Below are 115343 nucleotides of genomic sequence, written 5' to 3' on the forward strand. Positions count from 1 at the left end.
GCGGCTTTAGCGCGGTGGTCCCACCTGACCCCATGCCGAACTCAGAAGTGAAACGCCGTAGCGCCGATGGTAGTGTGGGGTCTCCCCATGTGAGAGTAGGGAACTGCCAGGCATCAAATAAGTAGAGAGGCCATCCGAAAGGATGGCCTTTTTGCGTTTATACGCTGCACAAACTAATCCCCCAACGCCCTGCTTATACGGTAAACTACCTGCGTTTTTGCATCAGGATAGCGTCTATGAACCACTCCCTTAAGCCCTGGAATACCTTTGGCATTCAACGCAATGCTAAACAAATTGTTCGTGCCGATACTGCACAGCAACTGCTGGATGCATGGCAAAGCGCAACTGAAAATAACGAACCCGTACTGATTCTGGGCGAAGGAAGTAATGTCCTGTTTCTCGATGATTTTGCGGGAACGGTGATCGTTAACCGCATCATGGGGATTGATGTTGAAGAGCGTGCCGACAGCTGGCACCTGCACGTGGGGGCCGGTGAAAACTGGCATCATCTGGTGCAATTCACCCTCGAAAAAGGGATGCCGGGCCTGGAAAACCTTGCGCTTATTCCAGGCTGCGCCGGATCGTCACCTATTCAAAATATCGGTGCCTACGGCATCGAACTGAAACATGTCTGCGAATATGTCGACTGCATCGAACTGGCGACCGGAACGGCTAAGCGTTTAACGGCGGAACAGTGCCGGTTTGGCTATCGTGACAGTATCTTCAAACATGAATTTCAGGATCGCTACGTGATTGTCGCCGTGGGTCTGTGCCTGTCGAAGAACTGGCAGCCCGTGTTGACCTACGGGGATTTAACGCGTCTCGATCCGGCTACCGTAACCGCCCGCGACGTTTTTGATTCCGTTTGCCATATGCGGATGACCAAACTTCCCGATCCAAAAGTAAACGGAAACGCCGGCAGTTTCTTCAAAAACCCGGTTATCAGCAGCGAAAATGCAAAAGTCTTTCTTGAAGGATGGCCAGCCGCGCCACATTACCCTCAGGCTGATGGCAGCGTGAAGCTTGCCGCAGGATGGCTTATCGATCAATGCCAGCTAAAAGGCACTTCAGTAGGCGGTGCTGCCGTTCACCAGCAGCAGGCTCTGGTGCTGATTAATCAACGCGATGCGACCAGCGATGATGTTGTACTGCTGGCTCATTATGTTCGTCAGCGTGTGGGCGAAAAATTTAACGTCTGGCTGGAGCCAGAAGTTCGCTTCATTGGCTGCACAGGTGAAGTTAATGCCGTGGAGGCTATCGCGTGAAGGACAATACCATTCCCTTAACCCTGATTGGCATCCTTGCTGACGGTGAGTTTCATTCTGGCGAGCAGCTGGGTGAACAGCTTGGCATGAGCCGTGCTGCTATCAATAAACATATCCATACGCTTCGCGACTGGGGTGTTGATGTGTTCACGGTTCCTGGAAAAGGCTACAGCCTGCCGGAGCCGATTCAATTGCTGAATGAAGAAACGATTCGCAGCCAGATCGGACACGGCAATGTTGCGGTGCTGCCGGTGATTGATTCGACGAACCAGTATCTTCTGGATCGTCTGCCTGAGCTGACATCCGGCGATGCCTGCGTTGCTGAATATCAACAGGCCGGTCGCGGCCGTCGCGGTCGCAAATGGTTTTCGCCATTTGGCGCTAACCTCTATTTGTCTATGTACTGGCGACTCGATCAGGGCCCGGCCGCTGCTATTGGCCTGAGTCTGGTCATCGGCATCGTCATGGCGGAAGTGCTGCACGATCTGGGAGCGGATAAGGTACGTGTTAAGTGGCCTAATGACCTCTACCTCAACGATCGTAAACTTGCCGGCATTCTGGTCGAACTGACGGGAAAAACGGGCGATGCGGCGCAAATCGTCATTGGCGCAGGCCTCAACATGGTGATGCGCAATGTACAAAATGATGTGGTGAATCAGGCCTGGACTAACCTCCAGGAGGCGGGGATCGTCATCGATCGTAACACCCTTGCCGTGCGTATGATTAAAGAGTTGCGCAGTTCACTCACGCTTTTTGAGCAGGAAGGGCTGGCACCGTTCCTGTCTCGTTGGGAAAAGCTGGATAACTTCATCAACCGCCCGGTGAAACTGCTGATTGGTGATAAAGAGGTCTACGGGACTTCACGCGGTATTGACGCACAGGGCGCGCTGCTCCTGGAGCAGGATGGCGTGATTAAACCCTGGATGGGCGGTGAGATTTCACTGCGAAGTGCCGAATAACCGGATCGAGTTAATTATGCGAAAACCCGTCTGCGCAACGCTGGCCGTCATGATGAGTCTGCTGTTCTCGCCTCTCTCTCATGCGGATCGGGCCTGGGAGAGTTACAAGGCCCGCTTTTTCAAACCGGAAGGCCGCATTGTTGATACCGGTAATGGCGGCGTGTCGCATACGGAAGGTCAGGGTTTTGCCATGCTGATGGCGGTGGCCAACGACGATAAAGCCACGTTCGATAAGCTCTGGCAATGGACAGACAGTCAGCTGAAGAACAAAGAAAATGGTCTGTTTTACTGGCGCTATAATCCCGCAGAGTCCAACCCGGTCGCCGACAAAAACAACGCTGCAGATGGCGACGTGCTGATTGCCTGGGCGTTGTTGAAAGCCGACGCCCGCTGGCATGACAAACGCTACAGCGCCGCATCGGATGCAATTACAAAAGCACTGATTGACCACAGCGTGATCCGCTATGCCGGTTACCGCGTGATGCTGCCCGGCGTCCAGGGGTTTAAGCTTGAGGGTGAAATAGTACTTAATCCTTCCTATTTCGTGTTTCCGGCCTGGCAGGCCTTCTCCAGACGCAGTCATTTGCCGGTCTGGCGCGATTTGATTAAGGACGGGAAACGCCTGCTGGGGAAAATGGGCTCGGGTAAAGCGAATCTGCCCACTGACTGGGTTTCACTGGCATCAGGTGGCAAGCTGGCTCCTGCCAAAGGCTGGCCGCCGCGAATGAGCTATGACGCGATTCGTGTTCCGCTGTACGTTGCCTGGTCTGATAAGCAAAGCCCGCTGCTGACGCCGTGGAAGGCCTGGTTCGGTCAGTTCCCCCGGGAACAAACGCCCGCCTGGGTTAACGTCGCGACCAATGAATATGCGCCCTACATGATGGAAGGCGGCCTGCTGGCCGTACGTGATTTCACGATGGGGCAGGCTTCCGGTGAACCCGAAATCACCTCTAAAGACGACTACTATTCGGCAAGTCTGAAAATGCTGGTGTGGATCGCCCAGCAATAATGTCGACATTGCCCCTCTCCCCGATGGGGAGAGGGGCGTCATACCGTGTTACTGCGGATACGGTACCCAATCCCCTCCGTTCAGGCGAACGTACGGTTTGTTCTGATACTGAATGACGACCGCGTTAGCGTTCTCTGAGACTTCTGCCGTTTGCGGCAGGTTGCTGGTGAGCTGATCCCAGTTCACGCTATCCTCCACAAACAGCTTCCCGTCAACGGCGCGGGCAACCAGCTCTGAGATCGCCAGATAGCTGGTTGGCTGTGTAATCTCAATCGGTGCGCCCTGATGCGGTGCCTTCATCCCAAAGAATTTAATGCCTGCAGGCACGTTGGTGATGGATGGGCTTGGGATATCACGCAGACCCGAGACCTGCATTCTGTCACCTTTCAGCGCCCCACCGTGCTCAGGTACCACAACCACCATCACTTTACGGCCTGATTTTTCCAGTTCCGTGAAGAACGCGTCCAGCTCGTCAAAGAACTTCTGCGCACGCACTTTATAATCAGCCGTTTTGCTCACGCCCGGGAAATGGTTACCGTCGTGGAGCGGCAGGGTGTTAAAGAACGTCGCGCTGCGTGGATTGCTGTCTTTTTCGATGGTCTGCAGCCAGCGCTGCAGGACGGCAGTATCGTCATAAACGGGCGAGCCGTCGAAGCCCAGCAGAGAGACAGGAAGACCGGTTTGATCCATCAGCGGTGCCTGCATGCCGCCCTGTTCGCGCACCTCTTTCAGGAAGTTACCGAACTGGCCGTTATGCCCCAGCATCAGGTGCTGCGTAAAGCCCAGCTTTGCGAGGTTATCGAACAGATAACACTGGTTGCCGGCGGGTTGATACAGGTTTTTATGCGATGTCTGACCGCAGCTTGCACGCAGCAGGCGGATCGCCGCCGGGCCGCTGTACGAGGTGGCAGAGTTGAAATCTTTAAACTGAATATCGAAGTGTGACCACAGCGGATGAGACATCAAACCTGCGGCGTCCACGTCGGCCCAGGATAGAGAGCAGATGTTGATCACCAGCAGTTCAAACGGCTGAGCATCCGCCGGCAGCGCGTCCGGGAATTTAGTCTGTCGCTTGTCTTCCGCGGTATAGAAACTGGAGAGCCAGGCGTTCAGGTTGGTAGAGGTCGGCGGTGCGGTCTGGGTTGGGATATCACCCACCACAGGCGTATCGCCTGCCGTTGTAACGGTTGCCGCCGCGCTTCCCCCTGTGGTGGTCACCGTGGTGGTCGGTTGACCGGCAGGCCACAGCGAAAAGTTTGGCCCAGCCAGCGTCAGCACGTTAAGCCAGATCATAATCGCGACGACAAACACCGTTACGCGGATCCACTGTGACAGGAACAACCAGGCAACCAGTAGCACAAATACCGCGCCAATCATCTGCCAGTTAATAAAGCGCTCGGTCAGATCGAGGACATAGCTGGCGCTAAAGCCCGCCACCTGCGACCCCTGGCTCATAATGCTGTCCGGCCCCGGTAGCCAGGTATCATGCCAGAACAGCGCAAAGCCGACAGGTATAGCGACCCAGTGGCGCAAGCGATGTAGCCTGATATTCGGCAGCGGCATCAGCAGGAAGGCCATAAACACGAGGTTGAGAAGGGGATGGAAATTCAAATAGCCTGCCCACAGCAGGCCAAACTTCACCAGAAAGTAGAAGTTCCAGCCGGAAAGGCCGCGCCAGTATTGCCAGAGCGGCGAGGGTGACGAAGCGGTATAGGTAGAATTAGTCATGTTTTCGGTCTGCCTTGACGTGTGATGCCCGTGTCAGTGTTCCGGCTGGTTTTACATAGCGAGGTTTAATAAACAGCACTCTGGCCGTATCACGGATACGGCGTATGGAATGGCGCGCATAGTAGCCAAGCGGGAAAAAGATCAGCGCACAGAATATAACCAGTTGAATGATATCGCTGATATTCATGATGATGCGTTCTCCGCGTTGTCTGTTAATAAGCGAAGGGGTTCCGGAACCCGACGCCAGACGTGTCCATCATGTCTGGCATTGAGGATCGGTTTGGCATCGCTCTTGATAGCGAGCGGCTTAACCCATTGTTCAGGCTGGAGCGCACGCATCTGCACCAGCTCCGCGCTAATCGTATTATCTTCGAACCAAATCATACGGTTCGAGAAAATATCCCCTGTAGGCAGAGGGAAGATGTGGTTAAGCGCCGTATCGAGATCGTTTACCCGGCAGAAGGACAAAAACAGCACCAGGCGATTGTCGCCAATGGTCATGATGTCCCCTGTACGGTTCGGGCGACATAAGGTGAGAGCCTGTTCAACGCGAATACCCGGTACAGGACGCAGGGCAACCATGACCCCTTTTCCGTCTGCAGGAAGAAGCGTGTTGTTCATCATGTTGCCCACGGCGTCGCAGAAGGTATCCCATTTTTGGTACCCACGCAGCTTCATCGGCTGCGTCATGGAGAGCAGCGTGGAAATATCTTCCGGCACATGGCGGCTAAACTGCTGGCCCTGAACGCTTTCGATAAGCGTCAGGCAGCGTGACAACGGCGCATTCCATGGAATAACCATATTGGCGCCGCAGCCCAGAAGCAGGCGCTCATCGGTGGCGCGCAGGCTGGTATTATTTTCGCGCACGATAATTTTTAACGCACTTCCGCGCTGGCGGCGTAAGGTGTGGATTTGCCGCGCCAGCGTCTCAATCTGGTTATTCTGCATCAGCGAGAAAATAAGGGTTGCCGCCTGGGTTGTGCGGGCTTCATGGAAAAGGGCTTCGTTAGATTCAAACAGCGTCCAGTTTTCCGACAGGGCGGGCGCCCCCTCTAAAACCGCGATATGGCTCAGGATGCGTTTTTCATCACTGCGCGGCTGCACCACGGTTTCTTCCTGCTGCGCCAGGTGCCACTCGCCCTCAATATGTTTCAGCGTAAGCTGTTGCCTGGCGCTCACGCCTTTTTCATTACACCAGAATGCAATATCGTAGAGATAGCTGCCTGCCTGGTCACGAACGCTTGCCAGACCGAACAGGGAGCGATATTCGCCCATTAAAAGTGAGAACAGCTTGTCATTATTACTGCCGGGATTGACTATCAATAGCGTGCAATTTTGAAATTTTGCCCATTTATTGATTTTTTCCAGCCAGGGCAGCAGTTTTTCAGCGGACATATTTTGCAGGACGTTATTTGCGCATTTCAGAATCACTAAATAGTGATCCGGATCAATAGAGCACTGAACGTCGCGGGACAAAAAGTATAGACTATCGGCTTCCGATGTCATGGAAAATAATCGCACCGTCTGGGGGCCGCGACCACTTTCAAGCGTAATAATTTTCTTCGGATCTTCGCCCATGCTAATGACGGCCACGCGGGAATCCTTATCCTGAGCAGCAATTGTCTGGTTTACCAGACTGATAGCATCTTCATTACGGTCCGTATTAATCCACCAGACTCCTCCGACTGGCATGTGGCTCAATTCGTCCCATAATGACTGGATGCCAATAGAAAATATGGAGTCCACGGTGTCCCTCTTTTCGTCTAATTTATCTGTATCTCAGTTTACTAGCGAAAGCGTAGAAATAAACCTAACATTGAAATTAAAGAACATCAGATTTAGCATGTAAATGAAATTTGTCAGGGCAGGAAGCCCCGCAACTTCTTTAGCGTGCGATTTTCCTTAAAGGGATGGAAAAAGAATGGATAATAACGAACCTGGAACCCCAGTCGACTCGACTCTGGGTTACACATTCCAAAACGATTTTCTGGCGCTGACGCAGGCCTTTTCTTTACCTGAAATAGATTACACCGATATTTCCCAGCGGGAACAGTTGGCCGCGGCTATTAAACGCTGGCCGTTATTAGCTGAATTCGCCCATCAACAATAAGGGAGCCATTGATGGCCATACTCGGATTACAGGGTGTCCGTGGCGGTGTGGGTACCACATCAGTTACTGCGGCGCTGGCGTGGTCATTACAGCTTTTAGGTGAATCGGTGCTGGTTATTGACGCCTGCGCCGATAATTTGTTGCGTATGTCCTTTAACGTCGACTTTTCTCGTGAAGAGGGCTGGGCCCGGGCATTGCTTGATGATAAAGACTGGCAGGATGCGGGGATGCGCTATACCTCCCAGCTCGATCTGCTGCCGTTTGGGCAACTGACCACCACGGAACGCGAGAATGAAGCCGCGTATCAGCGCCTGTTTTCGCAGTTCACGCTGGCGCTGCAAACCCTGAAAGAAAAGGGGCACTACAAGTGGATCCTGCTGGATCTGCCGCACGGCGCCGGCACGCTGACCCGACAGCTAATCGCCCAGTGCGATCATATACTTTCCATCGTCAACGTCGATGCGAACTGCCATATCCGCCTGCATCAGCAGGGGCTGCCTCAGAACGCTCACCTTCTGATTAACGATTTGCGCATTGGCAGCCAGATCCAGGACGATCTGTATCAGGTCTGGCTGCAAAGCCAGCGCCGTCTGCTTCCCATTGTCATCCATCGTGATGAGGGGATGGCGGAATGCCTTGCGTCTAAGCAACCGCTCGGCGAATACCGCAGCGATTCACTGGCGGCAGAAGAGATCCTGACGCTGGCTAACTGGTGTCTGCTGAACTTCGCCAACAGGGCGGAGCATGCAGGGAGTTCTGTATGAGTCGTCTCGCCAGCTGGTTACTCATCCCACCGGTCAGTTCGCGTTTGAGCGAACATTACCGGCATTTCCGCCGGCACGGTGCTTCGGCATTTAGCGCCGCGCTCGGCTGTTTCTGGATGATTCTGGCCTGGATGTTTATTCCACTCGAACACCCGCGCTGGCAGCGCATACGTGCCCGGCAAAGTGAGCTATATCCGCATATTAATCCCAACCGACCGCGTCCTTTGGATCCGGCGCGCTATCTCATTCAGGCCATCTGGCTGGTGGTCACGTCATCCCGCTCAGAGAAAATAACGCCGCACTGGCGCAGCTTCTCCCGGGTTCAGCAGTTACGTGAGCGCTACCACCAGTGGCTGGATAAACTGCCCAACAGCGTAAGCGATAAGACCAGCCATCTGGATAACCATAAAGAGCTCGGGCATCTTCACCCGGGCCTGCGGCGTTTTATCCTCGGCGTGATCGTCGTGTTCTCGCTCATTCTGGCGCTGGTCTGTATTACGCAGCCTTTCAACCCTCTGGCGCAGTTCACCTTCCTGATCCTGCTGTGGGGCGTGGCGCTGCTGGTCCGCCGTATTCCGGGCCGCTTCTCGGCGCTGATGCTGATTGTGCTGTCGTTGACCGTCTCCTGTCGCTACATCTGGTGGCGTTATACCTCAACCCTGAACTGGGACGACCCGGTCAGCCTGGTGTGCGGCCTGGTGCTGCTGTTTGCCGAAACCTACGCCTGGATCGTGCTGGTGCTGGGCTATTTCCAGGTGATTTGGCCGCTCAACCGCCAGCCGGTTCCGCTGCCTAAAGACACCGCGCAGTGGCCGTCTGTTGATCTCTTTGTACCGACCTACAACGAAGATCTGAGCGTGGTGAAAAACACCATTTATGCCGCGCTGGGCATCGACTGGCCGAAAGACAAGCTCAAGGTCTGGATCCTGGATGACGGCAACCGTCCGGCGTTCCGCCAGTTCGCAGAGGAGGTCGGCGTCGAGTACATCGCCCGTCCGACTCACGAGCATGCGAAAGCCGGGAACATCAACAACGCGTTGAAGTATGCCACAGGGGAGTTTGTCTCGATCTTTGACTGTGACCACGTGCCGACGCGCTCGTTCCTGCAGATGACCATGGGCTGGTTCCTGAAGGAGAAAGAGCTGGCGATGATGCAGACGCCGCACCACTTCTTCTCGCCGGATCCGTTTGAACGTAACCTTGGCCGCTTCCGTAAAACCCCGAACGAAGGCACGCTGTTCTATGGCCTGGTGCAGGACGGAAACGACATGTGGGATGCCACCTTCTTCTGCGGCTCCTGTGCGGTTATCCGCCGTAAGCCGCTGGATGAAATTGGCGGTATCGCCGTCGAAACGGTAACTGAAGATGCGCACACCTCTCTGCGCCTGCACCGTCGTGGCTATACCTCGGCGTATATGCGTATTCCGCAGGCCGCCGGTCTGGCAACGGAGTCACTGTCGGCGCACATTGGTCAGCGTATTCGCTGGGCGCGCGGCATGGTGCAGATTTTCCGTCTCGATAACCCACTGATTGGGAAAGGGCTCAAGCTGGCGCAACGTCTCTGCTACGTCAACGCCATGTTCCACTTCTTATCCGGTATCCCGCGGCTGATCTTCCTGACCGCGCCGCTGGCGTTCCTGCTCCTTCACGCTTATATCATTTACGCCCCGGCGCTGATGATTGCGCTGTTTGTTCTGCCGCACATGATCCACGCGAGCCTGACGAACTCGAAGATACAGGGTAAATACCGCCATTCCTTCTGGAGTGAAATCTACGAGACGGTGCTGGCCTGGTATATCGCGCCGCCGACGATGGTCGCGCTGATTAACCCGCACAAAGGGAAATTTAACGTCACCGCCAAGGGCGGCCTGGTGGAAGAAGAGTACGTCGACTGGGTGATCTCCCGTCCGTATATCTTCCTGGTATTGCTGAATATCGTTGGCGTCATCGCCGGTATCTGGCGTTACTTCTACGGCCCGGAAAACGAAATCCTGACCGTCTTCGTGAGTATGGCCTGGGTCTTCTACAACCTGATTATCCTCGGCGGCGCGGTGGCGGTGTCGGTGGAAAGCAAGCAGGTTCGTCGTGCGCATCGCGTTGAAATCTGCATGCCTGCGGCGATCGCCCGTGAAGATGGCCATCTCTTCTCCTGTACAGTGCACGACTTCTCTGACGGTGGTCTGGGGATCAAAATCAATGGCCAGGCGAAGGTGCTGGAAGGCCAGAAAGTTAACCTGCTGCTTAAGCGCGGCCAGCAGGAGTATGTCTTCCCGACGCAGGTTGTTCGCGTGGCGGGCAATGAAGTCGGTTTGCAGCTGATGCCGTTGACCAAAAAGCAGCATATCGATTTTGTGCAGTGTACGTTTGCCCGCGCGGACACGTGGGCTCTCTGGCAGGACAGCTTCCCGGAAGATAAACCTCTGGAAAGCCTGCTGGATATTCTGAAGCTGGGGTTCCGTGGCTATCGTCACCTTGCAGAATTCGCCCCGTCGTCGGTGAAATTAATTTTCCGGTCACTTACTTCGCTGGTTTCCTGGGTCGTGTCGTTCATTCCTCGTCGTCCTGAGCGGGATGAGGCGAAGCAGGCGGACCCGGTTATGGCTCAACAATGATGATAACGCGATGAAAACAAAACTTTCCTGGTTATGTGCAGTGGCAATGGGGATGAATGTCCTCCCCGCAACAATGGCTAACGCAGCTCCTGGTAACGCAGCGGCAACGCCTGCGCCAACGGTACCTGTCGTCGCGCAAGCAACCGATCCGGTTGTCACCGCGGCACCTGGTCAAACAGAAAACATCATGCCGAACCAGCCAACGGAGGGGAACACCCTGCCGGCAGACGGCCAGGTCATCGGGCAGGTAATGCCTGGCGTCCGGGGGGCGAATGCGCCCGTCGTTGCGGACAATGCGCCGTCGCGGGACGTGAAGCTGACCTTCGCGCAAATTGCGCCGCCTCCGGGCAGTATGGTGCTGCGCGGCATCAACCCTAACGGCGGCATTGAGTTTGGCATGCGCAGCGATGAGGTCGTCTCTAATGCGGTGCTGAACCTGGAATACACGCCGTCGCCGTCTCTGCTGCCGACGCAGTCTCAGCTGAAGGTCTACCTGAATGATGAGCTGATGGACGTACTGCCGGTCACCAAAGAGCAGCTGGGCAAGAAAACCCAGGCGCAGGTGCCGATCAACCCGCTGTTCATCACCGACTTTAACCGTATCCGTCTGGAATTTGTCGGCCACTACCGCGATGTCTGCGAAAACCCGGCCAGCAACACGCTGTGGATGGACGTCGGGCGTAACTCCTCGCTGCAGATGACCTACCAGTCGCTGGCGCTGAAAAACGATCTCTCGGCATTCCCGGTTCCGTTCTTCGATCCGCGTGATAACCGTCCGCTCACGCTGCCGATGGTGTTTGCATCATCCCCGGACGTGACCGAGCAGCTGGCGGCCACCATTGTGGCGTCCTGGTTTGGTTCACGCGCCGGCTGGCGTGGACAGAGCTTCCCGGCGATGTATGACAAACTGCCGGACAGAAATGCCATTGTGTTTGCGACCAACGCGAAACGCCCGGCCTTCCTGCGCGATCATCCGGACGTCAAAGCGCCGACCGTTGAGATGATAAGCCACCCGGAAAACCCATACGTGAAGCTGCTGGTGGTGTTTGGCCGTGATGATAAAGATCTGGTGCAGGCAGCAAAAGCCATTGCCCAGGGCAACGTCCTTTTCCGTGGCAACAGCGTTGTAGTGGATGAGGTCAAACCGCTGCTGGCGCGTAAACCTTATGATGCGCCAAACTGGGTGCGTACCGACCGTGCGGTGACATTTGGTGAGCTGAAAACCTATGAAGAACAGCTGCAGGCGACGGGGCTTGAGCCAGCGCCGATTAGCCTGTCACTGAATCTGCCGCCGGATCTGTATCTGCTGCGTACCAACGGCATCGATATCAATCTGAACTACCGTTATACCGCGCCAGCGACCAAAGACAGCTCGCGCATGGATATCAGCCTGAACAACCAGTTCCTGCAGTCGTTCAGCCTGCAAAGCACGCAGGATACTAACCGCCTGATGCTTCGCCTGCCGGTGTTGCAGGGGTTGCTGGACGGTAAAACGGATGTCTCCATTCCGGCACTGAAGCTTGGCGCGATAAACCAGCTGCGCTTTGACTTCCAGTACATGAACCCGACGCCTGGCGGTTCGGCGGAAAACTGCATCACCTTCCAGCCCGTACAGAACCACGTCGTGATTGGCGATGAGTCGACCATCGACTTCTCGAAGTACTATCACTTCCTGGCGATGCCGGATCTGCGCGCCTTTGCTAACGCGGGCTTCCCGTTCAGCCGCATGGCCGATCTCTCTGAATCCATCGTTGTGATGCCAAAAGCGCCAAGCGAAGGGCAGGTCACGACCCTGCTGGATACCATGGCGACCGTTGGAGGACAGACGGGATTACCGGCGATTAACGTCACGTTGACGGACGATGGCAGCCAGATCCAGAACAAAGATGCTGACATCATGGTGATCGGTACCATTCCGGATAAGCTGAAGGATGACAAACGTATCGACCTGCTGGTGAAAGCGGCCCAGTCCTGGGTTAACACGCCGCTGCGCCAGACCGAGTTCCCGAGCATTATGCCGGATATGAACGACCGTCAGGCCAGCGCGCAGACGACGGTAACGTCTCAGGGGGCAATGGCCGCGGTGGTGGGCTTCCAGTCACCTTACAACGAACAGCGTAGCGTGGTGGCTCTTCTGGCGGACAGCCGCGCGGGTATGAACTGCTCAATACGGCCATGAACGACAGCGGTAAACGTGCAGCGATGTTTGGATCCGTGTCGGTGATCCGTGAGTCCGGCGTCAATAGCCTGCGCGTGGGCGACGTGTACTACGTGGGCCATCTGCCGTGGTTCGAACGCCTGTGGTATGCGCTGGCTAACCATCCGGTTCTGCTCGCCATCCTGGCGGCGGTCAGCGTGGTCTTGCTGGCATGGGTGCTGTGGCGTCTGCTGCGTATCATCAGCCGTCGTCGCCTGAACCCGGATGAGTAAGATGTGATGAAAGCCTTTCGCTGGTGTGCATTAGCAGCGTTGGTGCTGGCGGCGCTTCCTCTTCGCGCCGCCTGTACCTGGCCTGCCTGGGAGCAGTTTAAAAAGGATTACATCAGTGAGGGCGGGCGTGTCGTTGATCCCAGCGACACGCGCAAAATTACGACCTCGGAAGGGCAAAGCTACGCCTTGTTCTTTGCCCTTGCGGCGAACGATCGCAGCGCGTTTGACCAGCTGCTGACCTGGACGCGCGATAATCTTGCCAGCGGCAATCTCAACGACCATCTGCCCGCCTGGCTATGGGGCCAGAAAGATAAAGAGACGTGGGCGGTGATAGATACCAACTCCGCCTCTGACGCCGATGTCTGGATCGCCTGGTCTCTGCTCGAAGCGGGCCGGTTGTGGAAACATCCGGACTATACCCGCACGGGTAAGGCGCTGCTGAAACGCATTGTCAGTGAGGAAGTGGTGAAAGTGCCGGGGCTCGGCGCAATGCTTCTTCCCGGTAAAGTCGGTTTTGCCGATGAAAACGTCTGGCGTTTTAACCCCAGCTATCTTCCTCCGCAGGTAGCGAGTTATTTCACGCGCTTTGGTCCCCCGTGGACCCAGCTTCGTGAAACCAATCAGCGTCTGCTGCTGGAGAGCGCGCCGAAAGGTTTTTCGCCGGACTGGGTTCAGTATCAGAAAAACAAAGGCTGGCGGTTACAGCAGGATAAATCGCTGGTGGGCGGCTACGACGCCATCCGCGTTTATCTCTGGGTGGGAATGATGAGTGATAAAGATCCTCAGAAAGCCCGGCTGCTGACGCGCTTTCAGCCGATGGCGGCAAAGACAATGAAACGGGGTGTGCCGCCGGAAAAAGTGGATGTGGCGACGGGTAAACGCACCGGGAATGGCCCGGTCGGGTTCTCTGCCGCCATGCTGCCGTTTTTACAACAACGTGATGCCCAGGCGGTTCAGCGCCAGCGCGTTGCAGACCATTTTCCCGATAACAATGCCTATTACAGCTACGTGCTGACTCTCTTTGGGCAAGGATGGGATCAGCATCGTTTTCGCTTCACCGCAAAAGGTGAATTAATACCGGATTGGGGCCAGGAATGCGCAAGTTCACAGTAAATCTACTCACTTTATCGCTTGGCCTGGCACTGATGCCGATGGCTGAAGCCGCCAACTCTCCGCAGCAGAAACAGCTGCTGGAACAGGTTCGGCTGGGCGAATCGACACAGCGTGAGGATTTGGTTCGTCAGTCGCTTTATCGTCTTGAGCTGATTGACCCGAACAACCCTGACGTCATTGCTGCACGCTTTCGCTACCTGCTGCGCCAGGGCGATAACGCGGGTGCGCAAAAAGAGCTGGATCGTCTGAAAGGGATCGCGCCGGGCTCAAGTGCATACCAGTCATCACGCAACACGATGCTGCTGTCCACGCCGGATGGCCGCCAGCAGCTCCAGCAGGCGCGATTGCTCGCCACCACGGGACATACGCAGGAGGCGATTGCAGCCTATGACAAGCTGTTTGACGGCAACCCGCCGGGCGGCGACGTGGCGACGGAATACTGGAATGTGGTCGCCAAAGATCCTGCTCGCCGGAATGCGGCCATTAACCAGCTCAAGAAAATTAATACCAGCAGCCCCGGAAATACGCAGCTGCAGGCGACGCTGTCCCAGCTTTTGTTCCAGAGCGGACGCCGTGATGAAGGCTTTGCGGTATTGCAGGAGATGGCTAAATCGACCAACGGGCGCAGCCAGGCGTCTGATATGTGGTATGACCAAATCAAAGGCCAGCCTGCCAGCAGCGCCAGCGTCAGCGCGCTGCAAAAATACCTGAGCGTATTCAGTGACGGCGATAGCGTCGCGGCGGCGCGTGCCCAGCTCGAAGAACAGCAAAAACAGCTCTCTGACCCGGCGTTCCGCGCGAAAGCGGAAGGGCTGGCGGCGGTGGATGCCGGGCAGGGAAGTAAGGCGGTGGCTGAGCTGCAAAAAGCCGTCAGCGCCAACCATGCCGACAGTGAAGCGGTAGGTGCCCTTGGCCAGGCTTATTCCCAGAAAGGCGACCGCGCCCGCGCGGTGGCGCAGTTTGAAAAGGCGATTGCCCTCGATCCTCAGAGCGATAACCGGGGTAAATGGGACAGTCTGCTGAAGGTTAACCGTTACTGGCTTCTGATCCAGCAGGGCGATGCGGCCCTGAAGGCGAATAACCCTGCGCAGGCGGAGCGTTACTATCAGCAGGCGCGCGGTATCGACAATACCGACAGTTATGCCGTGCTGGGGTTGGGCGATGCCGCCGCGGCGCGTAAAGATAACGACGCGGCGGAACGTTACTATCGCCAGGCGCTGCGTATGGACAGCGGCAACAGCAATGCGGTCCGCGGCCTGGCCAATATTTACCGCGCGCAGTCCCCGGAGAAGGCCTCGCAGTTTATCCAGTCTCTCTCCGCCAGCCAGCGCCGGAGCATTGATGATATTGAGCGCAGCCTGACCAACGAGCAGCTCTCCGCTCAGGCAGAACAGCTGGAAAATCAGGGAAAATACGCCCAGGCGGCAGAGATTCAGCGTCGCCGTCTGGCGCTCTCTCCCGGCGACGTGTGGATAACCTACCGTCTCTCGCGCGATCTCTACAGCGCGGGTCAGCGCAGCCAGGCGGATACCCTGATGCGTCAGCTTGCCAGCCAGAAACCGACCGATCCGGATCAGGTGTACGCCAGCGGGCTCTATCTTTCCGGCAACGATCAGGACCGCGCCGCGCTGGCGCATCTGGACACGCTGCCGCGCAGCCAGTGGAACGGCAATATTCAGGAGCTTGCCGACCGCCTGCAAAGCAACCAGGTGCTGGAAACCGCCAACCGTCTGCGCGACAGCGGCAAAGAGCAGGAGGCGGAAAACCTTCTGCGTCAGCAGCCAACCTCCACCCGCATCGACCTGACGCTGGCGGACTGGGCGCAGCAGCGTGGCGATCTGGCGTCGGCGAAAACGACGTACAACGCCGTTCTGCAGCGTGAACCGCAGAACGAAGACGCGATCCTCGGCCTGACCGAGATTTATAGCGCGCAGGGCGACAAAGATGCCGCGCGCGCAGAGCTGGCGAAACTGCCCGCCGCGCAAAACGGCCAGCCGCTGTCGCTCAACATGCAGCGCCGGATCGCGATGGCGCAGGCAGGCCTGGGCGATTCCGCTGCCGCAGAACAGACCTTCAACAACATCATTCCGCAGGCTAAATCGCAGCCCGGCTCCATGGAAAACGCGCTGGTGTTACGTGATGCCGCGCGTTTCCAGGCGCAAAACGGTCAGCCTCAGCAGGCGCTGGAAACCTATAAAGACGCGATGGTGTCGACGGGCATCACCACGACGCGTCCGGCCGACAATGACAGTTTCACCCGTCTGACGCGTAACGATGAAAAAGACGACTGGCTGAAGCGCGGCGTGCGCAGCGATGCCGGTGACTTGTACCGTCAGCAGGATGTTAACGTCACGCTGCAGCACGACTATTGGGGCTCCAGCGGCACGGGCGGCTATTCTGACCTGAAAGCGCACACTACCATGCTGCAGGTGGATGCTCCGCTGTCTGACGGGCGCATGTTCTTCAGAAGCGATCTGGTCAACATGGACGCCGGTTCATTTGATAACAATAACGGGACCTACGATCCAAAATGGGGGACCTGCTACGAAACGCCGTGTAGCGGCAACACCCATCAGTCCGACAATGGCGCAAGCGTCGCCGTCGGCTGGCAGAATAAAACCTGGGCGATGGATATTGGCACCACGCCAATGGGCTTTGACGTCGTCGACGTGGTGGGCGGCATCAGCTACAGCAGCGATCTGGGCCCTGTCGGCTATACCGTTAACGCCCATCGCCGCCCCATCTCCAGCTCTCTGCTGGCCTTCGCCGGGCAAAAAGATACCAACACCGGCACCACCTGGGGCGGCGTACGTGCACCGGTGGCGGCGTAAGCATGAGCTATGACAAAGGGGAAGCGAACGGCGTCTGGTCAAGCCTGAACGCGGAAACGCTGACGGGTAAAAATGTGGAAGATAACTGGCGCGTCCGCTGGATGACGGGTTACTACTACAAGCTCATTAATAAAAACAACGAGCGCCTGACGGTCGGCGTCTCCAATATGCTCTGGCACTACGACAAAGACCTGAGCGGTTATACCCTGGGTCAGGGCGGCTACTACAGCCCGCAGGAGTATGTCTCCTTTGCACTGCCGGTGACCTGGCGTAAACGCACGGAGAACTGGTCCTGGGAGCTGGGCGGCTCGGTGTCCTGGTCTCACTCGAAAACCAAAGACGAACTGCGCTACCCGATCCAGAATCTGATCCCGACCGATGAGCCAGACCGCTATACCGACCGGGGCGTGATGGAAACCGGCAGCAGTTCCTCAGGCACGGGTTATACCGCGCGGGCCATTATCGAACGCCGCGTAACGTCCAACTGGTTTGTGGGCATGGGCGTGGATATTCAGGAAGCGAAAGACTATACCCCAAGCCATGCGCTGATCTATGTGCGTTACTCTGCTGCAGGCTGGCAGGGCGATATGGACTTACCGCCGCAGCCGCTCATCCCTTACGCGGACTGGTAATCGGATTATCCTTAATCCATTTGTAAGTCTCTCTTAATAGCGCGGCAATCGGGTATACTCAGGCGCGCCAGGTTTACACCCTGGCGCGCCCTGCGCTTCGAGTTTTGTGGAGAGTCATTTTGCGTGTCAGCCGTTCCTTAACAATCAAACAGATGGCGATGGTTTCTGCCGTCACCATGCTGTTTGTACTGCTCTTCTGCGTAATTTTGCTGTTTCATTCCGTACAGCAGAATCGCTATAACACGGCTTCGCAGTTAGAAAGTATCGCGCGTTCGGTGCGCGGCCCGCTCTCTGCCTCTATCCTGAAAGGGGATATTCCCGAAGCGGAAACCATTTTAAAACGCATTCAGCCTGCCGGCGTCGTGAGCCGCGCCGATGTCGTCTTGCCCAACCAGTTTCAGGCGCTGCGGATGAGCTTTATTCCGGAGCGTCCCGTCCCGATGATGGTGATGCGCCTGTTTGAACTGCCGGTGCAGATTTCGCTGCCCGTTTATTCGCTTGAACGCCCGGCCAACCCGCAGCCGCTGGCCTACCTGGTATTACAGGCGGACTCCTACCGAATGTATAAATTCGTCATGAGCTGGGTGGTTACGTTAGTGACCACTTGCTTACTTATGACGCTTATTCTCAGCGTGGCGCTCACCTGGTGCATTAACCGGCTGATTGTTCATCCGCTGCGCCGTATCGCCCGCGAGCTGAATGCGCTTGCGCCGCAGGATCAGATGGGGCATCAGCTTGAGCTGCCGCGTCTGCATCATGACGATGAGATAGGCATGCTGGTGCGCAGCTACAACCTCAACCAGCAGCGCATTCAGCGCCAGCAGGATGAGTTAAACAGCAGCGCCACGCGCTTCCCGGTGTCGGAGCTTCCCAATAAAGCCTTCCTGATGGCGATGCTGGAGCAGACCGTTGCCCGTCAGCAAACCACGGCGCTGATGGTTATCGCCTGTGAAACCCTGCAGGACACGGCTGGCGTGCTCAAGGAGAGCCAGCGCGAAATGCTGCTGCTGACCCTGGTGGAAAAAGTGAAGTCTGTCCTTGCCCCGCGCATGGTGCTGACCCAGGTCAGCGGTTACGACCTGGTGGTGATTGCCAACGGCGTAAAAGAACCCTGGCATGCGATCACTTTAGGTCAGCAAGTACTCACTGTCATTAATGAGCGGTTGCCCATTCAGGGTATCCAGCTTCGTCCAAGCGCCAGTATCGGTATTGCGATGTACTATGGCGATTTAACGGCAGAGCAGCTTTATCATCGCGCGTTCTCGGCGGCGTTCACCGCCCGGCGCAAAGGGAAAAATCAGATCCAGTTCTTCGCGCCGGAAGAGATGGAAAAGGCGCAGCAGCGCCTGACGGAAGAGAGCGACATCCTGACCGCGCTGGATAACCGCCAGTTTGCCCTCTGGCTACAGCCGCAGGTGAATTTGCTGACGGGTGAAGTGAAAAGCGCCGAGGCACTGCTGCGCGTGCAGCAGCCAGATGGTTCATGGGAGCTGCCGGAAGGGCTGATTGAGCGCATTGAGTCCTGTGGCCTGATGGTTACGGTCGGCTACTGGGTGCTGGAGGAGTCCTGCCGTCAGCTTGCCGCCTGGCAGGAGCGCGGCGTGACGCTGCCGCTGTCGGTCAATTTGTCTGCCCTGCAGCTTATGCACCCGACCATGGTTTCAGAGATGCTGGAGCTGATCCATCGTTACCGAATCAAGCCTGATACGTTAACTCTGGAAGTGACGGAGAGCCGACGCATCGACGACCCTAATCAGGCGGTCGCAATTCTGAAACCGCTGCGTAATGCCGGCATTCGCATCGCGCTGGATGATTTTGGCATGGGGTACGCCGGGCTGCGTCAGCTTCAGCATATGAAAACCCTTCCGGTGGATGTGCTCAAAATTGACAAAGCGTTTGTCGATGGTCTGCCGGGCGACAGCAGCATGGTGCAGGCGATTATCCAGATGGCGCGCAGCCTCAACCTGCATCTTATTGCCGAGGGGATTGAAACCGAAGCGCAACGCGCCTGGCTGGCAGAGGCGGGCGTGGAGAGCGGACAAGGCTTCCTTTTTGCCCCTGCTGTTCCTTCGGATGTCTTTGAAGAACGATACCTTTCTGGTGCTGACAATAACGCAAAAGTGTAATTTTGTTGCTGGCTTGTGCGAGCCAGCTCAAAGTTCTTAACATTTGTGTTTCAAATTTGAACTGAGTTTATTTCTGTCCTGTTATGTGGGTGTTATTTTAAAGCCGCAGGTTAACCATAACCTTACAAAGCCTGTGGTTTTTCTTCCCAAGGACACCTTATGAAAACCTCACTCTTCAAAAGTCTTTATTTCCAGGTCCTGACAGCCATCGCCATCGGTATTCTGCTGGGTCACTATTACCCTGAGCTGGGCGCGCAAATGAAACCGCTTGGCGACGCGTTCGTTAAGCTCATCAAAATGGTCATCGCGCCGGTGATCTTCTGTACCGTCGTGACGGGCATCGCTGGCATGGAAAGCATGAAGGCGGTCGGTCGTACCGGTGCAGTGGCGCTTCTCTATTTTGAAGTGGTCAGTACCCTTGCGCTGATTATCGGTCTGATCATCGTCAACGTGGTGCAGCCGGGCGCGGGGATGAACGTAGACCCGTCAACGCTGGATGCCAAAGCGGTCGCGGTGTATGCCGAGCAGGCGAAGGATCAGGGTGTGGTGGCCTTCCTGCTGGACGTGATACCGGGCAGCGTCATTGGCGCGTTCGCCAGCGGAAACATCCTGCAGGTTCTGCTGTTTGCTGTGATGTTTGGCTTTGCCCTACACCGACTGGGCAGCAAAGGCCAGCTTATCTTTAATGTGATCGAAAGCTTCTCCCAGGTAATTTTCGGCATCATCAATATGATCATGCGCCTGGCGCCGATAGGTGCTTTCGGTGCGATGGCCTTTACCATCGGTAAATATGGCGTCGGTACGCTGGTGCAGCTGGGTCAGCTGATTATCTGCTTCTATATCACCTGTATCCTTTTCGTGGTCGTGGTGCTGGGCTCCATCGCCCGCGCGACGGGTTTCAACATCTTCAAATTTATCCGTTACATCCGCGAAGAGCTGCTGATTGTTCTGGGGACCTCCTCTTCAGAATCGGCGCTGCCGCGTATGCTCGACAAGATGGAAAAGCTTGGGTGCCGTAAATCGGTGGTCGGGCTGGTGATCCCGACGGGCTACTCCTTCAACCTGGACGGCACCTCGATATACCTGACGATGGCGGCCGTGTTTATCGCTCAGGCGACCAACAGCCATATGGATATTTTCCATCAGATTACCCTGCTGGTGGTGCTCCTGCTCTCCTCTAAAGGCGCGGCAGGCGTGACGGGCAGTGGTTTTATCGTGCTGGCTGCCACTATTTCCGCTGTGGGTCACCTGCCGGTGGCGGGTCTGGCGTTGATTCTCGGTATCGACCGCTTCATGTCAGAGGCGCGTGCGTTAACCAACCTGGTAGGTAACGGCGTGGCAACGGTGGTGGTGGCGAAATGGGTGAAAGAGCTGGATCACAAAAAGCTCGACGATACTCTGAATAACCGTTCAACTGACAGCAAAAATCCTGGCTTAACCTCTTAATCTTGTCACAAATGCCCGTATTCCCTTGTCGGGATGCGGGCTCCTGCGCATAATAACTGTTCGTACCTGTCATAATTCGACAAGATTTTTTTGGGTATATTTCACTTCTGACCGTGACGTTTTGCCGAACGCGCGGTCTAATCGACGTGTTTTCATCGTCATCTTTAAGAGTGAAGCGCGTCGCGAAACACTCTTTTTTAACCAGGAATGTTGATCAGGGGTTCACATGCAGGGCACAAAAATTCGACTCTTAACCGGCGGTTTGCTGATGATGGCAGCAGCCAGTTATGTGCAGGCAGATGCGCTCCAGCCAGACCCGGCCTGGCAACAAGGGACATTAGCGAACGGTTTTCAGTGGCAGGTTTTAGCCACTCCGCAACGTCCCAGTGACCGTGTAGAAATCCGTCTGTCCATTAATACCGGTTCCCTCGCGGAAAGCACTCAGCAAACCGGTTTTAGCCATTTTATTCCCCGGCTGGCGCTCACGCAGAGCGGCAGCCTGCAAGCGGTTCAGGTGCGTTCGCTTTGGCAGCAGGCCATCGATCCGAAACGCCCACTTCCTCCGGCTGTGGTCTCGTATGACTACACCATGTTTAACCTGAGCCTGCCTAATAACCGTAACGATCTGCTAAAAGAAGCACTTACATATCTCTCCGATGCCTCTGGCAATCTGGCGATTACGCCGGACACCGTCAACTATGCGCTGAGCAACAGCGACATGGTGGCGACCTGGCCCGGGGATACCAAAGAGGGCTGGTGGCGTTACCGCCTGAAGGGCTCGACGCTGCTGGGACATGACCCGGCCGAACCGCTGAAACAGCCGGTGGACGCCGAACAGGTAAAATCGTTCTACCAGAAGTGGTACACCCCGGATGCGATGACGCTGATCGTGGTCGGTAACGTGGACAGCCGCGCGGTGGTGGAGCAGATCAACAAAGCGTTTGGTGATTTGAAAGGCAAGCGTGAAACGCCAGCCCCTGTCCCGACGCTCTCACCGCTGCGTGCAGAGCCTGTCAGCATTATGACGGATGCCGTGCGTCAGGATCGCCTCTCCGTCATGTGGGATAACGCCTGGCAGCCCATCCGCGAGTCCGCGGCGATGTTGCGCTACTGGCGTGCCGATCTGGCGCGTGAAGCGCTGTTCTGGCACGTTCAGCAGACGCTGAGCAAGAACAACGTGAAGAATATCGGTCTTGGCTTTGACTGCCGCGTGCTGTTCCAGCGTGCGCAGTGCGCCATCAACGTTGAATCGCCGGGCGATAAGCTGAATGCCAATCTGGGCGTGGTCGCGAAAGAGCTGGCAAAAGTGCGTAAAGAGGGGCTTTCCGAAGAGGAATTCAACGCTCTCGTGGCGCAGAAAAAACTCGAGCTGCAGAAGCTGTTTGCGACTTACGCTCGCGCCGATACCGACATTCTGATCAGCCAGCGTATTCGCTCTCTGCAGAACCAGGTGGTGGACATTGCGCCGGAACAGTACCAGAAGCTTCGTCAGGACTTCCTGAACGGTCTGACCGTCGAGATGCTCAATCAGGACCTTCGTCAGCAGCTGTCGCAGGAGATGGCGTTGATCCTCCTGCAACCGAAGGGCGAGCCGGAATATGACATGAAGGAACTTCAGAAAACCTGGGATTCCATTATGGCTACCGCGCCGCAGCCTGCGCAGGCCGCCACGGCTGATGATTTACATCCGGACGCGACGGATATTCCGCAGGGGCAGTAATGCTTAAACATTCCCTCTCCCTGTGGGAGAGGGTTAAGGTGAGGGCATTAGCCCGCACCCTCCTTAAACAGGCATCGCCTCACGCGGAATAATCGCCCCGCGATACTGAATCACCGTGCTGGCCGTCAGGTGACCACGCTGTGCCGCCGCTTCCGGCGTTCCACCCGTCAGACGTACTGCCAGATAGCCCGCGCTGAATGAATCGCCGGCCGCCGTGGTATCAATCACTTTCTCTTTGGCAAGCTTCACCGCCGGAACGTCAACCAGCGCTTCGCCCGCCACCGCGACCAGGCACGAATCCGCCCCGCGCTTAATCACCACTTCGCTCACGCCAGCCGCCTGCGTGCGTGCAATCACGTCCTCTACCGGTTTCTTACCCCACAGGGCGTCTTCATCGTCGAGCGTGAGGAAGGCGATGTCGGTGCACTGCAGCATCTGCTGATAGACCTGCTGCGTCTCTTCGCGGCTGGCCCACAGGCGCGGGCGGTAGTTGTTATCGAAAATAACCTTGCCGCCGTTTGCACGGCATTCGCGCAGCAGCGAGAGCAGCTTTTCACGGCTGGTGGGGCTCAGGATCGCCAGGCTAATCCCGCTCAGATAGAGGTAATCAAAGGTCGCCAGCTCTTCGCAGATGGCTGCGGCCGCGTCGCTCTCCAGCCAGAATTTGGCCGCGGCTTCGTTACGCCAGTAATAAAACGTGCGTTCGCCGGTGCTGTCGGTTTCGATGTAATAAAGTCCCGGGAGGCGGTTCTCCATACGCTGAATCAACGACGTTTCAACATGTTCACTCTGCCAGGCCTCCAGCATTTGCTGGCTGAAGCTGTCCGTGCCCAGGGCGGTCACGTAGTTCACGGTAAGCGCCTTAGGTGCAACCTGACGGGCAATATAAACGGACGTGTTTAACGTATCGCCACCAAATCCGCGGCTGACTTCCGCGCCTTTTTGTGACAGCTCAATCATGCATTCGCCAATCACGGCAATTTTTTTGGACATAGTCGTGAACCTGAACAGAAGAATTATCAGCAGTGTGCGCTGAGTGAATTAACTGGTCAACTATATTAAAACAACGTTCCATTATTTTATTTGAGCCAGCGCGTGTTCCCGCGCATTTCTGTCATCTTAATTTCATTTTCCCGGTGAATTGAACATAAAGTTCTCAATTGTCGCGCCGATAATCCTGTGACGAGTCCAGAAAGGCTATCCCAACAACAGGACATCTGAAATGAAGTCAGAGCAGGTTATCCAGCGGCTGAGCACTACGCCTGAGGCAAGTATTGAGAACTTGCAGGAGCATCGCTACTGGCTGCAATGTGAGCGTGCGTACACCTATCAGCCGATCTACCGAACAGATGGTCGACTGATGGCAATTGAAATTTTAACCGTCGTTACGCATCCCTCAAACCCTACTCAGCGCATCGCGCCGGATCGCTATTTTGCCGAAGTTGCCGTTCGCCAGCGTCTGGACGTGCTGGAAGAGCAGCTTCGTATGCTGGCGACGAAGCAGCCCTTTTTCGAACAGCACGATATTCTCGCTTCGGTGAACGTCGATGGTCCAACCCTGCTGGCGCTGCGCCAGAACGCAAAATTGCAGGAGCTGATCGCCACCCTGCCGTGGATGCGCTTTGAGCTGGTGGAGCATGTCCGCCTGCCGCAGGACTCCTCGTTTGCGTCAATATGCGAATACGGCCCGCTGTGGCTGGATGACTTTGGCACCGGCATGGCGAACTTCTCCGCCCTGAGTGAGGTGCGCTACGACTACATCAAAGTGGCCCGCGACCTGTTCATTATGCTGCGTCAGACCCCGGAAGGGCGGAATCTGTTTACGCTGTTATTACAGCTGATGAACCGCTATTGCCAGGGCGTGATTGTTGAAGGTGTGGAAACACTGGAAGAGTGGCGTGATGTGCAAAACTCTCCCGCAGCGGCGGCGCAAGGCTATTATCTCTCCCGCCCGGTACCCATGGATCGCCTCGATAGCGTTATAACGACCCTCTGATAAGCCCGCTTCCCTTTGTCTGGACTATAGTTTTACAGGACAGGTCATCAGGAAAGGGGATAAAAATGACGAGAACAACCAGGGTAATCTCCTGGACAGCAGGGATTTTCTTGTTGTTGATCGTGGTCGTCGCCATCATTATTGCGACGTTTGACTGGAACCGTCTCAAGCCGACCATCAACCAGAAAGTCTCAACCGAACTGAACCGCCCCTTCGCCATACGCGGCGATTTAGGGGTGGTATGGGAGCGTCAGAAAGAGGAGCCCGGCTGGCGCAGCTGGATCCCCTGGCCACACGTCCATGCCGACGACATCATTCTCGGCAACCCGCCGGATATCCCGGACGTCACCATGATCCACCTGCCGCGCGTTGAAGCCACGCTGGCTCCGCTGGCGCTCTTCACCAAAACGGTCTATCTGCCGTGGATCAAACTTCAGCAGCCCGATGCGCGTCTGATCCGACTCTCAGAAAAAAACAACAACTGGACGTTTAACCTTGCCAGCGACAGCGAAAAAGATCCGAATGCCCGGCCTTCCTCCTGGTCATTCCGTCTCGACAATATTCTTTTCGATCGCGGGCGGATCGCCATCGACGATAAGGTCAGCAAGGCGGATGTGGAGATCCTCGTCGATCCGCTGGGCAAACCGCTGCCGTTTAGCGAAGTCACGGGCACGAAAGCAAAAGGCGATGCGGCAAGCGTGGGTGACTATGTCTTCGGCCTGACGGCAAAAGGACGCTACAACGATCGGCCTCTCAGCGGTAAAGGGAAAATTGGCGGCATGCTGGCGCTGCGGAGCGAAGGCACGCCGTTCCCGGTGCAGGCGGACTTCCGTTCCGGTAACACCCGCGTGGCGTTCGTGGGCACGGTCAACGACCCGATGAATATGGGCGGCGTCGATCTTCAGCTTAAATTTGCCGGCGATTCGCTGGGCGAGCTTTATGAACTGACCGGCGTGTTGCTGCCGGATACCCCGCCGTTCGAAACGGACGGGCATCTGGTCGCCAAAATCGATACCGAAAAATCGTCCGTTTTTGACTACCGGGACTTCAACGGCCGCATCGGCGACAGTGATATTCACGGCACGCTGACCTACACCACCGGAAAACCGCGCCCGAAACTGGAAGGGGATGTTGAGTCCCGTCAGCTGCGTCTGGCCGATCTGGGCCCGCTAATTGGCGTGGATTCCGGAAAAGGCACCAAATCAAAAGAGGTCAAAAAGGACGTTCAGCCTGCCGGCAAAGTGCTGCCATACGATCGCTTCGAAACCGACAAATGGGACGTGATGGATGCGGATGTGCGCTTCAAAGGCGGAAAAATTGAACATGGCAGTACGCTGCCGATCAGCAATCTTTCGACCCATATTCTCCTCAAAAATGCCGACCTGCGCCTGCAGCCGCTGAAATTTGGCATGGCGGGCGGGACAATTTCCTCGAACATTCATCTGGAAGGCGATAAGAAGCCGATGCAGGGACGGGCGGAGATCCAGGCGCGTCGATTGAAGCTGAAAGAGCTGATGCCGAACGTAGAGCTGATGCAGAAAACCCTCGGTGAAATGAACGGTGATGCCGACATTCGCGGCGTGGGGAACTCGGTGGCGGCGCTGCTGGGCAGCGGCAATGGTAACCTGAAGCTGCTGATGAACGACGGGCTGGTCAGCCGCAACCTGATGGAGATTCTGGGGCTGAACGTCGGTAACTACGTCATCGGGCAAATTTTTGGTGATGACGAGGTGCGGGTGAACTGCGCGGCGGCAAATCTGGATCTGGTTAACGGCGTGGCGCGTCCGCAGATATTTGCCTTCGACACGGAAAACGCGGTGATTAACGTGACCGGGACCGCCAGCATGGCCTCGGAGCAGCTTGATTTGACGATTGACCCGGAAAGTAAGGGGATCCGCATTATCACCCTGCGCTCGCCGCTTTACGTGCGCGGGACCTTCAAAAACCCGCAGGCGGGCGTGAAGCCCGGACCGCTGATTGCGCGCGGTGCGGTGGCTGCGGCCCTGGCGACGCTGGTCACCCCGGCCGCAGCGCTGCTGGCGTTGATTTCGCCGTCAGAAGGCGAGGCCAATCAGTGCCGGACTATTTTGTCGCAGATGAAGAAGTAGCTCCCTTCCTCCCTCTCCCTGTGGGAGAGGGGCGGGGTGAGGGCATCGGACCGCAGTGAATTACAGAGCCTGGTGCTTCGTCTCGTGCGTCAGCAGCAGCGCAATCAGCGTCAGCGCCGCCATGGCCGCCAGATAGACACCCACATAGAACAGACCATAGTTCGCCTGCAGCCAGGTGGCGATATACGGCGCAACGGACGCGCCCAGAATAGAGGCAACGTTGTAGGAGAACGACGCGCCGGTATAACGCACTTCCGTCGGGAACAGCTCAGGCAGCAGCGCGCCCATCGGGCCGAAGGTCAGCCCCATCAGGCTCAGGCCAATCAGCAGATAGGCCATCACCAGCGCCGGGCTACCTGAACCCAGCAGCGGTGGGAAGACGAACAGCGCGAACAGAATAATCAGCGTGGTGATCGTAATCATGCTCGCACGACGACCGAATTTATCCGCCAGCAGGCCCGCAATCGGTACCATCACACCAAACCCGATCACCGCCATCATCAGCATCCACAGCACTTCGTTACGCGGCAGGCCCAGGCCAACCGGCGCGGCGGCGGTACTGAACGTCATGGAGTAGACGGTCATGATGTAGAACAGCGTATAGGTTGCCAGCATGATGAACGTGCCCAGCACGGTCACGCGGACGTGTTTGGTCAGCAGCGTACCCAGCGGCACTTTCACCTGCTTGTTCGCTGCGGCCACTTTCGCAAACACAGGAGTCTCATGCAGCGAAACACGCACATACAGGCCAATCAGCACCAGCACGGCTGAGAAGATAAACGGGAGACGCCAGCCCCAGCTCATGAACTGTTCATCCGTCAGCAGCCAGGAGAGCAGCAGGAACGTCCCGTTGGCAAAGAAGAAGCCAATCGGCGCGCCCAGCTGCGGGAATGAACCGTACAGCGCGCGCTTGCGCGCCGGGGCGTTCTCGGTGGCCAGCAGCGCCGCGCCGCCCCATTCACCGCCCAGCCCCAGACCCTGACCGAAACGCGCCAGCGCCAGCAGGACCGGCGCCAGAATGCCGATGGTTTCATAGGTCGGCAGCAGACCGATGGCCACGGTAGAGATGCCCATCGTCAGCAGCGAGGCCACCAGGGTGACTTTGCGGCCAATGCGATCGCCAAAGTGTCCAAACAGCGCAGAGCCAATCGGACGCGCAACAAACGCGATGGCAAAGGTGGCCAGAGACTGCAGCGTGGCCGCCGTCGGATCGCCCTGCGGGAAGAAAATATGCGGGAAGACGATGACCGCGGCGGTGGCATAAATATAAAAGTCGAAGAACTCAATGGCGGTGCCAATCAGCGAGGCGACGACAACTTTATTGCGCGAGTTTACCGGAACGTTTTCCGTTCCTGAGTCGAGTGTGGTGGCTGTTGCTTGCATAATATTTTCTTATTTTTGTCGAACGAAAGGCCATATTACGCACAGCAAAAGCGACATTTCAATCTGTAACAAAGCCGCGCGCTGGTGATAAAAGCAACAAAAAGCGGATAATTTTCAGGCCAGCGAAAACACGTCTATGAAATGCTTCACAGATTTTAAATATCAGTCAATTAAACTGGTTTTCGGTTAAATAAAAGTTACGGACTGGATTTATATGCTGAAATGATGAATCGGGCTGAAGTTTCAGCCCGAGAGCGGGGCTAGCGGTGCGTTTTACCGGGCATTCGCGTGTCGCCTTTGTACTCGGCGGTGGCAATCCATGCCGCGCAGAACAGGGTCAGACGCGCGAAAAAGTAGAAGAAGGCCATCAGTCCCAGCACCGAGCCAAACGCCGCGCCAGAAGGGGATTTGACCAGCGACGGCAGCGTGTAGGTCATCACGATTTTGATCACCTCAAAGCCGATCGCCGCAATCAACGTGCCGCGGATCAGCGCCTTCTTGCGCGGACGATGGCGGGGCAAGCGCCAGAAGATCCAGAAGAACAGCAGGTAGTTGGCGAAGATGGAAATGGCCAGCCCAATGCCGCGCCAGGCGGGCTTCAGCCATTCGATGTAATTAAGATAGAGCGCGGAGATGATCATCTGCTGCGCCGAGCCCGCCACGGAGGTAATGGAAAGCGTCACGATCAGCGCGACGAGCAGGCCAATCAGCGAAACAAAATCGCGGAGATACTTCACCCAGATTTTCTCCTGGTCCTGCGGCTTACGTTCCCAGACGTCGCGCGACTGGGCGCGGATGGCCTCGCGCAGGTTGCCCATCCAGTTAACGCCGGAGTAAAGGGCAATCAGCAAACCGACGATGCCGACGGTGGTACGCTGCTGAACGGCGGTATTGATGGTGCTTTTGAGCGTGCTGGCAAGGGTCGGGTCACTGACGTTATTCAGGATTTTACTGAAGATATCCTGCAGCAGCGTCGGGTGCGACGCGAGCACAAAGCCGGCTGCGGCAAACGACACCATCAGGATGGGTATCATCGACAGGAAGGAAAAATAGGTGATGGCGGCACCAAACTGGTTCCCCATGCGGTCATTAAACCGTTCTGTGGCGCGTATCAGATGCGCAACCATGGGAAACTGCTGAATTCTCGCGGCGATGCCGGTGACGGTCCCCAGCGCTTTGCTGGCGGAGCCCGGCGTTTTGGCCTCTTCGGGCCCGGTTTCCATCTTTTTGACGGGCTCATACTCTAAATGTTGGGTGGGTCGTTGCGGGTTGTTTTCCGGCGTCACGCGCATTTTCCTTTTCGTTGAGCTGGATGTGTTTTTGAATTATAGCCTGCGGCTAGTCCACGTAAGCTTTTGTGAGTTCGGTAAGCCACTCCATGAACAGATGGACCCGGCGGGAGAGGTTGCGGCGGTGGGGGTAAATCAGGGAGACAGGCATCGGTTCGGCCCGGTATTGCGGGAGGATCTCAATCAGTTTCTTCGCGCGCAGTAAATCGCGCACCCCAACCCGCGGAACCTGAATAATGCCCAGCCCGGCGAGACAGGCAGCCTGGTAAGTTTCCGTGCTGTTGACGGTTAACACCCCGCCCGTTTTTATCCACTGCGTCGTACTGCCATTATAAAACTCAAAGCCCTGCGGGCGGGTTCCCAGCATCGCGGCGTAGTGGATCACGGCGTGCGAGCCTAAATCGTCCAGGGTTTCCGGATAGCCAAATCGCGCCAGATAATCCGGGCTGGCGCAGTTAATCACCGACAGCTTGCCCAGCGGACGGGCAATCAGCCCTGAATCCTTCAATGTGCCGACGCGCACCACGCAATCAAACCCTTCGCGGATCACATCCACCAGACGATCGCTGCTGCTGAGCTCGAGTTCAATGCCCGGATAGTGCTGCAGAAAAGCAGGCAGTTTGGGGATGACTAAATTTCGAGCAACGCCGACGGGCATATCCACGCGGAGCCGACCGCTGATGCTGGAGGGGTCGTGCTGAAACATACCGTCGAGTTCATCAAGGTTTGCCAGCAGATCTTTTGCCCGTTCGTAATAGACCATGCCGTCCTGCGTCAGGCTGACGCGGCGCGTGGTGCGGTGCAATAGCTGGGTGCCAAGCCGGTTTTCCAGAGCCTGAATTTGCCGCGAGACGCTGCCTTTCGGCAGGGTTAATGTTTCGGCCGCGCGGGAAAAACTCTCCAGTTCCGCGACGCGGACGAACAACTGCATTGCGTGAATTTTATCCATAGAGGAAGCTCATTGTTGTTTCTGATGAAACAGTGAAGCGTTTTAACCCATCTTTATTGATTTTCTATCACCTAATAAGCTCTTTCTCAATCTCCTTAACAGCCAAAACGAGGTTTATGATGAGTGAACGTATCGCATTAGTGACGGGTGGTAGCCGTGGTCTGGGTAAAAACGCTGCGTTAAAGCTGGCGGCAGACGGAACGGGAATTGTCCTGACATACAACCGTAGCCAGCAGGAAGCGCTGGATGTTGTGCATGAAATTCAGGAAAAAGGCGTCAACGCAGCGGCATTACAGCTCAACGTCGGGGATATCACGGGTTTTGATCATTTTGCCCGACAGCTTCAGGAAACCCTTAAGACCGTCTGGCAGCGCGAAACCTTTGACTATTTATTGAACAATGCCGGAACGGGTTTATATGCGCCCTATGCCGACACGACGGAAGCGCAGTTTGATGAAGCGCTGAACATTCATTTCAAAGGACCTTTCTTCCTGACCCAGCGCCTGCTGCCGCTGCTTAACGACGGGGGGCGTATACTCAACGTCTCCAGCGGGCTGGCCCGTTTTACCCAGCCGGGCTCCGGGACCTACGCGGCCATGAAGGGAGCGATGGAAGTGCTGACGCGTTATCAGGCGAAAGAGCTGGGCGCGCGCGGAATTTCCGTCAATATTATTGCGCCGGGCGCGATAGAAACTGACTTTGGCGGCGGACGCGTGCGCGACAACGCGGAGCTGAATCAGCTTCTGGCCTCGCAGACGGCGCTGGGACGGGTGGGGCTGCCGGACGATATTGGCGATGCCATTGCGGCACTGCTCAGCGATAAATTGGGCTGGATGAACGCGCAACGTATTGAAGTATCAGGCGGTATGTTCCTGTGATGCACGGGCTTAAGGGGAAGGAGCCCCTTAATGAAACCCTTCGTATGGATGTGTCTGCATACTGACAGCGATAAAGAACGCAGGCAGCCATAGCCGATAACCCCTTTTCATCACGATATTTCTCAAGAGAAAGACCCGGATGTTTTTTTATTAACGCAATGGCGGAAGAAAATATTTTCAGCGAATGACGTTTGATATTCGTTTCTTCTTAATAGCGACACTGAAGAGGAAACGACGTCCGGGAAATATCTGCTAAAAAGCGGTTGGTCAGGAATTATTATTCAGGTATTCCTGCTGTAATAAACCAAATAGCCAGTCATTTTGCCAGCGCCCCGCAAGGTAATAGCTCTCGCGTAATTCACCTTCCAGACGAAAGCGGGCTTTTTCCAGCAGGCGTCTTGACGCAACATTTCCCGCGGTGACGGTGGCGGTGAGTCGCCGTATACCGCCCTGATCAAAAGCGTAATCGCAAAGCGCTTTCAGGGATTCAAAGCCGTAACCTTTCCCCTGCGCCTCGGGTGCGAAAAGGAAGCCCACTTCGGCGCAGTCTTCCTCCCGATGAATATACCCGGTAACGCCCAGCGGGGCCTGTGAGGCGGTGTCACGTACGACGAGACAAAGCCAGTGCGCGCTGCCCGGTGCCCATGGGGTCAGGCGCGAATCAAACGCCTCGCGGATCGCCGCGACGGGGCGGCCTTCCGCCACAAAGCGCATCACGTCCGGGTGCTGCTGTAGCGCCAGAAAAAAGGGCCAGTCTTGTTCCTGCAGGGGCGAACAGGTCAGGCGAGAGGTAATTAAAACCGGCATTCAGATTCTCCTGAAACATTTTAAATCATTTTAGGGTTGTCACTTTATTTCAACAGAAAGTCAGGTATGGTTAACCGCGTATAAATAAAAAGAATAAAGGGCGTTTCGTGCCCATTCCGGATGTCTTCGTTGTCGCTTAAGGAAAACAATGACTCTCAGCACATCACATCATATTCGCGAACAGTTTGAACACTGTCTGGCGGTCATTCGCCATGCGTCGGTGGAAATTTTACTCCTTCTGAATGTACATGCTTCTGAGGGAAAAGATCCACGCTGGTTTCTGGAACAACTCGACAGCGCGCGATTAGCTCTGGGCGGCTGGGGAGCCGTTGCGAAAAAACTCAACCTCAATGATGCCGAGATGTCGGAATTTACGCTCCAGCTGCGCCTGCTGCAGCAGCGCGTTCCGCAGTATGAAAGCGGACAGGATGTGAGTGAAAACCAGCTTATTGCGGCGATGCGGTTTGTGACCGCGCTGGAACATCTTCGCCTGCAGCAGCCGCTGTTGACCTACAGCACCGACCTGGCACCGGGAAGCGAACTCCAGCAGCAGCAGGCGCACAAGCAGGTACGCGCGATTGAGCTGATGATTAAAGGACTCATCCAGCAGGCCTGGCCCGATCAGGTGCGGCTGAACAACCATCTTAAGACCCTGTTTAACGCTGACCGCGTGCGGCGCTGGCTGAAGCTTGGCGAGATCAACGATGTCCTGAGCGGCATGATGTTCAGCGAACTGGCGCAGATGCTGGTGGATAAAAAAGAGTTCAGCCGCTATTACGCTTCGCTGTTCAGCGACCCGTCCATGCTGACGCTGCTGGTTGAACCGCGCAAAACGCTGCAAACCTTCCTCGATGACATTCGGCAAATCCGCAACAGCATCACCGTTCAGAAAACGCTAAGCTCGGCGCAAATCCAGCTGCTGGATAACTACTACGCGCAGATCGCGCGGCCCGTTCAGCGCGCGTTTGAAGAGGGGAGAACGCGCGTCAATCCGGCCGGATTCATGGCGGTAGATGCCAGCGAATTGCATACCTTCTGGGAAAAGGCGCAGAAAATGGATCGGGTCACCGGTGGGGATCTGTTTGAAGTCCGTGACACTATTGAAAAGCCGACCCAGCGCGCGCCGCGTACCCCTGAACAACGCGAGCAGCTCATTTCCGGTGCGCTATGGGGGGCGGTTGGCGTCATGGTGATTGCTATCGTGGCGGGGGGCTTCTGGCTGGTGACCAGCAGCAAACCGCAGCCTGCAACCGCCAGCGCGGCTGAAGCGGCCCCTCCGCAGGAAATGCGCGAGACGCCTTCTTCGCGCGAAACGCTCACGCGCATGGGGGTCACCTGGGACGAGAATAATTTCCGCTCGGCCATTAACCGCAACGATACCCGCGTGACCCTGCTATTTTTGCAGGGCGGTATGGACTGGAAGCTGTCCTGGACCGAAGAGGCGATGTCGGCAGGCTATGACGATGTGCTGGAGCTGATGCTACGCTACCGCCAGAACATGGTGGAAGAGAAGCCGTGCCGTCGCTTCATCAACACGCTCAGCCACGCCATGTCGAACGGCGAGTCTCTGACCTCGGTTCGTAAAGAGTATCTCAAAGCTTTCTGCACCGTGCCTGCCGTGGTGAAACGCCAACAGCACGATCTCGACATGGCCACACGCCGCGCGCAGTCGCAGCCGGATGCCACCACGAAAAAATGGCAGTCCATTCAGACTGCCATTTATGAAGTGATTCGCTAAGTCGTTCTCCCTCTCCCTGTGGGAGAGGGGCGGGGTGAGGGCACCAGACCGCACCCCGTTTAAGGCTCCCCATACAACCCAATCAGCCGTCGCACCACGCCGTTCGTCCAGCCGAAACCGTCCTGCAGCGGATACTCACCCCCGCCGCCTTCGCGCGGCGTGCTGCTGGCGATGTGGTACTTCTCAATCAGCTTGTGATGCGTCTTATAAAAATGGTTCACCGTATGCAGCCAGCTCCAGGCGATCTCATCGCCCAGCGAGTCGTTGCCGTACTGCTTGAACCCCTGAATCGCCATCCACTGCAGCGGCGCCCAGCCGTTGGGTTTATCCCACTGCTCGCCGGTTTCGTACTCGGTCGCCAGAATTCCGCCCGGCGTCAGCAGACGCGCCTTGACCGCATCCGACAAACGTTCTGCCTGCTCGTGCGTCGCCATTCCAACATACAGCGGCACAATGCTGGCGGCAGAAAACAGCGCCAGCTCTTCGCGTCGCCAGTCGTAATCGCGGTAGCAGCCGCTCTCCTCGTCCCACAGATAGCGGTTCACCGCCGCGCGGCGATCGTTGGCTTTCTGGCGGAACGCCTCTGCCGTCTCTTTATCCCCTTTCGACGCGGAGATGTTGGCGATAGCGCTTTCCAGCTTGAACAGGAAGGCGTTCAGATCGATGGGGATAAACTGCGTCGTGCGGATGCTGGCGAGCCGCGACGGATCGCGCAGCCAGCGGGACGAGTAATCCCAGCCGGACGCCGCCCCCGCGCGCAGGTCGCGATACACCTCATTGGGCGGACGACCCGAGTGGCGGGCAGTTTCCACGTCCTCGATCCACGATTCGTCGCGCGGGGTATCGCGGTCATCCCAGTAGCGGTTGAGCAGTGAACCGTCCGGCATGCGCACGGCGCTGCGGTAAGCCTGGTTAAGCAGCAGCGACTCCGCGCCGTCCATCCAGAAGGCGTACTCCATTTTGAGGTGGTCCAGATAGCGTTTCGCACCGCGCACGCCGTCCTCCTCGAACAGCTCCACCATCAGGGCAAAGACCGGCGGCTGCGAGCGGCTGAGGTAATAGGTGCGGTTGCCGTTGGGGATATGCCCGTAGCGTTCAATCAGCCAGGCGAAGTTGTCCGCCATACATTTGAGCAGATCGTTACGGCCGCTCTCCGCCAGCCCCAGCATGGAGAAATAGGAATCCCAGTAGTAGGTCTCGCTGAATCGCCCGCCGGGGACGATATAGGCTTGCGGCAGGGCCAGCAGGGAGGACCAGGGAATGTGATCCTGCGGCTCGCGCGTCAGCACCGGCCACAGGTTATCAATATGCTCTTTCAGGGAGAGTCCCGGGTCGGAGACATATTCTGTGCCGTACGTTTCCGGCATCCAGAAGTGGTTCTCCACAAACTGGCGCAGGTCGAAATCCCGGTGGCGTCTGACCTTGCGGTAGCGGATCAGGATATCCAGCGGATCCATCTTCGGCGCGCAGTCGGGAAAGGTTTTACTGTCCGCAAACAGCCGCGTCGACTGCACATGCTCGAACAGTTCAAGATAGCGGTCTGCGGGCGTCAACGCATCGGAGGCCGGTAGCCCCTCGATCATTTCGGGTTCCGGCTCCGCCTCAATCATTTCATCCAGTTTCAACTCGCAGGGATCGGTCTCGTAGCGCAGCTCTTCTGCAATCTCGAACTCGATGTTCTCGGTAGCCTGTAGTTTCTGGTTGAACATGGTGATAGGGACCTCCGGTTGTGTGTTCAAAAGACAGGTTTATCCGGGCGTCTTATAAGCGTAGACATTCGCTTCGGTAGATGGGGAGGGATATGTGCGGTAGATCACTATTTTCGGAGCATTCGTTTTGCAACGATTTATGAATGTTAAAAAAATGCCCCTCCGGAGAGGGGCATCAGGATTAACGCATGGTCACAAACTCTTCCGCGGCCGTCGGGTGGATTGCCACGGTGTTGTCGAAGTCTTTCTTGGTTGCGCCCATCTTCAGCGCCACGGCGAAGCCCTGCAGGATCTCGTCCATACCGAAGCCGATGCCGTGGATGCCGACAATCTTCTCTTCCGGGCCCACGCAGACCAGCTTCATGCGGCACGGCTGACGGTGAGAGGTGACGGCGGTGTACATGGCGGTAAACGCCGATTTATACACTTTCACCTGGTCGTCGCCGTACTGTTCGCGCGCCTGCGGCTCGGTTAAGCCGACGGTGCCGATTGGCGGGTGGCTGAAGACCACGGTCGGGATGTTGCTGTAGTCCAGATGCTCTTCCGGCTTGTTGTTGAACAGGCGCTCGGAGAGACGACGACCCGCCGCAACGGCGACCGGCGTCAGCTCAACCGCGCCGGTGTTATCGCCGACCGCATAAATGCCCGGTACGCTGGTGTTCTGGAATTTATCGACGACGATATAGCCTTTTTCGTCGGTTTTCACGCCCGTCACGCCCAGGTTGAAGTTATCGTTCGCAGGTTCACGGCCAATCGCCCAGATCAGGCAATCGACGGTCTGGCTGCGGCCATCTTCCAGCTCAAGCGTCAGGCTACCATCCGCGTTTTTCACCACCGCTTTTGGCACGGCGTTGGTGTGCAGGGTCGGGCCTTCGGTGTTCATCACTTCAACCAGCGTATCGACAATCAGCGGGTCAAAGCTGCGCAGCGGCGCGTGTTTACGTACGAACAGGTGCGCTTCCGCGCCCAGGCCGTTAATCACGCCAGCCAGTTCCACCGCGATATAGCCCGCGCCAACAACGGCAACGCGTTTTGGCAGGGCAGGCAGCTCGAAGAAACCGTCGGAGTCGATGCCGTATTCCACGCCCGGGATGTTCGGGTGGCTCGGACGACCGCCGGTGGCGATCAGGATGTGATCGGCGGTGATCGTCTCGCCGTTCACTTCGATCGTTTTCGCGTCCACAAAGCGGGCGAAACCGTGGATAACATCGACGTTATTTTTACCCAGCACGTTGTCGTACGAGGTGTGAATACGGTCGATGTAGGCGGTACGGCTGGCGATCAGTTTGTCCCAGTCGAAGCGGTTGATGGTGGTGTCAAAGCCGTAGTCCGGGCCATACATATGGATAGCTTCACGGATCTGCGCCGCATGCCACATCACTTTCTTCGGTACACAACCCACGTTCACGCAGGTGCCGCCCAGCGCTTTGGCTTCAATCAGCGCGCACTTCTGGCCGTACATGGCCGCACGGTTGATGGAGGCGATGCCGCCGCTGCCGCCGCCGATTGCGATGTAGTCATAATGCTTAGTCATTGCTTTTGTCCTTAATCGTGAATTGCCGCGATTGTATACCTGAAATCAATAGTTTCCACCGATGACTGCGATTACTCCGGCACGATCCAACTGACGGTGGCGTGGCCCGTACCGGCGGGCACCAGCGTTTTATGCAGCCACGGCAGCACGTTGTTCATCTGCGCTTCGAGCTTCCACGGCGGGTTGATCACAATCATCCCGGAGGCGGTCATGCCGCGCTGATCGCTGTCAGGGCGTACCGCCAGCTCGATCTGCAGGATCTTGCGGATGCCGGTTGCTTCCAGGTCTTTGATCATGCGTTTGATTTGCGCGCGCAACACCACCGGGTACCACAGGGCATATGTCCCGGTGGCGAAGCGTTTGTAGCCTTCGTGGATGCCGGTTACCACCGCCTGATAGTCGGTTTTGATTTCGTACGGCGGGTCGATCAGCACCAGGCCGCGACGGGAAACCGGCGGCAGCTTGGCTTTCAGCTGCTGGTAGCCGTCGGATTTTTCCACGCGGGCGCGGCTGTCTTTCTGGAATTCAGAACGCAGCAGCGGGAAATCGCTCGGATGCAGCTCGGTCAACTGGAGGCTGTCCTGCTCGCGCAGCAGCTGGCGTGCAATCAGCGGTGAACCAGGGTAGTAGCGCAGCTGGCCGTTGCGGTTGAAGTGATTCACCACGCCGATGTAAGGCTCCAGCTCGGCAGGCAGGTCGTCCTGCTGCCAGATGCGGGCAATCCCTTCCAGATATTCACCGGTACGCTCGGCATGCTCGCCGCTCAGCTGATAACGGCCCGCGCCCGCGTGCGTGTCCAGATAGAGAAACGGCTTCTCTTTCTCTTTGAGCGATTCGATGATCAGGCTCTGAACGGTGTGTTTAAGGACGTCGGCGTGGTTGCCTGCGTGGAAGCTGTGGCGATAACTGAGCATGGATGAATGTGTTCCAGGTAGTAAACGTAGGCCCGATAAGCGTAACGCCATCGGGCAAAAATAGAGCGTATCGCCACAGTATACAGAAAAGTTTCCACCGCCGCGAAAGCGCAACGTCCGGCATTGAAATCCTCTACACTTAACCCCATTCTAGATCCCATATGCACAGCGCCGGATGCGCGCTTCATTCACCTATTTCAACAGGACAGCGTTTATGACCAATCCATTACTGACGCCTTTTTCGTTGCCGCCGTTTTCTAAAATCCTCCCTGAGCATGTGGTTCCAGCCGTTACGCAATCGCTGGACAACTGCCGCGCGGCGGTAGAAAGCGTGGTAGCGCAGGGCGCGCCGTACACCTGGGAAAATCTGTGTCAGCCGCTGGCCGAAGTGGACGACGTGCTGGGGCGTATCTTCTCCCCGGTGAGCCACCTGAACTCGGTAAAAAACAGCCCGGAACTGCGCGAAGCCTACGAACAGACCCTGCCGCTGCTCTCTGAGTACAGCACCTGGGTCGGGCAGCACGAAGGGCTCTACAAAGCCTACCGCGACCTGCGCGACGGCGACCACTATGCCGAACTGAGCACGGCGCAGAAAAAATCGGTCGATAACGCCCTGCGTGATTTTGAGCTGTCCGGGATTGGCCTGCCAAAAGAGAAGCAGACCCGCTACGGCGAAATCGCCGCGCGTCTGTCCGAGTTGGGCAACCAGTACAGCAACAACGTGCTCGACGCCACCATGGGCTGGACGAAGCTGATTACCGACGAAGCTGAGCTGGCCGGTATGCCGGAAAGCGCGCTGGCGGCGGCAAAAGCCCAGGCTGAAGCGAAAGAGCAGGAAGGCTTCCTGTTGACGCTGGATATCCCGAGCTATCTGCCGGTGATGACCTACTGCGACAACCAGGCCCTGCGCGAAGAGATGTACCGCGCGTACAGCACCCGCGCCTCCGATCAGGGGCCGAATGCCGGTAAGTGGGACAACAGCCCTGTGATGGCGGAAATCCTCGCCCTGCGTCACGAGCTGGCGCAGCTGCTGGGCTTCGAAAACTACGCCGATAAATCCCTCGCCACCAAAATGGCGGAGAACCCGCAGCAGGTGCTCGACTTCCTGACCGATCTGGCGAAACGCGCCCGTCCGCAGGGTGAGAAAGAGCTGGCCCAGCTGCGTGCCTTCGCGAAAGCCGAGTTCGGCGTGGACGAGCTGCAGCCGTGGGATATCGCGTACTACAGCGAAAAACAGAAGCAGCACCTCTACAGCATCAGCGACGAGCAGCTGCGTCCGTACTTCCCGGAAAATAAAGCCGTTAACGGCCTGTTCGAAGTGGTAAAACGCATCTATGGCATCACCGCCAAAGAGCGTACCGACATCGACGTCTGGCATCCGGACGTGCGCTTCTTCGAGCTGTATGACGAGAAAAACGAGCTGCGCGGCAGCTTCTACCTCGATCTCTACGCGCGTGAGAACAAGCGCGGCGGGGCGTGGATGGACGACTGCGTAGGCCAGATGCGTAAAGCCGACGGTTCCCTGCAAAAACCGGTCGCCTACCTGACCTGTAACTTCAACCGTCCGGTAAGCGGCAAACCGGCGCTGTTCACCCACGACGAAGTGATCACCCTTTTCCACGAGTTCGGTCACGGTCTGCATCACATGCTGACCCGTATCGAAACCGCAGGCGTAGCCGGTATCAGCGGCGTGCCGTGGGATGCGGTCGAGCTGCCAAGCCAGTTTATGGAAAACTGGTGCTGGGAGCCGGACGCGCTGGCGTTTATCTCCGGTCACTACGAGACCGGCGAACCGCTGCCGAAAGCGCTGCTGGACAAAATGCTGGCGGCGAAAAACTACCAGGCGGCGATGTTCATTCTGCGCCAGCTGGAGTTCGGCCTGTTCGATTTCCGCCTGCACGCCGAGTTTAGCCCGGAGCAGGGTGCGAAAATCCTTGAGACCCTGGCCGAGATTAAAAAGCAGGTTGCCGTTATTCCAGGGCCAACCTGGGGCCGCTTCCCGCATGCCTTCAGCCATATCTTCGCCGGCGGCTACGCGGCGGGCTACTACAGCTACCTGTGGGCCGACGTGCTGGCGGCAGATGCCTTCTCCCGCTTCGAAGAAGAGGGGATCTTCAACCGCGAAACCGGCCAGTCGTTCCTCGATAACATCCTGACCCGCGGCGGGTCTGAAGAGCCAATGGTGCTGTTCAAACGCTTCCGCGGCCGCGAGCCGCAGCTGGACGCGATGCTTGAGCATTACGGGATCAAAGGCTGATTGTTACGTGAAGATCTGCTTAGTAGATGAAACAGGCGCCGGAGACGGCGCCTTATCTGTTCTGGCGGCCCGCTGGGGGCTGGAGCACGATGAAGAAAACCTGATGGCGCTGGTGATGACGCCGGAACATCTCGAATTACGCAAGCGCGACGAACCGAAGCTCGGCGGGATTTTCGTCGATTTTGTCGGCGGCGCGATGGCGCACCGGCGCAAGTTCGGCGGCGGTCGCGGCGAAGCGGTGGCCAAAGCGGTCGGCATCAAAGGGAGCTACCTCCCGGACGTGGTCGATGCCACGGCGGGACTGGGTCGCGATGCGTTTGTGCTTGCGTCTGTCGGCTGCCGCGTGCGGATGCTGGAGCGTAATCCGGTGGTCGCTGCGCTGCTCGACGACGGGCTGACGCGAGGCTACGCGGACCCGGAAATCGGCCCGTGGTTACAGGATCGTTTGCAGCTGATCCACGCCTCCAGCCTGACGGCATTGACGGATATCACACCGCGCCCGCAGGTGGTCTATCTCGACCCTATGTTCCCGCATAAGCAGAAAAGCGCGCTGGTGAAGAAAGAGATGCGGGTGTTTCAGTCGCTGGTGGGGCCGGATTTGGATGCCGATGGCCTGCTGGAGCCGGCTCGTCAGCTTGCCACGAAGCGGGTGGTGGTAAAGCGCCCGGACTATGCGCCGCCGCTGGCGGACGTTGCGACCACTAACGCGGTGACCACCAAAGGGCACCGGTTTGATATTTATCCGGGTACGCCGGAATAAAAAAGCCGGGTGGCGGCTTCGCCTTACCCGGCCTGTGTCCTCGATCTATCCCCTCTCCCTTTGGGAGAGGGTTAGGGTGAGGGGAATTTAACGCACTTACTCGTCTTCTTCGTCACGCAGTGGAACAATCAGCATATCCACGTGAACGGTGTTAATCAGCTGGCGTGCTGAAGACATCAGCTTGCTCCAGAAGTCCTGATGGTGACCGCAAACCACCAGGTCCATATCGTATTTCTTAATCGCATCAACCAGCACCTGGCCCAGGTCGCCGCTGCCGCTAAGGGTTTCGGTAATTGGATAGCCCGCGTTGGTGGAGAGTTCGCTCAGGGCATGGTGAGTCTCTTCGGAAATGCGTTTTTGCATATCGCCAAGATTCACGTCGATCAGACCGGTGTAGAGGTCGGAGTAATTCACGTCAACGTGAATCAGCGAAACTTTCGCGTTATAGGGACGTGCCATGGATACCGCTTTATCAACCAGCACTTTGCTCTCAGGGGAGAGGTCTACCGCGATGAGAATGTGTTTGTAAGCCATAGTGTTACTCCTTCCTTAAGTTATCGATGACTAAGTGAGAATGCCGTCGTCTGATACTTTCATTACGGCCCAGTTAAACATATTTTTCAAGCTTTGGTGTTGATAACGATTAACCTTGTGGCAAAAAAATTAACGGATCTCCTACACTGTTAAATGAGCCGTTCGGATATTAAAACGCGAACCGGATCGATTTTGGTCATTCTTTCACTGAACTGTCTGTCAGGGCATTGGGGTGCGGTAGCTCAGGAGCCTTGCTTCGTGGGCGGACGCCGGGGAGGATGTATGATTAGCACCGTCGCATTGTTTTGGGCGTTATGCGTGGTTTGCATAGTGAATATGGCGCGCTACTTCTCATCGTTACGTGCGCTGTTAGTGGTACTTCGTGGTTGCGATCCGTTGCTTTATCAGTATGTGGACGGTGGAGGGTTCTTCACCTCGCATGGACAGCCCAGCAAGCAGATGCGTCTGGTGGGGTACATCTACTACCAGCGCTACCGCGATCATCACGATGAAGAGTTTATTCGTCGCTGCGAGCGCCTGCGTCGTCAGTTCATTTTGACCAGCGCCCTGTGCGGGCTGGTCGTAGTCAGTATGATTGCATTGATGATTTGGCACTGAGCGCCACAGCAGGCGGGGTCAGCCCCGCCTTCTTTCCTCTGGCTCACGGCTTAACTGAGAACCGGAGATCGGAGATATTGCTCTCAATCGAAATAACCTTTCCGCTATAGGTGATTTTGACTTCTCCGTTTGTATCAAGGCTGGCCGCGGTAATCGTACCTGTACCTTCAATGACCGGATGCTTCATGGCCAACTGATGGATAATGTCGATATCTTTCCCTGCTATCTCCTCTGAGAGATAGTAACGGTAGATTGTGGGCACGGTTGCACCGCCCTGATTGTTCACGGTCATATAGAGCCAGACGCTATCGGATAATTTATAAACGCGCTGGAGGTCATCGCTATTTCGTTGATTAGGCTGGTGGTTTAACCAGAGAAATCCAATGACCAGAGTCAGAAGCGAAAGCGTCACAAGGGAGTGAATCCATTTAATAGCCGTTTTGAATGGCATAGTCTATTCCGTCATGGGTGTTGTTTGGACTGAGAACATTCGCGAGGATAATAGTTATTTGTGCAGTAAAAATCTGAACAGATAGTGTTCAGATTGTCCTGATTACAGCACTGGGTTGAGTAAAAACAACAGCCATAAAAAAAGCGGGTCAGTTTCCTGACCCGCTTTTTTGTCGCCTTCAACCGATTAAATCAGCTTCAGCGAAATCCAGTACAAACCGCCAGACAGCAGGATTGAGGCCGGAAGGGTGAACACCCAGGCCATCAGAATGTTGGTCACGGTTTTGCGCTGCAGACCGCCACCGTCAACAATCATGGTACCTGCCACGGACGAAGAGAGTACGTGGGTGGTGGATACCGGCATACCGGTGTAGCTCGCCAGACCGATAGACACTGCCGCCGTCATCTGCGCGGACATACCCTGCGCATAGGTCATGCCTTTCTTACCGATCTTCTCGCCGATGGTGGTCGCCACACGACGCCAGCCAATCATCGTACCGATACCAAGCGCCAGCGCGACGGCCATGATGATCCAGATTGGCGCGTACTCAATGGTGTTGAGCATATCGCTTTTCAGTTTCTTCAGCAGACGTTTGTCGTCACCATTCACCTCTGGCAGCTTCGCGACTTTATCGGTCACATCAGAGATACAGAGCATTATACGACGCAGCTGACCACGCTGTTCTACAGCCAGTTTGTCGTAGCTTTCGATATCGCCCAGCATGCCTTTCGCACGTTCCAGCGCGTTAATCGCGTTTGCCGGATGGCAGTGGAACTCGCCAGGCGCGGTGGTTGCACCGGCTTCCGGAGAAGGGATCAATTGATCAACGCCGGTCGCTTTTTTCAGCAGGTCAGGATGCTGCTGGAAATAGGTTTCAACGTTGTTGACCGCATCGCGGGTACGGGTGATTTCGTAACCCGAGGCGTTCATGTTAACCACGAATCCTGCCGGTGCGACGCCAATCAGTACCAGCATCACCAGACCAATGCCTTTCTGCCCGTCGTTCGCGCCGTGAGAGAAGGCCACGCCGATAGCAGAAATGATCAGGGCGATACGCGTCCAGAACGGCGGCTTTTTCTTGCCGTCTTTCTTCTCACGCTCTGCTGGCGTCAGGTGGATACGCGCACGTTTTTTCGTGTTACTCCAGTAGCGACGCAGGATGAAAATCAATCCCCCCGCGACTACCAGACCCACGATAGGGGAGATGATCAGGGAGCCGAAAATGCCCAATACTTTAGGCAGGTTCAGCGCATCAACAACCGATGTCCCGGTCATCAGGGCGTTGGTTAACCCGATACCGATAATCGCGCCGATGAGGGTGTGAGAACTGGATGCAGGCAGGCCAAAATACCAGGTACCGAGGTTCCAGATAATTGCAGCAAGCAGCATTGAGAACACCATAGCGAGGCCATGGCCAGAACTAACGTTAAGCAGCAGATCCGTTGGCAGCATATGCACAATGGCATACGCAACGCTCAGCCCGCCCAGGAGAACACCAAAAAAGTTAAATACCGCCGCCATAACAACCGCAAGCTGCGATCGCATTGCGCGAGTGTAGATAACCGTCGCTACTGCGTTTGCAGTGTCGTGGAAGCCGTTGATCGCTTCGTAAAACAGTACAAAAACCAGAGCAAGCAATAATAAAAGCCCGGTATGTAAATCCAGGCCGGCAAACAAATGTAGCATAGGACGTTACGCCATTTTGAGGACATGAACGCGGCGCATTATCCAGGACAAATGCGCGGCGGGCAAAGTGAAATATAGACTTTTTTTGACATACCACCTGATTTGAGAAAAGCGCCAGAAAGGATATTCTTTAAATTTCAATGGAATGGCTTTGTAATATCTTTTTACGCTGGTGTGACCACAGAGGAAACTTTACAATCCGCGGCAGTTAACAAAGAGGGTTTTGACGTGGAAAGGTTTGATGCCGTGGTAATTGGCGCCGGTGCGGCGGGTATGTTTTGTGCGGCAATGGCCGGACAGGCGGGTCGTCGCGTGCTGCTGCTGGATAACGGTAAAAAGCCCGGCCGTAAGATCCTGATGTCCGGCGGCGGGCGCTGCAACTTTACTAATCTGTATGTTGAACCCGCGGCCTATTTGAGCCAAAACCGTCATTTTTGTAAATCTGCGCTGGCGCGCTACACCCAATGGGATTTTATCGACCTGGTGGGTAAGCACGGCATCGCGTGGCATGAAAAGACGCTGGGACAGCTGTTCTGCGACGACTCCGCGCAGCAGATTGTCGATATGCTGGTGGCCGAGTGCGAGAAGGGCGGCGTCGTCATGCGCCTGCGCACGGAAGTGCTGGAGGTCGCCCGCGACGACCAGGGCTACACGCTGCAGCTGAACGGTGAAACCGTCAGTGCGGATAGCCTGGTGATCGCTAGCGGCGGCCTGTCTATGCCGGGGCTGGGCGCCTCCCCGTTCGGCTATAAGATTGCCGAACAGTTTGGCCTGAAAGTCTTGCCCACGCGCGCCGGGCTGGTGCCGTTTACGCTGCATAAACCGCTTCTGGAACAGCTTCAGACGCTGTCTGGCGTGTCCGTTCCCTCCGTCATTACCGCCGAAGACGGGACGGTGTTCCGCGAAAATCTGCTCTTTACCCATCGCGGCCTCTCCGGCCCGGCGGTACTGCAAATCTCCAGCTACTGGCAGCCGGGGGAGTTTGTCACGGTTAACCTGCTTCCCGATTGCGATCTCGACGCGTTCCTTAACGAGCAGCGTACCGCGCACCCGAATCAAAGCCTGAAAAACACCCTGGCAATGCAGATGCCAAAACGTCTGGTGGAATGTTTGCAGGCGCTGGGGCAGATCCCGGACGTGTCGCTCAAGCAGCTTAACAGCCGCGAGCAGGAGATGCTGGTGGTAACCCTGACAAACTGGCGCGTTCAGCCAAACGGCACCGAAGGCTACCGTACGGCCGAGGTCACGCTGGGCGGGGTGGATACGAATGAGCTCTCGTCCCGCACCATGGAAGCACGCAACGTGCCGGGGCTCTATTTTATTGGCGAAGTGATGGATGTTACCGGCTGGCTCGGCGGATACAACTTCCAGTGGGCATGGGCAAGTGCCTGGGCGTGCGCTCAGGCGCTGGCAGAAGACAAGTGACATAAGAGCACAGCCACTCGTCACGGTTGGCTTTACAAGCTGACGGTGGTGAGGTCTGTCACAGCAAGAATATTGCTCGCGGCCACGGTCCCCATCTTGATATATGACGCTGCGGTAACGCCGCCAATATGCGGTGAAATAACCACGTTTTCTACGGACTGCCAGAGGTGCGGCGCGGTCAGCGGCTCGTGGGTAAAGCTGTCCAGCGCGGCGCTGTGCAGTGTGCCATCCCTGAGCGCCGCCAGTAACGACTCATCGTGTATCAGTCCGCCGCGTGCCGTATTGACCAGAATTGCGTTCCGCTTGCAGTATGCGAGCGTCTGGCTATTGATCATCCCCCGATTCTCATCGGTCAGCGGACAGTGCAAAGAGATGACATCGGAACGGGAAAGAAGTCCGTTCAGCGTTTCTGCGCGTTCGCACAGGGCAGGCATAGTCTTAGCATAGGGATCGTAAGCCAGCACCTTCATGCCGAAAGCGTGACCAATAGTCGCCACGCGCGAGCCGATAGCACCCAATCCAATTAGCCCTAACGTTAAGCCCTCCAGTTCAATGGATTTATGCGTCGCCTTATCCCAGTGCCCGTCTCGCAGCCGCTTGTCCAGAGGCACCACTGACTTTGCGCAGGCGAGGATCAGCGCCCAGGTATGTTCAGCCACTGCCGCCGCGTTTGCGCCTGGCGCAGACCGGACGGCGATGTTGCGCTCTGCCGCTGCCGTCTGGTCTATCACATCGATCCCACTTCCGTGCTTGGAAATAACCTGCAAAGCCGGGGCGGCATCCATAACTTTCGCGGTGATCCTGCCGTAACGTACCAGGATCGCCACAGGATTGTGTCGTTTACACAGCGCGATCAGGTCATCTTCTGTGGGCTGGCGGCCCGCAAACACCACCTCAAAGCCCTGTAACATCACCATGGCCTGCTCCGCCAGGTCGCTTCCGGTAACCAGCACTACGTCTTTGCCCCCCATCACAGCGTCTCCCCGTCGCTCAACATACCTGCCTTACGAAGCGCGTCATCAAGCCAGTGTGGACGTAAATCGCCTTCACGGATGGCGGCAAGACGTCGGGTCTCCATCTCCAGCTTTTCTTTTGCCAGAGCGATAACCTCCTGAACCTCATCTCGCGGGATAACGACCACGCCGTCGATATCCGCGACAACCAGATCCCCGGCCTGAACCGTCGCCCCGGCGACTGAAATGGGATGATTCACCCGGCCAGATATTAACTTTGTCGGGCCGCAGGGGTTCAGACCGGCAGAAAAGACGGGGTAGTGACCTTTGCTCAGGGTATCGGCGTCACGTACAGCGCCATCAATAATAATGCCCGCAATGCCGCTCGCCTGAGCCTGAGTGGCCATGATTTCCCCAAGCAGCGCGCAGCTCAGGTCGCCTTTGCCATCGACGATCAGGACATCGCCGGGCTGCGCCACCGCCATCGCGGCATGAATCGCCAGATTATCACCCGGACGGACTTCAACGGTGATGGCCGGACCCGCAACGGACATGTGTGGGGCCAGCGGTTTGATGCGGCCATGAAGCGTACCGCGGCGACCGGCCACGTCGGCCAGAATAGCTGCCTGATACTCGGCAGCCCGACGAATGTCCTCGGCAGAAACGCGCTCGAAATGGCGATTAATCGGTTTTTTTTCAGTAACGGACATAAATGCCTCCATATTGTTTTACTGAGTACAATGCAGGTGTACAGAACAAAACAACTATAGCGGTGTTGCTTTCCTTTTAGCCAGACCCGAGGTGGCGTTTGTGATGTAAACACGAAGTGACTCACAAAATTTGAGGTACACTCACTGCCGGGCTAACAAGGAGATAATGATGGGGAATGAAGGCGTTGTAGCGGTTGAAAAAGCGCTGGCTTTACTGGATTGCTTCCGTCCTGGAGATGAGAGCCTGACGCTGACCGCGCTGGCACAGCTGTCGGGTTATCACAAAACCACGGTTTACCGCTTGATGAATTCTCTTGAACGGATGAATTACGTCGTCAGGCATGAAGACGGCAATTATGCGCTGGGCCCACGTCTGCTTTACCTCGGCAAGCTGTATGAACAATCTTTCCATCTTTCCCGGGTGGTTCAGCCAGAGCTTCAGGCCTTATCCCTGGCGTCTCAGGAGAGTGCCAGCTGGTATGTGCTGGAGGGAGGGCAGCGGCTTTGCCTGTTTCGCGCTGAAGCGTCGCATGGCCTGCGACACAGCAATCTTCCCGGCAGCCAGTTCCCGCTCGATAATTCGGCCATCAGTAAGGTATTACGCCATTGGGGGCTCAATGAAAGCCTGCCGGAGGAAGACGCTGAACTCCCTTTCTACACGTCAGGCGCACGCGATCCCCATACCGCTGCGTTTGCGATGCCTGTCTTCGGCGTTCACGACAAGCTGGCTGCGGCGTTAGCCCTGACCGGCCCCATCTCACGGCTGACGGAAGATCGTCGTGAGAAGGAAATAGGGCAGTTGATGAAGGCGGCTGCAAGCCGTCTTTCGCAGAAAATGGGCGCCAGCAAGCCCTTCTGTCAGCAGTTCTTTGGTGAAACGAGCGACGCGGCGGAAGAAAATCTTTAAACGCAGAAGCGGGACAAATGTCCCGCTTCTGTCATCGTTAATGCGTGACCTGTTTTTCGTGTAGCTGAGCGCGGCGGGCCTGCCGCCCCATAATGAGCACCGCGATACCCCCGGCCACGCACAGCGCGGCCAGCGGAAGCATTGCCAGCGTGTAGCTGCCCGTCCGCTCATTGATAATGCCGTACGCGTTTACCATCACCGCCCCGCCTATCAGGTTTGCGATGGCGCCAATCGCGGCCAGTCCCGCCGCCGCTGAGGTACTGCTCATCCAACCGGACGCCAGCGCCCAGAAAGGCCCTTTCATTGAATAAGCGCCTATCAGCATAATGCTCAGGATAACGATCGTGGCAGACAGCGAGACGCTTACAAAGGCGGCGAACACACCTGCGGCAATCATGAACAGCGTGAGTGCGGTATGCCAGCGGCGTTCGTTGGTGCGATCGGAATGTCGTCCCCATACAATCATGAGAACCGATGCCAGACCGTAAGGAATGGCGTTAAACAGACCTGTCTCAAGGTTATCGAGATGGAAGGATTTAAGCAGTTGAGGAGACCAGACGCTGATCGTGGTGCCCGCGGACGATGCACCCGCGTAAATCAGCGCCATCAGCCAGATTTGGCGATGCTTCAGCAACTGCCACGTCGTCTGGTGTCCAATGTTCTTTTGCTGGCTACGCTCGGTTTCCAGCGTGGTTTCCAGCCACTGTTTCTGTTCGCTGCTGAGCCAGCTCGCCTGATGAGGGCGATCCCGGAGAATAAACCAGGCTGCAATACCCAGCAGCACCGCCGGCAAACCTTCAATAATGAACAGCAGATGCCAGCCGCGAAGACCCAGCCAGCCATCCAGTGACAGTATCAACCCGGAAAGCGGAGAGCCGATGAAGTTAGCGAGAGGGATGGCGACCATAAAGGACGCAATAATGCGTGCGCGGTAGCGGGACGGGATCCACCAGGTCAGATACAGCACGACGCCCGGGAAGAAGCCCGCCTCTGCAGCACCGAGAAGAAAACGGACGATATAGAGCGACGTGGTGTTCTGCACCAGGGACATACACATGGAAACGATGCCCCAGCTGATCATAATGCGCGGGATCCACAGCCGGGCGCCGACTTTCTGCATGGCCAGGTTGCTGGGTACCTCAAACAAAAAATAGGCCACGAAGTAAAGGCTGCTGGCGAAGCCAAACGCCGCTTTGCTGAGGCCAAGGTCCTCATTCATCTGAAGCGAAGCCATGCCGATATTCCCGCGATCGATAATGGAGACCAGGTAACTGACAATCAGAAACGGGAGAATACGCCAGATCACCTTCCGCATCGTCTCTCTTTCTATGTCCTCGGTGGCGGTAGCGCCGTTACGTAAATGTTCTGTCATTGTGTCCTCGCAGGGTTTGTTCTTTGTTTTATTAGGTACAACTCAGTTTTATTAAACAAAACCACTATAGCGACGGCGCGTTATTTTTATCCAGTTAATGGAAGGTTTAAATGATGTAAATAAGAGGTGACTCACAGATAGTGCGCTGTAGATATATCGCTCACAGCAGTCGAACCAGCCGCAAAGAGGGCACGCTGCAAGGGAAATAATCACGCAGCGCAATTATTGCACCAACTTTTCCTCTCCATTCAACTAAGCTTCGACCGGGTGCCCCGCCTCGTTCGCGGGGCCATATTTCTTTTGGTCGAGCACGCATCATGCAGCTACTCAGTATTATTATTTTGCTTACCCTTACCGTGGTGATCCATTCGCTGTGGATGTTTGGCGTTTTAAAGTTCATCAAATTAGAAGTCGATTCGGCGGTCCGCATCGTTTTACGCAATGTCGGTATCGTGATCTCCATGATCTTCGCCCACCTCTTGAGGCCGGACTGTTTGCGGCGTTTTATTTTGTCATCGACGCGTTTAATGACTGGAACACCAGCTTCTATTTTTCACTGGTCAGCTACGCTACCGTGGGATACGGCGACGTCACGTTACCCCAGCACTGGCGGCTCATCGGCGGTGTGGAAGGGCTGGTGGGCGCGTTGATGGTGGGCTGGTCCGTGGCGGTTCTGGTGGCGGTGCTGCAGCGTTTGCGCGGCATGAGCGCCTAAACGGTAGATGTGCATTCCCCATCTGGTAAGGTAAAGTACACCCCTTACGCGGCCCTCGCGCTGCGGTTTTGAGGGTGGAGATGATAAACAGCCCACCCTTTTTCTCTGCTGGTTTACGCCAGTCTGCATGGTGCTGTGCTTTGCCTCTATAAAAGGGTTTTGTATGTCTGCTGCTCATCTCGGTTTCCCGACGGAAACCGTTGTTGTCTTTGTAGTGATGGCCGTTGGGGCGATGTTTATCGACCTCTTTATGCACCGTCACGATAAACCGATCTCGCTGAAAAGCGCCGCAATGTGGTCCCTCTTCTGGGTCATGATGGCGATGGCCTTCGCCGGGTTCCTGTATGTTCACCACGGCGCCGAGATGGCGAGCCTGTTCCTCACCGGCTATGCGCTGGAAGAGGTGCTCTCCGTCGATAACCTGTTCGTGATGATGGCGATCTTCGCCTGGTTCGGCGTGCCGGATAAGTACCGTCACCGCGTGCTCTACTGGGGCGTGCTGGGGGCGATTGTCTTCCGCGGCATCTTTGTGGCTATCGGCACCAGCCTGCTAAGCCTGGGGCCCTACGTCGAGGTGATTTTCGCGCTGGTCGTCGGCTGGACGGCGGTGATGATGCTGAGGCGCAATGAAGAGAGTGACGAAGTGGAAGATTACTCGGGTCATCTCGCCTATCGCCTGGTGAAACGCTTCTATCCGGTCTGGCCGAAAATCAGCAGCAACGCCTTTATTCTGACGCAGAAAGAGGTGGATGCGGAGCTGGAGAAACCGGAAAACCAGGACGTGATGGTCGGACGCGTCAAGAAGGCGAAGCGCTATGCGACGCCGCTGCTGCTTTGCGTAGCCGTCGTCGAGCTCTCTGACGTCATGTTCGCGTTTGACTCCGTGCCGGCCATTATTGCCGTGAGCCGCGAGCCGCTGATTATCTACAGCGCCATGATGTTCGCCATTCTCGGCCTGCGTACGCTTTACTTCGTGCTGGAAGCGCTGAAGCAGTATCTGGTGCACCTCGAGAAAGCCGTGGTTCTGCTGCTGTTCTTCGTGGCGTTCAAGCTGGGGCTAAATGCCACCGATCACTTCTGGCATCACGGTTACAGCATTGGCGCCACGGCCAGCCTGTTTGTGGTGCTTGGCGTGCTGGCGCTGGGGATTATTGCAAGCGTGATGTTCCCGGGGAAACGTGAGGCCTGATGTACCGCCTTTCTCCCTCTCCCTGTGGGAGAGGGCCGGGGTGAGGGCACCGGACCGCACCTAACCCTTAATCGGTGAATTCCGACGCTTGCGCGGGTGGTGGAAGTGCCGCCAGTGCGGATCCTGCGCCGCCGCCAGCAGCTCGTGGTCACCGCGGGTGTCTCCCCAGGCGCGCAGGTGATAGGCGTTCAGATCGCCATACACTTTTTCCAGCCTTGCCACCTTCTGGGCGCAGCGGCAGTTATTGCCCGTGATGCGCCCCGTCAGCTTGCCGTCTTTCACTTCCAGCTGCGTGCCAATCAGCTTAATGCCGAGCTTATCAGCCCACGGCTGGAGCACCAGCGCCGGGGATGCGGAACAGATGGTCACCTCCGCACCAGAATTCACCTCAGCCGCCACCGCCAGAACCCCTTCGGGGCGCATCAGCTTGTGCCAGTATTTTTCGCAAAAGGCTTCCGCCTGCTGGCGCAGCCAGTGTTCATCCACGCCCGTCAGGAAGGTTTTAATCAGCACTTCCTTCAACTCATCGCGCGTCAGCTTGCGACGCACGCAGTGGAGCGTGGGCAGCGCCATGCGCACCAGGCGGCCCGCGAAGTAACGTTTGCCGAAGGCAAAACGCAGGAAAGGAATAAAGCTGTCGTGGTGCGTTAATGTCCCGTCAAAGTCGAAGACAGAGAGCACGCTGGATTTAGCCACCGTCTCGTCGGCAATCATATTGGTCATAAATACGTCTTAGCTGAAATACACATTCTGCGGATCAGTTTACCTGCTTTAGCTGGACAGTCCTTATATCACCACTCTTTTTTTCTCGATCTTGCGATCTCAAAGTGAGTCCATTTTTGGCCTCGATAATAATTGGTGAAAAAACGAGCTGTCTATATTATCGCCACATCGCAAGATATTTAGGGGAACCATTGGCCCCCACAGGTAAGGAAAAACTCACTCACTACTTCTTTTTTGATATGACTCTTAGATCGCTTATTTCAATCCTCACGTTAAGTTTTGCTTCGTTTTCTGCGTTCAGCTTTCAACTTCCAGCGTCGATGTTATCGATGAACAGTGAGCTGGCAGCATCACCGGCGAAATCTGCGCTGGTGCATCAGGAAACAGGCCCGCTGCGCTCGCGTATTCTCGATCAATACCAGAAGTGGAAAGGCACCCAGTACCGGTGGGGCGGAACCACGCATCGCGGGGTAGATTGCTCCGCGCTCATGCAGCACCTGTTCACCGATGCGGCGCATCTTAATTTGCCGCGCACGACGAGTGAACAGATCCATCGTGGCGTGCAGGTCGCGCAATACCACCTGAGAGCCGGCGATCTGGTCTTCTTCCAGACGGGCCCGAACCGCAAGCACGTTGGCGTTTATATTGGCGAAAACCAGTTTATTCATGCCTCAACCAGTCAGGGCGTAACGGTTTCAACCCTGACGGATGATTACTGGCAGGCACACTACATTACCGCCCGTCGCATCGCAGGCAGTGCGGCCTGACAGCGTCAGATGATGTCATCCACGACGCCACCGTCGACGCGCAGCGCCGCGCCCGAGGTGGCGGAGGCCTGGGTCGAACAGACATAAATCACCATATTGGCCACCTCTTCAACCGTGGCCGCGCGCTGGATAACCGAGCTGGGGCGGTTGGCCATCACAAACTCTTTCGCCAGTTGTTCCAGCGATTTACCGGTTTTTTCGATTTCATCTTTCATCATCTCTGCGAAACCGTCAGACATCGTCGGTCCCGGCAGGACGCTGTTGACCGTCACGCCGCTCCCCGCCACAAACTTCGCCAGCCCGCGCGCCAGCGAGAGCTGCGCCGTTTTGGTCACGCCGTAGTGGATCATATCCGCCGGAATATTGCAGGCCGACTCGGAGGAGATAAACACCACGCGTCCCCAGCCTTTCTGCACCATACCCGGCAGCAGGGCGCGGGACAGACGCACGCCGGACATCACGTTGGTCTGCCAGTAACGCTCCCAGGTTTCATCGTCGGTGGCATAGAAATCCTGCGGACCGTAAATCCCGGCGTTGTTGACCAGAATATCGACGTTATTCGCCACCTTCAGAAGCGACTCGACCCCTTCCGCCGTGCTGAGATCGGCAATCGCGGCGCGCACCTGTACGCCCGGCACTACCTGCTGGAGCTGCTGGATGCCTTTATTCACCGATTCCGTGCTGCGGCCATTGACGATCACTTCCGCACCGCTTTCTGCCAGACCTCTGGCAATGGCGAATCCGATCCCGCCGGTTGAGGCGGTCACCAGCGCCACTTTCCCCGCAAAGTCGATTTTCATCATCTGCTCCTTCTCGTTTTAACGTTCGGACCTTAAAGCGTAGCAGGTGGGGATGACGGCTCCTGGCTAAAAAGGCGCAACAGCGTATCAACCTGTTCATCAAGCGGGGCGAGGGAACGTTTAACAATCAGGTGAAGCGGCGTTGCCCTGCGCGCGCCGTGGCTCAGCGGCAGGCGTTTCAGTACACCCTGATCCAGCTGGGTTTGGATGCGTTCCTCTGGCAGCCAGCCGTAGCCGACCTGAGAGACGACGGCTTCAATCGCGGCATCGATGGTGGAGAAGGTCCACGACTCGCCGGCAGCACGCGCGGCGGGCTGGCTGTCCGCAATCTGGATGAGCGGCCACGGGCGCAGCATCTCATCATTTAGCGGCGCGTCGAGGTGAAACAGGGGATGCCGGGAATGGGCCACGGCAACAAAGTCGATATTCATCAGCCATTCGCCGAGCCCGGTAATGTCCTGGCGGCGGGTTAAGACCATTACATCGGCTTCGTCGTTAATGGCATCGGCGCGGGTATTTTCCAGCACCTCGGTCAGACGTACCTGAGTCTGCGGATACTGCTGCTGGAACTGACGAAGAATAGCGAACAGGCGGCGGCGCGGGAAAATGGAGTCCACCACCAGATCTAACCGCGTGCGCATCCCGTTGCGAAGGGTCGCTGCGCGCGTCTCTACGTACGAAAACGCTTTCAGCAGCGGTTTAACCTGGTTGAGAAGAAGCTCTCCGGCCGGGGTTAACACCGCCCGTCGCCCCTCCGGGACCAGCAGCGCCACGCCGAGCCGCTCCTGCAGCAGCGACAGGTTATAGCTTACCGAGGACTGGCTGCGGTGGGTTTCTTCCGCGGCTTTGGCAAAGCTGCCCGCTTCCACCACTCTTTCCAGTAAAGCCCACTGTTCCAGCGTCGTCTTGTGCATAACGTATCTAAATTTTGGATGAATTTGATTAAAACATAGCGTTATTCATTCATTTTTTGAAGGTTTAAGATCGTCTCATCAAAACGAAGGAGACATTTTATGAACACATTCGACAAACACGACTTAAGCGGCTTCGTTGGTAAACATCTGGTATATACCTACGATAACGGCTGGAATTACGAAATTTACATCAAAAATGAAAACACCATCGACTACCGTATTCACAGCGGTCTGGTGGGTAATCGCTGGGTGAAAGATCAGCGGGTGTATATCGTTCGCGTCGGTGAAAGCATCTATAAAATTTCCTGGACCGAGCCAACCGGTACCGACGTCAGCTTGATCGTGAACCTGGGCGACAAGCTGTTCCACGGCACCATCTTCTTCCCACGCTGGGTCATGAACAATCCGGAAAAAACCGTCTGCTTCCAGAACGATCACATTCCGCTGATGAACAGCTATCGCGACGCTGGCCCGACCTATCCAACGGAAGTGATTGATGAATTCGCAACAATCACCTTTGTACGCGACTGCGGTGCCAATGATGAAAGCGTGATTGCCTGTGCGGCCAGCGAGTTACCGGAAAACTTTCCCGATAACTTAAAATAAGCGCGACAATAAACTAAAAAGAAAAGTTCCCGGTTATTTCTTCTTTTAAAGAAATAACCGGGATTTTTTTTGTTTGTTTATGTTTGGTTTAAAAATAACATGTTGTAAAAATTGAGTTGGATCACGTAATAAATAATTCATAATTATATAAATCATTGTTTATAAATGAAATGTCATTGGCTTTGTTACATCTGCAATACACATCTTAATTTTTCCCTAAGAAATGAACGATACCTTGATATGAGTTTATGGTTCGTTGAAATAAACGAAAAAGTAATTGGTTAATATCAAGCGCGTGCCATTCTTATTGCAAGGAAATTAATGATGAGTGATTTTTTGCCTTTTTCCCGCCCGTCAATGGGTCATGAGGAATTAGCGGCGTTGCAGGAGGTTTTAACCTCTGGCTGGATCACCACTGGGCCTAAGAATCAGGAACTTGAAGAAGCATTCTGTCAGCTTACCGGGAATCAGCATGCGATTGCCGTCTGTTCAGCCACCGCGGGTATGCACGTCACGCTGATGGCGCTGGATATTGGCCCGGGCGATGAAGTCATTACCCCTTCCCAGACCTGGGTCTCCACGCTGAATATGATCGTGTTGCTGGGCGCCACGCCGGTCATGATTGATGTGGACAAAGATACGTTAATGGTGACGTCAGAAGCCGTTGAAGCCGCCATTACCCCGCGTACCAAAGCCATTATTCCCGTTCATTATGCCGGCGCGCCGTGTGAAATCGACGCCATTCATGCCATCGGCGAACGTCACGGTATTCCGGTTATTGAAGATGCGGCCCATGCCGCCGGAACGTATTACAAGAACCGTCATGTGGGCTGGAAAGGAACGGCGATTTTTTCCTTCCACGCCATTAAAAATATGACCTGCGCGGAAGGCGGCTTAGTCGTCACGGATAATGCCCAGCTGGCACAGCGGATCCGCAGCCTGAAATTCCATGGCCTGGGCGTAGATGCCTATGACCGCCAGACGCACGGCCGCGCGCCGCAGGCGGAAGTGATCGCGCCGGGCTATAAATACAACCTGGCGGACATCAACGCCGCGCTGGCGCTGGTGCAGTTAGGCAAGCTGAAAGAGGCCAACGGGCGCCGCCAGGAAATCGCCGAACGCTACCTGCGTGAGCTTGCCGATACGCCGTTCCAGCCGCTCACCATTCCGTCATGGCCGCACGTGCACGCCTGGCACCTGTTTATTATTCGCGTTGACGAAGCGCGCTGCGGGATCTCACGCGACAACCTGATGGCGGCGCTGAAGGAGAAAGGCATCGGCACTGGCCTCCACTTCCGCGCGGCGCATACGCAAAAATACTATCGCGAGCGCTTTCCTGATGTATCGCTTCCGAATTCGGAATGGAACAGCGCGCGTATTTGTTCTCTCCCTCTTTTCCCGGACATGACTCATGACGACACAACCCGCGTCATTACCGCGCTCCATCAGCTTGCAGGACATTGATATGTTCAGCGCACCGCCTGTACAAAAAGTTTCTGTGGTCATCCCTGTCTATAACGAACAGGAGAGCCTGCCCGAACTGATCCGTCGTACAACCGCCGCCTGCGACACGATGGGCAAGGCTTATGAAATTCTGCTGGTAGATGATGGCAGTAGCGATAATTCCGCGCTGATGCTGACAGAGGCCGCGCAGGCCAAAGGCAGCCATATTGTTGCCGTGCTGCTCAACCGCAACTACGGCCAGCACTCGGCGATTATGGCGGGGTTTAGCCACGTTACGGGCGATCTGGTCATCACCCTGGACGCTGACCTGCAAAACCCGCCGGAAGAGATCCCGCGTCTGGTTGCCAAAGCCGATGAAGGCTATGACGTGGTCGGCACGGTACGTCAGAACCGTCAGGACAGTCTGTTTCGCAAGCTGGCCTCACGCACCATCAACCGCCTTATCCAGCGCACGACCGGTAAAGCGATGGGCGATTACGGCTGCATGCTGCGCGCCTACCGCCGACATATCGTCGACGCGATGCTGCACTGCCATGAGCGCAGCACCTTTATTCCGATCCTCGCCAACACCTTTGCCCGCAAGGCAACGGAAATTCCGGTTCTGCACGCCGAGCGCGAGCACGGGGAATCGAAGTACAGCTTTATGCGTCTCATCAACCTGATGTATGACCTCATCACCTGCCTGACCACCACGCCGCTGCGTCTGCTGAGCGTGTTCGGCAGCATCATCGCCGTGGCCGGGTTTGCGCTGTCCGTTCTGCTGGTGGTGCTGCGACTGGTCTTTGGCCCGCAGTGGGCGGCGGAAGGGGTCTTCATGCTCTTTGCCGTGCTATTTATGTTCATCGGCGCCCAGTTTGTCGGGATGGGCCTTCTCGGTGAATACATTGGCCGTATCTATAACGATGTTCGCGCGCGTCCGCGCTACTTTATTCAACGTGTTGTCCGTCAGGAACACAAAGCATCTCAAGAGGAAATTCACCCATGAAAGCTGTTGTATTTGCCTATCACGATATGGGGTGTACGGGCACGCTGGCCCTGCTGGAAGCGGGCTATGACATTGCGGCAATCTTTACCCATCCGGACACGGCCGGAGAGAATAACTTTTTTGGCTCCGTGGCGCGTATCGCCGCCGAGCGCGGGATCCCGGTTTATGCACCGGACGACGTCAACCATCCGCTGTGGGTGGAGCGCATCCGCGCGCTCGCGCCTGACGTAATCTTCTCGTTCTACTATCGCAACCTGCTTTCCGACGAGATCTTAGGCCTGGCCGCAAAAGGCGCCTTTAATCTTCATGGTTCTCTGCTGCCCGCCTACCGTGGCCGCGCGCCGCTGAACTGGGTGTTGGTGAACGGTGAAACGGAAACGGGCGTGACGCTGCACCGCATGGTGCGCCGTGCGGACGCGGGCGCTATCTTGGCACAGCAGAAGGTCGCTATTGATGCGGACGAAACTGCGCTGCAGCTGCATCAAAAGCTGAATGCGTCGGCACAGACGCTGCTGCGTGATGCACTTCCAGGTATTCTCAACGGCACCTTCAGCGAGACCGCGCAGGACGAGAGCAAGGCAAGCAGCTTTGGCCGCCGCGCGCCGGAAGATGGTCGTCTGGACTGGAACAAGCCTGCTCGCCAGCTGCACAACCTGGTGCGTGCCGTGACCGACCCGTGGCCGGGCGCGTACAGCTTTGCTGGCGTAAGCAAATTTATCGTCTGGAAATCTCGCGTGCGTGACGATATCTCGGCTGCCAAACCGGGCACCGTCGTCTCTGTCTCTCCGCTGATTGTAAGCTGCGGCGAGCAGGCGCTGGAGATCGTCACCGGACAAACCGACAACGGCCTGTACGTGCAGGGCACGCAGCTGGCACAGTCTCTGGGTCTGGTGGCCGGAGCGCTGATTACAAGCGCGCCGGTGGTTGCCATCAAGCGCCGTACCCGCGTGCTGATCCTCGGCGTGAACGGCTTTATCGGTAACCACCTGACGGAACGTCTGCTTAAAGACGATAACTACGAAATCTACGGTCTGGATATCGGCTCTGACGCCATCAGCCGTTTCCTCGATAACCCGCGTTTCCATTTCGTGGAAGGGGATATCAGCATCCATTCCGAATGGATTGAATACCACATTAAAAAATGCGACGTGGTGCTGCCGCTGGTCGCCATTGCCACGCCAATCGAGTACACCCGTAACCCGCTGCGCGTGTTCGAGCTGGACTTCGAAGAGAACCTGAAGATCATCCGCGACTGCGTGAAATACGACAAGCGCATCATCTTCCCGTCCACGTCTGAAGTGTACGGCATGTGTACCGATAAGAACTTCGATGAAGACACCTCCAACCTGGTGGTTGGGCCGATCAACAAACAGCGCTGGATTTACTCCGTCTCCAAACAGCTGCTGGACCGCGTGATTTGGGCCTACGGTGAGAAAGAAGGCCTGCGCTTTACCCTGTTCCGTCCGTTCAACTGGATGGGCCCGCGTCTGGATAACCTCAACGCGGCGCGTATCGGTAGCTCCCGTGCGATCACCCAGCTGATCCTGAACCTGGTGGAAGGCTCGCCAATTAAGCTTATCGAAGGCGGGAAACAGAAACGCTGCTTTACGGACATCAGCGACGGTATTGAAGCGCTGTTCCGCATCATCGAAAACAAAGATAACCGCTGCAACGGCGAAATCATCAACATCGGTAACCCGGAAAACGAAGCGAGCATTCGCGAGCTGGCAGAGATGCTGCTGGCCAGCTTTGAGCGCCATCCGCTGCGCGACAAGTTCCCGCCGTTTGCCGGTTTCCGCGAAGTGGAAAGCAGCAGCTACTATGGTAAGGGCTATCAGGACGTTGAGCACCGTAAGCCAAGCATTCGCAACGCGAAGCGCTGCCTGAACTGGACGCCGACGGTGAAGATGGAGCAGACCATTGACGAAACGCTCGATTTCTTCCTGCGCACCGTGGAGCTGTCGGAACAGGCCTCATGAAAAAAGTCGGTTTACGCATTGATGTCGACACCTTCAGGGGAACGCGTGACGGCGTACCCAAACTGCTGGAACTGCTGAACAAACACGATGTGCGTTCCAGCATTTTCTTCAGCGTGGGGCCTGACAACATGGGACGCCATTTATGGCGTCTGATTAAACCGGCATTTCTGTTCAAAATGCTGCGCTCGCGCGCAGCATCCCTCTACGGCTGGGATATTTTGCTGGCCGGCACCGCCTGGCCCGGCAGACGTATCGGCGCGGGTAATGAAGCCGTTATCCGTGAGGCGGCGCGGCATCATGAGGTGGGTCTGCACGCCTGGGACCACCATGCCTGGCAGGCCTGGGCGGGCGTCTGGGATATCCCGCGCCTGTCCCGTGAGGTCGAGCGTGGGATGCTGGAGCTGGAGGCCATTACCGGTCAGCCCGTGCGCTGCTCCGCCGTGGCGGGATGGCGCGCGGATCAGCGCGTCGTGAAGGCCAAGGAAGCCTTTGCGTTTCGCTACAACAGCGACTGCCGCGGAACCGGACCTTTTTTGCCGCTGTTAGGCGAAAATCGCTACGGAACGGTGCAAATTCCGGTTACGCTTCCCACCTGGGATGAAGTGGTCGGGCGCGAGGTGAAGGCGGATGAGTTCAATCGCTACATTCTGGACCGCATCCATCGTGACGCCGGCACGCCGGTGTATACCATCCATGCCGAAGTGGAAGGGATTGCGTATCAGCATGATTTCGATGAACTGCTGACGATGGCCGCTCAGGAGGGTATTGAATTTTGCCCGTTGAGCGAGCTGCTGCCGGACGACCTCAGCACCTTGCCCGTGGGCAAAGTCGTACGCAATGAAATGGCTGGCCGGGAAGGCTGGCTTGGCTATCAACAAACCGTGAGTCCGGTCCCATGAAAACAGCCCGTTATGGCTTAGCGCTTTTCGCACTGTTTATCGTTTACTACCTCATTCCGGTCGATATTCGTCTGCTCTGGCAGCCTGATGAAACGCGCTATGCGGAAATCAGCCGCGAAATGCTGGCATCCGGAGACTGGGTAGTCCCGCATTTTCTGGGGCTGCGTTACTTTGAAAAACCGATTGCTGGCTACTGGATCAACAGCATCGGGCAGATGCTGTTCGGGCACACCAACCTCGCCGTGCGCGCCGGTTCTATATTCTCCACCGGGTTAGCGGCGCTGCTGGTCATCTGGATGGCATGGCGTCTCTGGCGAGATAAGCGGACCGCCATTTTCTCCGGTCTTATCTTCCTGACCCTGTTCCTGGTGTATGGCATCGGCACGTATGCGGTGCTGGATCCTATCATCACCCTGTGGCTGGTGGCGGCGATGTGCAGCTTCTGGCTGGCCTCACAGGCCCAAACCGTTGCCGGAAAAGCGGGTGGCTATGTGCTGCTTGGGCTGGCCTGCGGGATGGGGGTGATGACCAAAGGCTTCCTGGCGCTGGCGGTTCCGGTGATTGGCGTGCTGCCGTGGGTGATTGCCCGGAACCGCTGGAAAGAGGTGCTGGTTTTTGGCTGGCTCGCGATCCTGAGCTGTGTGCTGATTGTTCTGCCATGGGGGCTGGCTATTGCGCAGCGTGAGCCTGACTTCTGGCGTTATTTCTTCTGGGTTGAGCATATTCAGCGTTTTGCCCAGAGCGACGCGCAGCACAAAGCCCCGTTCTGGTACTACGTGCCGTTCCTGATCGCGGGCAGCCTGCCGTGGCTGGCGCTTTTGCCCGGTGCGATTCGTCTCGGCTGGAATGACCGACAAAACGCGGGGGGCGGGTTCTATCTGCTGGGTTGGGTGGTGATGCCGCTGCTGTTCTTCAGCATCGCCAAAGGCAAGCTGCCGACCTATATCCTGCCGTGCTTTGCCCCGCTGGCTATCCTGATGGCGCGCTATGCCTGCCTCGCGGCGGAAAAAGGTGCCAGAGCGTTACGCATTAACGGCGGGATTAACCTGGCGTTTGGCGTCATCGGCGTGGTGGCCGCGCTGGCGGTCTCGCCGTGGGGGCTGTCGAAGCATCCGGTCTGGACGTCGGTCGAACTGTATAAAGTGTTCTGCGCGGTGGTGGCGTTCCTCATCTGGGCCGCGGTAGGCTGGTTTACCTTCAGACAGAGCCAGCAGCGCTGGTGGCTGGCGGCACTGTGCCCCGCAGGGCTGGCGCTGCTGATTGGTTTTGCCATTCCTAACCTGGTGGTGGATTCCAAACAGCCGCAGTCGCTGGTGGATACCGTGCGCGAGCCGCTGCAGGAGAGTCGATTCGTGCTGGCCAATAACGTTGGCGTGGCCGCGGGCCTGGCGTGGGAGCTGAAGCGCAGTGACATCACCCTGTTTGGTCAGAGCGGCGAACTGCGCTACGGGCTGGATTACCCCGATGTGAAAGATCGTTTTGTCAGTGAGGACGACTTCGCGCAGTGGCTGGCAACGCATCGCCAGCAGGGCCGCGTGTCGCTGGTGATGCTGCTCTCAAAACGCGACGATATTTCACGGGCGAATTTACCGCAGCCGGACAATCTCTATATCCAGGGGCGTCTGGCCTTGCTGGAGTACCTGCCGAAGTGATGACCTGGATCTGGCTGATACTGGCAAGCCTGCTCAGCTGCGCGGGACAGCTGTGCCAGAAACAAGCCACCCGTCCGGCGAAAGCCGGGCGGCGCGGGGCGCACATCGCGCTGTGGCTTGGCCTGGCACTGCTGGCGCTGGGCAGCGGGATGCTGGTCTGGCTGGTGGTGCTGCAACGCCTGCCTGTCGGCATCGCGTACCCTATGCTGAGCCTCAATTTTGTCTGGGTGACGCTGGCGGCGAAGGCGTTCTGGCGTGAGCACGTTGCTGCGCATCACTGGCTGGGGGTAGGGTTCATCATCATTGGGATTGTTATCCTGGGAGGGAGCCTGTGAAGGGTGCATTCTGGGCCTTATGCAGCGTGCTGTTAGTCAGCATTGCGCAGCTGCTGCTGCGCAATGCCATGCAGGCACTGCCACCGGTCAGTGAGATCCTGGCGTTTGTTTCCGCGCTGTGGCACTTCTCGTCCGGCACGGGCGCGCTGCTGCTGGGGTTGACGGGGTACGTGGCCTCGATGGGCTGCTGGTATCTGGCGCTGCATCGCATGGCGCTCAGCAAAGCCTATGCCCTGCTGAGCCTCAGCTATATTCTGGTGTGGGCCGCCGCGATCCTGCTGCCCGGCTGGGGAGAACGCTTCTCCTGGCACGGGCTGGTGGGCGTCGGGTTTATTATTCTGGGTGTGTTAGTGATTTTTCTGCCCCGAACGTCCCAACGTGAATAATCGACTCGGTGGTCAGGGTGTAAGGGGTCGATGTGCAGACGGCAAGGCTCAGCGAGCCGACCTGTAGCTGGCTGACCGCGTGCGTCTGCGCCGTGCTGTCGATGCTGACAATCTGCCAGGCGCTGCCGCCACGCTGTTTCACAATCGCTTCTTTCCGCGTCCAGATACGCCAGAAGGCGGAAAGCCGTTCCTCGGGCGCTTCACGCTCCAGCTCGTCATGCTCCGTCATGCTGAATACCGCATTAGCCAGCGCCTGCCAGTTCTTCCTCGGGCGAATCACTTCGATATCGCAGCCGACCTCGCCTTCATCGCTCATCAGCAGGGCGATATCGTCACCGCTGTGGCTCAGGTTGAACCACAGCGGATGACCCTTCGCAAAGGCCGGTTTGCCCTGCTCGCCGTAAATGATGTCGGGGAGCGGGTGAGGGGATAACGTTCTGGCGAGCAGCGTTCTCCCGGCCAGCCAGGAGGCCTGTCGGGCACCCTGAGGCGCCCTGTCTGCGAGCGCTGACGCCAGCGGGTCCGCGCAAAGGGTGGAGATTTTTCCCAGTACAAACTGGTACATAGTTACGCCCAGCGTTTAATGATAATCGAGGTGTTGATGCCGCCAAACGCGAAGTTATTGCTCTGCAGATACTCGCAGTCAATCTGACGGGCTTCCCCCATAATATAATCTAAAGCACCGCATTGCTCATCCGGCTGCGTTAAATTGAGCGTCGGGGCAAACCAGCCTTCACGCATCATCTGCAGACTCATCCACGCTTCCAGCGCGCCGCAGGCACCCAGCGTGTGGCCAAAATAGCTCTTCAGCGAGGACACCGGCACGCTGTCACCGTAGATGGCGGCAGTGGCCTGGCTTTCGGCGATATCGCCGCGATCGGTGGCGGTACCGTGCGCGGAGATATACCCCATATCCCGGGCGCTTAATCCCGCCATGGCCAGCGACTGCTCCATGCAAATCTGCATGGTGTCACGCTGAGGCTGGGTGATATGGGCCGCGTCACAGTTGGTGGCAAAGCCCACGATCTCACCGTAGATCGTGGCCCCGCGCGCTCTGGCGTGCTCCAGCTCTTCCAGAATCAGGGTGCCTGCGCCTTCCCCAATGACCAGACCATCGCGCTGCGTATCGAACGGTGAAGGGGTGGTTTTGGGTTCGTCGTTACGCTGGCTGGTGGCAAACAGCGTGTCAAACACCGCCGCTTCAGACGGACACAATTCTTCCGCGCCCCCCGCGACCATCACGGTCTGATACCCGTGGCGAATCGCCTCCCAGGCGTAGCCAATCGCCTGGCTGCCGGAGGTACAGGCGCTCGACGTCGGGATCACGCGGCCGCGTAACCCAAAGAACAGGCCGGTATTCACCGCCGTAGTGTGCGGCATCATCTGGACGTAGGTTGTCCCGGTGATGTTATTGGTGTGCTTTTCGGTGAGCATGGTCGCGAATTCGCTGACCGGACCGGTGCTGCCTGTCGAAGAACCGTAGGCGATACCGGTTTGACCGTTGGTGAGCACCGCTTCGCCAATCAGCCCCGCCTGTTCCAGCGCCAGCTCGGTGGCGCGGGTCGACATCAACGACACGCGGCCCATGGCGCGAATACGCTTGCGGGTATAGTGTTCCGGCAGCGTGAAATCGTCGATCGGCGCGCCCAGCAGGGTATGCAGACCATCATACACCTGCCATTCCGGCATTTTACGCACCGCGTTTTCATACGCCAGCAGCCTGCTGGAAACGGATTGCCAGCTTTCGCCAAAGGCGGTCACGCCGCCCATGCCCGTAATCACCACGCGACGCGTCATAGCATGCCTCCGTTAATGGAAATGACCTGGCGGGTAACGTAGCCCGCAATATCTGACATCAGATAGCTTGCCAGCCCGGCGACCTCTTCAGCCTGACCCATCCGTTTCATTGGGATGATGGACATGGCTTCCTTCAGCGCGGCTTCTTCCATCTCAATCATGCCGGTATCAATCAGCCCCGGGGCAATGCAGTTGACGGTGATTTTGCGTTTTGCCAGCTCAATCGCCAGCGCTTTGGTGGCGCCGATAATGCCCGCTTTGGCCGCGCTGTAGTTCACCTGCCCGCGGTTGCCCATCACACCGGACACGGACGATAAGGTGATAATGCGCCCCCCTTTACGGGTGCCAATCATCGGCATAATGCAGGGGTGAATGACGTTATAAAAACTGTCGAGATTGGTGTGGATCACGCTGTCCCAGTCGTCTTCGCTCAGCGCCGGAAAGGCGCCGTCGCGCGTAATTCCGGCGTTGCTGACCACGCCATACCATGCGCCATGGGCTTCAATCTCCTGCTCCAGCACCTCGCGGCACTGTTCGCGGTTGCCCACATCAAAGGCGAGTAAACGACCGTTGCCACCCGCCTGCGTGATGGCGTCCAGCGTCTCCTGCGCGCCTGCGGCATCACGATGGTAATGCACGCCTACGGTAAACCCGTCGGCGGCAAGCTGACGAGCGATGGCGCGCCCTATGCCTTTGCTGGCCCCGGTGACCAGTACGGAACGACTCATGCGTTAGATCCCTGATTAAAAAGCGATGTTAATTCTTCTGCGCTCGGCTGGAAGGTGTTGACCCGGCCCGTGGCCAGCGTCTCTTCATTCGCGGAAATCGCGCATTCAAAACTGCCGAAGCGTTCGTCCTGCATCAGCAGCTTAACGGTGATGTCCAGCGTCAGGCCTTTGGCGAAACGCCCGCTGGCGCAGACCAGCTCGCGCGCGCCGAGCACCATGCCCAGCGCGATATGATCCTGCCCCTGCTGCTGACGATGCCAGCCTGACCAGACGCCAACGGTCTGCGCCATCAATTCGAGCGCGTACCAGCCCGGCAGGTCGCCATCGGCATTGAGAAACGGCGCCAGCACGCTTTGCCCGTTGACCGCAACGCGGCAGACCGCCGTGTCGTCCGTAACGTTCTCAACGGATCCCAGCAGCATCATTGGCGCCTCGTGCGGCAAATAGGCTTCGGGTGATAAGTAGCTCATGAGGCTCTCCCCAGGAGGATGCTGGCGTTATTGCCGCCAAACGCGAACGAGTTAGACAAAATGACCGACTTTTTCAGAGCGGTGCGCTGGTGCAGCAGGCCGCACGACGCCAGCGTGTCGTCCGGCGCGTAGCGGGCGAAGTCCTGCGGCGGCAACGGCAGATCGCGCGTCAGAATCAGCCAGCTCAGGGCCGCTTCGGTAATGCCGGCGGCGCCCAGCGTATGGCCGGTAAGGTGTTTGGTTGAGCTGCACGGCACGCTTTCCCCGAAGAGATCGTGAATCACCTGCGATTCAATCTGATCGTTGAGCGGCGTGGCCGTGCCGTGCAGGTTGATGTAGCCGATATCCTGCGGCTGCATGCCCGCTTCGTTAAGCGCCTGCGCGATAGCCCTTATCGCCCCTTCACCCTGCGGATGCGGAGCGGAAATATGGTACGCATCGCTGGATTCGCCCGTTCCGAGCAGCGCCACGTCCGCGGACTCCCGGCTCAATACCATCAGCGCGGCGGCTTCACCAATGGTGATCCCCCGGCGGTCGCGACCAAACGGCTCGCAGAGCGTAGGGGAGAAAGATTCAAGGCTGTTAAAGCCGTTGACGGGCATCCGGCTCAGGGTATCGGCTCCGCCGACAATGGCGATGTCCACCAGCCCGGCTTCAATCAGACGTTTGCCGCCGATCATCGCCCGCGCGCTGGAAGAGCAGGCCGTGGAGATCGTATAGGCCGGGCCTTCGAGCTGAAGCCAGTTGGCGAGGAAGCGGGACGGATCGCCAAGCTCCTGCTGCGGATACTGCCAGCGCGTGCTCGCTTCGCCATGGGTCATGTGGCGCACGTGCTCATCGCCTTCGTCCAGCCCGGAGGTGCTGGTCCCCAGCACCACGGCCACGCGGTCGCGACCGACGCGGGCGATGGCCTCGTCAACGGCGGGCTGAATCTGCGACAGCGCGGCCAGCAGAAGCTGGTTATTGCGGGTGCGGTGTGCGGCGAAGGCGTCCGGGATGGGCGGAAGCTCGCCTTCCACGCCGCCCAGTACGGCTTCGGGTAAACCCTGCAACCAGCCGGTCCGGGCGTGCATCCCCGGCGCCACGCCTGCCGTCAGGTTCGCGGCAATCTCGTCAGGCGAGTTGCCCAGCGCGTTGACCATGCCAACAGCGGATATATAAATCATCTCAGTCACCCAGATATTGAATGGTGATGTGGTATTTAAAGACGTGTTGCTCGATGCTGATCGGCTCGCGCTTGCCTTTGCGCTGCAGGTAGACAATTTCCGTCACCAGCTTGCCGCTGGCGTTGCGCAGCTCGCGCCGATCGCCATTGTCCGTTAACGTCCAGCCCTTCGGCAACTGCGGCTGCCAGGCGCTAATCGGCCAGTGGCTGAGCATCACGTCGGCCAGCACCTGGCTGGCGGGCGGCAGCTGCGGCACGACGATAGACTGCTCGGTATGAATACCGGTCTCATCGTAAGTCGCCAGGAACAGGCGAATGCCCACGGAAGAGAGCCCGGCCAGCGTCACCTTATGCGCATTCGCGTTGAGCATCACCAGCAGGGACTGCGTTTGTCCGTTAAAGCTGCCGGTCAGCAGCTGCTGGGAGCTTACCGCCGGGCTGATGCCGGGCGGCGGTAGCGTCACTCTGGTGCCCGGCTGGAGCCAGGCCTGAGGCCGCGTCTCTTTGGTATCGGTCGAATGGCTGCAGCCCGCCAGCAGCAGCGCCGCGGCCAGCGCAACGGCGCGATAAAAAGCGTTCATTTACGTTTTCTCTCTTTCTTATCCGGCATCGCCAGCGGAGCCAGCAGGAAGGCGGTAAAAATACCGCTCACCAGCACGATGCCAAAGCTGCTGATGGCCTGGGTGGCGCTGAAGACGAGCATGCCCAGCGTCAGCAGCGTGGTCATCATGGCCAGCGTAATCGCCAGCATTGAGGTCAGCGGCGTACCGCGCGGGTTGCTGAAAAACAGCGTGTAGTTAATGCCAATGCCGAGCACCAGTACCAGAGCCAGCAGTGAGAACAGATTCACCGGGTGGCCCGTTGCGGCCAGCACCGCCAGGCCGCAGCTCAGCGACAGCACGGACGGCACCAGGCTTATCAGCCCTTTACGCCAGCCGAGGCGCAGCATCGCCCCGCAGGCAATCACTGCCAGCGCGGCAAACAGTAGCCCCGTCAGCAGCGTGCGGTAGAGGGCAAACAGGCTGTCAAAGCTGGCTTTGCGATCGGCCCAGACGACGCCGTCATGGCGCGCGGCCAGTTCACCGAGGTAAGCGCTGTTTTTCGCGCCGTCCACCGGCACCAGCACGCCGCTTTCCCCGTTGGGCAGGGTCAGCCAGAGCAGACGCCAGCCTTCGCTGGCCGGGCTTTTAAGCCACGCGTCCACGCTGACCGGCATGGCGGCGAGATTCGGGGATACGGCGTTGAGCCCGGCGCTTTTCAGCACGTTAGTTACCGCAGGGGCAGCCTCGCGCAGCAGCGTAAGATCGCTTTTCTGGCGGGCCAGCGAGTTCAGCGGCAGCGTACGCCAGCGGGCAATCTCTCCGGCTTTCTGCGCCTGTGCCAGCGCCGGGGTAAAGGCTTCCAGCCGCTCCAGCGTTTGCTGAGGCGAGGCGCCATGCACCACAAACCATTTCTGATCGACGCTCTGTCCGGTCAGGGCGGTAATGGCCTTCTCCTGCGCCAGAATATCTTTCGGCAGGGCCTGCAGCTGGGCGATGTCGTCGTCCACCCTCAGGGTGCTCATCCCCACGGCGGAGAGCAGCGCCAGCGCGACGGGCAAACCCACGGACAGTTTTTTATTGCGTCGCCACGCGGCCAGCCAGCGCAGCATGATAACCATCAGCGGAACCGGGCGCACCGGTAAACCCCGGCACAGCCACGGATGCCAGAAAATCACCGTCAGGCAGGAGGCGCTCAGCCCCACGGCGGCGAACACCGCCATCTGGCGGATCCCGGGGAAGGGGGCCAGCATCATAATCAGGTAGGCGGCGACGGTCGTCAGCAGCGCCAGCAGCAGCGCATTGCGTACTTTCGCCAGGCTTTGCCAGGGGGAATATTCCGCGCCGTGCACCATCCGTTCGGTCAGGTAGTAGAGCGTGTAGTCGGCTGAAATACCGATGATGCTCATGCTCATCACCAGCGTCATCAGGTGCAGTTCGCCAAAGAGCAGCAGCGTCACCACCGTACCCGCCAGCGCGCCGATGGCAATCGAGAGCACGCTCAGCAGCAGCGGGCGCAGAGAGCGGAACACCGCCACGATGAGCAGGAACACGCCAAGCAGGGTGGCGATGCCCAGCGTCGAGACGTCGCGTTTGGCCTGCTGGCTGGCGTAATCGCTGTAGAACACGGTCCCGCGCGAAAGCAGCTGCGCCTGCGGGAAACGCGCTTTTAGCCTCTCCTGCAGCGCGTTAAGCGTCGTCACCAGCCGGTGGGTCTGCTGCATATCAAATGACGAGCCCGCCAGCTCGCCGTGCAGCAGATACCAGTAGTTTCCCGCCTCATCCTGTGTGACCAGCCAGCCGTCCATCAGCCGCAGCTTCTGGCCGTTTTGCGCCAGAGCGAGCTGCGAGCCGCGCATCAGCATCAGGGGATCGTTTTGCAGCTCTTTGCCGCTGACGCCGGAAAAGGCCGAATAGAGCTGAGATAAAATCCACTGCGCCTGCGCTTCTCCGCCGTTTTGCAGGCGGGCGCGGGTGGCGGGATCGATCAGGCCATTTCGGTGCTGCCAGAAGAACTCTCCCCAGGCCTTTTGCCCGGCGGCGTCCATCGGGCCTTTGACCTCGCTGAGCGAATCGCTGCTTTGCAGCAGCGCCAGCCACTGCTGCGCCACGCGCGGATCGGGCTCTTTGCCAGGGCTGACCAGCCAGACCAGCTGGCGGTCGAGACGCTGCATAAACCCGTCGTTGAGCGCCGGCGGGATCGCCCCCAGCGTCTGCTTCGGCAGCATGGCCAGCACGCTGCTGTTCAGACGCGCGCCGGGCAGCAGCGACAGCAGCACGCCCAGCAGAATCAGGCATAGCGTGGCCCACAGCAGCGCCGGGCGCAGGGATTTACGGTGCGGCAAAGCGTTGGCGTTCGTCATCGGTCAGGCTGGCGGGCGTCAGTTGGTGGCGTGAAAGGGCGATATCGGTACGGTCGCCCTGTTTGTCGTTGAGGCGAATCGTCTCCAGATAGGTCGCGCCGCCCAGATCGAGGGTGGCGAAAATCTTGTCCAGCGGCGTCGTTTTTGGCGTAAGCACCAGCGACCAGCGGCCGGCGCCCAGGTCTTTAAAATCGATGCGGAAGTTCTCTTCAAGCACCCTGCGGTCGGCCTGGAACAGGGCCCGCAGAAGATGGTTGAACTGGAACATCTGCGGATTATTGTCGGCGGTGACGGTCTGCGGCGGCTGGCCGTTAATGGCCTGAACCATCCGCCTGTCGTCCAGCAGGAGCGTCATCGGAAACGGCGCTTTTTGATCCCACAGCAGGCCGCTGTCGCGGGCGATCAGCATCTCGCCCTGCGAGCGCAGCGGCTGTGGCATATCTTTTATTGTGCGAACCTGTTCGAAGTGCGCGCGCACGACGGGCTGCCCGGTGAAGCGCTGCTGCAGTTCATCCAGCGTCACGGCGCTGACCAGCGGGCTGACGATCAGCGCCAGCAAAGGCAACCATCTCATGGCGTCACTCCCATTCGTTCAAACAGTATTGCCGGGCTCACAAAGCACATTTCGCGGGTGGCTTCTTCCACCGCTACCTGGATGGTGTAACCGGTGGTGGTGCGTTTGCCGGTCTGCGCATCGAATATTTGATAGGCAATGCGCAGGCGGTTTTCATACTCTTCAACGTGCGCGCGGACGCGAATACGCTGCTCAAAGGTCACCGCATCGCGGTATTTCACCCGGGTATCGACGACGGGCCAGACGTAGCCGGAGGCCTTCATCTGGCGATAGCCGTAGTCAAACTGATTGAGCAGCGCCTCGCGGGCGATCTCAAAGTAGCGGAAATAGTTACCGTGCCAGACCACGCCCATCATATCGACGTCGTGGAACGGAACGGTGATCTCAACTTCAGTCGTAAAGCGGGGATCGGTCAGCACCCTTTACTCCTTCTCTCTGGACTCTGGCAGATGCCAGAAATCGAAAAAATTAAACCAGTCGAGCGGCGACAGGAGGGCGTAATGCTCCAGCCGCTGCGCGTAGCGATCGACGGTCTCCTGCAGCGCCTGCTGGCGTTCGCCGCGCGGCAGGATCAGCGGGTCGGCAAACGGTTCGCTGTGCAGGACGAGCTTACCCTGCTGGCGCAGGCAAAAATCAGCACCACCGGGCAGCGCAGGATGGAGGCCAGGATAAACGGCCCCTGTGGGAACGGCGCTGGCTGGCCCATGAACGGACTCCAGATCACGCGCCACTCGCCGCCACGCTGCGGATTCACCGCGATGCGGTCGCCCACAATCGCGACCCATTCTCCCCGCTCAAGCTTCTCTTTGATGGCAATCGCGGTGTCCGGGCCGATGTCGGTGACCGACATCAAATTCACATCCGCCTGGGGAGCCATTTCGCTCATGATTTGCTTAAAGCGCTGGGCGTTTTCGCTGAAGACCAGGGCGGTGATAATTTTGCTGCCGTCCAGCTGGGCCAGCGCCCGGCAGGCCTCTACGTCGCCAAGATGCGAGGCCAGCAGCAGCTTGCCCTGCGGCGCCGCGATATTAAGCGTTTCGCTCGCGCCGGGGGCAAAGACCACGTCGCGATCAAACTGCAGCTCGCCGCGCCAGCTGGCGACTTTATCCAGCATCGCGTTGCCGAAGCGCATAAAATGGAAAAAGCTGTTGAGCAGCGGGGGAACGGGCATGTTCCGCTGACGCAGTTCTTGCTTCACTCTCTCAATCCACTGCCGCGAGGCCTGCCGCGCCGGACGTGCGATAAGCCAGTACACGCCGATCGTTGGCCACAGCAGCACGGTAAAGGCCCGCCGCCCCATCAGCTTCCAGACGCGCAGCATCAGGCGCATGCCCCACAGGCCCTTGACCTCGTCCTGCTGCGCCCAGTGCTGGCGGCGTCGACGGAAAAGCAGGCCGGGCATGCGGGGCAGCATGCCGAAGAACAGCCGGGTATGCATCAGGGAGATCCGCACGTTATCTTTTAACGCGTCGAAGTGGGACAACCCGTCCTGCGGGTAGGTGACGCGGGTCGGCAGAAAGATGCTGGTGTTGCCCTGCCAGTAGAGACGGACCATCACTTCGGTGTCAAAGTCCATCCGTTTACCGAGCGTTTCACGCGCGGCCAGCCGCAGCGTGGGCGAGACCGGGTAGACACGAAAGCCGCACATGCTGTCTTTAAGCTGCAGGGATAAGGTCTCAATCCACACCCAGACGTGGGTTACCCAGCGCCCGTAGAGCCGCGATCGCGGAATGGAATCATCGTAAATGGGCTGGCCGGAAATCAGCGCGTCCGGGTGGCGCTCCGCCAGCGCCAGCAGTTTGGGGATATCTTCGATGGCGTGTTGGCCGTCCGCGTCCACCTGCACGGCGTGGGTATAGCCCGCGCGCGCGCACTCCTCCAGCCCCCTGATGACCGCGGCACCTTTTCCGGCGTTTTCCGCCAGACGGACCAGCGTTACCTGCGGCTGCTCCGCCGCCAGGCGCTCGAGCTCCTGACGGGTGCTCGCTTCGCTGCCGTCATCCACCACCAGGCACGGCATGCCGAACGGCGCGAGACGCGACAGCACGCGGGCGATCATGGCGCCGTGGTTGTAGCACGGGATCAGCACGCAGGGACGAAAGATTACTGACATAGCCGAATTTTCCCGCTGCTGGCGGTATGGCGCTCCGCCCCGGCGTGACGCTGGTAGCTGAAGGTCAGCATCTGACGTTCGGCATGCCACTCAAGCACCAGAGTCACCGTGGTTTCAGGCAGCAGAGGCGCCTGGAACTTCACGTTTTGAATGCTGTGAAAGCGGTAGCCCGGTGCCAGTAACGTCGTGGCGTAGTGCATCACCCAGTCAAGCTGCGCAACGCCGGGCAGCAGCGGCTGTACGGCAAAATGGCCCTGAAACCAGAACAGCGCCGCGTCGAGATGCAAAATAATTTCCAGCTTCTCCGGCTGTGTCTGGCGGCGCTCAATTTCATGAATTTTCATGAAATAACTCCTCTAACTGCGCATAGACACGCTTGTTCATACTGTTTACCGGCATTTCATCGACAATGCGCCAGTAGCGCGGAACGGCGACCGGCTCAAGCCACGGCAGCAGGGCGCGACGCCAGGCGAACTCCTGCGCTTTTTTATCCTGCATATAGCCGCGCTGGCGAACCGCTTCGTCCAGCACCAGCAGCGCGCCAATCCCCTGACGGCCTCCGCGCGTGACCGGCAGCGCAGCCGCTTCGCAAATGCCGTCGAGCTCCAGCAGGCGACGTTCGATCTCGTTAAGCGAGATGCGCTTTTCTTCAATTTTGACCACCCGCCCGCGACGACCGGCGATGCTGAACAGCCCCTCGCTGTCGAAGTGCAGGATATCGTCCAGCTGGAGTCCTTCAGCCTCGTGGATCAGTGGAGACGTGACGCGACAGGCGTCATCTTCCTGATGGAAAATAACGCCGGGGAACGCGAGCCATGGCACGTTATCCTGCTGGCGATGGCGCCAGGCGAGGATCCCGGTTTCGGTGCTGCCATAAATTTCATCCGGGAAGATGTTAAGCCAGCCAGCGGTGATGGCGACGTCACACCAGGGCAGCATTCCGCCTGCTGAAATCAGCATTCTGACGGGCGGCGCGGGCAGTTCCGTATCCAGGCGCTTCAGGAACGCCGGGCTGCTGATGAACAGGTAATGCCTGTCATGAGGAAGGGCGGCCAGTTGCTCGGCGTAGTAGAGCATCGCAGCATGCAGCGGGAGGCCCAGCGCCATCGGCAAGACGATGCGGAAGGTCAGGCCGTACAGATGTTGCGGTACGACCGAGGCGACAACGCTACAGCCGGTCAGACGCTCGCCGAAGCGGTCAGCCAGCAGACGGGCTTCGCGATCCAGGCTGACGATGTGCTTAATCACCCGGCGCGGGGTACCCGTGGAGCCGGAGGTGAACAGCTCAACGAAGCGGCTTTCGTCAATGGCCGGCAGGGGCGCCCAGTGGCGAGCGGTCTGATGGCTGGAGGCCACCACAATCAGCTTGCCATGGAAATCGAGAGAGCGATCGCTCAGGACGCCGCTAAACAACGCCTGCTGTTCTTCAAGCTGCGAGACGCGGCTATGGCCGGGGATGACCGGCGTTTTACCGGCATGCAGCGAGGCCAGCAGCGCAACGATAAACAGGTAGCTGTTTTCAAAGCACAGCGCCCAGCGCTCGCCTTCCTGCTGACGCAGGGTGTCGACCAGCAAGGTCACGTCGTGGCGCAGCTGGCCAAGCGTCCAGGTGCGATCGTCAAGCCAGGCAACGGGCATGTCGTCAGGGCGGGGCGCATTTAACCACTGGCCCAGCGGAAGGGGGTTAGTCATTGTGCATCTCTTTTTTAATCACCCGCTGGCGCACCAGCCACTCGGTTGCCATCAGCGTTCCCATCAGGATATAAGCCACCATACCGTTCCACAGCGTCCACAGATGCATGTCGCCGTGGAGCACGGTGAACAGCGCCATCGCGCCGTTTCCGATGAAAAAGCCGCACCAGACGAGGGTCACCTTGCGGGTATAGCGCACGCCCTCCGGGGGCAGGTTTGGCTCACGCAGGCGCGCCAGTCGCTCGACCAGCGGCATCGCGGTCCACAGTGAACCGCCGAACACCGCCAGCATCACAAGGTTGACGACCACCGGGTAGAACAGCAGCCACTGGTGGGTTTTCAGCAGGTAGCTGGCCGCGCAGAGCGCAATGCCCGCGAGCGCCACGCACTGCACCACATACCGCATCGGGCCGGTATTCCGTCGCGCCTGGCGCAGCCGCAGCAGCAATAACAGCGCCATGACCGGCAACAGCCACTGCAGGCTGTTGTGCGTCAGCCCAAATCCAATCAGGAAGGGCCACGCCAGCAGCATCAGCCCCGTCAGCAGTGGGATGACCGGGAACGTCCGTCCACCACGCACGACGTCTTACTCTTCGCGCAGAAGCTGTTCGACGGCGTCTACCACATCCTGAACGGTACGAACCGACTTGAAGGTTTCCGGCTTGATTTTCTTGCCCGTTTTCTTCTGCAGATGAACAATCATGTCCACCGCGTCAATGCTGTCCAGCTCCAGGTCTTCGTAAAGACGGGCTTCGGGCGTAATGTCCTGCGGGTCGATTTCAAAGAGCTTGGTCAGAAGGCCGCAGACTTCCTGATAAATGGTTTCTTGTTCAGTCATCGTTCACATCTCAGGCGCGTTGAGCGTTGATAAAGGACGCCAGCGTGGCGACGGAAAAGAAGTGCTGGCGCATCTCTTCGCTTTCGGCAGAAAGCACCACGCCATACTGGTTTTTTACCGCCAGACCCAGTTCCAGCGCGTCAATGGAGTCCAGACCCAGCCCATCGCCAAACAGCGCGGCATCGGTATCAATATCCTCTGCGGTAAGCTCGTCCAGATTCAGCGTGGTGATTATGAGATTCTTAATTTCAAGATAAAGCGCTTGCATCATTAATTCCTGACAAAGATTGAAGGCCTGATGTTAATCGATGCTGCAGATGCCGGTTTAACTGCCTTGCCGCCAGCGCCGGTTCTTGTTCATTTGCATCGTAAAATTCGTCGATGTTCACGCGGTCGCGGACATCCACGGTGAAAACAGGTTTTTCTGGCGGTACATCATACCAGTGACTTTTTTTATCCAGCAGGTGTTCGCTACAGTGGATCAGCACCACCCGCAGATCGCTGTTACAGCGCACGGCGATATTTGCCGCGCCGCGCTGAAGGGAGATAGCCTCGCCAAACCGGGTACGCGTGCCTTCCGGGAAGATTAACAGCGTGTCGCCCTGAGCCAGACGCTGCTGGCTGGCCGCGAGCAGGGGCTCGGCTTCACTGTTAATCAGATAATCCGCCGCGCGGATAACGCCGCTGACAAAGGGATTGCGCAGCAGCGCGCTTTTCACCAGGCAGTCGGTTTCGGGCATCACCGACGCCAGAATCACGTAGTCAATTAACGTGGGGTGGTTAGCCACCACCAGACAACCCCGATCGCTGCGCAGCGCGTCAAGATTGTGAATGCGATAGTCCAGTACGCCGAGGCCGCGCGCAACGGTCAGGAAGAAGCGGAAGCTGGCCGCAATGCTGCGACGCGCCAGGCGGCGACGGCTGGCGCGGTCGCGCTGGACGATCAGCAGCAGATTGAACCAGACCAGCGACAGCAGCAGCCCGCCCACGCCAAACAGCGCGAAGCAGAAGCCGGTCATCACCAGACGCCATAACCAGTTGATACGGGCAGCCAGGCGGTTCATGCGCGCGTCCATTGCCACAGCAAACGTTCGCCGGGCACCACAAACTGACGTTCCTCGCTGAGATAGCGCTGCAGGAACATCAGGCTTTGCGGCAGGGCGGGTTCTTCACCCGTGCTGCCGCTGCGGGTTTCACACTGCAATCCGTTGCCGGATTCAATCACCAGCGCCAGCGCGTAGGGCCAGGTGGGCATCTGCGGCGGCAGCGCCGGATGGTAAAATTCCGGCAGCGCGCCGTCAAAATCGACCAGCAGGACGCGGGAATAGCCCGCATGCAGCAGGCTCAGCACTTCGCATAAGGCCTGCTGGAAGGTGTCCAGCCCGGCTGAAATGGATGACGAGACGATGGCCTGGCGTGCGGTAATCGTGAGATTACCCACCGCGGAATTGTGCACGGACATCGCGAAGTCGGTGGGTGAAACGGACTGCCCGGTTGCCAGAGCATGCAGAATACGGTAGTTGCGCTCCAGCTCGCCGTGGCGGCTGGAATAGACGACGGCATCAATGGCGTGGTTTTGCAGCATGGCAAGACCAATATCCACCGCCAGCTTACTGCCTGAATTGAGGCGGCGCGCGGTCATCATGGGTAAAGCGGTCAGGCGGGGAAGCGGGGCCGCTGTATCAACGGCCAACTGCAGGCGCGACCATGCCTGCCAATCTGTGGCATCGCTGAGTCCTGGCGCTCTCGCCTGCCAGTCGATAATGTTCAGTGAAAATTTCATCTACGCGCGTCCGCGAAAAAACCGTATTCAAAGGGCAGACTGGGCCACCCGGCAGCTAAGCTGCTCTATTGTTCACGTTTGGTGCATATCAGCAGGGTATGACCGACCCCAAGGTTGTCCAGCCGCTGTTCAACGCTGAAACCTGCGCTCTCCAGGTAGCGATAGAACTTCTCTACGCTGTAAAATCGGCTATTGCCATTCGCCATACAGGTGAAATAGAGCGAGGTGGCATTCAGGCTGAAAGAGGCCGCTTCAAATTTCTGGGCATCCCAGAAAAGCTCCATGATGCACAAACGTGCGCCTGGCTTCATGGCCTGCGCGACGCGCGTCAGCATGGCGACAATCTGATCCGGAGAGAAACAATCCAGGAACTGGCTCATCCACCAGACGTCGGCGTCACCCGGCAATGTTGCTGGGCTAAGCATATCGACAGCATGGAATGCAATACGATGAGAAAAACCTGCTTTTGCGATGTTTTCCTGCGCCAGCGCTATCTGCTGCGGCAGATCGAGGATCGTCACGGTAACCTTTTCGTCATAGCGGCAGCAGCGTAACGACCATTTACCCGTATTTCCGCCCACATCGTACAATTTTGTCGGCGAGCTTGCGAATATATATGGCAAAGCAGCGTCAAAAGCGGCGTCAGAATAGTAATGATCGAAGGCAAACCAGCTCTCTTTCGCCGGAGCTGGTAATTGGGATAACGCCGGGTAGATGGTTGGCCAGTTGCCAAACACGGCTAATCCGGCAGGTTTTTCCTCCTGCAGGGCGTCCGCCAGGTGAAATAGCCCCTGATAACAAACGTCCTGGGTGAAATTCATATTTACGCGGGTCATTTCGTCGTGCAGTAAAAAATGGCCCACTTTCGCCAGGAAATAACGTCCATTCTGTTGGGTAACGATTCGACCGCTTAATCCCATATCCAGCAGTACGCTGACGCCATAGCTGCCGAGCGTGCTGTGTTCGGTTATTTCCTCGAGGCTTGCCCCCTCTTTTCCTTGTTTATCGAGCCAGGCGAGAACGCCTGAGTTACGCAGACAAAGCGCAGTCTGGAATAACATCGGGGCAAAGGCGATGCGTTGCGCTTCGGTAATGGCATCCAGTGCGCTGAGTGTGTCCTTTTCGTACATTCCTGCGTAACCTTTGAGGCTAATAAAGAGAGGTTATCGGGCCATACGCGGCCCGACTTTAGAAAAATATTACAGCGCGGCGCCAGCGGAGAGGTTCAGCTGAATATCGTGGTCGAGGTTATTTACCCAGCGGTTATAATTTTTGTGAATTTTACCGTCTGCCGCTTTCAGGTTAAGGCTGTTTTCATAGTTGATTGAATAGCTTGTGGCCGTGTACGGAATACTCACCTGGACCGAGTGATCGCGTGACTGCAGACGCCCCTTAATCATTCCCGGGCCGGTTTCCGTCATGATCCAGTCGCGTTTTTGGCCTGCTTTCAAAATTGCCGTTTTTACCTGATCGGCAGTATGGCCCGCGCTTACAATAGAGTGAACCTGAGCAATTGGGGCGGTACGCGCACAGCCTGCCAGTGCGCCAACGAATACGGCAGCAGCACACCATGTAACGATCTTTTTCATCAACAACTCCATATCAATAATAACAATTAAAGGTAGTGTTTTTTACAAATAATATTCATCCGGCTTTTTGTTATCGCCGGGTGTGTTTTTTAATCAATATTAATGTTTACATTACGTTGACGCGAAGACGGGCATAATAACATGGAAAATAAATAAGAATTTCATTTTTTATAATTTGCGTTAAATCATGAGCTGCGTTTGAACGTAATGCGCGCGGCGTAATTAAAAACAGAATGAGTATCGCCTTAACGCAAATAAAAATACCGCGACGGATTAGGGACGCGGTAATTTACGGTGTATTACTGACGGTTTAAACCTACCTGTACAGGTAGGTCGGTTAGCCGGGTAATCGGCTTTTCGGCCTCCCCGGGCCGAGCAGGATCGCCAGCTTGCTGCCGCCTTTGGTGGTTTCCATCCAGATTTTACATACGCTGGTCAGGGGGACCGACAGCAGCATACCGACCGGGCCCAGCAGCCATCCCCAAATCAGTAAGGATAAAAATACCACCAGCGTTGACATGCCCAGCCGGTGTCCCATCATGCGCGGCTCAAGAATATTGCCCAGCACCATATGCACGACGAGGAACAGCGCGCCGACCAGCATGCATTCGTAGAAGCCGTTAAACAGAAACGCCTGAATCATGGGCGGCACGGCGGAAAGCACCGCGCCAATATTGGGTACGTAGTTCAGTAGAAAGGCCAGCACGCCCCACATCAGCGCGAACTGCACGTCCATCAGCATCAGCCCCAGCCAGACAATCACCCCGGTCCATACGCTCAGGAGCGTTTTCAGCGCCAGATATTTGGAGACGCCCTTCAGGGCCCGGTGTAACCCGGCAATGTGAATTTGCGGATTGTTCAGCGCAAAGCGCAGCTTATAGGGGACGTGGCGGACTTCGAACAGCATAAACACAACGGTCATGACCAGCAGCAGAATGCTGGCCATCGCGCCGGAAAGCCCCGTCATCAGGGTGGTGGCGTAGGTCATGACCTTCTCGGAGTCCATCCTGCGCAGCATCCGTTCGGGTGAGATATGCAGATTAAGGAAGGGCACCATCTCCTGCAGCGCGACAATTTTACGCGTCAGCTCTTTGTTGTACTGCGGCAGCATGGTGGAGAATTCGCTCAGCGATGCCGCCAGCACGCCGAAGAGCGCCGTCAGGCCAATCAGCATGACAATAACCACGATGGTGATGGCTACCGGACGGCTGACGCCCCGGCGTAAAAACCAGGTGACCAGAGGATTAAGCACGATGGCAAAAAAGAGCGCCAGCAGGAGCTGAACAATAATGTCAGCGGCAGCATGGATACCCGCAAGGATAACCACCAGACAGGCGAGTTTTAATAAGATGTGGAGTCCTGCTTTGTCGGACGGGTTAGCGATCATGCGTGTTCCTTAATATGATGACCCGATAAGTGTAGTGCCCGGGCTTCGCTTCGTCTGGCACCGTTAATCTGAAAGTCGGGGCTGATTTTCTTATTGCGCCGTGGTAATAGTGAAACACTGTTGTAAAAAATCCAGGTAGAACCCCATGCCCGAACCTGCCGCTGAACCGGCACTGAGCGGACTGCGCCTCAATCTGCGCATCGTTTCCGTTGTGATTTTCAACTTTGCCAGCTATCTGACCATCGGCTTGCCGCTGGCGGTCCTGCCGGGCTATGTCCATGACGTGATGGGCTTCAGCGCCTTCTGGGCGGGGCTGGTGATAAGCCTGCAATATTTCGCCACGCTCCTCAGCCGTCCGCATGCCGGGCGCTACGCGGATACGTTCGGTCCAAAAAGCATCGTGGTGGTGGGGCTGTGCGGCTGTTTCCTCAGTGGCCTGAGCTACCTGCTGGCTGCCACCACCGGCCACTGGCCGCTGGTCAGCCTGGCGCTGCTCTGCCTGGGCCGCGTTATTCTTGGCATCGGGCAAAGTCTGGCGGGAACCGGCTCGACGCTGTGGGGCGTGGGGGTGGTAGGCGCGCCGCACATTGGCCGGGTGATCTCCTGGAACGGGATTGTCACCTACGGTGCGATGGCGCTCGGTGCGCCGCTCGGCGTGGCCTGCTATGCGCTGGGCGGGCTGCATGGGCTTTCCATCACCATTATGGCGGTCGCGCTGCTGGCAATCCTCTTTGCGCTGCCGCGCCCGAAAGTGAAGGCCAGCAAAGGCAAGCCGCTGCCGTTTCGGGCGGTGCTGGGGCGCGTCTGGCCGTACGGCATGGCGCTGGCGCTGGCGACTACCGGCTTCGGCGTGATTGCGACCTTCATTACCCTGTTCTACGACGCCAAAGGCTGGGACGGCGCAGCCTTTGCGTTAACCCTGTTTAGCTGTGCGTTTGTTGGCGCCCGCCTGCTTTTCCCTAACGGCATCAACCGCCTTGGCGGGCTGAATGTGGCGATGATCTGCTTTGCGATAGAGATAGTCGGGCTGCTGCTGACCGGAATTGCGATGGTGCCCTGGGTCGCGAAAGTGGGCGTGTTCCTCGCGGGGGCTGGCTTTTCCCTGGTCTTCCCGGCGCTGGGCGTGGTGGCGGTAAAAGCCGTGCCGCAGCAGAATCAGGGGGCGGCGCTGGCGACCTATACGGTGTTTATGGATATGTCTTTAGGCATTACCGGCCCGCTGGCGGGGCTGGTGATGGCCTGGGCAGGGGTTCCGGTGATCTATCTTGCGGCGGCGGGCCTGGTGGTGATTGCGCTCCTGCTGACGTGGCGGCTAAAAAAATGGCCCCCGGTGCAGGCACCGGAGGCCACGTCATCGTCGTGAAGCGTTACTGGATCACGATGGTGTTAATGATGTTTTCAGCAGCCGTCTGCGCTTTCTGCTGATCTTCGGCTGGCAGGGTGATCTGCAGGGTCAGCAGTTTGTTATCAACCTTGCCCAGCACCACAGAAGAGTAGGCGGTCTGGCCTTTTGCGGAGATGATGCTGTCGAGCTGTTGCAGCGTGTGGCCTTTCAGCTCGATGGATTTATTGGTCACGACCTGCAGCTGCGGATCGCGGCCGCGCTGCTGGTCTTCCAGACGTTTGGACAGGACGGCCAGGTCTTCGCTGGTGTCGTCGCCCACAATCACAATGACCGCTTTCTGCCCGGTTGCGTCGGAGTAAACGTGCATGTTATTCGCCTGGGTGCCCAGCTTGCCGCTCTGATCGGTCATATCGGCTGGCAGAGAGAAGCTGAGTTTGCCATCCATCAGATTCACCGGCTGGCCGGTCGCGTTGCTCTCTGCGGATGCGCCCTGAGCAGGCGTTTTCGTGTCGCTGTTATCACAGGCTGCAAGACCCACAACCAGCAGGCCAATCCCGACATATTTAACCAGATTGCGCATTGACTTCTTCCTTTCGATAAACGGCCATAACGGCTCATTCGTTCATCTTATCACAACTGATAAAGCGAACCCTTAACCAGCCTGCAATGCCGTGATTTCAGATTTATCTGCCAGCCTTTTCAGCAGCATATTGAGCAGCACGCCGTACATCGGCAGGAAGAACACAATGCTGATAAGGACCTTGAAGCAGTAGTCCACCAGCGCGATTTCCATCCAGTGTTCCGCCATGAACGCATCCGGGCTGCGCCAGAAGGCTATGAAGAAGAAGGCCAGCGTATCGCTCACGTTACCGAACAGCGTGGAGGCGGTTGGCGCCATCCACCAGCGATGATTCTGACGCAGGCGGTTGAATACATGCACGTCGAGGATCTGCCCCAGCGCGTAGGCCATAAAGCTTGCCGCGGCGATACGGGCAACAAACAGGTTGAAGTGGGTTAACGCCTCAAAGCCCTGCCAGCTTCCCATATAAAACAGTGACGAAACCACGTACGAGATGAACAGAGCCGGGAGCATGACCGAAAAAATAATACGGCGAGCCAGCGGTGCGCCAAAGATACGCACGGTCAAATCCGTCGCGAGGAAAATAAACGGGAAGCTGAACGCGCCCCAGGTGGTATGAAAACCAAAGATGGAGATTGGGAGCTGCACCAGATAGTTGCTGGAGGTGATCACCAGCAAATGGAAAAGCGAAAGCCAGAACAACGCTTTTACGCGCTGTGATTCAGAAAACGACGTCATATTGTGACCTTTTTATACGTTGGGGTGAGGGAACCCAATAAAAACCGCAGCATGATACTGCTTTGTCAGGACATTGCAATGGTTAGTTTTTACGCAATCGTTAACCTGGTTTGCATTGATCGCAACCGGGCGTAAACTACAGCCGTTTTTACCAGACCGAGAAGAACATGACCGACCTGTTTTCCAGCCCAGACCACACTCTTGATGCCCAGGGCCTTCGCTGCCCGGAGCCGGTAATGATGGTACGCAAAACCGTGCGCAACATGCAGACCGGTGAAACGCTGCTGATTATTGCCGACGACCCGGCCACGACCCGCGATATTCCCGGCTTTTGTACCTTTATGGAACATGAGCTTGTGGCACAGCAGACCGAAGCACTGCCGTACCGGTATTTGATTCGTAAGGGGTAGATGGGTAGTCCTCTGCGGCCTGATGCCCTCACCCCGCCCCTCTCCCACGGGGAGAGGGTGCAAACACTAAAAACGGCAATCTTTGATTGCCGTTTTGCGTTTACCTAGCCTTTCATCCACGCGCGGATCCCGTCCAGGAACATCTGCGTTGCCATCATCACCAGAATCAGCCCCATCAGGCGCTCCAGCGCGTTCACCCCTTTCTCACCCAGCAGGCGCAGGAACAGCGACGACTGCAGCAGGATGATAAACGTCCCACCCCAGGCGATCAGCAGGGCAATCACCAGATGGCTCATCTGGTTCGGATACTGATGCGACAGCAGCATCAGCGTGGCCAGAATGGTCGGCCCGGCGACGAGTGGAATCGCCAGCGGCACGATAAACGGCTCTTCACCCGCGGGCAGGCCGCTGCTGCTGCCTTCCGCGCTCGGGAAAATCATCTTAATGGCAATCAGGAACAGAATAATCCCGCCGGAAATCGAAACGGTTTCGGCGCGCAGGTTGAGGAATGCGAGAATTTTTTCACCGGCAAACAGGAAGATAAACATCACCAGCAGGGCGATGAGCAGCTCGCGGATCATGATCGCCCGGCGGCGCTTCGGCTCGGTGTGCTTCAGCACCGACATGAAGATAGGCAGGTTTCCCAGTGGATCCATAATCAGGATCAATAAAACCGCCGCGGAAATGATTTCACTCATCTTTAAATTATCCCTGATACTTAGTAGTGTTATTCCGATGATTAGCGCTTTTTCTGATTGCCGGGCAATCATCGATTAATTTCGCTTGCGACTTTGGCAGCATTTTGTAATGTGAAGCATATCCCAGTTCAATACTGGCTTGCACAATCAGCACACACCCTCAGCAGGAAAAAAATGCTATGAAAAACGTTGGTTTTATCGGCTGGCGCGGTATGGTCGGCTCTGTACTCATGCAACGCATGGTTGAAGAGCGCGATTTCGACGCTATCCGCCCGGTCTTCTTCTCCACTTCCCAGCTCGGCCAGGCTGCTCCGTCCTTTGGTGGTACCACAGGCACGTTGCAGGATGCTTACGATCTGGAAGCGCTGAAGGCACTCGACATTATTGTGACGTGCCAGGGCGGCGATTATACCAACGAAATCTATCCAAAGCTGCGTGAAAGCGGCTGGCAGGGCTACTGGATTGACGCGGCCTCTTCGCTGCGCATGAAAGACGATGCCATCATCATTCTCGACCCGGTGAACCAGGGCGTCATCACAGACGGCCTGAACAACGGCGTGAAAACCTTTGTCGGCGGTAACTGCACCGTCAGCCTGATGCTGATGTCCCTCGGCGGCCTGTTCGCGCAGGATCTGGTGGAGTGGGTCTCAGTGGCGACCTACCAGGCGGCGTCCGGCGGCGGTGCGCGTCACATGCGCGAGCTGCTGACCCAGATGGGCCAGCTGCACCAGAGCGTCGCGACCGAGCTCGCAAACCCGGCGTCCGCGATCCTTGATATCGAACGTAAGGTCACTCAGCTGACCCGCAGCGGCGAGCTGCCGGTGGACAACTTCGGCGTACCGCTGGCCGGTGGTCTGATCCCATGGATCGACAAACAGCTGGATAACGGCCAGACCCGCGAAGAGTGGAAGGGCCAGGCTGAGACCAACAAAATCCTCGCGACCGCGAACACCATTCCGGTTGACGGTCTGTGCGTGCGTATCGGCGCGCTGCGCTGCCACAGCCAGGCCTTCACCATTAAACTGAAAAAAGATGTGTCTATTCCGACCGTGGAAGAGCTGCTGGCCGCGCACAACCCGTGGGCGAAAGTGGTGCCAAACGATCGCGATATCACCATGCGCGAGCTGACTCCGGCTGCCGTTACCGGCACGCTGACCACGCCGGTTGGCCGTCTGCGCAAGCTGAACATGGGGCCGGAGTATCTCTCCGCGTTCACCGTCGGCGACCAGCTCCTGTGGGGCGCCGCCGAGCCGCTGCGCCGCATGCTGCGCCAGCTGGCGTAATAATTTGTTAACTACCGGGGGTGATTTTCACCCCCTTTTTTTGCGTACTACATGGAGTAACACGCGTATGTCTTATTTTTTATCAGGAGTCATCTAGAGCGTTGGCTATGCTTTAAGGAAGAGTCATTTCTTACCTGAGGTTCGAACGGAGCAGAATGGATGCACATTTTTGTGCTGTCCCGTTCAGGTCACATTAAAAGTCGTCCCGGAGCGCTTAAAAAGGACGACATAAAAAACAGGATGAATACCATGTCCGATCGTGTGGATAGAGACGTGATTAATGCGCTTATTGCGGGTCATTTTGCTGACCCCTTTTCTGTGCTTGGGATGCATCATACTGAGGATGGCCTTGAAGTTCGGGCACTGTTACCGGATGCCACAGAAGTCTGGGTGATTGAACCCAAAACCGGCCGCAAGGTCGGTAATCTTGAATGCCTCGATTCCCGTGGCTTTTTCTCGGGCGTGATGCCCCGCCGTAAAAACCCTTTTCGCTATCAGCTCGCCGTTCTCTGGCACGGTCAGCAAAACCTGATTGACGATCCTTACAGCTTTGGCCCTCTGCTTAAAGAGATGGACGCCTGGCTGCTCTCCGAAGGAACGCATCTTCGCCCTTATGAAACGCTGGGTGCCCATGCCGATACCATGGACGGCATTACCGGCACGCGGTTCTCCGTGTGGGCGCCTAACGCCCAGCGCGTCTCCGTTGTCGGCCAGTTCAACTACTGGGACGGCCGCCGCCATCCGATGCGCCTGCGCCGGGAAACCGGCATCTGGGAGCTGTTTATCCCCGGGGCGCACCCCGGGCAGCTTTATAAATTCGAGATGATCGACGCCAACGGCAAGCTGCGCATTAAAGCTGACCCGTATGCCTTCGAAGCGCAGATGCGCCCGGATACCGCGTCGCTGATTTGCGGCCTGCCGGAGAAGGTCGTCCAGACGGAGGAGCGCAAACAGGCCAACCGCTTTGACGCGCCCATCTCCGTCTATGAGGTACACCTTGGCTCCTGGCGTCGCCACACCGATAACAACTTCTGGCTGAGCTACCGTGAGCTTGCCGACCAGCTGGTGCCGTATGCCAAATGGATGGGCTTTACCCACCTTGAGCTGTTGCCGGTCAACGAGCATCCGTTCGACGGCAGCTGGGGCTATCAGCCCACCGGGCTGTATGCGCCAACGCGCCGCTTCGGAACGCGCGATGACTTCCGCTATTTCATTGATGCCGCGCACGCCGCCGGGCTGAACGTCATCCTCGACTGGGTGCCGGGCCATTTCCCGTCGGATGACTTTGCGCTGGCAGAGTTTGACGGCACGAAGCTGTACGAGCACAGCGACCCGCGCGAAGGCTATCACCAGGACTGGAATACGCTCATCTACAACTACGGTCGCCATGAAGTCGCAAACTATCTGGTCGGGAATGCCCTGTACTGGATCGAGCGGTTTGGCATTGATGCCCTGCGCGTCGATGCGGTGGCGTCGATGATCTACCGCGACTACAGCCGCAAAGAGGGCGAGTGGATCCCGAACGAGTTTGGCGGCCGTGAAAACCTGGAAGCGATTGAATTCCTGCGCAATACCAACCGCATTATCGGCGAACAGGTGGACGGTGCCGTGACCATGGCGGAAGAGTCGACCGACTTTGCGGGCGTCTCCCGTCCGCCGTCATCAGGCGGCCTGGGGTTCTGGTATAAGTGGAACCTGGGCTGGATGCACGACACGCTCGACTACATGAAGCTGGATCCGGTTCACCGTAAGTATCATCACGATAAGCTGACGTTCGGGATGCTCTACAACTACACCGAAAACTTCATGCTGCCGCTGTCGCACGATGAAGTGGTGCACGGCAAAAAATCTATTCTCGACCGCATGCCGGGCGACGCGTGGCAGAAGTTTGCCAACCTGCGCGCCTACTACGGCTGGATGTTTGCCTTCCCGGGCAAGAAACTGCTGTTTATGGGCAATGAGTTCGCCCAGGGACGCGAGTGGAACCACGACGCCAGCCTCGACTGGCACCTGCTGGAAGGCGGCGACAACTGGCACCACGGGGTGCAGCGTTTGGTGCGCGACCTGAACCTGACCTACCGCCACCACAAAGCGCTGCACGAGCTCGACTTCGATCCGTACGGCTTTGAGTGGCTGGTGGTGGACGACCACGAGCGCTCGGTGTTTGTCTTTGTGCGTCGTGACAAAGCGGGTAACGAGATCGTCGTCGCCAGCAACTTCACGCCGGTGCCGCGCGAACACTACCGCTTCGGCATTAACCAGCCGGGCAAATGGCGCGAGATCCTGAATACCGACTCCATGCACTACCACGGCAGCAACGCCGGTAACGGCGGGCTGGTACAGAGCGATGCCATCGAAAGCCACGGGCGACCCAACTCCCTGAGCCTGACGCTGCCGCCGCTTGGCACCATCTGGCTGATGCGGGAGGGCGAATGACGCAGCTTACGGCAGGTAAACCCGAACCGCTCGGCGCGCGTTTTGACGGAAAGGGTGTCAATTTCACCCTCTTTTCTGCTCACGCTGAGCGGGTAGAACTGTGCGTGTTTGATGGGGAAGGTAACGAGCACCGTTACGATTTACCCGCGCGCACGGGGGATACCTGGCACGGCTACCTGGCCGGAGGACGGCCAGGCATGCACTATGGCTTTCGCGTGCATGGTCCGTGGGATCCGGCGCAGGGCCACTGGTTTAACCCGGCGAAGCTGTTGATTGACCCGTGCGCGCACCGCGTGGACGGCGAATTTAAAGACGACCCGCTCTTCCACGTGGGCTACGGCGAGCCCGACCACCGCGACAGCGCGCCCGTCGCGCCAAAAAGCGTGGTGGTGAACGATCTTTATGACTGGGAAGACGATGCCCCGCCGCAGACGCCGTGGGGCAATACCGTCATTTATGAAGCCCACGTCAAAGGGCTGACGTACCTGCACCCGTCGATCCCCAAAGAGATGCGCGGCACCTATAAGGCGCTCGGGCATCCAACCATGATCGCCTACCTGAAACACCTCGGCATCACCGCGCTGGAACTGTTGCCCGTCGCCCACTTTGCCAGCGAGCCGCGCCTGCAGCGGCTGGGGCTAAGCAACTACTGGGGCTATAACCCGCTGGCGATGTTCGCGCTTGAGCCACGCTATGCCGCCCATCCGGAAAAGGCGCGTGACGAGTTTCGCGATGCGGTGAAGGCGCTTCATACGGCGGGCATTGAGGTCATTCTGGACGTCGTGCTGAACCACAGTGCCGAAAGCGATCTCGACGGTCCGACGCTCTCCATGCGCGGAATTGATAACCGTAGCTATTATTGGATCAGGCAGGATGGCGATTATGAGAACTGGACCGGCTGCGGTAACACGCTCAACCTCAGCCATCCGGCGGTCACGCATTTTGCTTATGAATGCCTGAAATACTGGGTGGAGACGTTCCACGTCGACGGTTTTCGTTTCGATCTGGCGCCAGTGATGGGGCGCACGCCAGCGTTCAGCCAGCAGGCGCCGCTGTTTGAGGCGATAAAAAACTGTCCGGTGCTCTCGCAGGTGAAGCTCATTGCCGAGCCGTGGGACATCGGGGAAGGCGGTTATCAGGTCGGGAATTTCCCGCCGCTGTTTGCCGAGTGGAACGATCACTACCGCGATGCCGCGCGCCGCTTCTGGCTGGAACGGAATCTGTCGCTGGGGGAGTTCGCCGGACGCTTTGCCGCTTCAAGCGATCTCTTTAAGCGCGACGGCAAACGCCCGTCGGCCACCGTCAATCTGTTGACGGCACACGACGGTTTTACGCTCAGGGACTGCGTTTGTTTCAATCAGAAACACAATGAGGCAAACGGCGAAGAGAATCGCGATGGTACTAACAATAACCATAGCTTTAATCATGGTATAGAAGGGTTAGGCGGAAGCCTGGACGTCATCGAGCGGCGACGCGCCAGCGTTCACGCTTTGCTGACAACGCTTTTATTGTCGCAGGGCACGCCGATGCTGCTGGCAGGCGATGAACACGGCCACAGCCAGCACGGTAACAACAATGCGTATTGCCAGGACAACACGTTAACCTGGCTCGACTGGGGTGAAGCCAACAGCGGGCTGATTCATTTTACCGCTGCGCTAATCCATCTTCGCCAGCAGATCCCCGCGCTGACCGCTGACCGCTGGTGGGAAGAGGGTGACGGCAACGTTCGCTGGTTGAATCAAGACGCGCAACCGTTAAGCGCGCAAGAGTGGCAACACGGCGTACCACGCCTGCAAATCCTGCTGTCGGATAAATGGCTGGTCACGCTGAACGCGACGGATGACGTCGCAGAGATTGTTTTACCTGAAGGGGAATGGCGAGCTGTTCCCCCCTTTGCCGGAGCGGATAATCCGGTAGTAATGGCTGTCTGGCACGGGCCTGCGCACGGAGTGTGCGTATTCCAAAGATGATAAAAAAGGAGTTAGTCATGGTTAGATTAGAGAAGAACGATCCCTTAATGTTGGCGCGCCAGCTACCATTAAAAACGGTTGCCCTGATACTTGCGGGTGGACGTGGTTCCCGTCTGAAAGATTTGACCATCAAGCGCGCGAAACCGGCCGTTCACTTTGGTGGTAAGTTCCGTATCATCGACTTTGCGCTCTCCAACTGTCTCAACTCGGGCATTCGCCGTATCGGCGTCATTACGCAGTATCAGTCGCACACGCTGGTTCAGCATATCCAGCGCGGCTGGTCATTCTTCAGCGAAGAGATGAACGAGTTTGTCGATCTCCTTCCCGCTCAGCAACGCGTCCACGGCGAGAACTGGTACCGCGGAACGGCGGATGCAGTGACGCAGAACCTCGACATCATTCGCCGCTATAACGCGGAATACATCGTGATCCTCGCCGGGGACCATATCTACAAGCAAGATTACTCCCACATGCTCATCGACCACGTCGAAAAAGGGGCGCGCTGCACCGTAGCGTGTCTGCCTGTGCCCGTTGCTGAAGCGACGGCGTTTGGCGTGATGCACGTGGATGCCGACGACAAAATTATCGACTTTGTTGAAAAGCCGGCGAACCCGCCAACCATGCCCGGCGATGACACCAAATCGCTCGCCAGCATGGGGATTTATGTCTTTGATGCAGATTATCTTTATGAGCTGCTGGAAGACGATGACAAAGACGAAAACTCCAGCCACGACTTCGGTAAAGACATCATTCCGAAAATCACTAAAGCTGGCATGGCGTATGCACATCCTTTCCCGCTGTCCTGCGTGCAGTCCGACCCCAATGCGGAACCTTACTGGCGCGATGTGGGAACCCTGGAAGCCTACTGGAAAGCGAACCTCGACCTGGCGTCGGTCACGCCTGAGCTGGATATGTACGACCAGAACTGGCCGATTCGTACCCATATGGAATCGCTGCCGCCGGCCAAATTCGTGCAGGACCGCTCCGGCAGCCACGGCATGACGCTGAACTCGCTGGTGTCCGGCGGGTGCATTATTTCAGGCTCGGTGGTGGTGCAGTCGGTGCTGTTCCCCCGCGTGCGGATAAATTCATTCTGTAATATCGATTCGGCAGTCTTACTGCCTGATGTCTGGGTAGGGCGCTCGTGCCGTCTGCGTCGCTGCGTTATCGATCGTGCCTGCGTCATTCCCGAAGGGATGGTGATTGGTGAAAACGCGGAAGAAGACGCGCGTCGTTTCTATCGTTCGGAAGAGGGGATCGTGTTAGTCACACGGGAAATGTTGCGGAAGCTGCAGATCAAACAGGAGCGATGATGCAGGTTTTACATGTATGTTCTGAGATGTTCCCGTTGTTAAAAACGGGCGGTCTGGCAGATGTTCTGGGTGCATTACCGGCAGCGCAAATCGCCGGAGGCGTAGATACCCGAGTCCTGCTGCCCGCCTTTCCGGATATCCGGCGCGGTATTCCCGATGCAAAAGTGGTGACCCGCCGTGAGACCTTCGCCGGACGCATCACCCTGCTGTTTGGACATTACAATGGCGTAGGGATTTACCTGATCGACGCGCCGCACTTATACGATCGACCGGGCAGCCCGTATCACGATACGAACCTGTTCGCCTACACCGATAACGTGCTGCGCTTTGCGCTGCTCGGCTGGGTCGGGGCAGAAATGGCGACGGGGCTGGATCCGTTCTGGCGCCCGGATGTGGTGCACGCGCACGACTGGCACGCCGGGCTTGCCCCGGCGTATCTCGCGGCGCGCGGCCATCCGGCCAAATCGGTCTTTACCGTGCACAACCTGGCGTATCAGGGGATGTACTATGCCCATCACATGAGTGAAATCGATCTGCCATTATCGTTCTATAACATGCACGGGCTGGAATTTAACGGGCAGATCTCGTTCCTGAAAGCCGGGCTGTATTACGCCGATCATATTACCGCCGTGAGCCCAACCTACGCGCGTGAGATCACCCAGCCGGAGTTTGGCTACGGCATGGAAGGGTTGCTGCAACAGCGCCACCGCGAAGGCCGCCTGTCGGGCATTCTGAACGGCGTGGATGAACAGATCTGGAGCCCGGAAACCGATCTCCTGCTGGCGGCGCGCTATGGCCGTGATTCCGTGGAAGACAAAGCGGAAAACAAACGCCAGCTGCAGATTGCAATGGGCCTGAAGGTTAACGACAAAGTGCCGCTGTTCGCGGTAGTCAGCCGCCTGACCAGCCAGAAAGGGCTGGATCTGGTGCTGGAGGCGCTGCCCGGTTTACTGGAGCAGGGCGGACAGCTGGCGCTGCTCGGCGCGGGCGACCCGGTGCTGCAGGAAGGTTTCCTTGCCGCCGCGGCGGAACATCCGGGGCAGGTGGGCGTGCAGATTGGCTATCACGAAGCGTTCTCGCACCGCATCATGGGCGGCGCGGACGTCATCCTGGTGCCGAGCCGTTTCGAACCCTGCGGCCTGACGCAGCTTTATGGCCTGAAATACGGCACGCTGCCGCTGGTGCGCCGCACGGGCGGACTGGCGGATACCGTATCCGATAGCTCTCTGGAAAACCTGGCGGACGGTATCGCCAGCGGGTTTGTCTTTGAGGACAGTAATGCCTGGTCGCTGCTTCGGGCGATTCGGCGTGCTTTCGTCTTGTGGTCCCGTCCATCGCTCTGGCGTTACGTTCAGCGTCAGGCGATGTCCATGGACTTTAGCTGGCATGTCGCGGCGCAGTCATACCGCGATCTCTATCAACGCTTGATGTAACGAGGCGAAGTTACTGATATGAACGCTCCATTTAGCTACTCTTCACCCACGCTCAGCGTTGAGGCGTTAAAGCACTCCATCGCCTACAAGCTGATGTTCACCATCGGGAAAGATCCGGTTATCGCCAACAAGCACGAGTGGCTGAACGCCACCCTGTTTGCGGTGCGTGACCGCTTAGTTGAACGCTGGCTGCGCTCAAACCGCGCCCAGCTCTCGCAGGAAACGCGTCAGGTTTACTACCTGTCGATGGAATTTTTGATTGGCCGCACGCTTTCCAACGCGCTGTTGTCGCTCGGTATTTATGACGACGTCAAAACCGCCCTGGAAGAGATGGGGTTAGATTTAGAAGAACTGATCGACGAAGAGAACGACCCGGGCCTCGGCAACGGCGGCCTGGGGCGTCTCGCCGCCTGCTTCCTCGACTCGCTGGCAACGCTGGCGCTGCCGGGCCGCGGCTACGGTATTCGCTACGACTACGGTATGTTCAAACAGAACATCGTCGACGGGCGCCAGAAAGAGTCGCCGGACTACTGGCTGGAGTACGGCAACCCGTGGGAGTTTAAGCGCCACAATACGCGCTACAAGGTGCGCTTTGGCGGGCGTATTCAGCAGGAAGGCAAAAAATCCCGCTGGGTAGAAACGGAAGAGATCCTGGCCGTGGCCTACGACCAGATTATCCCCGGCTATGACACCGATGCCACCAACACGCTGCGCCTGTGGAGCGCCCAGGCCAGTAGCGAAATTAACCTCGGTAAATTCAACCAGGGGGACTACTTTGCGGCGGTGGAAGACAAAAACCACTCCGAGAACGTGTCCCGCGTGCTGTACCCGGATGACTCGACCTACTCCGGCCGCGAGCTGCGCCTGCGTCAGGAGTATTTCCTCGTTTCGGCGACCATTCAGGACATCCTCAGCCGCCACCATCAGCTGCACAAAACCTACGCCAACCTGGCGGAGAAAACCGCGATCCACCTTAACGACACCCACCCGGTGCTCTCCATTCCGGAGCTGATGCGCCTGCTGATTGACGAGCATAAGTTCAGCTGGGATGACGCGTTTGAAGTGACCTGTCAGGTGTTCTCCTATACCAACCACACGCTGATGAGCGAAGCGCTGGAAACGTGGCCGGTAGACATGCTCGGCAAAATCCTGCCGCGCCATCTGCAGATTATCTTTGAGATTAACGACTACTTCCTCAAGACCCTGCAGGAGCAATACCCGAACGATACCGGGCTGCTGAGCCGCGCATCCATCATTGATGAATCGAACGGGCGCCGCGTGCGCATGGCCTGGCTGGCGGTCGTCATCAGCCACAAGGTCAACGGCGTGTCCGAGCTCCACTCGAACCTGATGGTGCAGTCGCTTTTTGCGGACTTCGCGAAAATCTTCCCGACGCGGTTCTGCAACGTGACCAACGGCGTCACGCCGCGCCGCTGGCTGGCGCTGGCCAACCAGCCGCTCTCTGAGGTGCTGGACGAGAATATCGGCCGTACCTGGCGTACCGACTTGAGCCAGCTGAGCGAGCTGGAACAGCATATTGATTTCCCGACGGTGAACAAAGCCGTGCGCGAAGCCAAGCTGCTGAACAAAAAGCGTCTGGCGGTCTGGCTGGCGATGCACCTCAACGTGGTGGCAAACCCGAAAGCGCTGTTCGACGTTCAGATCAAACGCATCCACGAATACAAGCGTCAGCTGATGAACGTGCTGCACGTGATCACCCATTACAACCGCATCAAGGCCGATCCAACGGCCGAATGGGTGCCGCGCGTGAAGATCTTCGCCGGTAAGGCGGCTTCCGCCTACTACATGGCGAAGCACATTATTCATCTCATCAACGATGTGGCGAAGGTGGTCAACCAGGATCCGGACATTGGCGACAAGCTGAAGGTGGTGTTCATTCCGAACTACAGCGTAAGCCTGGCGCAGATGATCATCCCGGCGGCGGATCTCTCTGAGCAGATTTCCACGGCGGGTACGGAAGCATCCGGCACCAGTAACATGAAGTTTGCCCTCAACGGCGCGCTGACCATTGGTACGCTTGACGGGGCGAACGTCGAGATGCTGGAGCACGTGGGCGAAGAAAATATCTTTATCTTCGGTAATACGACGGAAGAGGTGGAGGCGCTGCGCAGGAAAGGCTACTCGCCGCGTCAATATTACGAAGAGGATGAAGAGTTACGTCAGGTGCTGACGCAGATCGCGACCGGCGTGTTTAGCCCGGATGAACCGAGCCGCTACCGCGATCTGGTGGACTCGCTGATTAACTTTGGCGATCACTACCAGGTGCTGGCGGACTATCGCAGCTACGTGGACTGTCAGGATAAGGTGGACGAGCTGTACCGTCAGCAGGAGAAGTGGACCAGCGCCGCGATGTATAACATCGCCAATATGGGCTATTTCTCGTCTGACAGGACCATCAAGGAGTATGCCGAGACGATCTGGCATATTGATCCGGTGAGGTTATAAAAGCAAAACGGCAACCTCGGTTGCCGTTTTTAGTGTTTGTTCCCTCTCCCTGTGGGAGAGGGCCGGGGTGAGGGCATCAGCCCGCACCGATCGTATTACGACGCCAGTGACAGCTCACGCTTCCCCGCATTTTGCTGTAACCACTGCGCCACGCGAGACTGCTGCTCGGCGTTGAGCCACATCCCTTCTTTGGTACGACGCCAGATAGCATCATCCAGACGACGAACCCACTCGTGCTCAACCAGGTAGCGCAGCTCGGCTTCATAAAGCTCGTGGCCGAAATGCTCGCCCAGATCCGCAATGTCCTTCGCGTCGGCCAGGAACAGCTCGGTATTGCTGCCGTAGGTGCGGGTATAGTGGCGCGCCATCCCTTCGGTGATGAACGGGAAGCGACGGCGCAGCTTCGCGGCGTAATCATCGCGATTGTCGCCGATATCACCGCCGGGCAGTACCGCGCCTTTGGTCCATGCCGGGCCAATGCCTTTGTAGTACGGCGCCAGTTTTTCCAGCGCGTGCTCGGCCAGCTTGCGGTAGGTGGTCAGCTTGCCGCCAAACACGGAAAGCAGCGGCGCCTGACCGTCAACGTCGTGAATATCGAGCGTATAGTCGCGGGTAATCGCCTGCGGTGAGTCAGACTCGTCATCGCACAGCGGACGCACGCCGGAGTAGGTCCAGACCACGTCATCGCGTGACAGCTGTTTCTTAAAGTGCGCGTTATACACTTTGAGCAGGTAGTTCACTTCGCTCTCGTCGATCTCGACGTTCTTCGGATCGCCTTTGTACTCCACGTCGGTGGTACCGATGATCGAGAACTCGTCCATCCACGGGATCACAAACACGATGCGCTTGTCTTCGTTCTGCAGAATGTAGGCTTGCTTCTGGGTATGCACGCGCGGTACCACAATGTGGCTGCCCTTGATCAGGCGAATGCCGTACGGCGAAGGCAAATGCATGCCGTCGTCGAAGAACTGCTTCACCCACGGGCCGGTAGCGTTCACCAGGCCGCGCGCTTTCCAGCTGAATTTCTCGCCGGTATCGATGTCTTCCGCTTCCACAATCCACAGGCCGTTTTCACGACGGGCAGAGGTCGCGCGGGTACGGGTTTTCACCTCGCCACCCTTCTTCTCGACCATCTGGGCGTTCGCCAGCACCAGACGCGCATCGTCCACCCAGCAGTCGGAATATTCGAAACCGCGCACGATTTCAGGCTTAAGGACCGATTCTGAGCCAAAACGCAAACCTGTCGAACCCGGAAGGCTGGTGCGTTTACCCAGATGATCGTACATAAAAAGACCGATTCGAATCATCCACGCCGGACGCAGATGCGGGCGATGGGGCAGGCGGAAGCGCATCGGAATCGCCAGATGCGGGGCCATTTTCAGCAGCACTTCACGTTCGGCCAGTGCTTCACTGACCAGGCGGAATTCGTAGTGTTCCAGGTAGCGCAGGCCACCGTGAATCAGTTTGGAGCTGGCGGACGACGTCGCGCAGGCGAGATCGTTAGCTTCCAGCATCAGTACGGATAAACCGCGTCCTGCGGCATCGACCGCAATACCGGCACCGTTGATGCCACCGCCTATCACAATCAGATCTTTGGTTTCCATAACACCCTCATGCACTTTCGTTAAAGCTCAGAAATGTTCGATATCGCTCATAATAGCAAAGGAACGCGCTTTTGGTAACATCAAAAAAACAATTTAGAGTGATATGGATAACATAATGGCGTTTACCCGCCGCCAGGACGTACACTACGGGGTAAAATTGTGTCGTTGACCACTGTAAAGAGAAGACCATGGATCAGTTTGAATGTATTAACGTAGAAGAAGCCCACCAGAAGATGCACCAGGGAAAAGCGGTGCTGGTGGACATCCGCGATCCGCAGAGTTTTGCGATGGGCCACACGCCGGGCGCGTTTCATCTCACTAACGACACGCTGGGCGCGTTTATGCGCGATAACGACTTCGAGACGCCGGTGATGGTCATGTGCTACCACGGCAACAGCAGCAAAGGCGCGGCGCAGTATCTGCTTCAGCAGGGCTACGACGCGGTGTACAGCGTCGACGGCGGCTTCGATGCCTGGCATCGTCATTTCCCGGCAGAAGTGGAATACGCTTTTAAGCGCTGATCCCGCTATACTGTCCCCTTTTGTGTGGAAATAAGCGACCGCTGCCCATGTTGATGATCACCTCTTTTACCAACCCGCGCGTCGCCCAGGCGTTTGTCGACTATATGGCGACGCAGGGCGTTATTCTGACCATTCAGCAACATACGCAGACCGACGTCTGGCTGGCCGACGAGAGCCAGGCCGCGCGCGTAAACGAAGAGCTGGCGCGTTTTCTTGAGAACCCCGGCGACCCGCGCTATCTGGCGGCCAGCTGGCAGTCCGGCCAGACCGGCAGCGGATTGCACTACAGCCGTTTTCCCTTCCTTGCCACCATCCGCGAGCGCGCCGGCCCGTTTACGCTGCTGCTGATGGCGGCCTGCATTATCGTCTTCATTATCATGAACGTGGTGGGCGACCAGAGCGTGATGATTGCCCTGGCCTGGCCCTATGACCCGTCTGTTGAGTTTGACGTCTGGCGCTACTTTAGCCACGCGCTGATGCACTTCTCGGTGATGCATATTCTCTTCAACCTACTCTGGTGGTGGTATCTCGGCGGCGCCGTAGAAAAGCGCCTGGGCAGCGGCAAGCTGATCGTTATCACCCTTATCAGCGCCCTGCTGAGCGGCTATGTGCAGCACAAGTTCAGCGGGCCGTGGTTCGGCGGGCTGTCGGGCGTCGTGTATGCCCTGATGGGCTATGTCTGGCTTCGCGGGGAGCGCGATCCGGAAAGCGGCATCTATCTGCAGCGCGGATTAATAACCTTTGCGTTAATATGGCTAATTGCCGGATGGTTTGATCTGTTTGGTATGTCTATCGCCAACGGTGCGCACGTCGCCGGGCTGGCCGTGGGGTTAGCGATGGCCTTTGCCGACACGCTCCATGCGCGAAAACGAACATAATTCTCAGGGATAATTGATGAAACAAACACAACGTCATGACGCTATTATCGAACTGGTAAAAAAACAGGGATACGTCAGCACCGAAGAGCTGGTGGAGCAGTTTGCCGTCAGCCCACAAACCATCCGTCGTGACCTGAACGACCTGGCCGATCAGAATCGCATTCTTCGCCACCACGGCGGCGCGGCGCTGCCGTCCAGTTCGGTCAATACCTCCTGGCATGACCGTAAAGCCACGCAGACGGCAGAGAAAGAGCGCATTGCCCGCAAGGTCGCCAGCCAGATCCCGAACGGGGCGACGCTGTTTATTGATATCGGCACCACGCCGGAAGCGGTCGCCCATGCGCTGCTGGATCACGAGAACCTGCGCGTGGTCACGAACAACCTGAACGTGGCCAATACCCTGATGCAGAAAGACGACTTCCGCATCATCCTCGCGGGCGGCGAACTGCGCAGCCGCGACGGCGGGATTATTGGCGAAGCGACCCTCGATTTTATCTCTCAGTTCCGCCTCGACTTCGGCATTCTCGGGATCAGCGGCATCGACAGCGACGGCTCGCTGCTGGAGTTTGATTATCACGAGGTGCGCACCAAGCGCGCGATTATTGAGAACTCACGTCACGTGATGCTGGTGGTGGATCATTCGAAGTTTGGCCGAAATGCGATGGTGAACATGGGCAGCATCAGCATGGTGGATGCGGTCTACACCGACGTGATGCCGCCAGCGGGCGTGATGCAGGTGATTAAAGATAATAATTTGCAGTTAGAGTTGTGTTGAAAAGCCGTTCTCCCTCTCCCTGTGGGAGAGGGCCGGGGTGAGGGCATCAGACCGCAGAGGTCCTACACGCCATACCCCATCATCTTCAACAGCTGCTGCGCATGCTGCACCGCATCCTGACGATGCGCCACGCCCAGCTTCTGATACAGATTGCGGATATGCGTTTTGATGGTGGTCGCCGCCACCGCAAGCTCACCGGCAATCTGCTCGTTGCTGTAGCCTGAATAGATCAGACCCAGAACCTGCCATTCGCGCTGCGTGAGCGGACTGGTGCGGATAAGCTCCGGCACTTCCGGGTGGTTCAGCAGACGTTCAACGAAGTTCTCATCAAAATGCGCGAACTTGTGTCGATGATGCTGGTTAATCTCGCGCAGAATGCGCTGGGCGCGATGCTGGTCCAGCTCCGGCAGCGTGTTGAGCTGAATAAGCTGACGCAGCTGCTGCGCCATCACTTCACCTTCAATCACAAAGTGGCTGATAAAGCCGGTGCGGTTAGCCAGCTGCAGCGCTTCCAGCAGCACGAGCTGGGCATCGTTTTTACGACCCGCCTGCCAGTAAAGCTGGTTCAGCAGCAGCAGGTTGCGGTTCAGGTCGCTCATCAGACGCAGGCTGCGCGCGTTCTCGTTCAGCTCTTCCAGCACAATCTCTGCGGGCTCTAATTCACCGAGCAGGATCTGCGCGCGGGCAATGTTGCGCCACTGGCTCTGCAGGAAGTGGTTGTTCGCAAATTCGGGTTTAGGCGTCTGACGCAGCCAGTTGGCGGCGGATTTTTTATCGCCGGTCATCTGCCAGTAAATCACCCGGACCTTATCGGCGTTTGAGACCCAGTCGCTGTGATACTGACCGTTGCCGAGCAGGTTCTCCAGGCGGTTCAGATGGTTGCGGGCGTTATCGAGATCGCCGCGTGCCAGCGAGCACTGTACCAGCAGCGCCAGACACTGCAGCTGCTGCTGAGGCTGGAAGCTGGAAAGGACATCCACACCCTGGCGGGCGCAGCTTTCTGCTTCATCCAGACGCGACCATGCCCACAGCAGCTGAGCGCGAATACGCAACAGGAACTCGTGCATCGGCAGCTGTTCCAGGTGCTGTTCACGAATCAGCTGGAACGCTTTTTCCTGGTTTTCCCAGGCGGCCTGCAGGAACCCCTGCGCGAATAAAATCTCGCTCTGTTGGATCAGGCTCCACAGCGCGTAATGCCAGACATCATGTCGACGCGCCATCTGTTCGGTTTGCTGCATCAGTGAAAGGGAACGGGTGAGGTCGCCTTTGCAGTGCAGCACTTCACCGTGCACCGAGGTCGCCACGATGCGGCTGTAGAAGTTAGCCAGCGGCAGTTCATCCAGCGCGACCATCGCCAGCCGTTCAGCTTCGTCCGGGTCGCCGTCGTTAATGGCCACCTGAGCGCGCAGCGCGTTGAACTCGCCGTGCAGGGTGGTATCCATTTCGCTTTCCATCTCCTGCTCTGCACGCGCCAGCAGGGTGTTCACTTCGCTGTAGCGGTGCTGGCTCTGCATCAGCCAGGCCTGCAGCAGCACCAGACGCGGATTCTCCAGCAGGCTTTCCCACGGCAGGGCTTTGAGAGACTCTTCCAGCAGGGTCAGCTCGCTGTGGTTAAACAGGCCCCACGCATGGTTGAGGAGGATATCGCGCAGCATGCTGGCATCACCGGCGGCCAGCGCGTGGTGGATGGCCTCGCTCGGGAAGCCTTGCGCCATCCAGCTTTCGGCAGCGGCGCGGTGGATCTCCGGCAGTTCAACCGCCAGTTCCCACTGACAGCGCTGGCGCAGGAAGCTGCCAAACAGCGGGTGATAGCTAAACCACTCGCCGGGATCGTCCATGCGCGTCAGGAAAAGGCCCTGACGTTCAATCTCTTCGAGCTGCAGCTGTCCGTTTTCACAGCCCGTTACGCGCACGATAAGCGCATCGTTCATGGAACGCAGCAGCGAGCTTTTCAGCAGGAAATTACGCGTCGAGGGATCGACGCTGTCCAGCACCTCATCCACCAGGTAGTCGGAAAGGTGACTGGCGTTGATGCCCGCCAGACGCCGCGCAGACTGATGCGCCGGACTGTTGTTTTGTCGGGCAGAGAGCGCGATAAGCTGCAGCGCCGTGGCCCAGCCGGCAACGTCATCACACAGACGGCTGCTCTCGGCGGCCTCAATCGGTGATGTCAGGCGGCAGTCAAAGAACTGTTTCGCTTCCTGGTGGGTAAAGGCCAGCTGCTGGCTGCCTACTTCCAGAAGCTGATCGCGCACGCGCAGGTTGGCAATACCCAACTGCGGCAGGTTGCGTGACAGCACCACTAAAGTCAGGTTTTCCGGCTGATGGCGCAGGAAGAAACGCATCGATTCATGAATCACCGGATTCGTGATGAGATGGTAATCATCGATCACCACGTAAAGCGGGCGATGCCATTCGGCCAGTTCGATAAACAGCTGAGAGAAAAGGGAGGACAGGCTGGCGTACTGGCGCTTTTGCACCATCACCTCACTGGCGACGCAGTGTCCATGGGTGGCTTGCTGTATGGCGGCAATCAGATAGCTGGCAAAACGCTCCTGCTGGTTATCGCCCTCGTCGAGGGAGTACCAGCCAAGATCGCTTTTACCCGCGGCCCATTGCGAAATGAGCGTTGTTTTTCCATAGCCTGCAGGGCTCGTAACCAGCGCCAGTCGGAAATTATGCGCGCCGGAAAGTTTAGCCAACAGACGCTCGCGGACCACTGTATGGTCAAGACGAACCGGGCGACTTAATTTAGACGGAATCAACATAGGTTTCACTTCACTGTGGGGAACGAGAGATTTTATTTTTTTGCGCTTCGTAATTAATACGATATAAGGTCGAACAGAAAGAGAACTATTGCAAGTTATGTCTGGGTTTTGTGGTTCTGAATTTGCACTCTGTCACAAAACATTCAGGCAAATGTTGGAACTTTCTCGAAAGGCCCGTAACGCCGCGTCACTGCTGGCTTGTCTGTATACATTGCCGCTGCGCTGAAACTGGTTTCAGAAAGGTATAGTGACGTCAAATTTAATAAAGTGCGGGTAAAGTTGAGTGAGAGTAATAGTCTTTTGAGATGTGTCCCGATGGCTAAATTATTATTCTACGTAAGTAATCATTTCAGAACGGATTAATTTCACCCGAAACTGCATTTCATTTCTTTGACATTCTCCCCGGTTACTTTTTTATCTTCCGGGCACACTCGAACTATGCTCTGAGAGTGGCCTCGATCACACTTTTATGCTCATCCCCGCTACTCCTCCCTGTCTAATCCCCCACAGGAGGAGGAAGAGGGGAAATGAGCCAGGCACACTAGCGCCAACTTGTGTTTTCTTTCTAAAGGATGCCGATCCCCTATGTCACAGCCTACCTTCAACAAAGCTCAATTTCAGGCTGCCCTGACGCGTCAGTGGCAGCGTTTTGGCCTTCATGCTGCAAACGAGATGACGCCTCACCAGTGGTGGCAGGCCGTGAGCGGTGCGCTCGCAGAACAGCTGGATGCTCAACCGGTGGCAAAGCCTGTTAAGGGCCAGCGTCACGTGAACTATATCTCGATGGAATTCCTGATTGGCCGTCTGACGGGCAACAACCTGCTGAACCTCGGCTGGTATCAGGACGTCGGCGATGTGCTGAAAGAACACGACATTAACCTGACCGACCTGCTGGAAGAAGAGACAGACCCGGCGCTGGGCAACGGCGGTCTGGGTCGTCTGGCGGCCTGTTTCCTCGACTCCATGGCGACCGTCGGCCAGTCGGCGATTGGCTATGGCCTGAACTATCAGTACGGCCTGTTCCGTCAGTCGTTTGCCGATGGCCATCAGATGGAAGCGCCGGACGACTGGCATCGCAATACCTATCCGTGGTTCCGCCACAACGCGCAGCTGGATGTGCAGGTCGGTATTGGCGGGAAAGTGACAAAGCAGGGGCTCTGGGAATCGGCGTTCACCATTACCGGTGAAGCCTGGGATCTGCCGGTGCTCGGCTACCGTAACGGCGTGGCGCAGCCGCTGCGTCTGTGGCAGGCGAAGCACGCGCATCCGTTTAACCTGACCAAATTCAACGACGGCGATTTCCTGCGCGCCGAGCAGCAGGGCATCGACGCCGAGAAGCTGACCAAAGTCCTCTACCCGAACGACAACCACCTGGCCGGTAAAAAGCTGCGCCTGATGCAGCAGTACTTCCAGTGCGCCTGCTCCGTAGCGGACATTCTGCGTCGCCATCACCTGGCGGGCCGCAAGCTGGCGCAGCTGCCTGACTTCGAAGTGATTCAGCTCAACGATACGCACCCGACCATTGCGATCCCGGAACTGCTGCGCGTGCTGATCGACGAGCATCAGCTGAGCTGGGACGACGCCTGGGCCATCACCAGCCGTACCTTTGCCTACACCAACCACACCCTGATGCCAGAAGCGCTCGAGTGCTGGGATGAGAAGCTGGTGAAAACGCTGCTGCCGCGCCACATGCAGATCATCAACAAGATTAACGACCAGTTTAAAACCCTGGTGGCTAAAACCTGGCCGGGCAACAAAGCGGTCTGGGCGAAGCTGGCGGTGGTTCACGATAAGCAGGTGCGCATGGCGAACATGTGCGTGGTCAGCGGCTTTGCGGTGAACGGCGTGGCGGCGCTGCACTCGGATCTGGTGGTCAAAGATCTCTTCCCGGAATACCACCAGCTGTGGCCGACCAAATTCCACAACGTGACCAACGGCATCACGCCGCGTCGCTGGATCAAGCAGTGCAACCCGCTGCTGGCCGGTCTGCTGGATAAGACCCTGAAGAAAGAGTGGGCCAACGATCTGGACCAGCTCATCAACCTGGAAAAATACGCTGACGACGCGAAATTCCGCGAGCAGTACCGGGCGATCAAGCTGGAGAACAAAGTTCGCCTGGCGGAGTTTGTGAAAGTGCGTACCGGCATTGAGATCAACCCGAACGCCATTTTCGATATCCAGATTAAACGTCTGCACGAGTACAAACGTCAGCACCTGAACCTGCTGCACATTCTGGCGCTGTACAAAGAGATCCGCGAGAACCCGCAGGCTGACCGCGTGCCGCGCGTGTTCCTGTTCGGTGCGAAAGCGGCGCCGGGCTACTACCTGGCGAAAAACATTATCCTCGCCATCAATAAAGTGGCGGCGGCGATCAACAGCGATCCGAAAGTGGGCGATAAGCTGAAGGTGGTGTTCCTGCCGGACTACTGCGTCTCGGCGGCTGAAATGCTGATCCCGGCGGCGGATATTTCCGAGCAGATCTCGACTGCAGGGAAAGAGGCGTCCGGTACCGGCAACATGAAGCTGGCGCTGAACGGCGCGCTGACCGTCGGTACGCTCGACGGGGCCAACGTCGAAATCGCCGAGAAGGTGGGTGAAGAGAACATCTTTATCTTCGGCCATACCGTGGAAGAGGTGAAAGCCATCAAGGCCAAAGGCTATGACCCGGTGAAATGGCGTAAGAAAGACAAAGTGCTCGACGCGGTGCTGAAGGAGCTGGAAAGCGGTAAATACAGCGACGGCGACAAGCACGCGTTTGACCAGATGCTGCACAGCATGGACAAACACGGCGGTGACCCGTATCTGGTGATGGCGGACTTCACGGCCTACGTTGAAGCGCAAAAGCAGGTCGACGTGCTGTATCGCGACCAGGAGGCGTGGACCCGCGCGTGCATTCTGAACACCGCCCGCTGCGGTATGTTCAGCTCTGACCGTTCAATCCGTGATTATCAGGCCCGTATCTGGCAGGCAAAACGCTAAGGAAGCGCGATGGAGAGTAAACGTCTGGACAGCGCCGCGCAGGCGGCGGGGATCAGCCTCAGTTACATTAATGCGCACGGCAAACCGCAGTCTATTGGCGCCGACACCAAAAGACGTTTGCTGGACGCCATGCACAAAGCCGACGCGAAAGCGTCGGTTGCGCCGGTGCCGAACGTGAAGGTGTTCACCGCAGGCAAAAAGATGCCGCTGGCGGTGGAGGGGCGCGGCGAGTTTAGCTGGCTGCTTACCACCGAAGAGGGGCATCAGCACAAAGGCCACGCTACCGGCGGCAAAACGTTAAACCTTCCGGCGAAGTTGCCGGAGGGGTATCACACCCTCACGCTTACCCAGGATGACCTGCGTTTCCACTGCCGGGTGATCGTCGCGCCAAAACGCTGCTACGAGCCGCAGGCGCTGCTCGAAGGCAAAAAGCTGTGGGGCGCATGCGTGCAGCTCTACACCCTGCGCTCCGACAGCAACTGGGGCATCGGTGATTTTGGCGATCTGAAAAAGATGCTGGTGGATGTGGGCGAGCGCGGCGGCGCGTTTATCGGGCTCAACCCGATCCACGCGCTCTATCCGGCTAACCCGGAGAGCGCCAGCCCGTACAGCCCGTCGTCCCGTCGCTGGCTGAACGTGATTTATATCGACGTTAACGCGTTAGATGACTTCAAAAACAGCAAAGAGGCGCAGGCGTGGTGGAAACTCAGCACCACGCAGCAGGCCCTGAAGCAGGCGCGCGACGCGGACTGGGTGGACTATTCCACCGTCACGGCGCTGAAAATGGCCGCGCTGCGTCTGGCGTGGAAAGGCTTTTCGCAGCGCGATGACGAGCAGATGGCCGCGTTCCGCCAGTTTGTGACGCAGGAGGGCGAGAGCCTGTATTGGCAGGCGGCGTTTGATGCGCTGCACGCGTATCAGGTGAAAGAGGACGAAATGCGCTGGGGCTGGCCGGTCTGGCCTGACGCGTATCAGTCCGTCGACACGCCTGAAGTGAAAGCGTTCTGTGAAAAATATGCCGATGAAGTGGACTTCTACCTGTGGCTGCAGTGGCTGGCGTACAGCCAGTTTGCCGCCTGCTGGCAGGTGAGCCAGGGCTATAAGATGCCGATCGGCCTGTATCGCGATCTGGCCGTCGGCGTGGCAGAGGGCGGCGCGGAAACCTGGTGTGACCGTGAGCTTTACTGTCTGAAAGCCTCCGTCGGCGCGCCGCCGGATATTCTTGGTCCGCTCGGTCAGAACTGGGGGTTGCCGCCGATGGATCCGCACGTCATGGCGGCGCGCGCCTACGAGCCGTTCATCGACCTGCTGCGCGCCAACATGCAGAACTGCGGCGCGCTGCGTATCGACCACGTGATGTCCGTGCTGCGTCTGTGGTGGATCCCGTACGGTGAAACGGCCGATCACGGGGCGTACGTGCAGTATCCGGTTGACGATTTGCTGTCGATCCTGGCGCTGGAAAGTAAACGCCATCAGTGCATGGTGATCGGTGAAGATCTCGGTACCGTGCCGGTGGAAATTGTCAGCAAGCTCCGCGACAGCGGCGTCTACTCCTATAAAGTGCTCTATTTTGAAAACGACCATGAGAAAACCTTCCGCGCGCCGAAAGCGTACCCTGAACAGTCAATGGCAGTCGCGACGACGCATGACCTTCCTACGCTTCGTGGCTATTGGGAAAGCGGCGATCTGACGCTCGGTAAAACGCTGGGTCTGTATCCTGATGAAGAGGTTTTGCGCGGCCTGTATCAGGATCGCGAGCTCTCGAAACAGGGGCTGCTGGATGCGCTTCACAAGCAGGGCTGTCTGCCGAAACGTGCCGGACATAAGGCGTCGTTGATGTCGATGACCGCTACCCTCAATCGTGGCCTGCAGCGCTATATTGCCGACAGCAACAGCGCCCTGCTGGGCCTGCAGCCGGAAGACTGGATTGATATGGCGGAGCCGGTGAACATTCCGGGCACCAGCTATCAGTACAAGAACTGGCGTCGCAAGCTGTCCACAACGCTTGAGAAGATGTTTGCCGATGACGGGGTGAACAAGCTGATTAAGGATTTGGACAAGCGCAGAAGGGCGGTGGGCAAGAAGCGGTAGTATCGCCCTCACCCTAACCCTCTCCCAGAGGGAGAGGGAATAGAATGTAGGCCGGGTAAGCGTCAGCGCCACCCGGCTTTTTTACATCAAACCACCATATTCAACAGCAGCACCCCGACCAGACCACACACCGAAATAATGGTTTCCAGCGCGGACCAGGATTTGATGGTTTCACCGATCGTCAGGTTGAAGTACTCCTTGAACAGCCAGAAGCCAGGGTCGTTAACGTGAGAGAAAATCACGCTACCGGAACCGACGGCGATAACCATCAGCTCAGGGCTTACGCCCGTAGTCGCAATCAGCGGGGCAACGATACCGCCCGCGGTGATCGCCGCAACGGTCGCAGAACCCAGCGCAATACGCAGAACCGCGGCAATAGACCAGGCCATCAGGAGCGGCGATACGTTGGTTTCATGCATCATGGCAGCGATGTATTTGTCCACGCCGCTGTCGACCAGAACCTGCTTGAATGCACCGCCACCACCGATGATCAGGAGCATCATGGCTATGATTTTGATGGACGAGGTCAGCGTGTCGTTGATCTGATCCATTGAACGGCCGCGGTTCAGGCCGAAGCTGAACATCGCGATCAGCACCGCGATCAGCGTTGCCATCACCGGGTCACCCAGGAATTCCGCAACGGACAGGAAAGCATGACCTTTCGGCAGGATCATCTCCGCCACGGCGCGCATCGCCATCAGGATCACCGGTACCAGAGAGGTCCAGACGCTGACGCCAAAGCCCGGCATCTCTTCTTCGGTGAAGGTTTTGGCGCTGTACAGACCTTCCGGAATCGGCTTATCAATGCCTTTCAGGAAGCGGGCATAAACCGGGCCTGCCAGAATCACGGTTGGGATCGCCAGAATCGTACCGAACAGCAGGGTTTTACCCATATCCGCGTGGAAGATAGTTGCGATAGCGGTTGGCCCCGGGTGCGGCGGCAGGAAGCCGTGGGTCACGGACAGCGCCGCAGCCATTGGCACACCGACATACAGCAGCGGGATGTTTGCCGCAGCCGCGATGGTGAACACCAGCGGCAGCATCAGCACGAAGCCCACTTCATAGAACAGCGCGAAGCCGACGGTAAAACCGGTTAATACCACGGCCCACTGAATGTGCTGTTTACCGAATTTGGCAATCAGGGTGGTGGCAATACGCTGTGCGCCCCCGCAGTCCGCCAGCATTTTGCCGAGCATGGCGCCGAAGCCCATGATCAGCGCCAGGCTGCCGAGCGTGCCGCCGACACCGGCTTTGATGGAACTGATAACTTTAACCAGCGGCATACCCTGCATCAGACCGACTGCAAGTGCCACCAGAACCAGAGCGATAAATCCGTTCATTTTGAAACGGATCATCAAGAGCAGTAATAACACAACACCGATAGCAACGATGACTAATGGCATGATTTACCTGGCCTTTGAATTGTTATGGGTAACGTCATTGTTTCAACGACAAATTCCGATTGTCCCAACTGGGAACAGAGTATTAACGGCACTCATACTGATGCCTTCGAAACCATTAAGTTTAGTCGGCTGTTATAAGGATGCTGAGTGCCCACGAGAATGATACGGGTAACATGGCGCGATTGAGAATCACCCAGGGAGGCTAAATTTGAATTATGAGACGCAGGTCAACATATAGGAGGTAAACGCAAAACGGTAACCATGAGGTTACCGTTTTTAATGTTTTCACCCTCTCCCGTGGGAGAGGGCCGGGGTGAGGGCATCAGACCTCACTATTTCTGTAGGCCCGGCAAGCGCAGCGCCACCGGGCGATACGGACGGATACTGAATTAGTAGTAAGAGTGCTCGCCGCGCTGGTGTTCGGTCAGGTCACGCACGCCTTTCAGTTCCGGGAACTCGTTCAGCAGCTGCTTCTCGATCCCTTCTTTCAGCGTTACATCGACCATGGAACAGCCGTTACAGCCGCCGCCAAACTGCAGAATGGCAAAACCTTCGTCGGTGATTTCCATCAGGGAAACACGACCGCCGTGGCCCGCCAGCTGTGGGTTGATCTGGGATTGCAGCAGATACTCAACGCGCTCCATCAGCGGGGCATCGTCAGACACTTTACGCATTTTCGCGTTCGGCGCTTTCAGGGTCAGCTGCGAACCCAGCTGATCGGTGACGAAGTCGATCTCCGCATCTTCAAGATACGGTGCGCTTAGCTCATCAACGTACGCGGTGAGCTGTTCAAATTTAAGGGCAGTGTCAGTCGCTTCCACAGCGTCCGGAGGACAATAAGAAACACCACATTCTGCATTCGGAGTGCCTGGATTAATCACAAACACGCGGATCTGCGTCCCTTCTTCCTGATTTGCCAGCAGTTTGGCAAAGTGCGCTTGTGCAGAATCGGAAATACGGATCATAGCTTTGGCCTAATAGTTGACTAAATTACCTGGGTATAATCATACGCCCATTGAAGAAGGGCTACAAGGTACGGCACAGACACCATACCTGAACCGACGCGGCGCCGCTTCGCAAAAGCAGTCGGGAAAGTTCAGCAACGGTACTGCCCGTGGTGACGACATCATCCACAATCGCGATATGAAGGCCGTCGACCGGCAATTCAAGGCGAAAGGCATTTTTGAGGTTTCTTTTGCGAAGCCGGGCGCTGAGCTGATGCTGAATGGCGGTGGCATGAACGCGTGTCAGCGCGCGGGCCTCATACCGACAGCCGAGCCACCGTGCGAGGGAACGGCAGAGCAGGTCACTCTGGTTATAGCCGCGCCGCCAGTGCCGACGTCGGTATAAAGGGACATTCACCACCATGTCGATTTTCGCCAGAGCCCGCTGACGTCGCGCCTGCAAAACCGCCAGCAATAGCAGGCGGGCAAGGGGCTGTGCCAGCGAGCTCTGCCCGGAAAACTTCAGCGCATGAACCAGTCTGCTCAGCGGGGGGACATAATCATCCACGGCCACCAGCGCGCTCCACGGCGGGGATTTTTTCAGGCAGCGGCCACAGGGCAACGAGGGGTTTGTGGCCGGTAAACCACATTGTGGACAGATCCCGATACGCCATTGCAGCGATCGCGTGCAGACGGAGCAGACGCCCCACCCGCTGAGCGCCAGCGGCATTTGGCATAGCCAGCACAAGCCGGGTACTGTTAGCATGTGCAACCTCCATGTGAAAAAAAGAGAACAGTAACTGATGAAGACGCTGTGGTGGCAGACCGTAGGGACAGGAAATTGCCATCTTGTGCTGCTGCACGGATGGGGCCTGAATGCGGAAGTATGGCATTGCATACGTGAGGAACTTGCCTCGCATTTCACACTGCATCTGGTGGATTTACCCGGCTTTGGCCGCAGCCGCGGGTATGGCGCGTTGTCGCTTGATGAAATGGCGCAGCAGGTTCTGGACGCTGCGCCGCAAAACGCGGTCTGGCTGGGCTGGAGCCTGGGCGGGCTGGTGGCGAGCCAGATTGCACTGTCGCGGCCTGAACGCGTAAAAGCGCTGGTGACGGTGGCGTCATCGCCCTGTTTTAGCGCGCAGGAAGAGTGGCCGGGGATCAAGCCTGATGTGCTGGCGGGCTTCCAGCAGCAGCTGAGCGAAGATTTCCAGCGGACCGTAGAGCGGTTCCTGGCATTGCAGACAATGGGCACTGACACCGCGCGTAAGGATGCCCGAACGCTCAAGCAGACCGTGCTTTCGCTGCCGATGCCGGAGGTTGAGGTGCTTAACGGCGGTCTTGAGCTCCTGAAAACGGTTGACCTGCGCGAGCCGCTGGCCGCGCTGAGGGTGCCGCACCTGCGTATCTACGGTTACCTCGACGGGATTGTGCCGCGCAAAGTGGTTCCGCTGCTGGATTCGCTCTGGCCGGAGAGTGAATCGCAGATCGTTGCCAAAGCCGCGCATGCCCCGTTTATCTCTCATCCGACGGAATTTTGTTCAGCGCTGATTGCGTTAAGTCAACGTTTCGACTGATTATTTTCTATCCTGCCTGGAAAAAGTAACACACCGCAACCATACTCCAGATGTCGTTGCGGTTGTTCTGCCTACGATAATCAAAACAACAATCCTATGGAGAGTCAGGCTATGAAACTTGTTACAGGTATTGTCACTTCTCTGGTTATTGGGTCACTGTCATTTGGCGTCTTTGCGGCAAAAGAGCTGGAAAAAGATAAAGTTGCCGGCATGAATCTGACGAAAATTGGTGAGATTTCTACGTCTGACACCACCGCGCCGATGGACGCGAGAAAAGAGCTGTCGAAGAAAGCGGATGAGCTGGGCGGAACGTACTACGTCGTCACCAGCGCTGAAAAGCAGACCAAAAACGTACGCGCAACGGCGGACGTCTATAAGTAATACGATAAAGCCGGGCAGCGATGCCCGGCTTTGTTAACGCAGCGCCCACCACTCCCTGAGGCAGGCCTTTCCTTCCGGACAGCTTTTACAACTGCCGGAGAGACAGCCGTCCGCGTCTTCCTGAATCCGCACGGCTTTCCCCATGGCTTCCAGTCTTTCCAGCATGGCATCGATCATCTGCTGCGGGGTATGCAGGCTGAGGCTCAGCTGTTTCGCCTCCATTCGCCCTTGCAGTGCCAGCATGTCACGAACCTGAATCAACGATGCCATGCTTTGCTCCTTAGTGACAGTCGCCCGCCGGGCTGCTGCTGCAGGTCGCGGCGGTTTTACGGTTTGCCAGCAGGTCGATGTCGACGCGGCTGCGCGCACGCCGCAGCAGACCAAGCACGATCGCGTTAAACAGCACAACCGCGAGAATGCAGACCAGGCTGTAGCGCGGATGCTGGCTGAAGTTAACGGTTTGATAAAAGAGCGTCGACAGCGAGTACGCAATGTTTAACCCCCACAGGATGGAGAAGCCCATCCAGCCGCGGCTGGACTCGCGGGAAATCGCCCCCATCACGGAGATGCACGGAATGTAGAGCAGGACAAAGATGAGGTAGCTGTAGGCCGCAGACGCGCTGCCAAATTTCTCGCCCATCACGCCCATGGCACCCGTCGCCATTTCGCCGTCGCCTTTGCTCGCCTCAATGGGGTTCGCCAGCACGCTCAGGCTGAAAGTGTCTTTCAGGCTCTGCCAGGTTTCCTCTACGGCACCCAGCAGTTCATGGCCGAGATGAAACTCTGCCGGATTAAATTCCTGTTCCTGAATGTTCTCGGCGGTGTAAAGCGTGTTCAGTGTGCCGACAACCACCTCTTTCGCCATCGCACCGGTGAACAGCCCGACGGTTGCCTGCCAGTTATCCTCATGCACGCCAATCGGTTTGAAGACCGGCGTAATGACGCGGCTGACGGAGGCGAGGGCGGAGTCGTTGATGTTATCTGCCGCCTGCCCGCTGAGGGTGAAGCTGTTCAATGCGCTCAGGAAAATGCTGACGATGACAATGACCTTACCGGCGCGCAGCACAAAGCCCTTCAGGCGCTGCCAGGTCTGGATCGCCAGACTTTTCAGATGCGGCACGTGATACACCGGCAGCTCCATCACAAACGGCGACGCTTCACCGCGCATGATGGTGTGCTTCAGCATTAAACCGGTAAGAATAGCCATCACGATGCCCAGCACATACAGCGAGAAGACCGCCAGCGCGCCCTGCTGGCCAAAGAAGGCTGCGGCAAAGACCGCAAAGATGGCCAGACGGGCACCGCAGGACATAAACGGCGCCATCATGATGGTCATCAGACGCTCGCGCGGCGCATCAAGCGTGCGCGCGCCCATTACCGACGGCACGTTACAGCCGAAGCCGACAATCAGCGGGACGAAGGATTTACCCGGCAGACCCAGCGCCTGCATCAGGCGATCCATCACGAACGCGGCGCGCGCCATGTAGCCGGAATCTTCCAGGAACGAGAGGAACAGATACATCATGCCGATCTGCGGCACCAGAGGCAGAACGGTGTTGATACCGCCGCCGATCCCCTGTGCGAGGAAGATGGTTAACCATTCCGGGAAGTGCAGGGTGTAACCTACCCACTGAATTCCGTGGACGAAGACCGCGACGGAACCGGCGTCGAAAATGGGCTGGAGCGCGCCGCCGATGTTAATGGCGAGCAGGAACATCACATACATCACCAGCAGGAAGATGGGCAAACCGAGGAAGCGGTTAAGCACAACCTTATCCACCGCCGCCGTAAAGCGGCTGGGCTCTGCCGTCAGGGCGTTGCTGACAACGTCGCAAATCGAGGCGATGGCCTGGTAACGCGCATCGGCGATGTGCAGCGCCGGGTCCTCCAGCTCGTCGCTAAGACGGGCCACCGTCGCGTCCAGCTTATCAGCCGCATGCCCGGCGTAAGCGCGGCTGTAGATATCCCCTTCCAGCATCTGCAGGCCGAGCCACAGGCGCTGTTTCGCAGGCATGCTTTGGTCCATCTCCTGCGCCAGCACATTGGCTTCGCGCAGGAGAGGCTTCGCGTAATGCACCAGCTCAATGTCACGATTTCCCTGGTGACGGTCAATAGCCAGCTTCAGCGCATCAATACCGCGAGCGCGCGTCGAGACCAGCGGAACGACCGGACAACCCAGGCGCGCGGAGAGGGCATCGACGTCGATGCGCAGCTTTTGTTTCTCCGCAATGTCGAGCATGTTGAGCGCCACGATGCAGGGGATCCCCAGCTCCAGCAGCTGCAGCGTCAGATAAAGGTTACGCTCAAGATTGGAGGCGTCGACCACGTTGATCAGCAGGTCCGCGTCGCCGCCAAGAATATAGTGGCAGGCAATCTGCTCATCGAGCGAGGTTTGCGACGAAATGGTGGTTAAGGAGTAGGTGCCGGGAAGGTCAACCAGCGTCACCTGGTTGTCCGTTGTCGTGAACTGGCCCTCTTTACGCTCAACCGTCACGCCCGCCCAGTTGCCCACGCGCTGGCGCGCTCCGGTTAGCTGGTTAAAAAGCGTAGTCTTGCCGGAATTAGGATTGCCAATTAAGCCAATAGTTAACTTTTTCATTTTTTTAGACTCACTGAAACCGCTGGCTTGTTATCGGGTTAAGGCTTCGACTTCTATTAACGCGAGGTCTTTCTTACGCAGCACCAGATTCACGCGGCGGGTTTCGATATGAACCGGATCGCCCAGCGGCGCCACGCGCACGACCTGGAATGACGAGCCGGGCAGCATGCCCAGCGACAGCAGCTTTTGCCGATAGGCCGGGCTAATTTCGCGGGTAAAACCGGTAATCTTCCATGCACTGTCTGGAGTGAATTGCATAACGCCTGATTCCACGAAAGGTTAAATAATCTACTATGGGATGATAATGAGAATAGTTTTTATCAGCAATATTAAAACTGTGACGGAATGTTGTTTACGGTATTAATTTACGGCCTGTTTGACCTGGCTCAATATTTGCTGAATTGCCAGGAAAACGAAAAGGGGAGTATTTGTTAACGGGGTGATAATTCGTGGTTTAAATATGGCTATGCAATCGGTTTCATATATTTCGATATGATTTTATTCCCCCCACCCATGAGGACGAGGGGGAAAGACCGCACCGTGCGATCCCCTCTCCCCTTTGGGGAGAGGGTTAGGGTGAGGGGCATTGACAGCCTTAGCGTTTCTTACCCATCGCTGCCGCCAGCGCATCCATCATCGCGCTGTTGCCAGCAGGCTGAGCATCGCGTCCGCGCGGTTTTGCCGCTTTCGCGGCCGGGCGCTGCTGCTCGCGGCCACCGCCATTGCCGCCGCGGCGCGCGTTGGTGTCGCCCGGCTGCTCGTCCAGACGCATGGTCAGCGCGATACGCTTGCGCTGCAGATCCACTTCCAGCACTTTGACCTTCACGATGTCACCCGCTTTAACCACGGTGTGCGGGTCTTCAACGAACTTGTCGGCGAGGGATGAGATATGCACCAGACCGTCCTGATGCACGCCGATATCCACAAACGCGCCAAAGTTGGTGACGTTTGTCACCGCGCCTTCCAGCACCATGCCGGGCAGCAGGTCGTTCATGGTTTCCACGCCGTCAGCAAAGGTCGCCGTTTTGAACTCAGGACGCGGATCGCGGCCCGGCTTTTCCAGCTCTTTGATGATGTCGGTGACGGTGGGGACACCAAATTTGTCATCGGTGAAATCAACGGCTTTCAGGTTGCGCAGGGCGCTGCTGTCACCCATAAGATCTTTCAGTGCCTGCTGGGTGGCGGCCAGAATGCGTTCCACCACAGGGTACGCTTCCGGGTGAACGGTAGAGGCATCCAGCGGGTTATCGCCGTGGTTGATGCGCAGGAAGCCCGCACACTGCTCAAAGGCTTTTGGCCCCAGACGGCTCACCTTCAGCAGCTGCTGACGGTTCTGGAACTGGCCGTTCTCATCACGCCAGGCGACGATGTTCTGCGCCATCATGCGGGTTAAGCCCGCCACGCGGGTCAGCAGGGGAACGGAGGCGGAGTTCAGGTCAACGCCGACGGCGTTTACGCAGTCTTCCACCACCGCATCCAGCTTACGCGCCAGCTGAGTCTGGCTCACGTCGTGCTGATACTGGCCCACGCCGATGGATTTCGGGTCGATTTTCACCAGCTCCGCCAGCGGATCCTGCAGGCGGCGTGCGATAGAGACCGCACCGCGCAGGGACACGTCCAGGTCCGGGAACTCCTGGGCCGCCAGCTCGGACGCGGAATAGACGGATGCCCCGGCCTCGCTGACGATCACTTTCTGTGCCGTCACTTTCGGGAACTGCTTCTGCACGTCGAGGTAGAAACGCTCGGTTTCACGTGAGGCCGTACCGTTGCCGATGGCAACCAGCTCCACGTTGTATTTTTCGCACAGCGCCGCTACCACGACGGCCGCTTTCGCTGCCTGGCCGGTGTGCGGATAAATAGTGTCGGTCGCCACCAGCTTGCCGGTGCCGTCAACTACAGCGACCTTCACGCCGGTACGCAGACCCGGATCGAGCCCCATAGTCGCACGCAGGCCGGCAGGAGCGGCCATCAGCAGG

The 115343-nt window shown here is 57.4% G+C and carries 96 protein-coding genes, 1 rRNA gene and 4 pseudogenes (1 of these 101 running past the window's edge); 48 read left to right on the top strand and 53 right to left on the bottom strand.

Going from position 1 to position 115343, the window contains the following annotated elements:
- The 4 genes from rrf to ACZ6J2_RS16800 all read left to right on the top strand — a co-directional run.
- Positions 1-112: ribosomal RNA gene (gene rrf / locus ACZ6J2_RS16785) — 5S ribosomal RNA — on the top strand; the annotation flags it as partial.
- Between the two features lie 124 nt (positions 113-236).
- Positions 237-1265: a UDP-N-acetylmuramate dehydrogenase gene (gene murB / locus ACZ6J2_RS16790; RefSeq protein WP_471726254.1), complete on the top strand. Its 1029-nt coding sequence runs from the start codon at positions 237-239 to the stop codon at positions 1263-1265.
- Positions 1262-2224: a bifunctional biotin--[acetyl-CoA-carboxylase] ligase/biotin operon repressor BirA gene (gene birA / locus ACZ6J2_RS16795; RefSeq protein ID WP_471726255.1), complete on the top strand. Its 963-nt coding sequence runs from the start codon at positions 1262-1264 to the stop codon at positions 2222-2224. The genes murB and birA overlap by 4 nt, the downstream gene beginning before the upstream one ends.
- A 16-nt stretch (positions 2225-2240) precedes the next feature.
- On the top strand, positions 2241-3233 hold the full coding sequence (locus ACZ6J2_RS16800) for a glycosyl hydrolase family 8 (protein WP_471726256.1): 993 nt from the start codon (positions 2241-2243) through the stop codon (positions 3231-3233).
- Between the two features lie 48 nt (positions 3234-3281).
- Here ACZ6J2_RS16800 and bcsG read toward each other — a convergent pair whose 3' ends face one another.
- Genes bcsG through bcsE form a run of 3 tightly spaced genes read right to left on the bottom strand, consistent with a single transcriptional unit; the run spans position 3282 to position 6707 of the window.
- Complete coding sequence (bcsG, locus tag ACZ6J2_RS16805; protein WP_033146878.1) at positions 3282-4961, bottom strand: cellulose biosynthesis protein BcsG; 1680 nt, start codon at positions 4959-4961, stop codon at positions 3282-3284.
- Entirely contained in the window at positions 4954-5151 is a 198-nt protein-coding gene (bcsF, locus tag ACZ6J2_RS16810; RefSeq protein ID WP_024908822.1) for a cellulose biosynthesis protein BcsF, read from the bottom strand. The genes bcsG and bcsF overlap by 8 nt, the downstream gene beginning before the upstream one ends.
- Positions 5145-6707, bottom strand: a complete 1563-nt coding sequence (bcsE, locus tag ACZ6J2_RS16815; RefSeq protein WP_471726257.1) for a cellulose biosynthesis c-di-GMP-binding protein BcsE — start codon at positions 6705-6707, stop codon at positions 5145-5147. The genes bcsF and bcsE overlap by 7 nt, the downstream gene beginning before the upstream one ends.
- Positions 6708-6882: 175 nt before the next feature.
- Between bcsE and bcsR the strand changes: the two genes are divergently transcribed.
- The 9 genes and pseudogenes from bcsR to ACZ6J2_RS16860 all read left to right on the top strand — a co-directional run bounded on the left by bcsR (position 6883) and on the right by ACZ6J2_RS16860 (position 22745).
- Entirely contained in the window at positions 6883-7071 is a 189-nt protein-coding gene (gene bcsR, locus ACZ6J2_RS16820) for a cellulose biosynthesis protein BcsR (protein ID WP_008503237.1), read from the top strand.
- An 11-nt stretch (positions 7072-7082) separates the two neighbouring features.
- Positions 7083-7835: a cellulose biosynthesis protein BcsQ gene (gene bcsQ, locus ACZ6J2_RS16825; protein WP_023333774.1), complete on the top strand. Its 753-nt coding sequence runs from the start codon at positions 7083-7085 to the stop codon at positions 7833-7835.
- Positions 7832-10447: a UDP-forming cellulose synthase catalytic subunit gene (gene bcsA / locus ACZ6J2_RS16830; protein WP_471726259.1), complete on the top strand. Its 2616-nt coding sequence runs from the start codon at positions 7832-7834 to the stop codon at positions 10445-10447. Before bcsQ ends, bcsA begins: the two co-directional genes overlap by 4 nt.
- Positions 10448-10457: 10 nt before the next feature.
- Positions 10458-12877 (top strand): annotated as a pseudogene (gene bcsB, locus ACZ6J2_RS16835) (cellulose biosynthesis cyclic di-GMP-binding regulatory protein BcsB).
- Between the two features lie 6 nt (positions 12878-12883).
- On the top strand, positions 12884-13990 hold the full coding sequence (gene bcsZ / locus ACZ6J2_RS16840) for a cellulose synthase complex periplasmic endoglucanase BcsZ (protein ID WP_471726327.1): 1107 nt from the start codon (positions 12884-12886) through the stop codon (positions 13988-13990).
- Positions 13972-17453: pseudogene (gene bcsC, locus ACZ6J2_RS16845) on the top strand (cellulose synthase complex outer membrane protein BcsC). The gene bcsZ and the pseudogene bcsC overlap by 19 nt, the downstream one beginning before the upstream one ends.
- Before the next feature lie 119 nt (positions 17454-17572).
- Positions 17573-19579: a biofilm formation regulator HmsP gene (gene hmsP / locus ACZ6J2_RS16850; protein WP_471726261.1), complete on the top strand. Its 2007-nt coding sequence runs from the start codon at positions 17573-17575 to the stop codon at positions 19577-19579.
- Positions 19580-19738: 159 nt separating this feature from the next.
- Positions 19739-21025, top strand: a complete 1287-nt coding sequence (locus ACZ6J2_RS16855; RefSeq protein ID WP_023309587.1) for a dicarboxylate/amino acid:cation symporter — start codon at positions 19739-19741, stop codon at positions 21023-21025.
- 226 nt (positions 21026-21251) lie between these two features.
- A complete protein-coding gene (locus ACZ6J2_RS16860; protein ID WP_033146870.1) occupies positions 21252-22745 on the top strand; it encodes a M16 family metallopeptidase in 1494 nt (497 codons plus the stop codon).
- Positions 22746-22808: 63 nt separating this feature from the next.
- On the opposite strand, the gene kdgK is transcribed toward ACZ6J2_RS16860, so the two are convergent.
- A complete protein-coding gene (kdgK, locus tag ACZ6J2_RS16865; protein ID WP_471726263.1) occupies positions 22809-23738 on the bottom strand; it encodes a 2-dehydro-3-deoxygluconokinase in 930 nt (309 codons plus the stop codon).
- A gap of 229 nt (positions 23739-23967) precedes the next feature.
- Between kdgK and pdeH the strand changes: the two genes are divergently transcribed.
- Complete coding sequence (gene pdeH / locus ACZ6J2_RS16870) at positions 23968-24741, top strand: cyclic-guanylate-specific phosphodiesterase (protein ID WP_023309584.1); 774 nt, start codon at positions 23968-23970, stop codon at positions 24739-24741.
- 65 nt (positions 24742-24806) lie between these two features.
- Positions 24807-26849: an AsmA family protein gene (locus ACZ6J2_RS16875; RefSeq protein ID WP_471726265.1), complete on the top strand. Its 2043-nt coding sequence runs from the start codon at positions 24807-24809 to the stop codon at positions 26847-26849.
- Between the two features lie 60 nt (positions 26850-26909).
- On the opposite strand, the gene ACZ6J2_RS16880 is transcribed toward ACZ6J2_RS16875, so the two are convergent.
- The 3 genes from ACZ6J2_RS16880 to ACZ6J2_RS16890 form a co-directional block, all read right to left on the bottom strand.
- Complete coding sequence (locus ACZ6J2_RS16880; RefSeq protein WP_023309582.1) at positions 26910-28232, bottom strand: MFS transporter; 1323 nt, start codon at positions 28230-28232, stop codon at positions 26910-26912.
- Between the two features lie 260 nt (positions 28233-28492).
- Positions 28493-29518 (bottom strand): inner membrane protein YhjD, encoded by a 1026-nt coding sequence (yhjD, locus tag ACZ6J2_RS16885; RefSeq protein ID WP_471726267.1) that lies wholly within the window; start codon positions 29516-29518, stop codon positions 28493-28495.
- 52 nt (positions 29519-29570) lie between these two features.
- Positions 29571-30470: a LysR family transcriptional regulator gene (locus tag ACZ6J2_RS16890; RefSeq protein WP_048976957.1), complete on the bottom strand. Its 900-nt coding sequence runs from the start codon at positions 30468-30470 to the stop codon at positions 29571-29573.
- Between the two features lie 119 nt (positions 30471-30589).
- On the opposite strand from ACZ6J2_RS16890, the gene ACZ6J2_RS16895 reads away from it, so the two are divergent.
- The gene (locus ACZ6J2_RS16895) at positions 30590-31348 is read left to right on the top strand and encodes an SDR family NAD(P)-dependent oxidoreductase (protein WP_033146866.1); all 759 of its coding nucleotides are present in this window, start codon (positions 30590-30592) and stop codon (positions 31346-31348) included.
- A gap of 97 nt (positions 31349-31445) precedes the next feature.
- Here ACZ6J2_RS16895 and ACZ6J2_RS16900 read toward each other — a convergent pair.
- Positions 31446-31544, bottom strand: a pseudogene (locus ACZ6J2_RS16900) (lysozyme); the annotation flags it as partial.
- Positions 31545-31615: 71 nt separating this feature from the next.
- A complete protein-coding gene (locus ACZ6J2_RS16905; RefSeq protein WP_069303398.1) occupies positions 31616-32155 on the bottom strand; it encodes a GNAT family N-acetyltransferase in 540 nt (179 codons plus the stop codon).
- A 148-nt stretch (positions 32156-32303) separates the two neighbouring features.
- Between ACZ6J2_RS16905 and ACZ6J2_RS16910 the strand changes: the two genes are divergently transcribed.
- The gene (locus tag ACZ6J2_RS16910) at positions 32304-33893 is read left to right on the top strand and encodes an STY4199 family HEPN domain-containing protein (protein ID WP_032662140.1); all 1590 of its coding nucleotides are present in this window, start codon (positions 32304-32306) and stop codon (positions 33891-33893) included.
- 59 nt (positions 33894-33952) lie between these two features.
- Here ACZ6J2_RS16910 and ACZ6J2_RS16915 read toward each other — a convergent pair whose 3' ends face one another.
- From ACZ6J2_RS16915 to ACZ6J2_RS16925, 3 genes are all read right to left on the bottom strand, one after another.
- Entirely contained in the window at positions 33953-35602 is a 1650-nt protein-coding gene (locus tag ACZ6J2_RS16915; protein ID WP_033146864.1) for an alpha,alpha-trehalase, read from the bottom strand.
- A gap of 181 nt (positions 35603-35783) precedes the next feature.
- Positions 35784-37136, bottom strand: coding sequence for a glutathione-disulfide reductase (gorA, locus tag ACZ6J2_RS16920; protein WP_471726270.1), 1353 nt, complete (start codon positions 37134-37136; stop codon positions 35784-35786).
- 71 nt (positions 37137-37207) lie between these two features.
- Positions 37208-38050 carry a 23S rRNA (adenine(2030)-N(6))-methyltransferase RlmJ gene (locus tag ACZ6J2_RS16925; protein WP_023333753.1) on the bottom strand — a complete coding sequence of 281 codons (843 nt, stop codon included), beginning with the start codon at positions 38048-38050 and terminating at the stop codon, positions 37208-37210.
- Between the two features lie 214 nt (positions 38051-38264).
- Here ACZ6J2_RS16925 and prlC point away from each other — a divergent pair, with 214 nt between their 5' ends.
- Positions 38265-40307, top strand: a complete 2043-nt coding sequence (gene prlC / locus ACZ6J2_RS16930; RefSeq protein WP_214538959.1) for an oligopeptidase A — start codon at positions 38265-38267, stop codon at positions 40305-40307.
- Between the two features lie 7 nt (positions 40308-40314).
- The gene (gene rsmJ, locus ACZ6J2_RS16935) at positions 40315-41067 is read left to right on the top strand and encodes a 16S rRNA (guanine(1516)-N(2))-methyltransferase RsmJ (protein WP_471726271.1); all 753 of its coding nucleotides are present in this window, start codon (positions 40315-40317) and stop codon (positions 41065-41067) included.
- A gap of 96 nt (positions 41068-41163) precedes the next feature.
- Here the strand turns inward: rsmJ and uspA are convergent, their stop codons facing one another.
- Positions 41164-41601: a universal stress protein UspA gene (uspA, locus tag ACZ6J2_RS16940; RefSeq protein WP_003861223.1), complete on the bottom strand. Its 438-nt coding sequence runs from the start codon at positions 41599-41601 to the stop codon at positions 41164-41166.
- Between the two features lie 282 nt (positions 41602-41883).
- On the opposite strand from uspA, the gene uspB reads away from it, so the two are divergent.
- Positions 41884-42219: a universal stress protein UspB gene (uspB, locus tag ACZ6J2_RS16945; RefSeq protein ID WP_003861224.1), complete on the top strand. Its 336-nt coding sequence runs from the start codon at positions 41884-41886 to the stop codon at positions 42217-42219.
- Between the two features lie 43 nt (positions 42220-42262).
- Here uspB and ACZ6J2_RS16950 read toward each other — a convergent pair whose 3' ends face one another.
- Together ACZ6J2_RS16950 and pitA are read right to left on the bottom strand one after the other, a co-directional pair.
- Complete coding sequence (locus ACZ6J2_RS16950) at positions 42263-42670, bottom strand: hypothetical protein (RefSeq protein WP_213788109.1); 408 nt, start codon at positions 42668-42670, stop codon at positions 42263-42265.
- A 186-nt stretch (positions 42671-42856) separates the two neighbouring features.
- Positions 42857-44356, bottom strand: a complete 1500-nt coding sequence (gene pitA / locus ACZ6J2_RS16955) for an inorganic phosphate transporter PitA (RefSeq protein WP_023309552.1) — start codon at positions 44354-44356, stop codon at positions 42857-42859.
- A gap of 228 nt (positions 44357-44584) precedes the next feature.
- Between pitA and ACZ6J2_RS16960 the strand changes: the two genes are divergently transcribed.
- Positions 44585-45781 (top strand): BaiN/RdsA family NAD(P)/FAD-dependent oxidoreductase, encoded by a 1197-nt coding sequence (locus tag ACZ6J2_RS16960; protein ID WP_471726272.1) that lies wholly within the window; start codon positions 44585-44587, stop codon positions 45779-45781.
- Between the two features lie 32 nt (positions 45782-45813).
- Here ACZ6J2_RS16960 and ACZ6J2_RS16965 read toward each other — a convergent pair whose 3' ends face one another.
- Complete coding sequence (locus ACZ6J2_RS16965; protein ID WP_471726328.1) at positions 45814-46752, bottom strand: NAD(P)-dependent oxidoreductase; 939 nt, start codon at positions 46750-46752, stop codon at positions 45814-45816.
- Positions 46752-47444, bottom strand: a complete 693-nt coding sequence (locus tag ACZ6J2_RS16970) for an RraA family protein (protein WP_471726273.1) — start codon at positions 47442-47444, stop codon at positions 46752-46754. The genes ACZ6J2_RS16965 and ACZ6J2_RS16970 overlap by 1 nt, the downstream gene beginning before the upstream one ends.
- A gap of 169 nt (positions 47445-47613) precedes the next feature.
- On the opposite strand from ACZ6J2_RS16970, the gene ACZ6J2_RS16975 reads away from it, so the two are divergent.
- Positions 47614-48351, top strand: a complete 738-nt coding sequence (locus tag ACZ6J2_RS16975) for an IclR family transcriptional regulator (RefSeq protein WP_471726329.1) — start codon at positions 47614-47616, stop codon at positions 48349-48351.
- A gap of 37 nt (positions 48352-48388) precedes the next feature.
- On the opposite strand, the gene ACZ6J2_RS16980 is transcribed toward ACZ6J2_RS16975, so the two are convergent.
- The gene (locus tag ACZ6J2_RS16980; RefSeq protein ID WP_471726274.1) at positions 48389-49723 is read right to left on the bottom strand and encodes an MFS transporter; all 1335 of its coding nucleotides are present in this window, start codon (positions 49721-49723) and stop codon (positions 48389-48391) included.
- Positions 49724-50096: 373 nt separating this feature from the next.
- Here ACZ6J2_RS16980 and ACZ6J2_RS16985 point away from each other — a divergent pair, with 373 nt between their 5' ends.
- On the top strand, positions 50097-50438 hold the full coding sequence (locus ACZ6J2_RS16985) for a potassium channel family protein (RefSeq protein WP_471726275.1): 342 nt from the start codon (positions 50097-50099) through the stop codon (positions 50436-50438).
- Positions 50439-50601: 163 nt separating this feature from the next.
- Positions 50602-51627: a TerC/Alx family metal homeostasis membrane protein gene (locus ACZ6J2_RS16990; RefSeq protein WP_008503109.1), complete on the top strand. Its 1026-nt coding sequence runs from the start codon at positions 50602-50604 to the stop codon at positions 51625-51627.
- 60 nt (positions 51628-51687) lie between these two features.
- Here the strand turns inward: ACZ6J2_RS16990 and ACZ6J2_RS16995 are convergent, their stop codons facing one another.
- Positions 51688-52350: an HAD family hydrolase gene (locus tag ACZ6J2_RS16995; protein ID WP_471726276.1), complete on the bottom strand. Its 663-nt coding sequence runs from the start codon at positions 52348-52350 to the stop codon at positions 51688-51690.
- A gap of 239 nt (positions 52351-52589) precedes the next feature.
- Here ACZ6J2_RS16995 and ACZ6J2_RS17000 point away from each other — a divergent pair, with 239 nt between their 5' ends.
- Complete coding sequence (locus tag ACZ6J2_RS17000; protein ID WP_194401453.1) at positions 52590-53117, top strand: NlpC/P60 family protein; 528 nt, start codon at positions 52590-52592, stop codon at positions 53115-53117.
- A 5-nt stretch (positions 53118-53122) separates the two neighbouring features.
- On the opposite strand, the gene ACZ6J2_RS17005 is transcribed toward ACZ6J2_RS17000, so the two are convergent.
- Positions 53123-53917, bottom strand: a complete 795-nt coding sequence (locus ACZ6J2_RS17005) for an SDR family NAD(P)-dependent oxidoreductase (RefSeq protein WP_045403298.1) — start codon at positions 53915-53917, stop codon at positions 53123-53125.
- A 32-nt stretch (positions 53918-53949) separates the two neighbouring features.
- Entirely contained in the window at positions 53950-54831 is an 882-nt protein-coding gene (locus ACZ6J2_RS17010) for a LysR family transcriptional regulator (RefSeq protein WP_471726277.1), read from the bottom strand.
- A 99-nt stretch (positions 54832-54930) separates the two neighbouring features.
- Here ACZ6J2_RS17010 and ACZ6J2_RS17015 point away from each other — a divergent pair, with 99 nt between their 5' ends.
- The 8 genes from ACZ6J2_RS17015 to arnF all read left to right on the top strand — a co-directional run bounded on the left by ACZ6J2_RS17015 (position 54931) and on the right by arnF (position 63137).
- On the top strand, positions 54931-55437 hold the full coding sequence (locus tag ACZ6J2_RS17015; protein ID WP_471726278.1) for a phenolic acid decarboxylase: 507 nt from the start codon (positions 54931-54933) through the stop codon (positions 55435-55437).
- Positions 55438-55761: 324 nt separating this feature from the next.
- Positions 55762-56901, top strand: a complete 1140-nt coding sequence (gene arnB, locus ACZ6J2_RS17020; RefSeq protein WP_471726330.1) for a UDP-4-amino-4-deoxy-L-arabinose aminotransferase — start codon at positions 55762-55764, stop codon at positions 56899-56901.
- Position 56902: 1 nt separating this feature from the next.
- A complete protein-coding gene (gene arnC, locus ACZ6J2_RS17025) occupies positions 56903-57886 on the top strand; it encodes an undecaprenyl-phosphate 4-deoxy-4-formamido-L-arabinose transferase (RefSeq protein WP_058842009.1) in 984 nt (327 codons plus the stop codon).
- Positions 57883-59865, top strand: coding sequence for a bifunctional UDP-4-amino-4-deoxy-L-arabinose formyltransferase/UDP-glucuronic acid oxidase ArnA (gene arnA / locus ACZ6J2_RS17030; protein WP_471726279.1), 1983 nt, complete (start codon positions 57883-57885; stop codon positions 59863-59865). The genes arnC and arnA overlap by 4 nt, the downstream gene beginning before the upstream one ends.
- Entirely contained in the window at positions 59862-60764 is a 903-nt protein-coding gene (gene arnD, locus ACZ6J2_RS17035) for a 4-deoxy-4-formamido-L-arabinose-phosphoundecaprenol deformylase (protein WP_471726280.1), read from the top strand. Before arnA ends, arnD begins: the two co-directional genes overlap by 4 nt.
- Positions 60761-62416 carry a lipid IV(A) 4-amino-4-deoxy-L-arabinosyltransferase gene (arnT, locus tag ACZ6J2_RS17040; protein ID WP_471726281.1) on the top strand — a complete coding sequence of 552 codons (1656 nt, stop codon included), beginning with the start codon at positions 60761-60763 and terminating at the stop codon, positions 62414-62416. The genes arnD and arnT overlap by 4 nt, the downstream gene beginning before the upstream one ends.
- Positions 62416-62751 (top strand): 4-amino-4-deoxy-L-arabinose-phosphoundecaprenol flippase subunit ArnE, encoded by a 336-nt coding sequence (gene arnE / locus ACZ6J2_RS17045; RefSeq protein WP_039263049.1) that lies wholly within the window; start codon positions 62416-62418, stop codon positions 62749-62751. The genes arnT and arnE overlap by 1 nt, the downstream gene beginning before the upstream one ends.
- Entirely contained in the window at positions 62748-63137 is a 390-nt protein-coding gene (gene arnF / locus ACZ6J2_RS17050; protein WP_471726282.1) for a 4-amino-4-deoxy-L-arabinose-phosphoundecaprenol flippase subunit ArnF, read from the top strand. The genes arnE and arnF overlap by 4 nt, the downstream gene beginning before the upstream one ends.
- Here arnF and acpT read toward each other — a convergent pair.
- The 20 genes and pseudogenes from acpT to ACZ6J2_RS17150 all read right to left on the bottom strand — a co-directional run bounded on the left by acpT (position 63085) and on the right by ACZ6J2_RS17150 (position 80175).
- Entirely contained in the window at positions 63085-63702 is a 618-nt protein-coding gene (acpT, locus tag ACZ6J2_RS17055; RefSeq protein WP_471726283.1) for a 4'-phosphopantetheinyl transferase AcpT, read from the bottom strand. The genes arnF and acpT overlap by 53 nt on opposite strands.
- Positions 63703-63704: 2 nt before the next feature.
- Positions 63705-64934 carry a beta-ketoacyl-ACP synthase gene (locus tag ACZ6J2_RS17060; protein WP_058842005.1) on the bottom strand — a complete coding sequence of 410 codons (1230 nt, stop codon included), beginning with the start codon at positions 64932-64934 and terminating at the stop codon, positions 63705-63707.
- The gene (locus ACZ6J2_RS17065) at positions 64931-65662 is read right to left on the bottom strand and encodes a 3-ketoacyl-ACP reductase FabG2 (RefSeq protein ID WP_032662188.1); all 732 of its coding nucleotides are present in this window, start codon (positions 65660-65662) and stop codon (positions 64931-64933) included. Before ACZ6J2_RS17065 ends, ACZ6J2_RS17060 begins: the two co-directional genes overlap by 4 nt.
- Positions 65659-66132, bottom strand: a complete 474-nt coding sequence (locus tag ACZ6J2_RS17070; protein WP_471726284.1) for a hotdog family protein — start codon at positions 66130-66132, stop codon at positions 65659-65661. Before ACZ6J2_RS17070 ends, ACZ6J2_RS17065 begins: the two co-directional genes overlap by 4 nt.
- Complete coding sequence (locus ACZ6J2_RS17075; protein ID WP_471726285.1) at positions 66129-67298, bottom strand: beta-ketoacyl-[acyl-carrier-protein] synthase family protein; 1170 nt, start codon at positions 67296-67298, stop codon at positions 66129-66131. The genes ACZ6J2_RS17070 and ACZ6J2_RS17075 overlap by 4 nt, the downstream gene beginning before the upstream one ends.
- Before the next feature lies 1 nt (position 67299).
- Complete coding sequence (locus tag ACZ6J2_RS17080) at positions 67300-67878, bottom strand: DUF3261 domain-containing protein (protein WP_471726286.1); 579 nt, start codon at positions 67876-67878, stop codon at positions 67300-67302.
- Entirely contained in the window at positions 67875-70199 is a 2325-nt protein-coding gene (locus ACZ6J2_RS17085; RefSeq protein WP_471726287.1) for an MMPL family transporter, read from the bottom strand. The genes ACZ6J2_RS17080 and ACZ6J2_RS17085 overlap by 4 nt, the downstream gene beginning before the upstream one ends.
- Positions 70168-70773: an outer membrane lipoprotein carrier protein LolA gene (locus ACZ6J2_RS17090; RefSeq protein ID WP_205916375.1), complete on the bottom strand. Its 606-nt coding sequence runs from the start codon at positions 70771-70773 to the stop codon at positions 70168-70170. The genes ACZ6J2_RS17085 and ACZ6J2_RS17090 overlap by 32 nt, the downstream gene beginning before the upstream one ends.
- A complete protein-coding gene (locus tag ACZ6J2_RS17095; RefSeq protein WP_023309526.1) occupies positions 70770-71192 on the bottom strand; it encodes an acyl-CoA thioesterase in 423 nt (140 codons plus the stop codon). The genes ACZ6J2_RS17090 and ACZ6J2_RS17095 overlap by 4 nt, the downstream gene beginning before the upstream one ends.
- A 3-nt stretch (positions 71193-71195) precedes the next feature.
- Positions 71196-72886 (bottom strand): annotated as a pseudogene (locus ACZ6J2_RS17100) (glycosyltransferase family 2 protein).
- Positions 72877-73230 (bottom strand): ApeI family dehydratase, encoded by a 354-nt coding sequence (locus tag ACZ6J2_RS17105; RefSeq protein WP_045888417.1) that lies wholly within the window; start codon positions 73228-73230, stop codon positions 72877-72879. Before ACZ6J2_RS17105 ends, ACZ6J2_RS17100 begins: the two are co-directional and overlap by 10 nt.
- Positions 73217-74578 carry an AMP-binding protein gene (locus tag ACZ6J2_RS17110; protein WP_471726288.1) on the bottom strand — a complete coding sequence of 454 codons (1362 nt, stop codon included), beginning with the start codon at positions 74576-74578 and terminating at the stop codon, positions 73217-73219. Before ACZ6J2_RS17110 ends, ACZ6J2_RS17105 begins: the two co-directional genes overlap by 14 nt.
- Positions 74571-75158: a COG4648 family protein gene (locus ACZ6J2_RS17115; protein WP_471726289.1), complete on the bottom strand. Its 588-nt coding sequence runs from the start codon at positions 75156-75158 to the stop codon at positions 74571-74573. The genes ACZ6J2_RS17110 and ACZ6J2_RS17115 overlap by 8 nt, the downstream gene beginning before the upstream one ends.
- A gap of 6 nt (positions 75159-75164) precedes the next feature.
- Entirely contained in the window at positions 75165-75416 is a 252-nt protein-coding gene (locus ACZ6J2_RS17120; RefSeq protein ID WP_024908875.1) for an acyl carrier protein, read from the bottom strand.
- Positions 75417-75426: 10 nt separating this feature from the next.
- Positions 75427-75684, bottom strand: a complete 258-nt coding sequence (locus ACZ6J2_RS17125; RefSeq protein WP_008503081.1) for a phosphopantetheine-binding protein — start codon at positions 75682-75684, stop codon at positions 75427-75429.
- On the bottom strand, positions 75665-76480 hold the full coding sequence (locus tag ACZ6J2_RS17130; protein WP_033146839.1) for a lysophospholipid acyltransferase family protein: 816 nt from the start codon (positions 76478-76480) through the stop codon (positions 75665-75667). Before ACZ6J2_RS17130 ends, ACZ6J2_RS17125 begins: the two co-directional genes overlap by 20 nt.
- Entirely contained in the window at positions 76477-77199 is a 723-nt protein-coding gene (locus ACZ6J2_RS17135; protein ID WP_471726290.1) for a beta-ketoacyl synthase chain length factor, read from the bottom strand. The genes ACZ6J2_RS17130 and ACZ6J2_RS17135 overlap by 4 nt, the downstream gene beginning before the upstream one ends.
- 65 nt (positions 77200-77264) lie before the next feature.
- Positions 77265-78329 carry a methyltransferase gene (locus ACZ6J2_RS17140; protein WP_471726291.1) on the bottom strand — a complete coding sequence of 355 codons (1065 nt, stop codon included), beginning with the start codon at positions 78327-78329 and terminating at the stop codon, positions 77265-77267.
- A gap of 69 nt (positions 78330-78398) precedes the next feature.
- A complete protein-coding gene (locus tag ACZ6J2_RS17145; RefSeq protein ID WP_471726292.1) occupies positions 78399-78788 on the bottom strand; it encodes a lipoprotein in 390 nt (129 codons plus the stop codon).
- A 337-nt stretch (positions 78789-79125) separates the two neighbouring features.
- Complete coding sequence (locus ACZ6J2_RS17150; protein ID WP_023309517.1) at positions 79126-80175, bottom strand: AI-2E family transporter; 1050 nt, start codon at positions 80173-80175, stop codon at positions 79126-79128.
- A 145-nt stretch (positions 80176-80320) separates the two neighbouring features.
- Here ACZ6J2_RS17150 and ACZ6J2_RS17155 point away from each other — a divergent pair, with 145 nt between their 5' ends.
- Positions 80321-81538 (top strand): MFS transporter, encoded by a 1218-nt coding sequence (locus ACZ6J2_RS17155; RefSeq protein ID WP_471726293.1) that lies wholly within the window; start codon positions 80321-80323, stop codon positions 81536-81538.
- A gap of 4 nt (positions 81539-81542) precedes the next feature.
- Here ACZ6J2_RS17155 and ACZ6J2_RS17160 read toward each other — a convergent pair whose 3' ends face one another.
- Complete coding sequence (locus ACZ6J2_RS17160) at positions 81543-82100, bottom strand: DcrB family lipoprotein (RefSeq protein ID WP_023309515.1); 558 nt, start codon at positions 82098-82100, stop codon at positions 81543-81545.
- Between the two features lie 72 nt (positions 82101-82172).
- Positions 82173-82838 carry a 7-cyano-7-deazaguanine/7-aminomethyl-7-deazaguanine transporter gene (locus ACZ6J2_RS17165; RefSeq protein ID WP_023309514.1) on the bottom strand — a complete coding sequence of 222 codons (666 nt, stop codon included), beginning with the start codon at positions 82836-82838 and terminating at the stop codon, positions 82173-82175.
- A gap of 167 nt (positions 82839-83005) precedes the next feature.
- Between ACZ6J2_RS17165 and tusA the strand changes: the two genes are divergently transcribed.
- Positions 83006-83248 (top strand): sulfurtransferase TusA, encoded by a 243-nt coding sequence (tusA, locus tag ACZ6J2_RS17170; protein WP_008503071.1) that lies wholly within the window; start codon positions 83006-83008, stop codon positions 83246-83248.
- 104 nt (positions 83249-83352) lie between these two features.
- Here tusA and yhgN read toward each other — a convergent pair whose 3' ends face one another.
- The gene (gene yhgN / locus ACZ6J2_RS17175; RefSeq protein ID WP_003861574.1) at positions 83353-83946 is read right to left on the bottom strand and encodes an NAAT family transporter YhgN; all 594 of its coding nucleotides are present in this window, start codon (positions 83944-83946) and stop codon (positions 83353-83355) included.
- A 179-nt stretch (positions 83947-84125) separates the two neighbouring features.
- Between yhgN and asd the strand changes: the two genes are divergently transcribed.
- The 6 genes from asd (at position 84126) to glgP (ending at position 94847) form a co-directional block, all read left to right on the top strand.
- Positions 84126-85229, top strand: coding sequence for an aspartate-semialdehyde dehydrogenase (asd, locus tag ACZ6J2_RS17180; protein ID WP_033146834.1), 1104 nt, complete (start codon positions 84126-84128; stop codon positions 85227-85229).
- Positions 85230-85478: 249 nt separating this feature from the next.
- Positions 85479-87665, top strand: coding sequence for a 1,4-alpha-glucan branching enzyme (gene glgB, locus ACZ6J2_RS17185; RefSeq protein WP_471726294.1), 2187 nt, complete (start codon positions 85479-85481; stop codon positions 87663-87665).
- Positions 87662-89635 carry a glycogen debranching protein GlgX gene (gene glgX / locus ACZ6J2_RS17190; RefSeq protein ID WP_047059850.1) on the top strand — a complete coding sequence of 658 codons (1974 nt, stop codon included), beginning with the start codon at positions 87662-87664 and terminating at the stop codon, positions 89633-89635. Before glgB ends, glgX begins: the two co-directional genes overlap by 4 nt.
- Positions 89636-89652: 17 nt before the next feature.
- Positions 89653-90948 carry a glucose-1-phosphate adenylyltransferase gene (gene glgC / locus ACZ6J2_RS17195; RefSeq protein ID WP_471726295.1) on the top strand — a complete coding sequence of 432 codons (1296 nt, stop codon included), beginning with the start codon at positions 89653-89655 and terminating at the stop codon, positions 90946-90948.
- On the top strand, positions 90948-92381 hold the full coding sequence (gene glgA / locus ACZ6J2_RS17200; RefSeq protein ID WP_023309509.1) for a glycogen synthase GlgA: 1434 nt from the start codon (positions 90948-90950) through the stop codon (positions 92379-92381). Before glgC ends, glgA begins: the two co-directional genes overlap by 1 nt.
- 18 nt (positions 92382-92399) lie before the next feature.
- Positions 92400-94847 carry a glycogen phosphorylase gene (gene glgP / locus ACZ6J2_RS17205; protein ID WP_045355952.1) on the top strand — a complete coding sequence of 816 codons (2448 nt, stop codon included), beginning with the start codon at positions 92400-92402 and terminating at the stop codon, positions 94845-94847.
- A 95-nt stretch (positions 94848-94942) separates the two neighbouring features.
- Here the strand turns inward: glgP and glpD are convergent, their stop codons facing one another.
- The gene (gene glpD / locus ACZ6J2_RS17210; protein WP_471726296.1) at positions 94943-96451 is read right to left on the bottom strand and encodes a glycerol-3-phosphate dehydrogenase; all 1509 of its coding nucleotides are present in this window, start codon (positions 96449-96451) and stop codon (positions 94943-94945) included.
- Between the two features lie 188 nt (positions 96452-96639).
- Between glpD and glpE the strand changes: the two genes are divergently transcribed.
- From glpE to ACZ6J2_RS17225, 3 genes are read left to right on the top strand one after another with little or no spacing between them, the layout of a single operon-like run.
- Positions 96640-96972: a thiosulfate sulfurtransferase GlpE gene (gene glpE, locus ACZ6J2_RS17215; protein WP_471726297.1), complete on the top strand. Its 333-nt coding sequence runs from the start codon at positions 96640-96642 to the stop codon at positions 96970-96972.
- Between the two features lie 47 nt (positions 96973-97019).
- Entirely contained in the window at positions 97020-97850 is an 831-nt protein-coding gene (glpG, locus tag ACZ6J2_RS17220) for a rhomboid family intramembrane serine protease GlpG (RefSeq protein ID WP_471726298.1), read from the top strand.
- A gap of 16 nt (positions 97851-97866) precedes the next feature.
- Complete coding sequence (locus ACZ6J2_RS17225; protein WP_008503060.1) at positions 97867-98625, top strand: DeoR/GlpR family transcriptional regulator; 759 nt, start codon at positions 97867-97869, stop codon at positions 98623-98625.
- A gap of 62 nt (positions 98626-98687) precedes the next feature.
- On the opposite strand, the gene malT is transcribed toward ACZ6J2_RS17225, so the two are convergent.
- The gene (malT, locus tag ACZ6J2_RS17230; RefSeq protein WP_471726299.1) at positions 98688-101393 is read right to left on the bottom strand and encodes an HTH-type transcriptional regulator MalT; all 2706 of its coding nucleotides are present in this window, start codon (positions 101391-101393) and stop codon (positions 98688-98690) included.
- A gap of 585 nt (positions 101394-101978) precedes the next feature.
- Here malT and malP point away from each other — a divergent pair.
- Together malP and malQ are read left to right on the top strand one after the other, a co-directional pair.
- Positions 101979-104372: a maltodextrin phosphorylase gene (malP, locus tag ACZ6J2_RS17235; protein WP_471726300.1), complete on the top strand. Its 2394-nt coding sequence runs from the start codon at positions 101979-101981 to the stop codon at positions 104370-104372.
- A 9-nt stretch (positions 104373-104381) separates the two neighbouring features.
- On the top strand, positions 104382-106463 hold the full coding sequence (gene malQ / locus ACZ6J2_RS17240) for a 4-alpha-glucanotransferase (protein ID WP_471726301.1): 2082 nt from the start codon (positions 104382-104384) through the stop codon (positions 106461-106463).
- Between the two features lie 86 nt (positions 106464-106549).
- On the opposite strand, the gene gntT is transcribed toward malQ, so the two are convergent.
- The 3 genes from gntT to gntX form a co-directional block, all read right to left on the bottom strand.
- Positions 106550-107866 (bottom strand): gluconate transporter, encoded by a 1317-nt coding sequence (gene gntT, locus ACZ6J2_RS17245; RefSeq protein ID WP_471726302.1) that lies wholly within the window; start codon positions 107864-107866, stop codon positions 106550-106552.
- 389 nt (positions 107867-108255) lie between these two features.
- Entirely contained in the window at positions 108256-108831 is a 576-nt protein-coding gene (nfuA, locus tag ACZ6J2_RS17250; RefSeq protein WP_008503055.1) for a Fe-S biogenesis protein NfuA, read from the bottom strand.
- Between the two features lie 61 nt (positions 108832-108892).
- Positions 108893-109576 carry a DNA utilization protein GntX gene (gntX, locus tag ACZ6J2_RS17255; protein ID WP_471726303.1) on the bottom strand — a complete coding sequence of 228 codons (684 nt, stop codon included), beginning with the start codon at positions 109574-109576 and terminating at the stop codon, positions 108893-108895.
- A 37-nt stretch (positions 109577-109613) separates the two neighbouring features.
- Between gntX and bioH the strand changes: the two genes are divergently transcribed.
- The gene (gene bioH, locus ACZ6J2_RS17260) at positions 109614-110387 is read left to right on the top strand and encodes a pimeloyl-ACP methyl ester esterase BioH (protein ID WP_471726304.1); all 774 of its coding nucleotides are present in this window, start codon (positions 109614-109616) and stop codon (positions 110385-110387) included.
- Between the two features lie 111 nt (positions 110388-110498).
- Positions 110499-110768, top strand: coding sequence for a YdgH/BhsA/McbA-like domain containing protein (locus ACZ6J2_RS17265; protein ID WP_023309499.1), 270 nt, complete (start codon positions 110499-110501; stop codon positions 110766-110768).
- Positions 110769-110801: 33 nt separating this feature from the next.
- Here the strand turns inward: ACZ6J2_RS17265 and feoC are convergent, their stop codons facing one another.
- The 4 genes from feoC to ACZ6J2_RS17285 all read right to left on the bottom strand — a co-directional run.
- On the bottom strand, positions 110802-111038 hold the full coding sequence (gene feoC / locus ACZ6J2_RS17270) for a [Fe-S]-dependent transcriptional repressor FeoC (protein ID WP_471726305.1): 237 nt from the start codon (positions 111036-111038) through the stop codon (positions 110802-110804).
- Positions 111039-111048: 10 nt separating this feature from the next.
- A complete protein-coding gene (feoB, locus tag ACZ6J2_RS17275; RefSeq protein ID WP_471726306.1) occupies positions 111049-113367 on the bottom strand; it encodes a Fe(2+) transporter permease subunit FeoB in 2319 nt (772 codons plus the stop codon).
- A 30-nt stretch (positions 113368-113397) separates the two neighbouring features.
- Positions 113398-113625, bottom strand: a complete 228-nt coding sequence (gene feoA / locus ACZ6J2_RS17280) for a ferrous iron transporter A (protein ID WP_471726307.1) — start codon at positions 113623-113625, stop codon at positions 113398-113400.
- A gap of 337 nt (positions 113626-113962) precedes the next feature.
- Positions 113963-115343, bottom strand: the 3' portion of a protein-coding gene (locus ACZ6J2_RS17285; RefSeq protein ID WP_471726308.1) for a Tex family protein. It continues 950 nt past the right edge of the window; only the last 1381 of its 2331 coding nucleotides appear in the window; its start codon lies off the right edge, out of view — the gene reads right to left on this strand; the stop codon is at positions 113963-113965.

The sequence above is a fragment of the Enterobacter sp. E14S genome (assembly GCF_055666685.1).

Excerpts from the sequence above, each read along its gene's own strand:
- murB (WP_471726254.1), top strand. The coding sequence starts at position 237 with ATGAACCACTCCCTTAAGCCCTGGAATACCTTTGGCATTCAACGCAAT.
- ACZ6J2_RS16800 (WP_471726256.1), top strand. The coding sequence starts at position 2,241 with ATGCGAAAACCCGTCTGCGCAACGCTGGCCGTCATGATGAGTCTGCTG.
- bcsG (WP_033146878.1), bottom strand. The coding sequence starts at position 4,961 with ATGACTAATTCTACCTATACCGCTTCGTCACCCTCGCCGCTCTGGCAA.
- bcsR (WP_008503237.1), top strand. The coding sequence starts at position 6,883 with ATGGATAATAACGAACCTGGAACCCCAGTCGACTCGACTCTGGGTTAC.
- bcsQ (WP_023333774.1), top strand. The coding sequence starts at position 7,083 with ATGGCCATACTCGGATTACAGGGTGTCCGTGGCGGTGTGGGTACCACA.
- bcsA (WP_471726259.1), top strand. The coding sequence starts at position 7,832 with ATGAGTCGTCTCGCCAGCTGGTTACTCATCCCACCGGTCAGTTCGCGT.
- bcsZ (WP_471726327.1), top strand. The coding sequence starts at position 12,884 with ATGAAAGCCTTTCGCTGGTGTGCATTAGCAGCGTTGGTGCTGGCGGCG.
- ACZ6J2_RS16855 (WP_023309587.1), top strand. The coding sequence starts at position 19,739 with ATGAAAACCTCACTCTTCAAAAGTCTTTATTTCCAGGTCCTGACAGCC.
- ACZ6J2_RS16860 (WP_033146870.1), top strand. The coding sequence starts at position 21,252 with ATGCAGGGCACAAAAATTCGACTCTTAACCGGCGGTTTGCTGATGATG.
- kdgK (WP_471726263.1), bottom strand. The coding sequence starts at position 23,738 with ATGTCCAAAAAAATTGCCGTGATTGGCGAATGCATGATTGAGCTGTCA.
- pdeH (WP_023309584.1), top strand. The coding sequence starts at position 23,968 with ATGAAGTCAGAGCAGGTTATCCAGCGGCTGAGCACTACGCCTGAGGCA.
- ACZ6J2_RS16875 (WP_471726265.1), top strand. The coding sequence starts at position 24,807 with ATGACGAGAACAACCAGGGTAATCTCCTGGACAGCAGGGATTTTCTTG.
- ACZ6J2_RS16880 (WP_023309582.1), bottom strand. The coding sequence starts at position 28,232 with ATGCAAGCAACAGCCACCACACTCGACTCAGGAACGGAAAACGTTCCG.
- ACZ6J2_RS16890 (WP_048976957.1), bottom strand. The coding sequence starts at position 30,470 with ATGGATAAAATTCACGCAATGCAGTTGTTCGTCCGCGTCGCGGAACTG.
- ACZ6J2_RS16895 (WP_033146866.1), top strand. The coding sequence starts at position 30,590 with ATGAGTGAACGTATCGCATTAGTGACGGGTGGTAGCCGTGGTCTGGGT.
- ACZ6J2_RS16905 (WP_069303398.1), bottom strand. The coding sequence starts at position 32,155 with ATGCCGGTTTTAATTACCTCTCGCCTGACCTGTTCGCCCCTGCAGGAA.
- ACZ6J2_RS16910 (WP_032662140.1), top strand. The coding sequence starts at position 32,304 with ATGACTCTCAGCACATCACATCATATTCGCGAACAGTTTGAACACTGT.
- ACZ6J2_RS16915 (WP_033146864.1), bottom strand. The coding sequence starts at position 35,602 with ATGTTCAACCAGAAACTACAGGCTACCGAGAACATCGAGTTCGAGATT.
- gorA (WP_471726270.1), bottom strand. The coding sequence starts at position 37,136 with ATGACTAAGCATTATGACTACATCGCAATCGGCGGCGGCAGCGGCGGC.
- ACZ6J2_RS16925 (WP_023333753.1), bottom strand. The coding sequence starts at position 38,050 with ATGCTCAGTTATCGCCACAGCTTCCACGCAGGCAACCACGCCGACGTC.
- prlC (WP_214538959.1), top strand. The coding sequence starts at position 38,265 with ATGACCAATCCATTACTGACGCCTTTTTCGTTGCCGCCGTTTTCTAAA.
- uspA (WP_003861223.1), bottom strand. The coding sequence starts at position 41,601 with ATGGCTTACAAACACATTCTCATCGCGGTAGACCTCTCCCCTGAGAGC.
- uspB (WP_003861224.1), top strand. The coding sequence starts at position 41,884 with ATGATTAGCACCGTCGCATTGTTTTGGGCGTTATGCGTGGTTTGCATA.
- ACZ6J2_RS16950 (WP_213788109.1), bottom strand. The coding sequence starts at position 42,670 with ATGCCATTCAAAACGGCTATTAAATGGATTCACTCCCTTGTGACGCTT.
- pitA (WP_023309552.1), bottom strand. The coding sequence starts at position 44,356 with ATGCTACATTTGTTTGCCGGCCTGGATTTACATACCGGGCTTTTATTA.
- ACZ6J2_RS16965 (WP_471726328.1), bottom strand. The coding sequence starts at position 46,752 with ATGGGGGGCAAAGACGTAGTGCTGGTTACCGGAAGCGACCTGGCGGAG.
- ACZ6J2_RS16970 (WP_471726273.1), bottom strand. The coding sequence starts at position 47,444 with ATGTCCGTTACTGAAAAAAAACCGATTAATCGCCATTTCGAGCGCGTT.
- ACZ6J2_RS16975 (WP_471726329.1), top strand. The coding sequence starts at position 47,614 with ATGGGGAATGAAGGCGTTGTAGCGGTTGAAAAAGCGCTGGCTTTACTG.
- ACZ6J2_RS16980 (WP_471726274.1), bottom strand. The coding sequence starts at position 49,723 with ATGACAGAACATTTACGTAACGGCGCTACCGCCACCGAGGACATAGAA.
- ACZ6J2_RS16990 (WP_008503109.1), top strand. The coding sequence starts at position 50,602 with ATGTCTGCTGCTCATCTCGGTTTCCCGACGGAAACCGTTGTTGTCTTT.
- ACZ6J2_RS16995 (WP_471726276.1), bottom strand. The coding sequence starts at position 52,350 with ATGACCAATATGATTGCCGACGAGACGGTGGCTAAATCCAGCGTGCTC.
- ACZ6J2_RS17000 (WP_194401453.1), top strand. The coding sequence starts at position 52,590 with ATGACTCTTAGATCGCTTATTTCAATCCTCACGTTAAGTTTTGCTTCG.
- ACZ6J2_RS17005 (WP_045403298.1), bottom strand. The coding sequence starts at position 53,917 with ATGAAAATCGACTTTGCGGGGAAAGTGGCGCTGGTGACCGCCTCAACC.
- ACZ6J2_RS17010 (WP_471726277.1), bottom strand. The coding sequence starts at position 54,831 with ATGCACAAGACGACGCTGGAACAGTGGGCTTTACTGGAAAGAGTGGTG.
- ACZ6J2_RS17015 (WP_471726278.1), top strand. The coding sequence starts at position 54,931 with ATGAACACATTCGACAAACACGACTTAAGCGGCTTCGTTGGTAAACAT.
- arnB (WP_471726330.1), top strand. The coding sequence starts at position 55,762 with ATGAGTGATTTTTTGCCTTTTTCCCGCCCGTCAATGGGTCATGAGGAA.
- arnC (WP_058842009.1), top strand. The coding sequence starts at position 56,903 with ATGTTCAGCGCACCGCCTGTACAAAAAGTTTCTGTGGTCATCCCTGTC.
- arnA (WP_471726279.1), top strand. The coding sequence starts at position 57,883 with ATGAAAGCTGTTGTATTTGCCTATCACGATATGGGGTGTACGGGCACG.
- arnD (WP_471726280.1), top strand. The coding sequence starts at position 59,862 with ATGAAAAAAGTCGGTTTACGCATTGATGTCGACACCTTCAGGGGAACG.
- arnT (WP_471726281.1), top strand. The coding sequence starts at position 60,761 with ATGAAAACAGCCCGTTATGGCTTAGCGCTTTTCGCACTGTTTATCGTT.
- arnE (WP_039263049.1), top strand. The coding sequence starts at position 62,416 with ATGACCTGGATCTGGCTGATACTGGCAAGCCTGCTCAGCTGCGCGGGA.
- acpT (WP_471726283.1), bottom strand. The coding sequence starts at position 63,702 with ATGTACCAGTTTGTACTGGGAAAAATCTCCACCCTTTGCGCGGACCCG.
- ACZ6J2_RS17060 (WP_058842005.1), bottom strand. The coding sequence starts at position 64,934 with ATGACGCGTCGCGTGGTGATTACGGGCATGGGCGGCGTGACCGCCTTT.
- ACZ6J2_RS17065 (WP_032662188.1), bottom strand. The coding sequence starts at position 65,662 with ATGAGTCGTTCCGTACTGGTCACCGGGGCCAGCAAAGGCATAGGGCGC.
- ACZ6J2_RS17070 (WP_471726284.1), bottom strand. The coding sequence starts at position 66,132 with ATGAGCTACTTATCACCCGAAGCCTATTTGCCGCACGAGGCGCCAATG.
- ACZ6J2_RS17075 (WP_471726285.1), bottom strand. The coding sequence starts at position 67,298 with ATGATTTATATATCCGCTGTTGGCATGGTCAACGCGCTGGGCAACTCG.
- ACZ6J2_RS17080 (WP_471726286.1), bottom strand. The coding sequence starts at position 67,878 with ATGAACGCTTTTTATCGCGCCGTTGCGCTGGCCGCGGCGCTGCTGCTG.
- ACZ6J2_RS17085 (WP_471726287.1), bottom strand. The coding sequence starts at position 70,199 with ATGACGAACGCCAACGCTTTGCCGCACCGTAAATCCCTGCGCCCGGCG.
- ACZ6J2_RS17090 (WP_205916375.1), bottom strand. The coding sequence starts at position 70,773 with ATGAGATGGTTGCCTTTGCTGGCGCTGATCGTCAGCCCGCTGGTCAGC.
- ACZ6J2_RS17105 (WP_045888417.1), bottom strand. The coding sequence starts at position 73,230 with ATGAAAATTCATGAAATTGAGCGCCGCCAGACACAGCCGGAGAAGCTG.
- ACZ6J2_RS17110 (WP_471726288.1), bottom strand. The coding sequence starts at position 74,578 with ATGACTAACCCCCTTCCGCTGGGCCAGTGGTTAAATGCGCCCCGCCCT.
- ACZ6J2_RS17120 (WP_024908875.1), bottom strand. The coding sequence starts at position 75,416 with ATGACTGAACAAGAAACCATTTATCAGGAAGTCTGCGGCCTTCTGACC.
- ACZ6J2_RS17125 (WP_008503081.1), bottom strand. The coding sequence starts at position 75,684 with ATGCAAGCGCTTTATCTTGAAATTAAGAATCTCATAATCACCACGCTG.
- ACZ6J2_RS17130 (WP_033146839.1), bottom strand. The coding sequence starts at position 76,480 with ATGAACCGCCTGGCTGCCCGTATCAACTGGTTATGGCGTCTGGTGATG.
- ACZ6J2_RS17135 (WP_471726290.1), bottom strand. The coding sequence starts at position 77,199 with ATGAAATTTTCACTGAACATTATCGACTGGCAGGCGAGAGCGCCAGGA.
- ACZ6J2_RS17140 (WP_471726291.1), bottom strand. The coding sequence starts at position 78,329 with ATGTACGAAAAGGACACACTCAGCGCACTGGATGCCATTACCGAAGCG.
- ACZ6J2_RS17145 (WP_471726292.1), bottom strand. The coding sequence starts at position 78,788 with ATGAAAAAGATCGTTACATGGTGTGCTGCTGCCGTATTCGTTGGCGCA.
- ACZ6J2_RS17150 (WP_023309517.1), bottom strand. The coding sequence starts at position 80,175 with ATGATCGCTAACCCGTCCGACAAAGCAGGACTCCACATCTTATTAAAA.
- ACZ6J2_RS17155 (WP_471726293.1), top strand. The coding sequence starts at position 80,321 with ATGCCCGAACCTGCCGCTGAACCGGCACTGAGCGGACTGCGCCTCAAT.
- ACZ6J2_RS17160 (WP_023309515.1), bottom strand. The coding sequence starts at position 82,100 with ATGCGCAATCTGGTTAAATATGTCGGGATTGGCCTGCTGGTTGTGGGT.
- ACZ6J2_RS17165 (WP_023309514.1), bottom strand. The coding sequence starts at position 82,838 with ATGACGTCGTTTTCTGAATCACAGCGCGTAAAAGCGTTGTTCTGGCTT.
- tusA (WP_008503071.1), top strand. The coding sequence starts at position 83,006 with ATGACCGACCTGTTTTCCAGCCCAGACCACACTCTTGATGCCCAGGGC.
- yhgN (WP_003861574.1), bottom strand. The coding sequence starts at position 83,946 with ATGAGTGAAATCATTTCCGCGGCGGTTTTATTGATCCTGATTATGGAT.
- asd (WP_033146834.1), top strand. The coding sequence starts at position 84,126 with ATGAAAAACGTTGGTTTTATCGGCTGGCGCGGTATGGTCGGCTCTGTA.
- glgB (WP_471726294.1), top strand. The coding sequence starts at position 85,479 with ATGTCCGATCGTGTGGATAGAGACGTGATTAATGCGCTTATTGCGGGT.
- glgX (WP_047059850.1), top strand. The coding sequence starts at position 87,662 with ATGACGCAGCTTACGGCAGGTAAACCCGAACCGCTCGGCGCGCGTTTT.
- glgC (WP_471726295.1), top strand. The coding sequence starts at position 89,653 with ATGGTTAGATTAGAGAAGAACGATCCCTTAATGTTGGCGCGCCAGCTA.
- glgA (WP_023309509.1), top strand. The coding sequence starts at position 90,948 with ATGCAGGTTTTACATGTATGTTCTGAGATGTTCCCGTTGTTAAAAACG.
- glgP (WP_045355952.1), top strand. The coding sequence starts at position 92,400 with ATGAACGCTCCATTTAGCTACTCTTCACCCACGCTCAGCGTTGAGGCG.
- glpD (WP_471726296.1), bottom strand. The coding sequence starts at position 96,451 with ATGGAAACCAAAGATCTGATTGTGATAGGCGGTGGCATCAACGGTGCC.
- glpE (WP_471726297.1), top strand. The coding sequence starts at position 96,640 with ATGGATCAGTTTGAATGTATTAACGTAGAAGAAGCCCACCAGAAGATG.
- glpG (WP_471726298.1), top strand. The coding sequence starts at position 97,020 with ATGTTGATGATCACCTCTTTTACCAACCCGCGCGTCGCCCAGGCGTTT.
- ACZ6J2_RS17225 (WP_008503060.1), top strand. The coding sequence starts at position 97,867 with ATGAAACAAACACAACGTCATGACGCTATTATCGAACTGGTAAAAAAA.
- malT (WP_471726299.1), bottom strand. The coding sequence starts at position 101,393 with ATGTTGATTCCGTCTAAATTAAGTCGCCCGGTTCGTCTTGACCATACA.
- malP (WP_471726300.1), top strand. The coding sequence starts at position 101,979 with ATGTCACAGCCTACCTTCAACAAAGCTCAATTTCAGGCTGCCCTGACG.
- malQ (WP_471726301.1), top strand. The coding sequence starts at position 104,382 with ATGGAGAGTAAACGTCTGGACAGCGCCGCGCAGGCGGCGGGGATCAGC.
- gntT (WP_471726302.1), bottom strand. The coding sequence starts at position 107,866 with ATGCCATTAGTCATCGTTGCTATCGGTGTTGTGTTATTACTGCTCTTG.
- nfuA (WP_008503055.1), bottom strand. The coding sequence starts at position 108,831 with ATGATCCGTATTTCCGATTCTGCACAAGCGCACTTTGCCAAACTGCTG.
- gntX (WP_471726303.1), bottom strand. The coding sequence starts at position 109,576 with ATGCTAACAGTACCCGGCTTGTGCTGGCTATGCCAAATGCCGCTGGCG.
- bioH (WP_471726304.1), top strand. The coding sequence starts at position 109,614 with ATGAAGACGCTGTGGTGGCAGACCGTAGGGACAGGAAATTGCCATCTT.
- ACZ6J2_RS17265 (WP_023309499.1), top strand. The coding sequence starts at position 110,499 with ATGAAACTTGTTACAGGTATTGTCACTTCTCTGGTTATTGGGTCACTG.
- feoC (WP_471726305.1), bottom strand. The coding sequence starts at position 111,038 with ATGGCATCGTTGATTCAGGTTCGTGACATGCTGGCACTGCAAGGGCGA.
- feoB (WP_471726306.1), bottom strand. The coding sequence starts at position 113,367 with ATGAAAAAGTTAACTATTGGCTTAATTGGCAATCCTAATTCCGGCAAG.
- feoA (WP_471726307.1), bottom strand. The coding sequence starts at position 113,625 with ATGCAATTCACTCCAGACAGTGCATGGAAGATTACCGGTTTTACCCGC.